The organism is Anoxybacillus sp. ST70, assembly GCF_019553625.1.
GTDB lineage: Bacteria > Bacillota > Bacilli > Bacillales > Anoxybacillaceae > Anoxybacillus > Anoxybacillus gonensis.
In genome coordinates, this window is the sequence record NZ_JAHZOF010000008.1 from 57672 (window position 1) to 148661 (window position 90990).

Sequence of the window (90990 nt, forward strand, 5' to 3'; positions counted from 1 at the left end):
ATCAATGAACAAATCGCTACCTATGCATCCCCAAATCAACTTGTCAACGTAGCGAGCAACCATCTTTTCGGCAACGTTCATGTACCTGCCTTTTTTTCACGTGGAAAATTACAAATTGCTATTACAACAGGGGGAGCAAGCCCTACACTTGCAAAACAAATCAAAAAACAACTTGAACAACAATTCGATGAATCGATCGCTCAACATCTCGAAACATTATACGAACAGCGCCAAAAGCGAAAAGAGCCTTGATCATTTCGATCAAAGCTCTCTCTGTTTATGACTCTAATACTAACACCTGTAATGAAGGAGTGCGGGATACGTAACCGACGGCAACGACCGTATAAGACTTATTCGGTTGGAAGCGCACATTGGGAATCGATAAAACGACTTGATTTGTCCCTGCCACCCGCACATCGACATGCAATTTTTCGTTGACTGGCGCCTCAATATAATTCGTCACCTTTCCAAACGAAGCATTTTGGAACAACACATCCCCACCACGTAGCGCAATATCTACCGCTGGCGCATCGGGCGAGAAATGAGCAAAACGCACTTTCGCTTTTCCGTACGGTGCATATGGTTCATCGAGAATAGAAAGAAGTTGCAAGCGATGTACGTCACCAATGACCGCAAGCGTATACGCCATTTTTGGCAAGACTTGAATGGTTTGACTTAGAACTGGAGACGTCGTATGTCCTGCTGGATACACGTCGATGCGATGCTCTCCTTTTGGCACTTTCATATATTGACTTAGTTGTTTATATTTCATATTGCGCAATATTTTTTGTCCATTCACGTATACGTCAACTGCAGGGGCATTCGGTGAAGCGTGAAACAGACGAATGCGTCCATCATCATCCACTCGCTCTTCCTCGCGTGACTTCGCAAGTTTTTCTACATACTCCATATGTTTTCGCATATACTTTTCATATTGATCATGATCTCTATATTGATAGTAGCGCGCTAATAAGTCATACATCACTGCTTTTTGAATGTAACGATCTATCTCGTTCACAACAGTTCCTCCTCATTCATCTTTTTACGTATTCAACGTATGCAATACAAGGTAGGCTGTTGTATGATTTTTATAGAAAATTTTTAGCGAAGGAGATAAACAGATGATCGTTCGTTATTCCGTTGTTGCGCACGGTCGCGTACAAGGTGTAGGTTTTCGTTACTTTGCCCAATATGAAGCAAGAAGGCGGGGTTTAACTGGTTGGGTAAAAAATTGTGAAGCCGACCATATGATCGAAATGGAAGTTCAAGGCGAGACAGAGCGAGTAGAATCATTTGTTGATGAAATAAAAAAAGGACCACCGTTTGCACGTGTCGAACGAGTAGAACAATACGCCATTCCTACCGTCCCTCACGAAACGACCTTTCGCATCATCTATTGAAAAAAGCTGACCGAAGTCAGCTTTTTTCATGACAATTTGTGCCGCATGATCCTTTGACTGAGCAAGCAGCGCATGTACCACGTTTACTTTTTTGAATAAAGCGGAAAATTGTCCATCCTGCATATCCGAAAATGACAGATCCGATGACAACATTTGCGATCATGTATATCCCTTCCTTTAGAAGCCGAATAAGCTTCCGACTTGGTAAATGACAAACGAAACGATATAGGCTAAAACTAGCGCATAACCAATCGAAAACATCGTCCATTTTCGCGAACGTGTTTCTTTATAAATCGTCGCAACAGTTGCTAAACATGGAACATATAATAAAACAAATACCATAAAACTAAATGCAGATAGAGCAGTAAAGTGCGATGCCATGAGTCCTTGAAGCGATTCGACATCCGGCACGTGATAAATAATGTTCATCGTCGACACAACGACTTCTTTTGCTAAAAATCCGGTTAATAACGCGGCACCAGCTTGCCACGTACCAAATCCAAGCGGAGCAAGTAACGGCGCAAGCACACCACCAATCATCGCTAAAAAGCTGTCGTCCATATTTACATTTACACCATGTGGCCCGACATAAGATAAGAGCCAAATAGCAACGGAACCACCAAAAATGAACGTCCCTGCTTTTCTCACAAATCCTTTTCCTTTATCCCACGTACTGCGCCATAATGCTTGCCACTGAGGCATACGATATGGTGGCAATTCAACGACGAATACGGATGCTTCTTCTTTTAAGATCGTTAATGAAAATAGCTTAGCGAGTATAAGAGCAAGTGAGACGCCAAGAACGTATAACGAAAGAACGACAATCGCTTGATGTGCGGCAAAAAACGCGCCGACAAATAAAGCATATACAGGCAAACGTGCCGAACAAGACATCAGTGGTGTTAACAACATCGTCACAAGCCGTTCGCGCGGTTGTTCAATCGTCCGTGCTGCCATGACGCCAGGAACATTACAACCGAATCCAATAATAAGCGGAATAAATGCTTTTCCGTTTAATCCGACCGCTTCCATTAATCGATCCATGACAAGCGCTACACGCGCCATATATCCCGAATCTTCTAAAAACGAAATAAAGAAAAACAAAATGAAAATTTGTGGCACGAATACAAGCACGCCGCCTACTCCTGCGATAATGCCATCGACGATAAGCGAACGAATAAATTCAGAAGCCCCGATGGCTTCCAACATCGCTGTGACCACATTCGTCAACGGGCCAGCGAAAAATGCGTCAAGCAAATCGGAAAGCGGTGCTCCGAGCCAGTCGAATGTAAGTTGAAATAAAATATACATCGCCAATAAAAAAAGCGGAATACCGACATATTTATTTGTTACAACAGCATCAATTCGATCCGTTAGCGTCACCCGTCCGATTTCTTTGCGCTGTACAGATTGTTCAATGATTTCTTTTACAAATGAACGGCGCCGTTCATAAATGAGCTGTGCAGGTGGCATTTGCTCTGTTTGTTGCACTTCTTTTTCTGCTTGTTCATACAATGAGCGCCATGTTGCTTCTGGCAATTTTTTTGCTACATAATCACGAACATAGCTATTCCCTTCATAAAACTGAATGGCTAACCAACGGACAGGGAATTTCTCCTCCGTTCCCCATGCGGCACGAAAGCGCTCAATTGCTCGTTCCATCGTTCCACCATAAAAAAGAGTAAGAGGCTCTGTTTGCTCTGTTGCTTTTTCAAGCAACAAATGCTCTACTTGATCACATCCCTTCCCTGTGCGAGCAATGACAGGGACAACTGGCACGCGCAACGCTGCTGCCAATTTTTCTTGATTAATGAATATCCCGCGTCTTTCTGCTACATCGACCATATTTAAAGCAATCGCTAGTGGTTTACCGAATTCTAGTAGTTGAACAGTTAACAATAAATTCCGTTCTAGTTGTGAGGCATCGACGATATTTAAAATTTCATCGAACGACTCCGTCAATAAAAATTGCGTCACCACTCGTTCATCACGGGAAAGTGGATGAAGTGAATATACGCCAGGCAAATCAATCATTTTTGCTTGTTTATTTCGCAAAACACCCACTTTTTTTTCAACGGTCACGCCGCTCCAGTTTCCAACATATTCGTACGTGCCGGTTAACTGATTAAACAACGATGTTTTTCCTGTATTTGGATTACCTACAAGCGCAATATGCATCATAACGGCTTCACCTGAATGTTCATTGCTTCATTGCGACGAATGCCGACGCATTGTCCGCAATTTTCAATCATAAATGGACCACCAAGTGGCATCGTACATTTTAAACAAATTTCCGCCCCTTCCGTAACCCCCATGTCTAGCAATCTTCTTTTTACTAAATCGCTTACTCGCGATAAATCAACAATTTTTGCACGTTCCCCAACTCGTAATTGCGTCATCGCAACCATACATAATCCCCCAATTAATAATGATAACCTTTTTCAATATCCATTATAGTACGCAAGGCAGAAAACATCTATCCTTTTTTTATTGTGTTCACAAAATGTTACGACGCAGATGATATCGGCATATGTTTGAAACATGCGCGTATAATCGCTTCATTTGCTTGCTCATTTTTTACACAAAATGTTCGATCCTCACCGCATACATCAACACCGAGCACATGCTTGTACCGGAAAAGATAGTCGATGTAAGTCAAAAGCATCTGTAACGACATCGTCCCTTGGTCCCAGTTTGTTTGTGCATCTTGTGGGCGAAGCACATCTTTATCTATGCTAATGTACACATGTTTTGTCGGAATGGCGCGCACAATCGTCATTGGCGCATACATCACATCATTTTTTGGAAAAGTCGTGACATGTGAAGATACGTACGAAGTTGCTGAACCGATCATGACAACGTGTTTTAATGTCGGAACATGTTTTTGAGCATATGATACCCATGAGCCACATGACAGAAGCGGAAACAGCGTTTGTTCATTCATGTCTGTATGATGATCAAACAATACGAGTGTAAACGGCTCGTGAAACTGCTTAAGCAATACGTATGAAACATAATGATAGTTGCCGCTTCCGATCAACGTCATCCCTCTCGTATGGCGACGTGCAATTCTTTTTTCAATTTCTTTTATTGCATCATCATCACAATATAAATTTGTTCCTTTGATGTCATACATATCGATCCATTCATGAGGAAAACGGAGAAGATTTCGTTGCCACGTATACGTGTTGTCGAAGTTTAAAAACGTTACACTTGGATGCATACTTTCCCCACCCTTGTGCAAGTTTTTTCTTCAACCAAATTATACAAATATCTCTATCACCAATACAACGATGTTCTTTGGTGAAAACATTCACATATTCGTCACAAACAAATACTAATACCCCTTCATCTATAATTTTTATTGTGATACAATTCACAATGTAAGGAGGTTGATCAATATGAGCAAAAAAATTGTCATTGTTGGTGGTGTAGCTGGTGGCGCAACAACAGCGGCTCGTCTACGCCGTTTAGATGAACAAGCAGAAATCGTGATGTTTGAACGTGGAGAATATATTTCGTTTGCAAACTGTGGTCTTCCATATTATATCGGCGGTGCTATCGCAGAGCGTGATGCTTTGCTCGTTCAAACGGTTGAAGGCATGGCGGAAAAATTTCATCTCGACATCCGCATTCAAAGTGAAGTGATTGCGATCAACCGCGAACGTAAAACGGTAACTGTGAAACATTTACCAACAGGTGAAACGTACGAAGAAAGTTATGACTATCTCGTTTTATCACCTGGAGCAAGCCCGATCAAACCAAACATTCCAGGCATAGAAGAAGCAAGCGACTTATTTACATTGCGCAACATTCCAGATACAGATCGAATCAAATCATATGTAGATGAAAAGAAACCGAAAAAAGCTGTCGTCATCGGTGGCGGTTTTATCGGTATAGAAATGGCGGAAAACTTATGGGAGCGCGGCATAGACGTGACGCTCGTTGAAATGGCAAAACAAATTATGGCACCCGTTGACTATGAAATGGCGGCGATTCTTCACCAACATATAAGAGATAAAGGCGTTCGTCTCATTTTAGAAGATGGCGTTGCATCATTTGAGCAAAAAGGAAAAATCGTTCGCTTACAAAGTGGAACAACGATCGAAACGGACATGATCGTCTTAGCCATTGGCGTAAAACCAGAAAATGAATTAGCCAAACAAGCAGGACTAGCTATTGGCGAACGGGGTGGCATTCAAGTCAATGAATATTTACAAACGTCTGATCCATCCATCTATGCGATTGGTGATGCAATTGAGGTGATTGACTATATTAACGGCAAGCCGACTCACATTCCGCTCGCATGGCCAGCAAACCGCCAAGGTCGAATCGTTGCCGACCATATTTATGGCCGGAACGTACGTTACAACGGAACGCTTGGCACAGCGATTGCAAAAGTATTTGATATGACGGTTGCCGCAACAGGAAACAACGAAAAAACGCTACAACGTCTCGGCATCGCATATGAAGTGTTACACATCCATCCAAATTCACATGCAAGCTATTATCCAGGTGCGTTTCCAATCGCCCTAAAATTATTGTTCGATCGCAAAACCGGTCGCATATTCGGTGCTCAAGCGGTCGGTTACGATGGGGTGGATAAACGAATTGATGTCATTGCAACAGCAATCAAAGGTGGAATGACAGTATTCGATTTACCAGATTTAGAATTAGCTTACGCACCACCATATTCATCGGCTAAAGACCCAGTCAATATGGCAGGGTACGTTGCATCAAATATGATTGAAAACATGGTCGAAACAATTCAATGGCATGAAGTCAATCAATTAGTGAAAAACGGAGCATGCCTCGTGGACGTTCGTGAAGAAATGGAACGCGACATGGGATTTATTCCAGGCTCAATCAACATTCCGCTCGGGCAATTACGCAAACGACTTCACGAGCTACCAAAAGATGAAACGATCTACGTTTATTGCCAAGTAGGATTACGCGGTTATTTAGCAGCACGCATATTAACTCAACATGGCTTCCGCGTGAAAAACTTAGATGGCGGATATAAAACATATGCCGCTGTTTACAACGAATATGAAGCACATCAAGCAGAGAAAGAAGAAAAACAAGTGGAGCGTGTCGATGTCATGAATGTTCAAGCGACAACAACATTAGATGCATGCGGACTTCAATGCCCTGGCCCAATTATGAAAGTATATCAAACAATGGAACAGCTAAAAGATGGCGACGTATTAGAAGTAAAAGCAACGGACCCAGGATTTGCTCGCGACATTCAATCATGGTGTAAAAAAACAGGGAACACGTTACTAAAAACTACGTTCGAAAATAAAATGTTTATCGCCTATATTCAAAAAGGAACGACAGCACCGACTCCATCTATAAAAGAAACGAAAAAAGACGGGGCAACGATCGTTGTGTTTAGCGGAGATTTAGATAAAGCGATTGCATCGTTTATTATCGCATCTGGTGCGGCGGCAATGGGCAAAAAAGTAACGATGTTCTTTACATTCTGGGGACTAAATATTTTACGGAAAAAAGACGCTCCTCCGGTACAAAAAGATATGCTTGAGAAAATGTTCGGCATGATGATGCCAAAAGGTGTTCATGACCTCCCATTATCAAAAATGAACATGGCAGGCATGGGACCAAAAATGATTCAATACGTCATGGAAAAGAAACATGTAGACGACATTGAAACATTAATGAAAAATGCCATGGCCGCAGGTGTCAAACTTGTCGCTTGCTCGATGTCAATGGACATTATGGGCATTAAAAAAGAGGAATTAATTGATGGAATCGAAGTGGGCGGTGTCGCAACATATTTAGGTGATGCAGAAGAAGCAGGCTTAAACTTATTTATTTAAAAAAATCGGGCTATCTCGCAATCGAGATAGCCCTTTCAAGTATATTCACAGGGGGATCGGGGGAATACACTTAGCATTATTCATTATGACCGTTCTTTTTTGTTTTATACATATGTTCATAAAATTTTTATGCGATTTTTCGTTTATCTATTTTTTTATTTTTTACATATCCTGCTAGTAAAATAGAAGCTGTCACCATAATAAGAAATACGAGCGATTGCGAACCGTGCGGAAAAGCAATCCATTTTTTGATTTGTTCATCCTTTAATAACATCTCCCCCGCGGTCCACGCTAAAATACCTGATCCAACATACGGAATCCATTTATATTTCTCCATCGCCAACACAATCGCCTTCGACCCAAAAATCATAATCGGAATACTGATTGCGACACCGAAAGCGATCATACCAATATGCCCCCCTGATGCTCCGGCAATCGCCACAACATTATCTAAGCTCATGACAGCATCGGCTACAATAATCGTCCAAATCGCTTTCCATAAACGGTCGGCCGCTTGCACATTCGCTTCTTCTTCCTCATTCACAAGCACTTTATACGCAATCCAAAGCAACAATAATCCCCCAATAAAATGAACAAACGGAATTTGCAATAAAAAGACGATAATGGCCGCAAACAATATGCGCAAAATGACCGCGCCAGCAGTACCGAATAAAATAGCCCGATTGCGTTGTTTTTCCGGCAATCGCCGTGTAGCCATCGCAATGACAATCGCATTGTCTCCAGATAGAATAATGTCAATCGCAATAATTTTTAACAAAGCGACAATCGCTTCTGAAGAAATCATCCAATCACCCATTTAAGTTCCCCTTCTTCAATATATTTCTCCCCTATCTTATCGCGAAGCTCGTCTACATTCAACTTTTCTATTCCGACATATATGTTAAATTCTCTCTTTATTTTTACAAAAACCGACCGTTGTAATGTATTTGTAACATAATTTAATGGCTATGTAACAATTTTTCGACATCTTTTTTGCTATAATGTATTCGTCGACGGAACAAGTCTTTTGGAGGTTCAAGCAATGAAAAAGTCTCTAGCCACTGCCGCTCTCTTCATGTTACTAAGTTTCACTTTTTTTGCAAACCCTTTCAAAACAGAAGCTGCGTTTTCGGCAAATACGCTCATCGCTGAAGCGCATAAAGTGATTGGTACACCGTATCGTGCAGGAGGAACGACACCAAAAGGGTTTGATTGCTCCGGTTTTGTTAGCTATACATACAAAAAAGTAGGCGTTTCGCTTCCTCGTTCTTCAGGAGCGATGTATGGAGTCGGAAAGCCTGTTTCCCTCAAACAATTAGCACCGGGGGATTTGCTGTTTTTTAAAACATCGAAACATAAAGGGATTTCTCACGTTGCAATCTATATTGGCAACGGACGTATGATCCATTCTACATCGTCAAAAGGGGTCAAAATAGACTCTATTCATCAATCTTATTGGAAACAACGTTTTGTTGGAGCAAAACGTTTATAAAGCGAAGGCAAGCACTTCATGCCGAACGTCTTTTCGACGCGAAGTGCTTGCTCTCGACAACAAAGCAGGGGGACTCTCCCTGCTTTTTTTTTCATTATTTTTTCATTTCCTCTCCTATTTTTCCGATATATAATGTATGTAACATGGGGATGATGGAGGGACATAACAGCGATGACAAAAAAAGAGAAATGGTCAATAATGGTGATCTCGTTGGCCTTCATTTGTTTCATTGCCATTTTGCTGTTTAGTTCAGCGCTAACAATGACATTTAAACAAAATCACTTTTTATCGCTTCATACATTGCTTGAGTTTTTCAGCATTACAGTTGCGATGGCTATTGCATTTCAAGGATGGATTTCGTTTCCGCAAGCGTTATCGCGCCGTCGATTGCGCATTGCGACAACTTTTTTAGCCGTCGGCTGCCTCGATTTATTGCATGCGCTTACATATAAAGAAATGCCGGGCATTGTGTTTGCGGATAGTTCCGTTCAACTTGCAACTTCTTTTTGGCTAGCTGCTCGGCTCACACAAGCAGTCTTTTTATTGCTCGCTTTTTTACTTCCTGATGGACCGATTCAACAAAACGAGAAGCTGCTCGGTTTCTTTGTTCCTTTACTATATGTAGGAATTGTGTCAATGAGTATCGTTCATTTTGCAGATTCCTTGCCACCGCTTGTCGTTGAAGGACTAGGAACAACTCCACTAAAAAACGGAGTAGAGTACGTCGTCACAACATTACACATCATCACGATCGTTTTACTCATTCGACACTATAAAGAAAAACGGCTAGCGCCAACGCTTGATGTCATCATCGGTTTCGTCTTTTTATTTTTAAGCGAGCTTATTTTTACGTTATATCGTCACGTTTATGATGTGTTAAATGTATTCGGACACGTATATAAAGTGATCGGCTTTTCTTATTTTTTACGCGGGTTATATTTAGCATCGTTTAAAGAACCGTTTCAAGCAAGAGAACGCGCCGAGCAAGCGCTCGCTAAAAGTAGAGAACAACTGAGAAAACAAGCTTTATTTGATGAGCTAACAAATTTACCAAATCGCCGCTATTTTATTGATACACTTCGTGAACGCTTAAAAATAGCGAAAGAAAAAAACGAAACTGTGGCGCTTTTTTTTCTTGATTTAGATAACTTTAAAAACATTAACGACTCACTTGGTCACGCGGCTGGCGATCTTTTGTTGCAATTGGTGGCGAAACGATTAAGCCATTTGCACGATCATTTTGTCGCTCGCCTTGGGGGCGATGAATTTGCGGTCATTGTTGCTGATGTTCCTTCATTTGAACAAGTGGCACAACAAATGATTGATATACTTGGTGAACCTTTTTTCATTCGTCAAAAAGAATTATTTATTACAACAAGTCTCGGCGTGAGCGTATACCCAACAGATGGGGAAGATGAAATGACTTTGATTCAACATGCGGATATGGCAATGTACGAGGCAAAGAAAAAAGGAAAAAATCAATGGGCGATGTACGATCCAACGTTTGAACAAGAGCGCATCCGCAAATCACTCATTCGCCAACGATTACACGTCGCTTTAGAGCAACGTGCCATTGCTGTATATTATCAACCAATTATCGACATGAAAAAAAATCAACTGGTTGGAATGGAAGCGCTCGCTCGCTGGAACGATGAAGAACTTGGATTCGTTCCACCAAATGAATTTATTAGCATCGCCGAAGAGGATGGTTTTATTATTCCGCTTGGAGAATATATTTTCCAAACAGCTGTTTTTGATTTAAAACGACTACATGAACAAGGCATGACTCACGTATACGTCAGCATTAACTTATCGCTCCGTCAATTAAAAAACGAGCAATTTCTTTCTTTTGTACAACAATTATTAGAGAAAACGAGTTTACAGCCAAACCATATTGAATTAGAAATTACAGAAAACATTGCGTTAAGCGATGAAAAGCAAGTCATCGAAACGATTCGTGCACTAAAACAAATGGGAATTCGTATCGCAATTGACGATTTCGGTAGCGGTTATTCATCAATCGGTTATTTGCGCCATATTTCTGTCGATACACTTAAAATTGACAGATCGTTTATTTTCGAAGTCATTACAAACGAACATACTGCAAAATTAACCGAAGCCATTATTGCACTTGCCCATCGCTTGCATTTGCATATTGTCGCTGAAGGAGTAGAAACAGATCAACACGTTTCGTTTTTACAATCAACTCATTGCGACAAAGTGCAAGGCTATTTCTTTAGCCCGCCTGTTCCGTTTGAAAAAGTTGTGAAACAAGTTCAAATTGCTCATATACAATAAAGGGGAGAATTCGGGGGATGAAACATATACAAGTAACAGACAAAAAGCGACTTCAACAGCTACGTTATACAGGAGTAACAGAAGAAAAGCTACAATCCATTTACAATCATCGCAATGTATTACAACCGTTAGTCAAAGGGATTGTGGAAGATTTATACAAAGAGATATTATCTATCCCTTCTTTGCGCAAGTTAATTGAAGAACATTCGACATTAAGACGATTGAAAAAAACACAAATCACATATTTGAATGAATGTTTTGCAGGAATCATTGATGATGCGTATATTCAAAAGCGATACAATATCGGGAAAGTGCACTCCGAAATCGGACTGGATTTAAAATGGTATTTAGCTACGTATACAAAATATATCGAAATTATTTATAAACATATCTCTCCCATTTTGTCGGATGAAACGATCAACGTTTTATTAGCGATCCATGCATTATTTTCATTTGACATGCAGCTTACCCTTGAAGCATATGAAATGGCTGAAATCGAAAAAGCGGCTCATCCACTTCGCTATGAGTTGCACAAACTACAGCAAGTGAACGGATTTACAGAACAAGATTTGCAACATCTTGATCAATTTAGCGGCTATATTTCGTTTCGTGTCGATGCAATTATGGACGCATTTCGTCAATCGTTTTCCCAACGGCTATGGGAAGAGTATTCATACAGCTTTTTTGAACGTGAGAAGTTTTTTCATTATGTTAAAAACTTTTTGTTGCAATTTTTCCAAAAAAAAATTTACTATGACACCGAAGCATACTTTCGCATCATTCGCGACTGGAGTCGATTAATTATCGATCAAAAATATCATGAAAGCTTTTTCCATATTACAACCGAGTCTATTTGTGAAGCGATAAAAAAGGTGTTTTTAACAAAAGAATATTTGCATGACCCACATGTCGTTCAATATATTCACTCGTTCGAGCGATTTACGAAATTTACACTTTCAATTATGCAAGAAATTATTCGACCATACTTATTTTTACGCGATTTCGATTTTCTTGATATTTATGCCTACGAAATTAGCACAATTGATTTTGGTCGTATTACGTGGATTGATGAAAAAACGAAACGATTGTTGCAACACATCGGCATAGAGGGAGAGCATCCGATTGGACGTCGTTGTTACGAGTTATTCCATCAACGTACCGTCCCTTGTTCAGGCTGTCCAGCGCTGGAAGAAAAGTCCGAACCAATGCTTGCCACATTTGAAAACGAAAGTGGGCCCCATTATTATAAGGTTCGGCTTTTGCCACAAAATAAAATTTTTGAGCTAGCTCGTGCCCTTCTCGTCATTCAAGATGTCACAAAAGAGGCAAAAGTGATGTTTGATACGCTTGAACGATTGCTTCAACTAGCTGAATATCGCGATGATGATACGAAAAATCATGTGCATCGCATCGGTATTCTTTCCAGCATGCTTGCTCGTCTTGCTGGATGTGACGAACAATTTGTGGCTGATATTCAAATTGCAGCGAAATTTCATGACATCGGAAAAGTTGGTATCCCTGATTACATCTTAAACAAACCAGGAAAATTGACAAAAGAAGAATGGGAATCGATGAAGACGCACGTGCTCATCGGCCATCAAATTTTAGCTAATCTCGATTTACCTGTCATTCAAATGGCCGCAAACATTGCACAAACCCACCATGAATGGTGGAATGGACAAGGATATCCAAACGGATTAAAAGGAGAAGAAATTCCGCTAGAAGGACGAATTGTCGCCATTGTTGATGTATTCGATGCCTTGTTGTCTAAACGCATTTACAAGGACGCTTTTCCTCCAGAAAAAGTAAAAGAGATTTTACTTGATGGTCGTGGAAAACAATTCGATCCGAGATTGATTGACTTATTCATTACAATGTGGAACGATTTTCTCGAAACAAGGGAAAAGCTATCATAAATTTCATTAAAGAAGCACCCCTAAGTGATCTAGGGGTGCTGTTCTCCTATACCATTTGTTGTTGAATGATTGCGGCACGATGGGCAGTTTCTGTCACATATGCCGCCATTTTTTCATTCGCATCTTTTAAGTGTTCTACTGTTGCACTTACTTCTTCAAGCGCTGCACTCGATTGTTGAATGAAAACAGAAAAATCGCTAATCGAACGATCCATTTTTTCTCCTTGTTTCTCTAACTTCTCGCTAATGATAAAAAAGTGAGAAAGTTGTTCTTGCAAATAAGTTAACGACTGATACAATCGTTCAAAATATACATTCACTTCATCCGTCAATGATTCATTTTTCGTTAATTGTTCACTCGTTTCATCCATCCGTTCTAACAGCTCATTGTTACTTTCGTTTACTTCTACCAAATTACAAACGATTTGTTGTGTCGTTTCTTCCGTTAATACGGCCAACTTTCGAATTTCTTCTGCAACGACCGCAAATCCTTTCCCATACTCCCCTGCTCGCGCTGCTTCAATTGTTGCATTTAATGCTAATAAATTCGTTTGATTTGTAATTTGTTTAATTTGTTTCGTTAACTCATTTGTATTTGCAATTTTACTCGTTAATGCATTTAATGTCGTTCTCGTCGCATGAATCGTCTCATGGAACTTTGCTGTATGTGTTAGTAAAAGATGCATCTTTTGTATACCAGCCTGCGCCATTTCACTTGATTGTGCTGAATGTTCCTTTAATTGTTTAGAAGTTTCGTAAATTCGTTCACTCATCGTTTTCGCTTCTGCTACTTCATCATGAATATCAATGACTTGTTCACTTTGTGCTTGACCTGCCACCGCAGCTTGCCGAATCGCTTCTTTCATTTCTTCTTGCGATTGTACATTTTGAAGTACCTTTTGATGAATATGCTCTACATTTTCAATAATGCACCTTAATTGTTGTTCAAGTTCATACCTTTTTGCGCTTTGCTTTTCTTTTTCATCATGCGTCTGTCCGACATGTTCAACAAGTTGATGAAACTGCTTACGGCTTAAATACAATAAAACAGAAAGTGCGATACCGATCATGACATAAACGATAAAAACAGTATGCCCAGTTTTTTGAAACACGTGTTGAAATGGAGAAGGGACAAGTGCACTAACAACTAAAATAATCGTTCCGAGCAACATTCCCGTTATAAACAACACGCGATACAAATGTAACACCGACAACACGACTAAACAAAAAGCGAGAGCGATTGTCCCTAAACTTCCCCCTGTCGTAAACAAGCTGCCTAACGTCGCAGAAAATAATATAAAAATAATAAAGTACGGATATATGTGCTCATGCTTTTTTATTTTTTTTAACACGATATAAACGAGCACATTAAGTAGAAGACTTCCTCCATAAATGGAAATCTTCTCTAATTTCTCCCCGATCAAAATAAGTCCAATCAAGCCTGTTAACGCACTAAACGTATAAATGAGAAACAGAAAAAAGTTTTTCTTCCTCATTTCTTCCATTTTGAGTTGCTCAATAAAATCCAATCAAGCCTCCCCCTTTTTCCTTTTTTCTATAACTATATCAAAAAAATAAGAAGATAGTAAATATTATTCTGAAAATTAGGAATATATTCTTACAAAAAACACCGCGTGAATAGCGCGGTGTCATTCATAAGGACGTTGTTGGTAAAAATAATTCGGTTTTACAATTGTATTATCATAATATTGGTGAAAAATGTGCGTCGTCGCTGGGGAAAGCGGAGGAATGAGCCACGTCCAACTGCCCGTTACTTTCCTTCCTGCTTCTTGTTCTTGTTGTTCAAAACGCTTAAACTGCTGAGCGGCTGTATGGTGATCAACAATGCTTACTCCTGCTTTTTTATACGAATATAAAACGGCTATATTTAATTCAACAAGCGCTTGATCTTTCCATAGTGTGCTATTTCTCGATGTATCAAGGCCCATGCATGAAGCAATTTTCGGAAGCATATTATATCGGTAATCATCCGCGAAATTGCGCGCACCAATTTCTGTCCCCATGTACCAACCATTAAACGGGGCGGCCGTATACTGTATCCCACCGATCTCTAAACACATATCTGAAATAATCGGCACAGCGTACCATTTTAACTGTAAATCATGGAACCACGCAAACTTCGGATGTTCAATTGGCACTTCAAGTACAATATCTTTCGGAATCGGAAACAACTTCGGCTCGCGACCATCTACTTGGATGACGAGAGGTAAAATATCAAAATGCGTCCGTTCTCCTCTCCATCCTAACTGCTCGCATGCTTTCGTAAACGAAACGGATGAGGAATCTCCAATGATTCCATGCTCTGTTTCATAACCGGCATAACGAATTAACTGATGATTCCAAATGCGAACACGTTCAGGACGAAAAATAGTAATAGTCGGACGAATTTTCCCCTCGTTTGTCGCAAAAGCAATGTGATGGAATAGCCACTCTGCAATATCTTCTTCTCTCTCTACCGCACGTGCATCAAACACATGAAGCGTTTGCCAAAATAAACGTCCGATACAACGATTGCTGTTGCGCCATGCCATGCGCGCCCCATGTTCAAGCTCTTCATACGTATGTTCATACGTTCCCGTTTGTTCAATTTCTCGCTTCACTTGTTGCAACCGCTCATATATTTCATCATCGTTTTTTCCTAGTTCTGTATAACATAACGTGATAAATTGTTCTGCCTCTGTCCATAATGCTGTCAACGTTAGTCCCCCCGCCATCTTGTCTGTTTATACAATACACCATCTAACAACAAAATCACAACAAAGAGTATATTCCACCTCTTGAGCCTATTGTGTATAATAAAATACAGGAAACAGTCTTTATCCGCATTACCACACATTCTAAACACCTCTTCCTAGCACCGTACATGCCTGTCACCTGTTTCCCTTTCTACACTTCTAAACGAAAGGAGATCCACTCATGGAGCATACGTTGCGACAAATTTTGGACAAGCTTAACAAAATGGAAACTAACATGGCGACGAAGCAAGACTTTACGCTTGTCCAGCAAGCCGTGCTCGAAACAAATGAAATCGTCAAAAAACTAGAAAGTAAAATTGACAGTCATGAAAAGCTTTTAACTCTTCTTTCGCATCGTTCACTCGAGCATGAAGCAGCTATTTCTAGCATTCGTTTCCTTTTAGCAAAATAAACGAGGGGACTCCCCTCGTTTATTCAATGTGACTTAACACATATTCGTCTCCTTTTCGAACGATGACGACATAAAATACATTTATTTGTTCATTGGTACGCGCATTCATCACAGTCACTTTCACTTTGACTTCCTCTTTTTTACTTGCTTCATTCGGTTCCCAATAAACGATCGATGGCTCAACGTTCACTCGTTCTCTATTTAAAAACAATACTTTCGGTCCTTCATATCCTTCCATGCCTTCGATCTGTCCGCTATCAGGTGGCATTGATTCAGCAATGATTTGTTCATCAGACGATACAGGCTGCTCCGCTTCATAAATCGTTAACGCATCATCAGCCATTTTGTCCGTAAATAGCGTTCCATCACTTGCTTCCATCGAAAAATTCACTTGTTCTTTTCCTTCATACATTGGGTATATATGCAACCCTTGACGGTTCGTTCTCGTTAAAACAAGTCCGTTATGACTACTATAAACAGAAAAGTGGCGATCTTTTTCACATGCTAGTTTCACATCTTTCGTTTCGCTCGTCTCAATCGGTTTTGCTTCCATATACGTTTGAAAGTTCGACAACTTTTGATCAGCGACGTCAAATTCAATATAACCGATGAAATGAGCTGTATCCGCATAATACGTACGCACGATGCGATATTTTCCATTTTCCAACGGTTGATTTAACAACGAAAAATCAATAACATCCTTCACCGTTTGTCCTTTTTCAACTAATGCTAAAACTTCAATCACTGCGATATTATTCGTTAACGTCGTCTGTAACCATGTCTGTTTTTTGTTATCGTATCGTTCAATTGTATATGCATATCCGAACGAAATGACACCATCGCTTTTATTTGTTACAGAGAAATGGAGCTTTTGTTTGTTTGAATCATACGTGACGTCATGAATAGTTACATACGAATCAGTCACTTCCATTTTCACCATATCCCCTCCTTTCTCTTGTTCCATCATCATGTCCATTTTTTCTTGCGTTTCTTCTTTAGCAGGTGGATACAAACTAACAGCTAATAATACACTCGCAGCAACTAAAGTCATATAAGCTGGTCGAAACGACTTTCGCTTCCGTTCTTTTTCTCTTTTTTCAATCCGCTCAATGACTTTATTTTTCAATTCTTCCGTCACGACAATGTGCTCCATCTCTTTTTTATATCGCTCACGCAAAATCATACTCCCCTTTCAGTTTGTTTTTTAACATTTCTCTCGCACGGGCTAACAGTGAACGAACCGTACTTTCTCGCTTTTTCAACAACTCGGCAATTTCTTTCGTTTGATACCCTTCATAGTAAAATAAATGCACGACCTCTCGATATTTTGTCGGGAGCGATGTGACGGCTGACATGACTTCGAAGTCATCGTTGGCATCAACATTAGGAGAATGCAACCATTCTTCATATACATCAACCTTTCGATACGCAAACCATTTTAATTTGTTTTTACATACATTTGCAGTAACGCGAATCAACCATGCCTTCATATGCTCTTCGCTTTGTATCCGATCCATATGTTCGTATAGTTTAATAAACACATCTTGAAAGACATCTTCTGCATCGTGTTCATTCCTCATATACATATACGCGAGGCGTAACACCATATTCCCATATTCATCCATAGCACGCTGGATTTGCTCTTTTGTGCACAAAGAAACGACCTCCTTTCACTTCATATACAACTGAATAAATAAAAATGTTGCAACGGATCTACACTTTTTATTTTTTAAGTATACAAAAAGACAGCGAGTGATTCGCTCGCTGTCTTTAAACTAAAAAATGCAAAATATCTTTTAACCTAAACCTAAAGTGGCAGGCGAACAATAAATTTTGTCCCTTGTCCTAATTGGCTTCGGACAGAAATGTTTCCTCGGTGCATCTTGACAATCTTGTCTGCAATGGCTAGCCCTAGCCCGCTGCCACCAGCGGCACGGTTACGCGATTTATCCGCTTTATAAAAGCGTTCAAAAATACGTGGCTGATCTTCCTCGGCAATGCCTGGGCCATTGTCTGAAACGGTAACAATGGCGTTGTTGTCTTGTTGCTGAAGCTGAACCGTAATCGTTCCACCGGTTGGCGTAAACTTTATCGCATTATGAAGTAAGTTCAACCACACTTGGCTCAGCAAATCTTCATCTGCGGTAATAACTACTTTCTCAAGTGTTACACACATCTCTATTTCTTTTTCCATCCACTGCGGCTCACAATGGAGAATGAGCGATTGTAATTGTGTATCTAGGCGATAGGAGACCGGTTGGAATGGGTATCGCTCGGAGTCTAACATAGCCAAACGCAACAAATTATCGCTCAACTTTGACAGCCGGATGCACTCCGTTTCAATAATGTCGAGATAATGTATTCGCTGTTCGTAAGGCAAATTTTCGTTTTTTAACGCCCGAGCAAACCCACGAATCGAAGTAAGCGGCGAACCAATTTCGTGTGAGACATTTGAGATAAATTCTTGCCGCATTTCTTCCATCGCCCGCAAATTCGCCGCCATATCGTTCAGCCCTTCGACTAGTTCTGTAAATGGGTGATTTCGTTCGCCCCAGTCCGCACGGAGGTTTACGTGAAAATCTCCTTTCGCGATTCGATTGATCGCATCCATCAAGTGTTTCCAGAACACTCTTTCCCGCTTTCTTATAAAAGGTCCGACGATGCTCATACTAATGCCAAATAAAAAAAAGCCCGAGATGGATGTGATGATTTGTCGAACTAACGGCTGCGGCTGCCAGGCAAATCGGGCATACATCGCTTCTGTAATAAAATATGTGGCAATCCAAAAGAGGCTAATCATCGCCATCACAGCAATGACCGTCAACACGGACTTGAGCACAAACGAAAGCCGCTTCATTTGCATACCTCCAACCGATAGCCTAGCCCCCGAATCGTCCGAATGATAAATACGTGGCAATCAGCGAACCGCTCGCGTAGCCGCTTAATATGCACATCGACCGTTCGTTCGTCCCCTTCGTAATCATAGCCCCAAATTTGTTCAATGAGTTCATCGCGAGTAAACGTTTTTCCAGGGTAGCTAGCGAGCTTAAAAAGTAATTCGAACTCTTTTGGAGGCAAGGAAATCTCTTCGTCTCCTAAACGGCATGCGTACGTCTGGCGATTTAACAATAAATCACCCATTTGCACCGTTTGCGACGTCGCAATTCGGTATCGTTTGAGCAGCGCTTTGACCCTCGCGACAAGCTCGAGCGGGTCAAACGGTTTAACAAGATAATCATCTGCCCCTAGCTCAAATCCTTTTACTTTTTGCGACGTTTCCCCTTTAGCCGTCAACATTAAAATTGGCACATCGTCATATTGGCGAAGTTCGCGGCATAACTCCCATCCATCCATTTCGGGCATCATAATATCCAATACGACTAAATCGACTTTGACCTTTTCCAATACCGCGAGCGCTTCTTTTCCAGTTGCTGCTTCGTATATCTCAAACCCTTCAAGGCTTAAAAAATGCCCGACAAGCTCGCGAATATGTGCGTCATCATCGACAATTAACACTTGCGGCATTCTTATCCCCTTTCTTTTCCAAATATATCTTCATTGTAGCGCATTTTGTCATCTATCGCATGCGAATCTTGTATCGGAAAATATCGTGCACCGTTTCGGGCACGGGCACGATATTTATGCTCGGCGCATATAGACGCGTACCGTAATAGGTGCAAAGATGGCGACAATGACTGCAGCTCCAAGAAGCGAAATTGCAAAGTCCGAACCAATCGTTCCGTGATTCGTCAACTCGCGAACGGCTGTAATCATATGTGAAATCGGGTTAATGTTCGCAAACCATTGTAGCCAATCGGGCATCGTCTTTACCGGAACAAACGCATTCGAAAGAAACATGAGCGGAAACAACGCCAGCATAGAAATTCCCTGTACGCTCGCCGCATTGCGTGCTGTAACGCCAAAGAAAGCGAAAATCCAGCTAACAGCCCATGCGCATCCGATGGCAAAAACAGCAGCGAACGCAACGCTCGTAACCCCTCCTTCTGGGCGATAACCGATAAGAAACCCCATCGCGAAAGTGAGCACGGTGGCGATGGTGTAGCGAACCGTATCAGCTAATAAAGCTCCTGCCAACGGTGCAATGCGAGCAATTGGCAAAGACTTAAATCGATCGAAAACGCCTTTGTCCATATCATCGCGAAGTTGGACACCGGAGGCGACAGAAGCCCCAATTAACGTCTGCACAAGGATGCCTGGGATAATCATTGGCAAGTAGTTATGCACATTTCCAGCGATCGCTCCGCCAAAAATGTACGTAAACATCAATGTGAAAATGATTGGTTGGAAAGTAACGTCAAATAATTGCTCTGGCGTACGCCGCACCTTTAATAAACTTCGATATGCCATCGTCAATGTTTGTTGCACCGTTTGCCGAAAACTTGTATAGTTTTTTAATTCGCGGTTCACCGTATGATTCATGCACTTTCCTCTCCTTTTACTCCATGGCCTGTAATAGCTAAAAAAACTTCGTCTAACGTCGGTTTTTGTACGCTTAATTCTGCTAGTTGGATGCTTGCTTCGCGAAGTGCAATCAGTAAATCGGTTACTCGGTCAGCATCCGCCATCGGTGCCGTAATTTTTCCTGTATCTACCGAGACATTGGCGCGAACGTGAAGCACACGTTCTACTGTTTGACGTGCCATTTCTAAATGTTGTGGATTGTCAATTTTTAATTGCAGCGATGAATTGCCAATCGACGTTTTTAGCTCATCTGCCGTTCCTTCGGCCACGACTTTTCCACGATCGATAACAGCGATACGATCGGCGAGTTCATCTGCTTCCTGTAAATATTGGGTCGTCAATAATACGGTTGAACCCATGTTGACTAATCGGCGAATCGTTTCCCACATTTGATTGCGTGTGCGAGGATCCAATCCTGTCGTCGGCTCATCAAGGAAAATGAGCGGCGGTTGAGCAATTAAGCTCGCCGCAAGGTCAAGCCGGCGCCGCATGCCTCCGGAAAAGTGCTTAAGTGGACGTTTCGCCGCTTCCATCAACCCGAATTCTTCTAACAATTCCGTTGCCTTACGTTTTGCCTCTGTACGGCTCAACCCGAGCAAGCGAGAAAAAATGATTAAGTTTTCCAGCGCAGTGAGCGATTCATCGACCGAGGCGTATTGCCCAGTGACCCCAATCAATTGCCGAACAATTTGCGGCTCTTTTACGACGTCATAACCAAAAATGCGCGCTGAACCGCCATCTGGCCGCAACAACGTCGCAAGCATCTTAACGGTCGTCGTTTTCCCCGCCCCGTTTGGTCCGAGCACACCGTAAATCGTACCCGCCCGAACCCGTAAATCAACGCCATCCACTGCACGATTGTGACCAAATATTTTCACAAGTCCATTCGCCTCAATCGCCCAATCACTATTGAATCTCTGCATCATTCTTTCCTCCTTATCGCTTCGTACATGGCAATCGTAACACGCTTTTATGAACGGAATATGAACAACCAAAAAAAACCTGCCAAAAGCAGCAGGTTTGAAAAATTCCTATTTATAAAGATACACATATAGCCCAATGCCTTCTTTTCTTATGTCATAGTTTTTAAACGGTGTTTCTTTAATAAATGTTTCAAATTCTTCTTTTGTATAAGCTCCTTGTTTTAAAAAGGTCTTAAACGAAAATTTTACGAAATACTTGTCAAATCCTTTCATTTTGCTTACTTCATGCTCAATCTCTTCATCTGTCGCCTCACGGTTCATGTCTATAATAAGCGCTGTTCCTTCTTTTTTCAGTACTCGATGCATCTCACATAACGCTTTTACAGGCTCTTTAAAGTTTTTAAATGCCGCCGTACAAACAACAAAATCGAAACGATTGTCCTCAAAAGGCAAGTGAGTTGCATTTCCTTCTATAAAATTCACTGAAACATTTGCTTCTTTAGCGTTTTGTGTTGCGATTTCAACAAAATCTGGACTGATATCAATAGCTGTCACATGAAATCCTCTTTTGGCAAGTTCAATGGATAAATAGCCTGGGCCAGGGGCAACTTCTAATATATGAGCACCTTTCATCACATGTGAAGCCACTTCATTCGCATATTCTTTCATTTCAGTAAGTCTGCTTTTTCGCGAGTTGCGATCATACCATTTTGCCGCTAAACCATAAATGCCGAGATCTTTGTTTTTTCTAATGTTTCTCATCATCCTACATCTTCTCCCCTTACTTCTTTCGCTTCAACACAATTACCGCATGGCTCAACAGTCCCATTCCTACTCCGATCAAAACGCCAACAACCGCACCGATGAGCGTACGAATCCATCCGCCAGATAAAAACATCTCCCAACCACCGCTGCCGATAAAGCCAACAAGCGCGCCAATGGAAAGCCCTAAAAAAACAAACGCTCCGTAAAACAACCCAATGGCTTCGTAATCAGCAGGGTCGAAGTTGTTATAGTACGCGAAAATCCGCTCCTGCAAATCGGCTGATTTTGTCGTTTCGCTCCGAAACTTTAATTCTTCTTTCGCCCGTTCAAATGCTTCTTGTTCCGACAACCCTTGTTCCATCAAATCTTTCATATAGTCGCTCATGTAAAGAATCATGTCATTTTGTGCTTCCATCGCTGTTTCCGAGCGACTTTTAAATTTAGCGAGCTTCGCCATCATTTTGCTTTTCGCTTCTCCTGTTTTCCGACGAAGCTTTTCCATATACGTCATCTCCGCTTCTTCTAAATAATAGGGTGCTTGCTCTTTCGCAAATTGTTTTATTTTTTCTTTCATCTCGTGACTAAACATTTTTCTCTCCTCCATTCGTTCGTAACAGATGAATGCGCTCGCTTAGAAAATCCCATTTTGCCCAAAAAGCTGCTAGTTCTTCAAATCCTCGTTCGTTTAACGTATAAAATTTTCTCGGCGGCCCCATGTCTGACGGTTTTTTCGTAATGTGTACGAGCTTGTTTTTTTCTAACCGTAACAACAACGCATAGACCGTTGCCTCTGCAATTCCTTGGAAACCTAAGGCGTGCAGCTTTTTCGTAATCTCATAGCCGTATATTTCGCCGCGGCTTATAATCTCAAGTACGATGCCTTCCAAAATCCCTTTCAACATTTCGCTTAGATTATCCAAAAAAACACCTCCTATGTACTCAACAACGTTGGTAATCAATAATATTGAGTACTACTATATAGTAACATAGAGTAGTTAGATAAACAACAAAAAAAGTAACAATTTACAAATATCATCTCAGCCTATTGAAAAATAATAAAAACAGTCCAAAGCCAATGGACTGCTTTTTACTTTATACGCTTTAATTTATTTTCCTCAATAACATACTGCCGCATGTCTATCACCGTTCCATCTTCTTTCATCTTTCGCAAAGTCACGACATCTCGGCCGTCATTTGTTTTACTTTGGGATGTTTCGTACACATACCGAATCCCTTGTTCGACTACTTCACGCGTTCCGAGCCAATCCGGACACTCGTTCAAAAATGGATCGCTACTAAGCATACGAAGAAAATGATTCATCGCTTGTACGGAGATGTTGAGCGGTTGTTTTTCCACATAAGATAGGCTCACTTTTGCATGCCGACCAATCTTTTTTAAATACTCCTGCGCCTGTCTTTCTTGTTGCTTAGCAAGTTCATCATAGTATTTCTCTGCATTTAATACCTTCGATTCATATTTTTTCGGAAACATTTTCTTCATTGACTCCACATACGCTTCTCCATCGAGCGGCTCTTCGTATGCAACAAGTTTATACTGCCCATGCTTATTGATTGAAAATGTCATCACAGTCGGAATGGCTCCGCTGCCCGACACAATGGCAAATATGCCATCTTGAAATTCAAATACCCCTATACTTGCGATTGTATATGCTTTCACTTTATTTCCTTTTTGTTCTGTATCAAGAATGATGTGTCCTTCCGCAACGTATTCTCCCTTCCCATACGTTTTCCCATGTTCTTTAATTGCTTCGCTTACCACTGTTTCAACATGTGTCGCGTCTTTTCGTTCATATGAACTGGAACCATTTTCATCAAGAATAGCCCTAGCATCCTTTGCCTTAAAATTGTTCCCACCATAAAAAAACATCGCTACAATCATGGCTACAATAAGTAAACTAAAGATGGAAAACTTCCTCATCTCTCCACCTCCGTCGTGCAAACAAACTGTTACAAGCTATACTCGATATGCCGTTTCGTCGCCTTCATTACCCCACTAACATATAAAAAAACTGGAAATCCGATCAAAGTACATAAAGATAATAAGCTAAAAATAAGGAGATGGTTTTCATAACCAAAGTATTGAAGCATCAGTCCCCCAATCCATGGACCGACGGCGTTGCCTATGGCCGTAAAACCGATAGAACCAAAATATAATCCTTTCATCTGTTGAGGTGCAATTTGGTCAATAAATATGTCGACCATTGAAAACATCATCACTTCTCCTACCGTTAAAATAAACATAGAAAGAAATAACATCGGCACAGCAGTAAATAAGCCAAATCCGAAAAGTCCGAGTGACACCGCAACAATGCCAAACATAATCGACGTAAGCGCAGAATACCGCTTGCCAATCCGAGAAACAGGATACTGTACAACGAGCACCGTGATTGCGTTAAATACAATTAAATAAGAAAAAAGTTGTACACCATCTTTATATTGCGACAAATATTGCGGAATGGTTGAATTAAACTGCGAATACCCTGTGACACCGAGAATCATCCCGACTACAGCAAATAAAAACACACGATCGTTCCTTAATACGCTGACAGCATTGCGAAGTGTTACATGTTCGGATGTATCGCTATCGTTTTTGTCAATCGTATCGTTTGAAAAAAGAGCGACGAGCAAAATGAAGTAAAGAAAATAAACAAAAGCGGTAATAAAAAAAGCGTCTGTTGATGATGAACTGCCGATTTTCAACCCTACTAACGGACCAATCGCCGCCCCTACATTAATTGCTGCATATCGCAAGTTAAACACAAGCAATTTATTTTCTTGTTTTGTCACTTGCGACAACAACGCTCGCGACGAAGGTTCAAAAAACGAACGACATAAGCCGTTTAACGCATTTAATAGAAAAAACGACCAAACGCTCTCCGCTGTCGCAAAACCAATAAACACGAACGTCCACATCAAAAGAGAAATTTTCATCACTTTCTCTCGCCCGTATCGATCGGAAACATACCCGCCAAAAAAACCACCAAACAGTCCTACAATCGAACTAATCCCAATAATTGCCCCTGCCAACGAAGCGCTGACTCCTTTTACGCTCGTTAAATAAATGGCTAAAAACGGAATGGTCATAAACATCGCCATTCTTGCAAATAATGTTCCGATAATAATTGTTACGCTGATCGGATGTAGTTTTTTTATATTCTCCATAATTCCCCTTCTATCATGAAAATGAACTTTATGTAAAATTATATTATAATTCAAAATAAATTAAAAATATTTTAATAACATTGTAGTGAAGCGGAAAACATCATCATTACTATACAGAAGGGCGATCTCACAAATGAAAAAGGAAAGGGATGTCCTTTCCTTTTTTTGTTATCAATATTTCTCTAATAGAACGATTGACCTTTTACAAACCTGTAAATTTCTAATAAACTCGTTCCTCCCTCCCCCGCTCCAACCCTTATTGTTACGTCCCCATTTATTTACATTCAAAATAAACTCGTTCATTCCTCCCCCGATTTTTGCGATTTTTTCTCTGTTTTTTTCCCGATTTTTTCCTTACAATCATCCCACTTTATTTCGATTTTTGGAAAAAGAAAAAGGGAAGAATGGATGATTTCTCCCGCTTCTTCCCTCTTGTTTTTCTCTCCTCTTGATCCTTTTTCCCTTGATCTCTCAATGATTCTCCTTCTTCTTTTCTCCCCCTCTTTTCCAAATGAGGAGCGGGAAAAGAATGATTTCTTTTTCCAGTAAATATCATCCAAATTCAGACTTTATTTCTCATGATGAACGGTTATTATTTTAGTGGAACGAGTTTATTTTGAGTGTACAAAACCGCGTTCTAATTTCGCAACACACTCCACATGATTCGTATGCGGAAACATGTCGACCGGCTGCACTTCGAGTGTCTTATACCCGCCGTCTTCGAGAATGCGAAGGTCTCGCGCAAGGGTAGCTGGGTTGCAGGAAACGTACACCACACGCTTCGGTTTCATAGCAATGATCGTTTGCAGCAAGGATTCGTCGCAGCCTTTGCGCGGCGGGTCAACGACGATGCAGTCAGCTTCGATGCCTTGTTCGTACCATTTCGGAATGACGACTTCCGCTTCACCGACGGCAAATTCGGCGTTGTCGATGCCGTTCAGCTTCGCGTTGCGTTTAGCGTCCTCAATCGCTTCTGGAACGACTTCGACACCGTACACTTTTTTTGCTTTTTTCGCCAAGAAAAGAGAAATTGTTCCAATGCCGCAGTAAGCGTCAATGACGGTTTCTTCACCTGTTAACTCCGCATATTCGAGCGCCTTTTCATACAGCACTTTCGTCTGTTCCGGGTTCACCTGATAGAAGGAACGGGCCGAGATCGCGAATTGAATGTCACCGATGTAATCGTAAATGTATTCAGCTCCCCACAACACTTTCGTCTCGTCGCCCATAATGACATTTGTCCGTTTCGGATTGATGTTTTGGATAATGGACTTCACATTTGGTACCGTTTCAATAATTTCTTGAACGATTTTCTTTTTATGCGGCAACTCTTCCGTACGCGTAATCAGGACAACCATTACCTCTTTTGTCACTGCCCCGTAACGCGCCATAATGTGGCGGAGCACACCTTTGTGTGTTTGTTCGTTGTACGCCTTCACGCCATATTTTTCGCAAATCTTTTTCACCGTTTGCACAACAACATCGTTCATTTCCTGCTGGATGAGACAAGACTCCATATCGATGATTTCATGGCTGCGCTGCTGGTAGAAGCCGGCGACAAGTCCGCCTTCGCGCTCGCCGACCGGCACTTGCGCCTTATTGCGATAGCGCCACGGAGTGCTCATGCCAAGCACAGGATGAACAATGACATTTTCAATCTTCCCGATGCGCGCAAGCACTTCTTTCACATGCTTGTGCTTTGCCTTTAGCTGTCCTTCATAGCTTAAATGCTGAAGCTGGCATCCGCCGCATTGTTTATAAATCGGACACGGCGCGTCAACGCGATCCGAGCTCGGTTCATACAGCTCAATTAAGCGGCCGTAGCCATAGCCTTTTTTCACTTTAATTACCTTAATTTTCGCTTTTTCTCCCGGCAGCCCGTTGGCAACGAAAATCGGAAATCCGTCGATTTTCGCAACACCGGCACCGTCATGCGTTAAATCTTCAAAAATCACGTCATAGTATTCATTTTTCGCAACTGGAGCTTCTACTTTTGTCATCGTTCCTACTTCCTTTTCGTGAAAATGCTGCAATGATTGTATCATACAATCGCTTCGGACACAAAAAGAGAACAGGTCACAGCGCTGTTACCATATAGGGTGCCCGGGGCTGACCAAAAGCAAAGTGTCAGACCCCGCAACATCATATATCGTGAAATGGATGTGAGGTCAGACACTTATCAGGCAGCTCCAGCACCACTATGTGCTCCGCGCTAATATCCTGCTCTCATTTGTTCTGCTTTTTCCTTTGGTACAAATACTTCAAGATGTTGATACAAGTTGACGAACTCGCCAGGCAACAGTCCGCCGTACTCGTCATCTAAATTAAGCTGGATTTTGTTTGGCGAGGTGACTTTAATGCGGTTCGCCTTCGTATAAATTAAATGCGGATCGTTAATGTGCTCACCTCTTGCGGCAAGCGTGGCAATACGGATAAATTCCATAAGATTTGTTTTCTTTAAAATAATTAAATCAAACATGCCGTCATTCAGCGAGGAGTCTGGCGCCAACTTTTGAAAACCGCCGACAGAATTCGTCAGCGAAACTAAAAACAGCATAATTTCGCCTTCATACACCTTGCCGTCATACTCAATGCGCGCCTCAGTCGCTTTAATCGACGGCAGCTTTTCAATTCCTTTTAAATAATACGCCAGCTGACCGAGCATCGTTTTTAATTTGCTCGGCACTTCATACGTTAACTCGGTTAAACGGCCGCCTCCGGCAATGTTAATAAAGTAACGCGTCTTTCCTTCATTCGTCACACAGCCGATATCAATCGGTACCGCTTCACCGTTAATAATGATATCGCATGCTCCTTCAATTATACGCGGCACACCAATCGCCCGGGCAAAATCGTTCGTCGTGCCAACCGGGATAATGCCAAGCTTCGGACGATATGTTTGATTGGCAATTCCATTCACTACTTCGTTAATTGTCCCATCTCCGCCGGCAGCGATAACAAGGTCAAATTTGCGCTCGACCGCTGCCCGTGCCGCCTTTGTCGCATCCCCCGTTGTCGCATGACAAGACGTTTCATAACCGACTTGTTCCAACAGAATTAATACATCAGGCAAATGCTTTTTAAACAACTCACGTCCTGATGTTGGATTTGTAAATAATTCTCGCTCTTTTCATATCCCCATCATCCTATTTGTCCCAAGATTAAATAAATACATATTTTCCACTATTTAACATGATGTTACAAGAAAAAGGTTGTTGCAATTTTTTCGTCTTTAAAAAGGAAAGATGTTATAGGTGAAATATTATATCAAAAACGGGTAAAAGTTTTCATTAAAAATACGCTGACACCTCGGTGGTTCTTAGTTACTTAATTTGACACATGCACCGCTGCATGCTGTGAATCAAAAACATAAATATGATGAGTTCCGTCCCCTAATTGAACCTCGCCTTTAAACGTTTGCTCCGGCAACGTTTTTTCTGTCTCTCCGCTTTCTCTTTGCCACGCGATATTTCCGTCTTCTAAACTCTCACGCGTCACAGCTGTTACGAGAATATCTGTATTTTTATCAAGGCTAATCTGAACATCCTCCGCTTTTGAAACAGTCCAATTGGCGGCAAGCTTCCGCGGATAAAGAAGCACTGAATTATAGTTCCCACGTACTTCGAGCGAAAGATGCTGCGGAATAACGACAGTCGGGGTCATCGCGTTCACCGTATGAAATAGTCCTTCCTTCCGCGGCATTTCTTTTATAGTAATATACATCGTATCCCCGACAATATTCATCGCAACATAATCTTCCTGCTTTTTGATGTCGTTGGCTGAAAGAGATTGGTATGTTCCAAAGATTTGAATTTCACCGTTGCTGCCTCCTTCAATCACAATCGGTTGGCTCCCTGTTTGTAAGACAATTCTCTTCATCTCAGGCGAAACAGACTGCCGGACATTCGGCAGGTGAAAGACTTTCGTTTCTGCACTAACGACCGTGCGAATTTCTTGCCATATTCCTGTTGATGAAAGCAATACAAATAAAACGGCTACCGAACCGAGCACCCCGATAAAGATGATGCTCAAAAAATCATATTTGATCAATGTATTTTCCTGCTTCGAAAAATAAAGATACACAAGAATTTCAGCGCCAAGCAACACTAGGAGAAACGGCCACCAGCTCGCAAAAATGTCTGCAGCTCCCATCCCTTTCCATTGAGAAATAAACAACACGATACCAAGCAAAATAAGGGAGGCGCCCATCGACACCGTCCCAACGCGCCATTTCCTCATTTCGTCCCCTCCTTCTTCTCTTTACTGCCTAAAAGCAGCTTGAATCCGCCGCCAATTAACAAAATGCAAACGATCGTTGTTTGGAAAAATTGGTTGTACCAGTAATAAATATCGATTTGTACTAGCTTTGATAGATGCGAAGCAAATGCTGGAAGCAGGATGCTGTCAAGCAAATAATAAAGACCTAACAACAATAATCCGAATCCAACCCATCTTTGATGATTGATAAAGTAGGAAACGATCGGCTGATCCTCAAGCTCTTCTTCGCCATACTTCGACGCCTTCTGCAATGCGTCAAAAAAGCTGTAAAACCAAATGAGCGGAATAAGGAAGAAAAAGGCAGACAGTCTTAACACATCCATCACATAAATCGCCAGCAAAAAGGCGGCCATTAACTGCAAGCCTCTGCGCTGTAATCCTAAGTACATATGACCCGCACCCGGAAAAATCGAAAGGAGAGTCGCAAGTGTTTTGCTTTTCCTTCCATCCTCGCGTTTCGCTTCAAAATCTTCGAAAATCGTTCGATCGACCAGTGACTCGCCGTTTTGTTTTCGATTGAGCTGTTGAACAATATCAAACATGTTGTAAATCCAAATGATCGGCAAAATTCCTAAGAAAACTAAGAAGCTGCCTTCATGCATCAATACCGTTACAAAAAATATCATGATCATAAGCCCAAAGAAGCTGATTAATAACGTTAACCCCCGGTTCATCAAGCCGAGCTGGAAGTGCCCGAGCCCGGGAATGAAGGAAAGAAGAATAGTGTAAAACTTCTCGTTGTCCTGATTTGCCTGTAAACCCTCTCCCTGGACAAGTGTATGCTCCGGCTGTCTTTTGATGAGTGTAAGAATCATATCTAAAATACTGATCAACCAAATCAATAAAGAAAAGAGGACGATCGCCAGCGGTTCACTATTATGTGTCAAAAAGACAAGACCGACCGCGAGCACAATCGGCGCAAAAAAGGAAAAGCTATAAAACACTCCCCTTGCTTTTTTATTTAAATAAAAATGCCCAGCACCAGGGATAAATGATAAAAAGAACGCAACTAACGAATTTTTGTTCATCGATTATTCCCTTCCTCCTTTTGATTTACCTTTAGCCAATCGAGAAATGATAATGTTTTATCCATCCATTGTTCCGTATAGGCCGGCCTGTTTTCTGATAAATCTGTTCCAACAACGCCGGCATTTGTGACTAATTGAAAAATTCCCGAAGACATAAACCCGATCGTAATCGCCGCGGCAATTCCGTAATGAAGCATTTTTTGCTTCGTCTGTGACTGCTTCGTGCGCTTTGGCTTTGCATATAGTTCAACTTGTGCAAGGATGACATCAGCTGAAACAGCTTCATCGGAAGGATTCGGCAAGTCGGAAGCATTTTCTTCAATGAGCTCCATATATACCGCTAAGCATTGATCACAACTATAAAGGTGGCTCTCCATTTCCTCTCTTTTTTCTTCTGGCAGTACATCACAAATGAACTGCCGCCATTCTTCGTTCGTGTAATGACTCATTGAAAATCCTCCCCCTTCCAATGCTTTCTTAGCCAGCTGCGTGCTCTGTAAAGCTTTGTCTCGACGGTTTTCACTTCGACATTTTGTTCTTTCGCAATTTGTTGATACGATTTTTCATCTATGTAATAAGCGTAAATAACATCTCGATAGTTAAGCGGAATTTCCTCAAGACGTTGACGAATTCGTTCTCGCTCCTCTTTTTTAATAACCGAAACCTCAACCCTTTCATCGGCTTCGGCCTCAATGGATTCCATTACTTCTTCAAGCTGCCGCTGCATTTTCCGCTTGACATCAATCGCGTAGTTCACAGCAATGCGCGTCATCCATGTTTTAAAGCCTTGTGACTGATATCGGGAGAGTGAAAGATAAATCCGCACAAATACTTCCTGCGTAACATCCTCGGCATCTTTTTCGTTGCGAATAATCGAGTACACCGTTTTAAATAAATAATCACGATATTTCTCGATTAACAGGCGAAAGGCATGCTCGTCTCCTTTCCTTGCTTTCGCGATTAATGCTTCGTCCTGAATCTCACTCTCCCCCTTTCTATCTGTCTTCACTTATATAGACGAAATCATTAGCCGTTTGCCCTACACTTTTTTGTAATTTTTTCGTGTCAGTTTTTGTGAAATAAAAAAACGCCTAGGAAACAGGCGCTCCATCTTTTTCTCCTTAAAAGCAAACCAATCGTTCGTTCAGTAAATTTCTATCTTTTGGGTAACAACATAAACGCAAAATAAGTAAAAATAGCGAATAAGAGACTGAATCCAAATAGTATGCTTCCAGCAATGAGAAAGCTATGAATATAACTTTCTAATATGATATGATAACGCTCTGTACTCGCTCCGCCTTGCTTTGCTACCCATGAGTCTGCCAAGGACGTTCCAAAATCAACACTAAAAAAAAATGAGAACCAATCCAACAACTCCTATCACGGTTACAAAAAAACCGGTCCATTTTAACTGATTCTCCGTCATTTAATCCCCCCCCAATAAACAAATTTAGATAAGAGTTAGAAGCTCTCCTCACAAAAATATGTAATCGTCGTAAGGATTTATGAAAACAATCATCTATTTTATGGAATCCATGTTTGTAAACTTAATTCTAATGTTGTCATAGAAAATCCTTCTTGTTTTAAGAGAAAAACATGATTCACCAATAATGGATGATGACGATTGCTTGCAACCGCCATTTCTCTTTTTCGCTATAAAGATAACGTAATTTCTTCCAAAATAAAAAAAGCCGCCTTGACGTTTGATCAAGAACAGCTTTTCATTGTTATAAATTTATGATTCTCCGTTTGTTTTCTTTTGTCCCGCAATTTCCTGCGTCAACTGATCGATGCTGTTTTTCACATTGCCTTTTCCTGAGAAGTTCTCAAGCAGTTCTTTCACATCGATGCCGGAAGACGCTTTAAGCGACTCCTGCAGCATCGCCATTAAATTTGTCGCATAGCCGGTGACTTTGTTGGCTCCACCATTTTCATCGCTTGAACCTGTATCAACGATCGTAATCTTATCAATATTCGCAAGCGGGCTTGCCACTTGTTTTGCATATTCAGGAAGCATTTTTAAGATCATGTCGAGAATCGCTGCTGAAAAATCACTTACATTCCGCAATCCTCCCCCAAGATAGGGCCGTTTCACTTCTCCGTATTGCAATAAATCTTCCACAATAGGCTTCACATCTTCTCTCGGAATCGCAAAACCTAATCCCTCTACACCATCTTCTGAAATTTTGAGACTATTAATTCCAACAACTTGTCCAGCGCTATTAATCAATGCTCCGCCGCTGTTTTCCGGGTTAATCGCTGCATCGATTTACTTTGATAACTTTCACTTTCGCTTTTTCGCCGGGTAAACCGTTTGGAACGAAAATTGGAAAACCATCAATTTTTGCTACTCCTGCACCGTCGTGTGTTAAATCTTCAAAAATGACATCGTAATATTCATTTTTTGCTACTGGTTCTTCCATATTTCTTTCCCCTTCCGCAAAATTGCTGTCAAGATTGTAGCACAATCGAATAAAAAAGAACAGGTTTATTCCCCTGTTCTCATTTGTTCAGCTTTTTCTTTCGGAACAAATACGTTTATATGACGGTACAAGTTGACAAATTCCCCCGGAAGCATTCCGCCATACTCGCCATCTAAATTGAGCTGCATATTTTCTTCCGTATACACTTTTACGCGATTTGCTTTTGTATAAATGATGTGTGGGTCGTGAATATGTTCGCCACGTAGTGCGAGCGTTGCAATTTTAATAAATTCTGCTAAGTTCGTTTCTTTTAAAATAATTAAATCAAACATGCCGTCATTTAACGATGAATTTGGGGCTAATTTTTCAAAGCCGCCAACAGAGTTCGTCAGCGAAACGAGAAAAAGCATCACAGCGCCTTCAAACATTTTGCCGTCGTACTCAATTTTCACATGAACAGGATGAAGGGAAGGAAGCATCTCAATTCCTTTCAAATAGTAGGCAAGTTGACCAATCATCGTTTTTAATTTACTTGGCACTTCGTACGTTAATTCCGTTAAGCGCCCACCGCCTGCGATGTTAATAAAATAATGTGTTTTTCCTTCGTTTGTCACTGCCCCAATGTCAATCGGCACCGCTTCCCCGTTTACGATCACATCACACGCTCCTTCAATCGAACGTGGCACGCCGATGGCACGGGCAAAGTCGTTCGTCGTACCGACTGGAATAATGCCGAGGTTCGGGCGATATGAAGCCTCAGCTAGCCCGTTTACTACTTCATTAATCGTTCCATCTCCACCTGCGGCAATGACGAGATCAAATTCGCGTTCTACCGCTCTTCTTGCGGCCTCTGTCGCATCCCCTGCCCCTGTTGTCGCATGACACGATGTTTCATATCCTGCTTGTTCAAGTCGAATCAGTACATCAGGCAAATGTTTTTTAAATATTTCCCTTCCTGACGTCGGATTATAAATAATACGTGCTCGTTTCATCCTCATCATCCTATTTGTTTTATTTTTCCACTATTTAACATCATACCAAATTTTCATTCATGTTGCAACGAACAAAAGAAAGCCGACTCAAATGAGCCAGCTTACGAAAACATTTCATACCAAATTTTTATCACAGTCGCTACAATTAATACAAGCAAAATGTATTCCAACACTTTTGTGTTCATTTTTTGACTCCATTTTGCCCCGATCGGCGCCGCTAGTAAACTAGCAATGACCATCACAAGCGATGGAATGAGGAGCATATGCCCCCCCATCACTTTTCCAACCGTCGCCCCGATCGATGAAATGAATGTAATTGCCACCGATGAACCGATCGCAATGCGCGTTGGCACTTTTAAAATGACGAGCATAATCGGTACAATAATAAACGCTCCTGCTGCTCCGACGATACCGGAAGCAATTCCGACAATAAACGATAACATAACTGCATACAATCGGTTAAATGCAAGTTGCTCTACCGCCACATGTTCGCTCCCCTTTGGCTTTGGAAAAAACATTAATACGGCTGCAATCGACGCTAAAATGGCATATACAAAATTAATTGTCTCATCGGCTAAAAACTTCGAACCGTATCCGCCAATGAAACTACCAATGACAATGGCTGTTCCCATGTAGCCAACGAGCCGACCCGATACATATCCCCCTTTTTTAAACACGACAAGAGCGGCAAGTGTCGAGAAAAATACTTGTACCGCACTAATGGCCGACACTTCTTGTGCGGTAAAAGCAGTAAAGCCAAGGAGAGGGGGGATGTATAAAAGCATCGGATATTTAATGACCGAGCCACCGATGCCAACCATCCCCGATAAAATGGAGCCAATGGCGCCAATAAAAAAAAGAACAAGCAAATGGGAAAATGTATATTCCATATTAAACGCTCCCTCGTATAGTATGTTTAGAAAGATTTTTAAATCGAATTTCCAGTTGGATATGCTCCTTGACAATCGTATATGCTTAGGTGATTTGCCCACGTGGGGAGGGGCGCGCCCCTCCCCACGTGGATCGCACCACATCGGGGTTGGACTTTTCGCGATGTTCTTGGATAATGGTCTTAAGGATCATCGGGGACACTCTTCTTCCTCCTGTAGCCTTGACTACTCGTGAAGTCTGTCTCCCCGGCTCCTGTTCGGACGTCTAACCCCGAGGCTCGACGTTGGTTTCCCCATGCTGGAAGGAGCAGCTTCCAGGCAGCCCATGGCCCAACGTGAGTTCTCATACGCGAGGGTGACTGGTCAACAGGCGCGGTCCGGGGGCATCCCGAAGAGTCCCAACCCCACGATCCTACTACGATTGGAGGTGATCTCATGAAACTCTACGTCGGGATTGACGTGAGCTCAACGGACTTATACACGTGTATCATGGATCAAGAAGGAAACACGTGCGCACAATTCAAGGTGGACAACCATCTCCTTGGCGCGACCTTCCTTCGCGATCAACTCCTCCTGTGGGCAAACAAACGCCAACCATCCGAAATTCTCATCGGGATGGAAGCCACTTCGGTTTACAGCTGGCATCCGACGATGTTTTTCCATCAACAGGAGGAGCTTAAATCTTGGCATGTCAAGGTGTTTACTATCAATCCAAAGCTCATTCGCAAGTTTAAGGAAGCTTACACCGACTTGGATAAAACGGACGGCATCGATGCGTGGATCATCGCCGATCGGCTTCGTTTTGGTCGCTTGAAAGTAACGGCTATCATGCATGAACAGTTTATTGCGCTTCAGCGACTCACACGCATGCGCTATCATCTCGTCCATCAGTTGACTCGAGAAAAGCAGTACTTCCTCCAGCACTTGTTTTACAAGTGCAGCTCGTTTACTCAAGAGGTGGACAGCTCCGTGTTCGGACATGCCATCTTAGAGCTTCTTCTCGAGTCGTTTAGCTTAGACGAAATCTCTCAGATGGACGTGCAGCAACTTGCCGACTTCTTGCGCCAAAAAGGACGCAATCGCTTTGCCGATCCAGAATGCATCGCCAAGTCCATTCAAAAGGCGGCTCGTTCGTCCTATCGGCTTTCCAAGTGTGTTGAGGATTCCATCGACTTGCTTTTAGGGCTGTCGATTCAATCCATTCGCAGCCTTCAAGCGCAAATCAAAGAGCTCGACAAAGCGATTACTCGCCATTTGGAAGGCATCCCGAATACGTTACAAACGATTCCTGGCATCGGTCCAGTCTACGCCGCTGGGATCTTAGCCGAAATTGGACAAATCGAGCGATTTGACAACCAAGCCGCCTTAGCGAAGTATGCAGGTCTGACTTGGTCCAAGCACCAATCGGGGCGCTTCCAAGCCGAGGATACTTCCCTCATTCGTTCCGGCAACCGCTATCTCCGTTACTACCTAGTGGAGGCTGCCAACTCGGTACAACGGCATGATGCGACGTTTCGCACCTATTACCGGAAGAAGTATGAGGAAGTACCAAAGCATCAACACAAACGAGCCCTCGTCCTTACCGCTAGAAAACTCGTGCGTGTGATCGATGCGCTGCTACGCAACGGTCAAATCTACACGCCAAGAAAGGGGGAAGATCGATAGGGGTATCGATCTAACTGATTTTGCATCAAAACCCAGTTAATGACATCAGACAAGACTGAGCTTCTTCAGTATTGTCTTTTTTCGGGTCATCGGACAATCGAATTTCCAATTTCGATGATTTTTCACCTTGACATATTACCGCAGGACTTTACACTAAATCGGCAATATGATTTTTTAAAGCGTATTGAATGAGTTCATGTTTTTCCTTAATACCAAGTTTTTGCATAATGTTCGTTTTGTGATTTTCGACCGTTTTCGGACTAATTTTTAACTTATTTGCAATTTGGCTGTTCGTATATCCTAGAAAAGTTAACCGAACAATTTCACGTTCGCGATTAGTAAGTGGTGACTTCGGCTCTTTTTCCGCAAACATTTTTTCAAGCCGTTCCTCAGGAATATGGGTACGATAAAATCGCTTGCCATGATATACGGCTTGCAATGCTTCGTGCAGATCGTTTGTTTGGCTGTTTTTTAACAAGTAACCGTGAATATTATATTGAATCGCTTTTTGTACATATATTTCTTCATCATGCATCGTTAAAACAATAATTTTCACATCTTCTAATTCATCCATAATCGTTTTGGCGGTTGTAAATCCGTCAAGCCCTGTCGGCATCGAAAGGTCGAGCAAAATGACATCTGGGCGATGTTTCAATGCCAGTGTAATGGCATCGCAACCGTTGCTTGCCTCCCCAACGACTTCCACCTCACGAAACCCTTCAAGAAGGAGGCGAATACCTTTTCGAATTAAATCATGATCGTCAACGATTAACACTTTCATCCTCTCCGCCCTCCTCTAATGGCACACGCACAAAAATCATTGTCCCTTTCATTGGTGCAGATGTAATAGTCGTTTCCCCTCCGAGATGAAAAACACGTTCTTGAATATGTTTTAAGCCGAGCCCTTCACGCTTTTCTTCAACGTGGAAACCGACACCGTTATCCACAACAGAGACAAGCAATTCCCGTTCTGTCTGTTCAATCGAAATAGACACTTCTGTTGCCTTTGCATATTTCATCACGTTATGTAGTGCTTCTTGAATGATGCGATACAAGTTAATTTCCATCGTCGGTGACAAGCGTGTATATACGTTTGTTTGAAATGAAAATAACGTATTTGGCATTTTCGATTGAAGTGACTGGATAAGCGACTGAATCGTTGGAATAAGCCCAAGGGCATCTAAACTTTTTGGACGAAGTTGTTGAGCATATAGTTTTACATCTTCCATGACGCGTCCAAGTTCTTCACGCACTTCTTTGACGTATGCATGGAGCTTTTCATCTTGTACACGTTGAATAATATTATCTAACGCGATGGAAATGCTGTAGAGCGACTGCCCGACACCGTCATGTAATTCTTGTGCTAAACGTTTATGTTCCTCTTCCTTTGCTTCGGTTAGTTTTTTCACCATCCACTTTGAACGACGTGCTTCCTCTTCTTTTTTCTTCGCTGTTTGATCACGCAAAACAAGCAAATAATATTTCGCATCATCTTGTTCGAGGATAAGTGCTGTGCTCATTTCTACATCAATTAACTGTCCATGATACGTCGGCATTTCCGATAAAAAATACGGTACTTCTTCTGTTGCGATTAAATAACATCGCTCTTCCCCTTCACGTACATCACGTTGTTGACAAAACGAGCAGTAAGGCACTTTTTCACCTAGTTGCCAGCCGGTAAGCCGTTTGGCAGCTGGGTTCATCTCTACAATCGTGCGCTTATGATCCATGACAATAATCTCATCTTGAATGTAAGCAAAAATTTTATCTAAAAATTGCATGTTCTCACCTCTCTTCCATTATAGGAGAGAGAAAAGATGAAAAGAAAGGACTGACACCGTCAGCCCTTATGATTGTTTTACAACTGGAAGTTTTTCTCTCGTCCACGCTAAATATCCACCTTTTAAGTTGAGTACTTGCTTGAATCCATTTGCTTGTAAAATGCTTGCGCCAATGGCTGAGCGCGCACCTGAACGGCATTGAACAATATATGTTTTACCTTCTGGAATCTCGTGTAAACGATCGGCAAGTGTGCCAAGCATCATATGTTGTGCGCCTTCAATATATCCTTCATCCCATTCTGCTTGGTTCCGTACGTCAATGAGATGATAGCGATCGTCTTTTATATATTGTTGCAACTGATGTACATCAATTTCTTCGTAGCTTTCAACCTCACCGTTTAATGCAACGGCTGGCTCTACGTATGCAACGACGCGATCTAATCCAATATAAGCAAGTGCTTTGCGAATGGATTGTACATCTTCTTTATTTGCGATGATTACAATATCTTGTTCATAGTTGATTAACCAGCCTGCCCAGTTTGTGAATGATTTGTTAAACGGAATGTTTATTGAGCCTTCATAATGTCCATTCGCAAACTGTTGTGATGGACGAACATCTAAAATAAACGCTCCGTTTGCTTTATACTCGTCGAGCTGCTCACGCGTTTGCAACGCCGGCACTTCTTCTTCATTTACATAAGCTGGACCAACTTTATTTACCTTTTTCATCATCGCGAAATACTTCGGCGGCTCTGGTTGCCCTGTAAGCAATAGTTTTACAAACTCTTCTTCGTCTTCAATTTTTAACGCCCAGTTGTTTAACTTTTCATATCCAACCGTTGAAACTGGAACCGCACCGAGCGCCTTTCCGCATGCGCTTCCCGCTCCATGTGCTGGCCATACTTGCAAATAATCTGGGAGGGCTTTAAATTTTTTCAGCGATTGGAACATTTGACGCGCGCCAACGTCTGCCGTACCAGCCACTCCTGCTGCCTTTTCAAGTAAGTCTGGACGACCGATGTCACCAACGAAAACGAAGTCGCCTGTGAAAATACCCATCGGCTCTGTTGAACCGCCACCTTTATCCGTTAAGAGAAAGGAAATATGTTCTGGCGTATGCCCTGGTGTATGAAGCACTTGAAACTCGACATTCCCAATAGTAAAAACGCTTCCTTCTTTCACAAGTTCGTAATTGACTTCATCTAAATATTGATATTTCCAGTTCGCATCTCCTTCATCAGATAAGTAAAGCTTCGCACCGCAACGTTTGGCTAGTTCTTTTGCACCTGAAACGAAGTCTGCGTGAATGTGTGTTTCTGTTGCGGCGACAATTTGCAATCCTTCTTTTTTCGCTGTGTCGATATACCAATCGACATTGCGGCCTGGCTCGATCACAATTGCTTCCCCTGTGCGTTGGCATCCGACTAAATAAGACATGTGCGCTAATTGCTCATCGAAAAATGAACGAAATAACATATACATCCCCTCCAATTTATTTATGTTTGCTTGCTACATCAAGTAGCGTTTCTATATATTTCACCCCATCTTGAATGAGTGGGTGTTTTAACAAACGGTACATGCGTAATAGCGATACAGCGGACGAATCGCGATCGCGTTGGAAGCGTTCGTTTGTTTCTTTTAAAATCGTTAATCCTTTTTCAATTGGAACGATATCTTTTGCTCCTTGTATCGCATACGCCATTGACTCACGATCATTGATCACGCTTGTCACAAATGAAATGAGCTCTTCTGCTTTTTGTAGCCATTGGACAAGCGTTGGCAGCAGCTGAACGAGCGTCGCAAGTGCTTCAAGATGTTCCGACGTCAGTCGAAATGGCGCGGCTTTTTCCTCCCATTCCGTAAACATCGCTTCAAGCGATTTTTTATCATTCAGTACATGTTGAACAAATGTGACTTTTTCTTCTAACGATTCCATTGTTTGTTTTAGTTGTGGGAGTTTTTCAATAAAATAACGGAGCGCCTCTTGTTGTTCATCGTTTTCAATTCGTTGCAACATGTTCTCCCCCCTCTACATAAGTCCTTTTAACATTCCGTTCCAATAGACGATCGGCAGCAAGTTTCGTTTCATGACATACATACTCATTCGTTCTTTTGACTGATCGAATGGGAACGTTTCTTGTGAATTTTTTTCATAATCAAACTCAGCTAAAACGAGCTTATTATAACCGGTTACGAGTGGACATGATGTATAGCCATCGTAACGGGCTTTTAACGGTTTTTCGTTCATAAGTGCGAGTAAATTTTCTGCCACGACTGGTGCTTGTTTTCGAATCGCTGCCCCTGTTTTAGATGTTGGTAAATTTGTGCAGTCACCTGCCCCAAATACATTTTCATACGTTTTATGTTGCAACGTATACGGATCGACATCGACCCATCCAGCCGCATCCGCTAATGGACTTTTCTTAATAAAAGCTGGCGGTCCCATCGGTGGTGTTACGTGAATCATATCGAAACTTAACGTAAAGCGTTCGTTCGTATCGAGATGTTCAAATGTCGCTTTTTTCGCTTTTCCATCAATTTCAACTAGCTCGACACGATATTTCGCCTCAATATTTTTTCGTTGAATGACTTGTTCAAGCGTATCAGCATATTTTTTGACAGCGAAAATGTTTGGTAATCCAGAAGCAAAAATGATGTTTGTTTGTTCGCGAACACCAGATTGACGGAAATAGTCGTCTGCTAAATACATAATTTTTTGTGGCGCACCACCGCATTTTACTTGAGTACTTGGTTGTGTGAAAATGGCTGTACCGCCGCGGAAGTTGCGAATGTTTTCCCACGTGCTTTGCACGTAGTCGTATGAATAGTTGCTGCAAACACCGTTTTTGCTGATCGTTTCTTTCAATCCTTTAATTTGATCCCAATAAATTTCGACACCTGCCGCTACAACTAAATAGTCGTAACGAACTGTTGACCCTTCTTTCGTTTTTAATGTGTTTTTTTCTGGAACAAACGTATCGACCGCTTCTTTTAGCCATTTCGCTCCATCCGGAATAAGTGTAGCTTGCTCGCGAACGGAGTCTTCTACTTTAGCTGCTCCGCCACCTACAAGCGTCCAAAGCGGTTGATAGTAATGTTTATCTGATGGATCAATCAGCAACACCTGTCCACGTAACTGACGATTTTTTCTTAATAACCGTGCTGCAATCGAAATACCTGCTGAGCCAGCCCCAACAATTGCTACCTTCACACCGTAGACGTTCGCCATCGTTCATCGCTCCTTTTTGTATCCGCTTTCAATTTTGTTTTCTTAACTTAATTACATTGTATATGTTGTTAAACTATATACCCATAGGGGATTTCCCTTATCTTTTGATGCAAACAAAAAAAGAGCGGCAAACGCCGCTCTACTACGCTTTGTACCATTGATCATTCATTTGTACGCCTGCTGCTTTAAACAACGTATATACTGGGCAACGCGCCTCCACTTTCTCTTTCAATTGTTGAATCCGTTCTTCACTTTCGTTCGTTTTCACAGCTACTTCGACAGACACATTGTCAAAATAAGGACGAACAGATGGATCCCCCATAAATCCGCGCGGGTCAAACTGTCCCTTTACTGTAAAAGTCATGTCTTGTAAATCAAATTTCATCTCCCGCGCCACGACGCGAGCAGTCACATTTTCACATGCCGCAAGCGCTCCAAGTAACATTTGAAGCGGATTTGCTCCTAAATCTTGACCGCCCATTTGCTTCGCTTCATCAATCACAAATTCATGTTTTCCAGCCTTTGCTCGTGTTGTCACTCCTTCAGTTGTCGCTTGAACGATAAATGTCATTTTATTCATGATAATCAGCTCCCTTTCTTAGTTGTTTTGTTGTTTAAACCAATATTGATTTGCTATTTTTCCGTAGTAAGCGATCGACTGTTGTTGAACGATAAAAGCGAGAGTAACAATGAGTGCTGCTTCTGCACCGAAAGATGTTGCAGCTAATCCGATCGCAATAGATAAATTACGCAAAACGGTACCGTTGACAAGCGCGATGCCGTCTTCACGATTAAAAAATTGTTTAGCTACCAACGTGCTAATCACATAGTTAACGAAATAGAAAAGTAACAATACTGCCAACGCGATGACAATAAGCTGTAAGTTAGATACAATCATTTTTGCTCGCATGCTAATGCTGACAAATACTACATATAGCATGGCCCATATACTTAACGGCGCAAAGTTTGGCTTCACTTGTTTTTGAAATTGCTCTGGCGTATATTTTCTCATTAGCCATTTAAATGTGATATGCCCGAGAATCATTGGTACAAACACAACGAGTAAAATCGTACGGAACGTTTCCATCACGTTAATGTCAACGTATTTTCCAACCATTACAAGCAAATACCATGGTGTCAACAAAGAGCCAAGCACAAGGCCAAATACAGTTAACTTTACAGCTGCTGCCATATTTCCTTTTTGAATCGCTGTCCATGAAATCGTCATTCCACTCGTCGGAAGAAGCGCGGACAGGGCAAGTCCTGCAAACATGATCGGATGATGTTGCAACATCGTCTTTCCGATCAAAAAAGCGATAAATGGAATAATAATAAAATTGATAACGATGGAAGCAAACAATATTTTCTTTTCTTTTAAATGGGTTAATTCCTTCCATTTAAAACCAACCATCGTTGCATAAATCATAATAATTGTTGCAAACAAAATGGTCGACTTTAAAAAACTCGTATCTACAAACGTTCCTACGATAAATCCGAACAACAACGTTGCTGGAACGCTAATGAGTAAATGTTTTTGTGGAAAAAAATATAATTTTTTCATTCGTGTCCCCCTTTCTTATATACCCCGTTAGGTATTTACACTTATACTATAAGGGGTATATAAGAACTTTGCAACCTTTTTCACAAATTCGTCATATTGTTATCGTTTTCACTCCTCTACATGTAAATTTCCTTTTTTCTGTTTTTGTTTTTTATGTCGTTTTCACCTGTTTTTCATCGGGATTTGGTATGATGAAAGAAAAAAAGGTGAGAAGAATGAAAGTGTTGCTTGCAGAAGATGATGTATATTTAGGTGAACTGATCGTCCATTTATTGAAGAAAAAAGGTGTCGAACATGTTGATTGGGTACAAGAAGGAGAAGATGCTTACGATTATGCACTCGCTTCGTTTTATGATGTGATTATTTTAGATTGGATGTTACCAAACGGTGATGGCGTTAGCGTATGTCAACGTTTAAGAAAACATGGCTATCACGGAGCCATTTTAATGTTAACAGCGAAAGATGCGGTACAAGACCGCGTCGAAGGGTTAGAAGCCGGAGCGGATGATTACTTAGTAAAGCCGTTTGAAATCGATGAGCTCATAGCACGCCTTAAAGCGTTATCGCGGCGCACATTTGCACCAATTCAAGAAGAAATTGTCCGCTGGGGAGCGTTTGAAGTCAACCGTACAACTCATACATTGACGAAAAATGGAGAACAAATGATATTAACCCCACGTGAATTTCAACTACTCGATTTATTACTGCAAAACAAAGGTCGGGTGTTAACGCGCGACATTATTCTTGATCGTATTTGGGGTTATGACGCAGACGTCTCGATGAAAACGATTGATGCAACCGTCAAGCTGTTGCGTAAAAAAATTGGAGATGAACAACAACAGCTCATTAAAACGGTGCGCGGGGTGGGATATACCATTGAAAAATAACATTCGTTCTTTTTTCAATCATTCCGATATGTTTCACCGCACACAATGGCGCTTAACTGCCACATACAGCGGGATTCTTATCGTGTTTTTAGCCATTTTTATTGCGGTTGTTTCTTTCCTTATTCATACCGTCATGACAAATGACCAAGAGCGACGCATTCGTATGCTCGCTGAACAAGAAGGACAAACGATTCAAACCTTGCTTACAGAGCAGCCGTTCATCGGTTGGCCAACAGATCAAAATGTCATTTTTTTAAGTGAAGACCAACTGTTTTTTTACGTCGTAGATGCGCGCGGACGGTTGATGATGGGGGATGAAGTGAATAAAGGATTGCGACCGCTTCTCCTCTCTACACTTCAACCGTGGACGCCAGAAAAAAATGAATTAAGATATGTAGACATTCATATCCCTCACCATCAGCACGAATTGAAACGATTTCGTGCCGATGAATTAAAAATATTAACTGTCGCTCGTCCCTTAATTGTCGATCGACAACTCGTTGGCGTGCTATATGTCGGTATGGATGTGACAAGCATGTTTCGTTTGCTCAAATGGTCAACATTCATTTTACTCAGCCTCGGCGTGTTATTTATCGCGGTCGCTGTTGCTTTTAGCTATTTCATGTCTAAACGTGCGCTCGTTCCAATTCAAGACGCATACAATCGCCAACGTCAATTTGTCGCCGATGCTTCTCATGAACTGCGGACGCCACTTAGCGTCATTTTTTCTTCTGTAGAAGCATTGAAAATGGATATGTCGTTAACGTCCGATGCATTTAGTCGTAAAACGATTGAACGTCTAGGAGATGAGACAAAACGAATGACTAAACTCATTAACGACCTTCTCACCCTTGCACGAACAGACGACGCAAAGCTTCAGATCGAAAAAAAACCGTTTGATTTGCAGGCATGTGCCCAACATACGCTGCATTCGTTACAAGAGCTTGCAAATAAAAAGAACATTACGCTTCAGTTTCATGCGTCTGAACAAATTGAATTCGTCGGGGATGAAGATAAATGTACACAGCTGTTGTACATTTTGCTTGATAATGCCATCAAATATACTCCTGAAGGTGGAACAGTTTCCCTTTCTTTCAAACAATATGTGACGAAACAACGAAAAGTTGTAGAAATTTCCATTTCTGACACAGGGATTGGCATTGCACCTGAACACCTTCCTCATATTTTTGATCGCTTTTACCGTGCAGACAAAGCGCGAACACGGCAAATTGGCGGCCACGGTCTTGGACTTTCCATCGCAAAATGGATTGTTGAAGCACATAACGGACACATTCAAGTTGAAAGCGAAGTGGGGAAAGGAACAACATTTACTCTCACTTTTCCGAATGAACGTGCATAAATGTCGCACGTTTTTTTCTTTTTCACCTAATTTTCTCTTTTCGCTTGTACAATTCAAACTGTAAACAACAAAGGAGGTGAGTGATGTGAAAAAACGAACCCTTTTCTTTTTGCTAGGTGGACTAGTTGTCGTCGCCGTATTCGCACACGTCGCTACTTATTTCATTCACATCGGTTGGAGCGGACGAATGCCGGCAGAGCACATGATGGGAATGGGGAAACATCATCGCGCATTTGGCCACCACGGTCCACAAATGATGCGACCACACGGCATGCCAATGTTCGGATGGATTCCTTTCCTTATTCAGTTGGCATTCGTCATCATCGGATGGATCGTGTGGAAAACGACAAAAAGCGGCGGCAAATGGATTGGCGGGGCGCTCATGGCGATCGGGCTCGTTGGTCTTTTACCGAAAGCGTTGCTTGCTGTCCTAGCTATTGTTGCAGCTTACGTGTTGTTTAGAAGCAAAACGAAACCAGCGCCTGCATTTGAACCGTTCGTTTCACCTATTCAAAACCATAGCTTTTTAGATGAATGGGAAAAAACAATAAACAAGGAGGAAAAATAAGATGGGTATTTTTAAACGCGTCAAACATGTCGTCCTTGCCGACTTACACGACATCATTGACAAATGCGAAGATCCGATTCGCATGACGAAACAATACATTCGTGAACTAGAAGAACAGCTAGAAAAAGCACAACAAGCATTAGCGCAGCAATTCGTGTTAGAACAAAAATATGAACGTTTGATCGCAGATGCGAAAGAAATGATTGAAAAACGTGCTCGTCAAGCAAAATTAGCCGTTGAAAAAAATGAAGAGCCGATCGCAAAAATGGCTCTTCAAGAAAAAATCGCTTATGAAAAAAAATTAGAACTATATACGCAACAATACAATACATTAAAAGAAAAAACAACTGTTTTAACAGAAAAAGTGAAGCAACTGTACGAAACATATGAGCAATTAAAACTAAAACAAGTGCAGTTAATGACGCGCTTTTATGTTGCCGAGACGATGAAACAAATGGACGAAGCGATGACGTCTTTTCATTACGATCATGTCATAAAAGGTTTTGCGCGTATGGAAGAAAAAGTAATGTTGCTCGAAGCAGAAGCAAAAGCTCGCTCTGTCATTCAAACGATGCCCCCTCAATCATTTGATGTAGAAGTCGAGCAACAACTCAAGCAATTAAAAGGCGAGTAATACAAAAGGTGTCCCTGTCCGGACACCTTTTGTATGTTATGTCGTCCATTCATCATGAATAATTCCAACGAGTTTCCATTGACCGTTTTCTTGTTCAAAGACGAGGCGCAAACTTCTCCAATCCATGCCGCTATACTGTGGGTCAAAGCCTGTGAAATGAAATTCGATAAATGATCCGTTCGGATATGCTTGTTGAATGTTGTTAATCATATTTCCTGTCCCAACAACAACATTATTTCCGATCATATGTGGATTCGCAAAATCTACATCATAGACGAAACGATCAAAATAGTCTTGAAACGTGAATTGAATAGGATCGCCTGAACCGTCATATACTCCCCATTGATATACTTGCGTCGAAGCCCAAAGGGAAGGAAGCTGAGAAGCAGAAAACTGCAAATCATTTTGGACATCGACATGTCCATATGGACTAAACCGCACCCCAGCTGTCGAATGGACATAAGAAGAAAGCGTATTCATATCTTTATTTTTTAACGCGGTCACAACATTTAACGCGACAGATAAAAGAGAAGAAGAAATTTGTTTTTCCTCGGTTTTTAATTGCTCGTTTTCTTTTTGAAGCTGTTTATTTTTTTCTTGCAGTTGTTCAATGGCCGATTGTTGTTTTTCAATCGTTTGTTCTAACTGTTTCACGTTCGATGGATCTTGCCCATTCGCGCATCCTGCAAGTAAAAGGAGAAAGCTAATCACGACCCGTTTCACCATCTCACATCCTTTTTCTTTTAGTATATCACTTACATAAAAAAATAGATGCCGTCGTTGGCATCTAACTCACTTTTTCTTGTTCTCTCTCCTTTAAAAAAGAAATAAAACAATCGACCATTTGGGCATCCCATTGTGTCCCACGACCTTCTAACAAAATCGAAACCGCTTTTTCTACATGCATTCCTTTTCGATATGGACGATCAGACGTCATCGCATCGAACGCATCAGCAACCGCGATGATGCGCCCAAAGAGCGGAATGTCCTCCCCTTTTAAGCCATCGGGATACCCTTTTCCATCGATCCGTTCATGATGTGATCGAATGCCCGGAAGCAAATCTTTTACTTTTTCAATCGGCTGCACTTGTCGAATAATGTTTTCACCGAGCACCGGATGTTTTTTAATCCATGCAAATTCCTCATCTGTTAATTTTCCGTCTTTCAATAAAATGTGATCAGGGATACCGATTTTGCCGATATCATGCAAAATCGCAGAACGATATAAACGCGCAAGTTGTTCATTTGTCACTCCTAGCCTTTTACCAATTTCCACAGCATATACCGCAACACGTTGCGAATGACCAGCTGTATATTCATCACGCGCATCGAGCGCTGTCGTCATGACCGAAATAAAACTATTTAATAATTGCTTATTTTTTTCATCTCGTTTGACAATCGCATCGACCATATGGTTAAAGCCGTTTGTAAGCTCGGAAAATTCATCAATATACACGTTGTCACACATCAGTTCATACTCTTTTCTTTGCACGCGGTTCATATATTGAAGCAAATCTTCAATGCTTCGTTCTACATCTTCCGATAAGACACGCGCCGCAAATAAAGAAAACAAAACAGAAATGACTAAAACAACAATCGTCCACGTCCAATAGCCTGAAAACGTATTTTTCCCCTCAGCGAACAATTTGACCTCTGTCGCTAACACAAATAATAAAACTGGGAAAATGCCAATGAATAACACACTTAAGCCAATTTTTATTTTCATCGGAACATATACGACATTTGTTGCTCGGATCGTTTCATGAAACCCATGCATTCTCCCGATTTGCATCATATCGCCAATGAGCGGGCGCATCGTGCGTAGCGTTAAAAAAAACTCAATCATCGCATGAAGCATTGCAATAAGCAACGCACCAAATAAAGCATAAACGACATACATATATGGAATGCGCAACACATCTATAAAAATAAGCGAAAGCGTCAACGCAATGGCCGGAATAGAAAGCCCTAAAAAATGTGGAAGCGCAATACGTCTCACTGTAAGCAGCGGAAAACGCTTCGCTTGAACAAGCGCCCAATAAAACTGTTGTTCCGTTATATTGTTGTCATAAAAAAGACGACGAATCGGATCAATATCTTTTTGAAAGGCGCGATATTCAATAAATAACATCATGCAAAATGAAAAAAATTGAATAAGCAACAACAGCATTAAATCCACTTGGCGAATATGCAATGCCATAACCATTAGCGTACTACCGACACCGACAACTGCCAAAATCGAGCCAATTGTGTAGTTGATAAACAATTTTTTTAACGTTTCCTCATATACACGCACACCCGTCCCTCCTCCCTGCTTTTTTTCATTATAACAAGAATGATGAACAAGTGGGAGGTAGACATGTATATACATGAGTAAAAAATTAAAAAACAACTGGCGTACAACCAGTTGTTTTAATGTGCGGCATGTCCAGACGTTAACACCCAAATCGATCCTGCGACAATGACGATCGCAACGAACACTGCATATGCCATATTAATGACGTTCGTTTTTCCGTCTTCTCCTTCTGTGACGTGCATAAACATAAATAGTTGAAGTCCGGCTTGAATGACCGCGAGTGAACCGATGATCCACATGACAATCGTATATGATACGTTCATTTTTAATGTGACAAACACCGCGACAAACGTTAAAACAAGCGAAAAGAAAAACCCAATCACGTGGCTAACGGGATATTTGCTTTTATGTTCCATTTACCCCACCATCCCTTTTAAATAAACGAACGTAAAAATGAAAATCCAAACGACATCAAGGAAATGCCAATATAAACTAATGATAAACATTTTTCTTGCAGTCATTGGCGTCAACCCGCGTTGAAGGAGTTGAATAATGAGCATAATCGCCCAAATGATTCCGAACGTCACGTGCGCGCCGTGCGTGCCAAGCAGCACAAAAAAGCTTGATAAAAATGCGCTCGTTTGCATCGTTGCTCCTTCATGCACGTAATGAATAAACTCCCGAATTTCCATAAACAAAAAGCCTGCCCCTAATAAAAGGGTGATAATAAACCAAACGAGCAGTTTTTTCATATCGCGTTGCCGCATGAAAAAGACAGCTAATCCACATGTGAAGCTACTCGTTAACAACAACAACGTTTCAATAAGCACATCGTTCAGCTTAAAAATGTCGCTCGGCGTTGGGCCACCGGCATAGCGGTGACCTAACACACCATAGACGGCAAACAACGTCGCAAATAGCACAATTTCTGCCCCGAGAAAAATCCAAAAACCTAAAATATTTAATCGGTTTTGTTCCGTTTGATATTCCAGTGGAAGAGAATGATTGACGTTAGCCGACATGATTTTCCGTCCCCCCTTCTACGTTTCTCCACGTACGTTCTGTTCGTTTAATCTCATCGACGCTTACATAATAGCCATCATTGTAATCAAACGAACGAATGACAAGCCCGATGATAATCCCAATCGCCGCAACAGCTGCTGCGATATGCGCTTCAAAGACGAGGAAGAAACCTGTAATTCCAAACACGACTGCCATATAAAACGGCAAACCTGAGTTGCTCGGCATATGAATTTTTTTGATTTCGCTTTCTTTCAACGTAAGCGTTTCACCACGTTTTTTCATATGCCAAAACGCATCTAATTGTTTCACTTCTGGAACGACCGCAAAGTTATAAAATTGTACTGGCGATGCCGTCATCCATTCAAGCGTGCGCGCATCCCATGGATCGTGGGAAACATTGCGCTTCGCATAACGGAAGCTCCAATAAATGTTATAACAAAATACCGCAAAGCCGATCGCCAAAATAATAGAACCGATCGCAGAAACGAGAAACAGCGGCGCAAACCCAGATTCTGCTGAATACGTATATGCCCGACGAACTGCGCCTTTTAAACCGAGGAAAAACATCGGCATAAACGTCACGTTAAATCCGATCGTAAACAACCAGAAGTGATATTTGCCGAGCTTTTCGTTTAACATAAAGCCGAACATTTTTGGCCACCAATAGTACAACCCTGCAAATACCGCAAACACAACGCCTGGAATTAACACGTAATGGAAGTGCGCGACTAAAAATAGCGTATTGTGATATTGGTAATCTGCAGCCGCCATCGCCAACATGACCCCTGTCACTCCACCGATGACGAAGTTTGGCACGAAAGCGAGCGCCCATAACATCGCAGTTGTAAATTGAATGCGTCCTTTTCGCATCGTAAACAACCAGTTAAAAATTTTCACGCCTGTCGGAACGGCAATTAACATCGTTGTAATCGAGAAAAATGAGTTCACCGCAGGACCTGCATCCATCGTGTAAAAATGGTGCACCCATACGATCATACTTAAAAATGCAATACCAACAATGGAAACGACCATCGATGTATAGCCGAACAACGTTTTTCGTGAAAACGTCGCAATGACTTCAGAGAAAATACCGAACGCCGGCAAAATGACGATATACACTTCTGGGTGGCCCCAAAGCCAAAATAAGTTTGCCCAAAGCATATCGCTTCCGCCTGAAGAAAGCGTAAAGAAATGTGTTCCGTACAAACGGTCAAACGTCATTAACGCTAAGGCAACTGTAAAAATCGGAAATGCCGCGACGATAATAATTGACGTAATGAATGTTGTCCATGTAAACATCGGCATTTTCATCAATGTCATGCCTGGTGCACGCATTTTTAAAATGGTGACAATAAAGTTAATACCGGTCATTAACGTCCCTAATCCTGCAATTTGCAACGCAATCGCATAGTAGTTATTTCCGATGCCTGGGCTAAACTCTTTTCCGGCAAGCGGGAAGTACGACGTCCACCCTGCATCCGGTGAACCGCCGACAACGAACGAAATGTTAAATAACATCGCCCCGCTAAAAAATAGCCAAAAGCTAAGTGCGTTCAACTGCGGAAACGCCACATCGCGCGCTCCAATTTGCAGAGGCACGACGACGTTCATTAAACCAATCAAAAACGGCATCGCCATAAATAAAATCATAATGACGCCATGTGTTGTGAAAATTTCATTGTAATGTTGCGCATCTAAAAAGTTCATTTCTGGGCGCGCCGTTTGCGCCTTCATTAACAACCCGTCAATTCCACCGCGGAAAAACATGAGTACACCTGATAAAATGTACATAATCCCAATTTTTTTATGGTCAACTGTCGTAAGCCATTCGCGCCATAACCAACCCCATTTTTTAAAGTACGTTAATCCAGCGACAATCGCAACGACAGTCAATACAATCGCAATTTGTGAACCGACAAGAAGCGGATCTCCTCCAACAAATATTTCATTCCACTTAATGCCCATGATGTTCACCTCCGCTATCACTCTCTAAAGCTTTTTGTTCCTCATCGTTACAAGTTGATGAGCTTTTGTAGTTATCTTCACGAATAAAAATTTTCCCTTGGTATCCATGCCCGCGATATAATTCTGGATTTGTGTACGTCTTCGAATGCGGATCAGCATGGTTTACCCATTGCAAATGCGTATCGACAAACGTCAATCGTCCTAAATGTGTCGGCAACAACAATTGTTCATATTTTTCTTTCGTTAATTTCGGTGCCGTTTGTTTCACTTCTTCCACCCATTTTTCAAACTCTTGTGGCGTTTGGGCTAACACTTCAAACTGCATATGTGCATACCCTCGTCCGTTAAAGTTTGTATTCCGTCCTTCATACGATCCCGGACGATCTGCAACGACGTATAATTCCGTTTCCATTTTGTTCATCGTATATTTTTGTCCAGCTAGCGCTGGTACCCAAAACGACTGCATCGTAGACGCGGAAGTCATTTTAAATAACACAAGACGACCTGCTGGAATGTTGACGTAGTTTACCGTTTCAATATTTTGTTCAGGGTAGCTAAAAATCCATTTCCAATCCGCTGACGTCACATGAATGACGAGCGGTTTTTCGTCTTCGTACCCTTTCGGCGGTTTTTCTAAATCATATAACGTTCTCATTGTCGGAATCGTTAGTGCGATGACGATCAAAATCGGAATAACGGTCCATACAATTTCAAGCACCGTGCTTCCATGCTCTTCAGGCGGTTCTTCCCCTTGCCGCTCAGGGCGATCCCGATATTTCCATACGATGTAAGCAAACAATGCAAATACAACGACAACAACGAGAAGCATCCACCAAATCGACCAGTTGATTAGTTCTGTAATACTTCTTGCAGCTGGTCCTTGCGGCTGAAACACAACCATCTCACAGCCACCAAGAAGCGGAAGCAATCCCGCTATCAATAAGGCAAACAAACGCTTCATCTGTCTTCACCTCAACAAAATTGTGATTCATTGAACAAAAAAACAAATACAAAACGAGCGAATTTAATTAGCTTTGTAGTATTAACACTATTGAAATGATTTTAACATGTATTGTAAAAATAATTGTGACGAAAAAGGGAAGGAAGAAACTGCATCGCAGGAAAAATAAGCAGCAAATCGATTGACAAAAAGAAAAACACTTTTCTCAATCTCTAAAAACGAGCGAGAAAAGCGCTATCTTTTATATAATACATGGAAATAGAAAAAGAAATCGGTTGTTCATCTGAAATCTTGTCACATTTTCGTTAAATTTTTTTCGAAATTTGTTCAAATTTATCTTCAGAACAAAAAGTGCCTCTTTAGGAACACTTTTTTATTTCAGCAGCTTTCGTACCCACTTGAGCGCATTTGGAAAGTTTGGATAGCGCAACGGGATATCGAATTTCGTTGTTTGTTTTAATACGCTTTTGTAGTGGGTGAACGCATCAAAGCTTGCTTTTCCATGATATGCACCGATGCCGCTTTGTCCGACCCCACCAAACGGCAAATGAGGATTAGCAACATGTACAACCGTATCGTTTATACATCCCCCGCCGAAATGAACTTGCTGTAATATTTGTTGTTGTACGTCACGATCTTCGGTGAACAAATAAAGCGCAAGCGGTTTTTCGTAGTCGTTGATCATTTGAATTGCTTCATCAATCGTTTCAAACGTAAGAATGGGCAAGATAGGGCCGAAAATTTCTTCTTGCATCACAGCATCATCCCATGTTATATCGTCAAGCAATGTCGGTTCAATCCAACGTTGCTCGATGTCGTATGTTCCACCGTGTAAAACTGTACCGTTTGCTAAGAAGCGAACGAGCCGTTCTGTATGTCGCACCGTTACTATACGACTGTACGTATTTTTATCACCGTACAATTGCTCAATATACTGCTTCATTCGCTCAATAAGCAGCGATTTAACAGACGCATGCACGAACACATAATCAGGTGCAATACACGTTTGTCCCGCATTTAAAAACTTCCCCCATACGATCCGCTTCGCAGCCAAGTCGATATGGGCAGAAGCATCGACGATCGCGGGACTTTTCCCACCAAGTTCTAATGTGACAGGCGTCAAATGTTTTGCGGCAGCAGCCATTACCATTTTCCCTACGGACACGCTTCCTGTGAAAAAAATATGGTCAAAAGGCAAGTCAAGTAGCTTTTGACTAACGTCTACACCCCCTTCTACGACAGCCACATATTCCTCTGAAAACGCCTCGGAAACAATCGCTTTCAACAAAGACGACGTCTCAGGTGTATATTCAGACGGCTTGACAATCGCACAATTTCCTGCGGCGATCGCTCCAATGAGCGGACTGATCGCAAGCTGAAATGGATAATTCCATGGCGCAATAATTAAACTGACACCGTATGGCTCTGGATATATGTAACTTTTTGATCCAAAGTGTGTCAATGGCGTCGGTACACGTTGCGGCTTCATCCAATCGCTTAGACGTTTCATTACAAAACGAATCTCTTCATACACGATCCCGATTTCTGTCGTATACGCTTCAAATGGGGATTTATGCAACTCTTTTTTTAACGTGTCGGTGATCGTCTGTTCATACTTTTTTATTGTCTCTTTCAAACGTGTTAATTGCTTTAAGCGAAAATCAAGAGAAAGCGTTTCGCCTGTTTGAAAATAATGCTTTTGTTTTTGAAGTAGCTGCTCCATGTTTCTCCCCCTTATCACACCTCATTTTCAAGTGTTTAAAAACTTAAACATATAAATTGAAAAAGTTGGCCTTTAGTCATCTAAAGGCACTCATTTTCTACAGCTTGAATCAATTCTTTTAATAATTCAACCGCCTTTTCAATTGACAACACATAATATCGTAATGTCCCTTTTTGTTCTACTGACACTAGTCCTTGATCCCGCAAAATTTTTAAATGATGCGAAATCGCTGGACGAGATAAACTTGACCGTTCTGTAATTTCATTGACTGTCAGCTTATCGTGTTCTGCAAGCAACAATACAATATCTTGACGGTGAGGATCGCTTAACGCTTGAAATAACGGTATGCACGATCGAAACACCTCGATCGCCTTTTGTCCCATTCCTCTCTTCCTTTCTTTTGTTTAAAAGTTTAAACATTTGATAAAATCATCATATTCTCTTTTTCTCTGTTTGTCAACTCTTCTTCATCTCTCTAACCGTTCCAAAAGTACCTTTTAGTCTCCCGTTTTTCCGCCACAACATTTCTTGTTTTACTAGCTATAAAGTCATGCAGCGTGAAAGTAATTAGCTTCAATCACTACTTTTTTCTTCTACTTCTTGTCATCGATTCGCCAGCCGTTCTCTACTAAAACATCGTTTAGGAAATGTTCTCTATAAGCAGCTTGACGAAAAAATGAAGTGTTCGCTAGTCATCCGCTGTCGATTCGTGTAAAATGGAAACGAAAAGGAGGTGAACGATATGGTCGAACAGTTGCTTTATGAAATCCTTCACGAAGTAAAAGCAACTCGAGAAAAAGTCGAATCGCTAGAAAAACGAGTGGAAGCAGTGGAGAAAAAGGTGGAATCTCTTGAAAAAGAAGTATCTTCCTTACGCGAACAAGTTCAAGCACTTGACGAAAAAGTTCAAACGCTCGATGGCAAAGTCCTAGCACTTGACGAAAAAATCCAAGCACTCGATGAGAAAGTACAACTGCTTGACGAACGGACACTCGAAACGAAAGCGATTTGCGAAGCGGTTCGTCACGGTCAAGAGGTGCTCGCCGCAAAATACGCTGCACTCGCACTCGATGTCCACAACATGCAAGGAAACATCACCCGCTCAACCAACATACTCGAAGAGAAAGTACTCTCTGCCCTCACTGACCACGAATCGAGCATCCAAGTATTAAACAATCGTGTATTTAAAGTAGAAAGCACCTTGCAAAAGCTTGTTCATCTGTAAGAAAAGCGGCATTGTCCGAGGGACAACGCCGCTTTTTCATTATCGTTTATTTATCTCTTCAAGCAATAGCTTATTCACAAGAGGTGGGTTTGCTTGTCCTTTTGTTGCTTTCATAATTTGACCGACTAAGAAGCCGATCGCACGGTCTTTTCCGTTTTTAAAGTCTTCAATCGATTGTGGATTCGCATCGAGCACTTCCAATACGATTTTGCGCAACGTTGCTTCGTCAGAAATTTGCACAAGCCCTTGTTGTTTGACGATTTGCTCTGGATCGCCACCTTTTTCAACAAGTTCTTTAAAGATTTTCTTCGCAATTTTTGACGAAATCGTACCGTTTTGAATGAGTTTAATCATGCCTGCTAAACTTTCTGGCGTTAACGCAATGTCATGCAATTCTTTTTGTTCTGCGTTTAAATAGGCAGATACTTCAACCATCAGCCAGTTCGATGCAAGCTTCGGATCCGCTCCATTTGCAACCGTTGCTTCAAAGAAATCTGCCATTTCTTTTGTCAATGTTAACACTTTCGCATCGTACTCTGGCAAACCAAGTTCCTCAATGTACCGTTTTTTCCGTGCATCTGGAAGCTCTGGAATCGATGCGCGTACACGCTCTTTCCATTCATCGTCAATATAAAGCATCACTAAATCTGGCTCTGGGAAGTAACGATAGTCTTCTGAACCTTCTTTTGTACGCATTAAAATCGTTGTTTTCGTCGCTTCATCGAAACGGCGCGTTTCTTGTTGGATGACGCCACCAGACAACAAAATTTTCTCTTGACGTTTCGCCTCGTACTCAAGCCCTTGACGAACGAAGTTAAACGAGTTTAAGTTTTTCAATTCTGTTTTTGTGCCGAATTTGTCTGAGCCGATCGGACGAAGGGAAATGTTCGCATCACAACGAAGCGAACCTTCTTCCATTTTACAATCGGATACACCCGTATATTGAATAATCGACTTTAATTTTTCTAAATACGCATACGCTTCTTCAGGTGAACGAATATCTGGTTCTGATACGATTTCAATGAGCGGTGTGCCTTGGCGGTTAAAGTCAACTAACGAATAACCGTCCCCTGTATGCGTCAGCTTTCCTGCATCTTCTTCTAAATGAATGCGCGTAATGCCAATTTTTTTCTTTTTGCCGTTCACTTCAATTTCAATCCAGCCGTTTTGTCCAATCGGTTGGTCGTATTGTGAAATTTGGTACGCTTTCGGATTGTCCGGATAAAAGTAGTTTTTCCGGTCAAATTTCGTTTCCGTCGCGATTTCGCAGTTTAATGCCATCGCGGCTTTCATCGCAAATTCAACTGCTTGCTTGTTTAGCACCGGAAGGACGCCTGGGTACCCTAAGTCAATGACGCTCGTTTGTGTGTTTGGGGGCGCTCCGAATGCATTTGGGCTGCTTGAGAAAATTTTCGATTTCGTTTTCAGCTCGACGTGCACTTCAAGTCCGATGACAATTTCAAAATTCATCACTATTCCCCCCCTTACAACGTTGGTTTTTGTTTATGGTAATCTGTTGCTTGTTCGAACGCATGCGCCACGCGGTAAATTGTGCTTTCGTCAAAATGCTTGCCGATAATTTGTAGACCGACTGGCAACCCGTTGACAAATCCGCACGGCACTGAGATGCCTGGAACACCGGCAAGGTTGACTGGAATTGTTAAAATGTCGTTGGCGTACATCGTTAACGGATCGCTTGTTTTCTCGCCGATTTTAAACGCTGGTGTCGGCGTTGTTGGCCCAATAATGACGTCGTACTTTGCGAAAATGTTTTCGAAATCTTGTTTAATGAGCGTACGCACTTTTTGAGCTTTTTTGTAATATGCATCATAATAGCCGGAGCTTAACGCGAACGTTCCAAGCATAATACGGCGTTTCACTTCGTTACCGAACCCTTCACTGCGCGTTTGCTTGTACATCTCCATTAAGTTTTTCGCATTGTCTGTCCGATAGCCGTAACGAACACCGTCAAAGCGCGCAAGGTTTGCCGATGCTTCAGAAGACGCTAATAAATAGTACGTCGCAAGCGCGTATTTGGAGTGAGGAAGCGATACTTCTTCCCATGTTGCCCCGAGACTTTCTAATACTTTCAGCGCTTGGAAAACGGATTGGTGAACTTCTTCTGATACCCCTTCGCCTACATATTCTTTCGGTACGGCAATTTTTAGCCCTTGAATGTCCCCTGTTAAGGCAGAAACGTAATCTGGTACTTCAACATTGGCTGATGTAGAATCCATCGGATCTAAACCAGAAATGACTTGTAATACATATGCATTATCTTCCACCGTACGTGTAATCGGACCGATTTGGTCAAGTGAAGAGGCAAACGCGACAAGGCCGTAGCGCGATACGCGACCATATGTCGGCTTTAACCCGACGACGCCACAAAACGCAGCTGGTTGGCGAATCGAACCACCTGTATCTGATCCGAGCGCAAACGGCACTTCACCCGCCGCTACCGCCGCAGCCGACCCGCCGCTAGAGCCGCCTGGCACGCGCTCTAAATCCCACGGATTGCGCGTAAGTTGAAACCCAGAGTTTTCTGTCGACGATCCCATCGCAAACTCGTCCATATTTAACTTACCGATCGTTACTGCATCAGCTTGATGTAAACGTTCAACGACTGTAGCATCATAAATCGGATCGAAGTTGTATAAAATTTTACTCGCACACGTTGTGCGCAGCCCTTTTGTCACAATGTTATCTTTAATGCCGATTGGCATCCCGAAAAGTAAGCCAAATTCCTTTTCTGTTGCAAGTTTCTCATCTAACTCTTTTGCTTTCGCACGCGCTTGTTCTTCGTTCAACGTTAAAAACGCTTGTACTTTTTCTTCTACTTCATGAATACGTTTAAACGATTCATCTACTAAATCCGAAACGGAAATCTCTTTTTTATGCAATAAATTGTGCAATTCAGATACACGATAATCGAACAATGACATATTCTTCCCTCCTTACTCTAAAATGGCTGGCACTCGGAATTGTCCGTCTTGATGGTCTGGTGCATTTTTCAATACGTCTTCTAACGGAAGTCCAGCTGTCGGTACATCTTCACGCATCACATTTTTCATATTCAGCACGTGTGATGTTGGCGGAACGTTTTCTGTATCTAACTCGTTTAACTGCTCGGCAAACGTAATAATCGCATCTAATTGCTTCGCAAACATCGCTGCTTCCTCTTCTGTAATCGCTAAGCGCGCCAAATGCGCCACATGCTTGACTTGCTCGATTGAAATTCGTGACATATGTTTCACCTCCGATATTATCGACCTTTCACAATACTATGATGATACCAAACTTTCGCGCAGTGAAGCAACATTTGCCATTCATTTTGTTTACTCATGAATAAACAAAAAAATGAGATGCCCGATTGGACATCTCTCGTTATGACACGCGTTCTTCATCTCGTTTAAAATCATTGACCCAATAGTCCGCGTTTTTAATGCCTAGTTTTGTTGGATCAAACACAGGATCAAGTCCTTGTTCTTTTTGTTCTTCATAATCTTTCAATGCTTGTAACGCTGGTTTTGCCAAAATTAAAATGGCGATTAAGTTTAGCCAAACCATGATACCAAGACCGACATCACCGAGCGCCCATGCTAAGTCTGCTGTTTTTACCGCCCCGTAAAATGTTGCGATTAAAAGCATTATTTTTAATCCCGTCATTAACCACGTTCCGTTTTTCCCACGCATTAAATAAGCGACATTCGTCTCGGCAATGTAATAATACGCCATGATCGTTGTAAATGCGAAGAAAAATAACGCAATCGCAACAAAAGCGGCTCCAAAGCCAGGGAAGATCGTTTCAATCGCAGCTTGTGTATAACCTGGGCCAGGGTTTACCCCTTTTAAGTTTTCAACAATAAATCCACCGCTTGGATTCGCTGTGTTATACATTCCCGTAAATAAAATCATAAACGCTGTAGCTGAACAAACGAGCAGTGTATCGATATATACAGAAAACGCTTGAACGAGCCCTTGTTTCGCTGGATGGGATACTTCAGCAGCGGCCGCTGCATGTGCCCCAGTTCCTTGTCCAGCTTCATTTGAATAAATGCCCCGTTTTACTCCCCATGAAATCGCCATGCCTAAAATACCGCCGAATGCGGAGTCAAACCCTAATGCACTCTTTACAATTAGTGCAAATACCGCTGGCAGCTGTGTAATATTTGCTGCCATAATGATGAGCGCAAGTAAAATGTACGCAAGCGCCATAAAAGGAACGACATATTGCGCTACGGTTGCAATTCGCTTCACCCCACCAAAAATAATGGCACCAAGCAACGCAACAAGCAAAACACCTGTCCATGTCGGACTTAAGCCGAAAGCGTTATTCAATCCCGTCGCGATAGAGTTCGATTGAATGCCCGGCATTAACAATCCAACTGCAATAATTGACGAAATCGCAAATAGCACTGCATACCATTTCCAACCGATCCCCTTTTCGATGTAATACGCAGGGCCACCGCGATATTGCCCATCTTGCTTTACTTTATAAATTTGTGCTAACGTTGACTCAATAAATGCACTTGATGCACCAATAAATGCAATCATCCACATCCAAAATACAGCACCTGGTCCACCGAAAGCGATCGCTGTCGCTGTTCCAGCAATATTTCCTGTTCCTACCCGACCGGAAAGGGCGATCGATAATGCTTGGAACGAAGAAACACCTGCATCGGAGCTTTTCCCTTGAAACATGAGTTTAATCATGTCTTTAAAATGGCGCACTTGTAAAAAGCGGGTAATAATCGAAAATAAAAGACCAACACCAAGACAAAAATAAATCATGACCGGACTCCATAATAATTCATTTAGAAAACCGACAATATTCTCCAAAACATTCATCTCCTTTCTTAAATAAAAGTATTTTACTTTTCAAACTTATTAGAATTATATAACAAAACATTTTTACGAAACAATATCATTTTTTATCGTTTATTCGACATAAATCAAGCATTGACGAAAAAAAAGTGTCAGTGTAGAATGAAAAAAATTTTCAAAAAAACAACTCGTATAATTTCGGAAATATGGTCCGAAAGTTTCTACCAAACGACCGGAAATCGTTTGACTACGGGGATCGCTCCTCGTATCGAGTTGGAGAGGAGGAACATCAATGAAACAACTTGCTGTAGCTTCAAAAAAACAATTAGCCGATGTTGTCGTCAAAAACGGAAAAATTGTCAACGTCTTTACACACGAAATCGTGCAAGCAGATATGGCGATTGCCGATGGAAAAATTGTCGGTATCGGTACATATGATGGGCACACCGTCATTGATGCCAAAGGGAAATACGTTTGCCCTGGGCTAATTGACGGACACGTCCACATTGAATCATCCATGGTTACACCGAGCGAATTTGCTCGCGTCGTCGTTCCACACGGCGTCACAACCGTCATTACCGATCCGCACGAAATTGCGAACGTCGCGGGGACAAAAGGCATTGAATTTATGCTAAACGATTCGAACGACATTCCGCTTGATGTATATGTGATGTTGCCGTCGTGCGTGCCTGCAACCGATTTTGAACACACTGGTGCAACGCTTCATGCCGAACAGTTAGCACCGTTTTTTTCTCATCCGCGCGTGCTTGGGCTTGCGGAAGTGATGGACTATCCGTCGCTTTTGCAAGGAAAACAACATATGCTCGCTAAACTAACCGCTGCCACAGAAGCAAATAAACTAATTGACGGTCATTTAGCTGGTCTTAATGAAACAGCTGTGAACGTGTACCGAAGCGCCAATGTTCATACCGATCACGAGTGTGTCACGGTAGACGAGGCGCTCGCTCGCGTGCGACGTGGCATGTACGTTTTAATTCGGGAAGGCTCCGTCGCAAAAGATTTGCACAAACTACTCCCGGCAGTCAATACGTATAACGCACGCCGCTTTTTATTTTGCACAGACGATAAGCATATTGACGAGCTTGTCACCGAAGGGAGCATCGATCATCATATTCGCCTAGCGATTCAAGCTGGTATAGAGCCGATAACAGCGATTCAAATGGCGACATTAAACGCCGCAGAATGTTATCGCCTATATACGAAAGGCGCTATCGCTCCTGGGTATGATGCCGACTTTTTGCTTGTGGATGATTTACAGTCGTTTTCGATTACACATGTCTTTAAAAAAGGGACGCTTGTTGCTGAAAACGGATGCGCTACCTTTTCCGTAGCAAAAACAACTTCGGTTGACAAAACAATTATACAATCCGTCCATACAAAAAAAGTAACAAAAGAAGATGTACAAATTCCATTTACACGCGGAAATTGCGCAAATGTCATTAAAATTGTTCCAAATCATTTGCATACAAAACGGCTCATCACAGAAGTGAACGTCCAACATGGTGTCTTCCAACCGTCACTCGAGCAAGATTTACTAAAACTTGTTGTTGTCGAACGTCACCGTGGGCTTGGAGTCGGTGTTGGCATCGTCAACGGATTCCAATTGAAAAAAGGGGCAATCGCCTCATCCATTGCGCATGATTCACATCACATCATCGCTACCGGAACAAATGATGACGACATCATTACTGCAATTGAACATATACAAAGGATCAACGGCGGGCTTGTCGTCGTCGAAAACGGACGTGTTTTAGCAGACTTGCCGCTTGAAATCGGTGGATTGATGACAGCGAAAAGTTACGAGCAGGTGTTAGAACGGTTACAAGCAATTCACAGCGCCTTGATAGCGATTGGGGCAGCAAACGACTTTAATCCATTTATTACGCTCGCCTTTTTAGCGTTGCCTGTCATTCCAGAACTCAAATTAACCGACCAAGGCTTATTTGACGTTTCATCGTTTCAATTTATTGATGTGGAGGCATAGAGGGATTTTTCTCCCTCTTTTTGTCGAATGATGTTATAATATGATTGTGTATAAAAGGAGGTGAGAACATGAGTGCACAAGTGTTGGAGAAAATTTTATCCATCGTCACAGACATCCAAAAAGAATTACAAGACGTTCGCGAAGAGCAACGAGCGATCCGCGAAGAACAAATGGCTATTCGAGAAGAACAAATGGCTATTCGAGAAGAGCAGAAAACGTTCCGTGAAGAAATAAACTCTTTGCGGGAAGAGATGAATGCATTCCGCAAAGAGCAACAGTTCATTCGCGAAGAGCAACAAGCATTAAAAAATGGACAAAAAGAGCTTTACGATCTTATGAACGCTCTTCTCCATCGTCAAGAAGAAACTGACGCAAAGCTTGAAGCTTTAACGATGGACGTGCATCATATGCGCGGTGAAATGACAGCAATGAAGCAAGAAATCCACGCACTAAACGAAAAAATTGACTCCCACTACGAACAATTCAACGAACGTCTCAACAATCTCCAACTTGACGTCGATTTCACCGTCCACAAAACAACGATGACTGAGCGAGAACTTTTCAAAATGAGAAATCGGTTGTTTTCATAAAGAGGGAAATGATCTTTCCCTCTTTACTTATGGAGTTTGATTTATATGCTTCTTTTTTATTACCCTTCTCTCAGTCAAAAGTGGTAATAAAACACTTGCAAAAATGTCTAAAATAATTCGCTGAAAAACGCTTTTGACATCGCCTTTGTTACATACTGTGGATGTATATAGTTTCTCCATACACGCCTATCTTTGTGGATGTATTCCGTACACGCCTATCTTAAAATATCAAGTACAACCCGGGGGCAAGAAGCTGTTTCCTTCATCTAATGCAATCGGGAACACAGTCTTCTCCCTGCATAATATCCCACTGCCCCCATATAAATTGGGACTACAAATACAAAAGAGGGGTAAAAAGGAAGCGACGTAATCGTTGCCATCCCCAAAACAACCACCCAATCCCATTTGAAACCCCATTTTTTATCAGAAAAAGAAACAAACGCTTCTGTCACTGCACATATAAGCAGAACAGCCAGTATCACAAATGGAAAAGTGGCAACAAAGAAAGAAAAAGTGCTAAGTAACGAAATGGAAAGTGCAAACATGACAAATGCCAGCAAAACCTCTACTAAAAATTTTTTCACTTATACTATCCCCTTTTAATATAAGATTACTTACTCACTGCGATTTTCTTATTGGGATACCAAGGAAATAAATAATTGACATTTGTACCTGCAGCATCAGGATTAAATTGATACAGAGTTTTCCACGTTCCCCCATTATCGGATCTATAAATTTCATGCCAAGGATACTGGTCATGACTACCATTAATATAAGTAACTCCACTTTTTTGAATATTTAAACTATAGCTGTAATCAATATTCGGTGGGGCATCCATGTAAAACGGCAATCCAACAGAATGGGAAATTTGAAATTGTGCTTCACTGGATGTAATCCATTCCTTTACAGCAGTTATACCTGATGTCCCAGCATTTTTTCTTGTCAATTCCGTTGAACCACATGTACCATTATCATTTTTATTATAGCGAATAGAATCGCTTGTGTATTTTGAAAATCCATAAGTCCTATCTTGCCAATAAATCGAGAGATCGACTCGAGTACGATAAGTGCTAGCAGAAGCAGAGAAGTCACGATTGTCTCCCCCATAGCAGTAACCATCTGGTGCGGATATTTTAGGTGGTTTAATAAATGTTGTATTGCGATAGGAAGTTACGGGTTCAACTGCAAGTGTTGAAAATGACTGGGAGAATTCCTCAAAACGCATGTTACGCTTATCAATTACTTGCTTCGCAGGTATTAAGATGACATGATTTTTTTCGTCTTCAACTACTTTGTCTTTTTCTTTATCGAATTTTTCTAATGTTTCTATACCTTCAATGATATACATGTATTCCCGACCAAATGATACATTAAAGTCTTTGAACTCACTTTGTGAAACAACAACCATTGGCTTTCCATCACGATAAACCGTATAACTTTGAACATTTGGAATATCCGACCAATCAATTTTTATCATTCTTTCATTAAAAAACATATCTACTTTCACACTATCACTTGATAGAGGGTGCAATGTATTTGTGACAACATTCATCTTGGTCAATAACTGCTCGTCTTTATCAAATGCAGCCAAAACATACTCATACATTTCACCCGATGTTAGTTTTTTATGAATAAACTCTCTTTCATTCCCTTCATACAGAACTTTTCCCCTATTATCATATAAAACATATTTTTTAGCTTTAGCAATTTGCTTCCACGTTAAACGCAGGCTATCCTCAGATTTTTCAATTGAATAAACCTCAATATAATCTCCTGAAGAACCATCAGTAATAGTACCAATAAATAACAATAGGACAACGGTAATTGTTAAGGAGACAACTTTTTTCACAAAAACACACCACTCTTTCTATATTTTTATAATAATTCATTTTAATACCACTATAAAAAAAAAAAAAAACCTGTCAAGCATGTTCGAGACTTAAACGTTCGACATTTTTTCACAAATCTTTCAATCAAACAAATAAAGACCAACATTTTTTATCTAGTGGTATCCAACTAAAGCGTAACTATTCACCCCAGTGCTAGTGTGTAAGTAAAGCAACCCAGCACAAATAGAGGCTGTCCGATAAGTCCCAAAAATGAAACAAGTGGAGAAAAACGGCTCGTTTTTCTCCACTTGTTTTTGTATTTTTTCGATTTTCCCCGAAAGGGGCTGTCCAAAAAGTCAAGGTAACTGACTTTTTGAAGTCCCTTCCATTAAAACATTTCTGATACTGTTTTTGCTTGCATATGGAGAAGTAAGTAGTCTGGGCCACCTGCTTTCGAGTCTGTACCAGACATGTTGAATCCACCAAACGGATGGTAGCCGACAATCGCTCCTGTGCAACCACGGTTAAAGTAAAGGTTGCCAACATGGAACTCCTCACGCGCTTTTTCTAAATGGAAGCGGTTGTTTGAAATGACCGCACCTGTTAAGCCGTATTCTGTGTTGTTTGCAATGTCAAGCGCCTGATCGAAGTCTTTTGCTTTCGTAAACGCAACGACTGGTCCGAAAATTTCTTCTTGCATAATGCGCGCTTTCGGATCGACATCTGCAAACACCGTTGGCTGAATGAAGAAGCCTTTCGAGTCGTCTCCTTCGCCGCCTGTCATAAGCTTGCCTTCTTGTTTACCAATTTCGATATATTCCATAATTTTGTTATATGCCGATTGATCGATAACCGGTCCCATAAACGTGCTTTGTTCTTCTGGATTGCCGACTTTTAGTTGCTTTGTTAACTCGACAACGCGGTTTAATACTTGATCGTATACGTCTTCAAGCACAACAACGCGCGAGCATGCTGAACATTTTTGGCCTGAGAAACCGAATGCCGATGCCACAATTGATTGTGCAGCTAATTCAAGGTCTGCTTCTTTATCAACAACAATCGTGTCTTTTCCGCCCATTTCGGCAATGACGCGCTTGAGCCAAATTTGTCCTGGATGCACTTTAGCGGCACGCTCATAAATGCGAATGCCGACATCGCGTGAACCTGTGAAGCTAATAAAACGTGTGCGCGGATGGTCGACTAAATAATCGCCTACTTCCGCACCGCTTCCCGGAATGTAGTTTAATACGCCTGCTGGAAGGCCTGCTTCTTCTAACACTTCTACGAACTTATAAGCAACGACTGGTGTGGCACTTGCTGGCTTTAAAAGCACCGTATTTCCTGTCACAAGCGCTGCAACTGTCGTTCCCGCCATAATTGCAAACGGGAAGTTCCACGGTGAAATGACAACGCCAACGCCAAGCGGAATGTAGAAGAAACGGTTTGTTTCTCCCGGACGACTTTCGACAGGAATGCCGTCTTTTAATTTCAACATTTGGCGAGCATAATATTCCATAAAGTCAATCGCTTCAGCAGTATCTGCATCTGCTTCTTTCCACGGTTTTCCTGCTTCTTTCACAAGCAATGCGGAAAACTCATGTTTGCGACGACGCACAATCGCTGCCGCACGGAACAAAATATCTGCGCGCATTTCTGGCTTCGTTTTGCTCCACCATGTAAATGCCGCATCGGCTGTTTGCATCGCTTTTTCTGCTAAATCTTTATTCGCTTTCGCTACGCGACCGACAACTTCTGTTTTATTCGCTGGATTAATGGAAACAATCTTATCTTCCGTCATGATTCGTTCTCCGCCAATGACAAGCGGATAATCTTGACCGAGATAAGCTTGTACCGTCTTCAATCCTTCTTCAAACGCTTTTTTGTTTGCTTCGATTGTAAAGTCTGTAAATGGTTCATGTTTGTAAGGTTGTACCATATGTAAGCCCCCTTTGTTGAAATTACAAAAGCGTTTTCATACACACAATTTCATTCTAACGGATGGAGCATACATATTCAAATTTTTTATGGTTGGTAGATGTGAACAAACGGTTCATTTTTGTCTGGGCTTTTTATAATGATACTTTCCGGTCCGCGCACCGAAGAAATGTAAACGGAAATCGGCATATAATCAGGCATTTTTTCCATGAGAAGACCTGTGACGTATTGCGTAAATCCAATAACTTCTGTTTTTCCGTAAAACTGCATAACAATGTCGATTGTCAATTGTTGTAGTTGGTCATCACGGTAAAATGCCCTACCGATCACCCCTGTGTAATTCGGAAAAAATTCTTCAATATCGGATTTCAAATTTAAAAACTTGACTAAATCATCGCGATGGTTTTTTTCCGCTTCATCCGATGGAAACACGTAATATTCTTCATTTATTTTTTCCCAATCTTGAATGGCGTTACTTCCTTTATCAACATAACCAACCGCAAAAAAGTGCCCTGGAACAATGGACGATTTCGGTTGTTGTTCAAATAAGCCAACAACAATCGGTACTTCTCTTAATCCATCGATTTGACGTAAACGAGAAACGATTTCTTCTGCTGCTTTTTTCCCTTCCTTCTCCATATCGCTTTTTGAAATTTTTACTTCGCGCGGATACCCTTCTTCTGTTTCATAGTAATGGACGGAATTCATCGCAAGCCCGATGACGACTCCACCTAATTGCACTTTATCGTTCCCTGTTTTTATTAAGTAGTTGTGCTCTAAAATATGTGAAATGTAGAGTGGATGTTTTTTATTTTTTTCTTCATTTGTCCCTTCATTTCCGAGCGCAGGATTCAACCCTTCGCCATTTCCTTGTTTTCGCTTAAGCCACGACTCAATCGTTTTTCGATCTAAATATTGTCCTTGTTGAAATAAATATTGTGACGGAGAAAACTTTTCTTGCGCAATGCGCATTAAACCGAGTTCAAATTCATCCATATCTAATCGTGTATTCACATTTTCAACGACAAGTCCCCGCGCCTCTCCGGGTTGAAACGGTAAAATTGTGCGATAATACGAGTTAGAAATGTTGTACTTTGGAATAATCGCCTTTTGTTTTTTATTATCTGTTTCTTGCACAACTTGCTCTTCTTGATTAAATTTTGGCGCGCATGCTGACAAAGTAAGAAGCGTACAAGTGAGCAATATCATCAGCCTTTTCATCGTTCACACCTGCTTTTATTGTTGTATTTCTTGAAGAAAACGCGCTTCATCCCAAATTGTAATGCCAAGCTGTTTCGCTTTTTCTAATTTTGATCCAGCATCTTCACCTACAACGACAACGTCTGTTTTTTTACTGACACTTCCTGTCACTTTTCCACCTAGTGCTTCAATTTTTTCTTTTGCTTCGCTCCGCGACATCGATTGTAACGTGCCTGTTAAAACAAACGTCTTCCCAGCAAACGTTGAGCTTATGTCCGCTGTCCGTTTCGCACCTTTATATGTCATATTGACACCATACGCCCGCAAGCGTTCAAGCAACTGCTTTACTTCTTCTTTTGAAAAATACGTCACAATCGATTCCGCCATTTTCTCACCAATTTCATGAATGGCTGTTAGTTCTTCTTTCGTCGCTTGTTGAAGACGTTCCATCGTTTCAAAATGTTCCGCTAACGTTTTTGCCGCTTTTGCGCCAACGTGGCGAATACCAAGCCCGAACAATAAGCGCTCCAGTGAATTTTGTTTCGATGTTTCAATCGCTTGCAGTAAGTTTGTTGCTGATTTTTCTCCCATTCGTTCTAACGCGACAAGTTTGTCTTTCGTTAACGTATACAAATCCGCCACACTACGAACGAGACCGTGTTCAAATAGTTGAGCGATCACTTTTTCGCCTAATCCGTCAATATTCATCGCTTGGCGTGAAACGAAATGAGTAAGCCCCTCTCGAATTTGTGCCGGACATTGCGGATTGACACAGCGAAGCGCGACTTCATCATCAAGACGAACGAGTTCGCTTGCGCATGCTGGGCAATGCGTCGGCATATCGAAAGGCTTCTCCTGTCCTGTTCGCCGCTCTGGCAATGAACGTACAACCTCTGGAATAATATCGCCCGCTTTTTTAATAACGACGTAATCGCCAAGACGAATATCTTTTTCACGAATGTAGTCTTCATTATGCAGCGATGCACGCTGTACAATCGTGCCCGCCACACGCACAGGCTGTAAAATAGCTGTCGGAGTGACCACACCTGTTCGACCGACACTTAGCTCAATATCAACAAGTTGTGTCACAACTTCTTCAGCCGGAAATTTATAAGCAATGGCCCAGCGTGGACTTTTCGCTGTCGCTCCTAGTTGCTTTTGTTGCGCAAACGCATCTACTTTAATGACGATTCCATCAATATCATACGGCAATGACGCGCGTCGTTCATGCCACTGTTCAATGTAAGACAATACGTCATCTATCGTTTCGCATACTTGCCGAGCCGGATTTGTTTTAAATCCGAGCTCATCTAAATAATGAAGCGACTCACTATGGGAGACGAATCCGAGCTCTTCTGCATTGACGACATGATATACAAATATATCTAACTGACGGGAAGCGACGACTTTTGGATCAAGCTGACGAAGCGATCCGGCTGCCGCATTGCGCGGATTAGCAAACAATTCTTCTCCGTTCATTTTGCGCTTTTCATTTAACTTTTCAAATGATTGGCGTGGCATATATGCTTCCCCACGCACTTCAATCGTCACTTGTTTACGCAATCGAAGCGGCAATGAGCGAATGGTTTTTAAATTTTCCGTAATATCTTCCCCTGTCGTCCCATCTCCGCGCGTTGCTCCTTGTACGAAATAGCCATTTTCATAACGGAGCGATACGGCTAAACCGTCAATTTTTAATTCACATACGTAACGGACGTCACCAACTTCTTGGCGTACACGTCGGTCAAAATCTCGTAAATCTCCTTCATGAAAAGCGTTGCTTAAACTAAGCATCGGCACGCGGTGGAGCACCTTGGCAAATCCCTCTAACGGCGCTCCGCCAACGCGTTGCGACGGAGAATCCGTTGTTTTATATTGTGGATATTGCTCCTCTAACTCCATCAATTTTCTCATTAATTCATCGTATTCAGCATCAGAAATAGAAGGTTTGTCTAATACGTAATATTCATAGTTATATTTCTCAATTTGTTGGCGCAATTCAGCAATTTGCTTTTCAACGTCGTGTTGTGTCACATTCTTCATCCTTTCTACACTTTCGTAATCGGAGCAAATTTCGCCAAAAGTCGTTTAATGCCAATTGGGCTTGAAAAAGCAACATCTATCTCTTGATCACCCTCGTTTTCTTTTACGCGCACGATTGTTCCAATGCCCCACACTTTATGGCTCACTTTATCGCCTACGCGCCATCCTCCTTGCGAAACGGTAGATGAACGTTGGGATGTTTGCTGTTTTGTCACTCGTTTATGTGCATATTCAATGAGCTCTTCAGGAATTTCATCGATAAAACGAGACGGCGCGTTAACATGCGTTTGTCCAAATAACGTACGCATATGCGCGCGCGTTAAAAAGAGCTCTTCTTCCGCACGCGTAATGCCAACATATGCTAAACGTCGTTCCTCTTCCATTTCATCTTCATCGTTTAATGAGCGGTTATGCGGGAAGATCCCCTCTTCTAGTCCGACTAGAAAAACGACAGGAAACTCTAATCCTTTTGCGGAATGAAGTGTCATTAAAACAACCGCATCATTTGTTTGTCCATCATTATCATTATCAAGTTGATCGATATCTGCAACAAGCGCTAAGTCCGTTAAGAAGGCAACGAGCGACTTATCTTCGTTTACTTGTTCAAAATGTTGAGTAACTGATAAAAACTCGTCAATGTTTTCAAGTCGACTATGTGCCTCTAACGTTTTTTCTTCGCGAAGCATATCGCGGTAACCGGAACGATCGAGCACATCTTCGACAAGCTCTGTGACAGATAAATAATGTTGCATTTGGCTCCAATGATGAATTTGTTCGCGAAACTGCACGAGCGGTGCAGCGATGCGAGCGCTAATTCCAATTTCTTCAATAGAACCGAGCGCATCAAACATCGATATTCCTTGACTAGAAGCATACGCTGCAATTTTATCAATTGTCGATGCTCCAATGCCGCGCTTTGGAACGTTAATAATGCGTGTAAAACTAATGTCATCATTCGGATTCGCAATTAAGCGTAAATAAGCTAACACATCTTTAATTTCTTTTCGGTCATAGAATTTTAAACCGCCAACAATTTTATATGGGATATTCGCCTTTAATAACATTTCTTCAAGCACGCGCGATTGCGCATTCGTTCGATATAAAACAGCAAAATCTTTATACGCTCGTTTTCCTGCATCAACATATTCTTTAATTTTCCCAACGACAAATTGCGCTTCATCTACTTCCGTCATCGCCTCGTAATACACAAGGGCATGTCCTTCGCTATTTTCCGTCCAAAGCTTTTTCGGTTTTCGTTGTGTATTATGCTCAATAACCGCGTTGGCAGCTTGTAAAATACGTTTCGTCGAACGGTAATTTTGTTCAAGCAAAATGACTTTGGCGTTCGGATAGTCTTTTTCAAACGATAAAATGTTGCTAATATCGGCACCGCGCCAACGATAAATGGATTGATCAGAATCGCCAACTACACATAAGTTTTGAAATCGTTTGGCAAGCATGTTCACAAGCAAATATTGTGAGCGGTTCGTATCTTGATATTCATCAACATGAATGTATTGAAACTTTCGTTGATAATACTCCAACACTTCCGGAACACGTTGAAATAGTTGAATCGTCGTCATAATTAAATCATCAAAATCAAGAGCATGATTGCGCAACAATCGCTTTTGATATTCTTTATACACATCCGCAACAAGCTGTTCATATGGGCTTGCAGCTTGATCGGCATATTTTTCCGGCGTCATCAATTCGTTTTTCGCGCTACTAATCGCACCTAAAAGCGCACGTGGATCATATTTTTTCGGATCAATATTGCGATCTTTTACAATATGTTTTAGCACAGACAATTGATCGGTTGGATCCAAAATGGAAAAGTTAGCGTGAATGCCGATCCGATCAATGTCGCGTCGCAAAATGCGGACGCACATCGAGTGAAACGTAGAAATCCATATATCTTCCGCCTGTTTTCCAACGATGCGTTCTACACGTTCTTTCATTTCGCGTGCTGCCTTGTTTGTAAATGTGATCGCTAAAATGTTCCAAGGAGCAACGTCTTTTTCCGCCATTAAATAAGCGATGCGATGCGTTAACACGCGCGTCTTTCCACTTCCTGCCCCCGCCATAATTAAAAGCGGCCCTTCCGTTGTTTTCACTGCCTCTTTTTGTTTTTCATTTAATCCTTCCAACAGCATATGTGCTGACATACTCATTTTTTTCACCACCAAAACATATGTTCTCTTTTTTATTCTCCATTTATATCGATTTTCCTTTTACCGCTTCGACTGTTTGTAACGCCATTTGTAAATTTGTATAAATTGCATTTCCTACAACGACCGTATCAGCCCACATCGCCATTTCTTTCGCTTGTTCAGGTGTATGAATGCCACCACCATAAAACAAACGGGTGCGTTCTAGCGTCCGTTTCACTTTTTGTACAAGCGTCACATCTCCGTACCGTCCGCTATATTCCATATAAAAAATTGGAAAATGATACATATGTTCTGCCATTCGAGCATATGCAATGACATCTTCTTCTGTTATATTCGTTCGTGCACTCGTTAATGATGCCGCTTTACATTCGTCATTTAAAATACAATACCCTTCAACAAAAAGTTCTTCCCAATTAATTAAATCACCAAACTGTTTGACCGCTTCGTGATGCAAATCAATTAACCAAGTAAGATCACGGCTATTTAGCACCATTGGAATGAAATAATAGTCAAATCCAGGTGTAATCGCCTCGATGTTCGATACTTCTAGTGCACATGGAACAGAAAAACGGCGCACGCGCGCAAGCAAATCGATGACGTTTTCAAGCGTCACACCGTCTGTTCCACCAACAATGATCGCATCCGTCCCTGATTCGCATACTTGTTCTAATTGTTCATCTGTTATTTCTTTATTCGGATCTAATTTAAACACATGGCGCCATGTTGTTATCTCATTCATGTTTTTTCACCTCATCTCATTATAACAAAAATCATAACAAAAAATCGTAAAAAGAAGCTGACTCATTGTGAGCCAGCCTCCTCTTGTTGTTCATTATAAATGCGATCGAGTGCCATCGCATACGCATCATTCCCGTAGTTTAAGCAACGTTTTACGCGCGAAATAGTCGCTGTGCTTGCCCCTGTTTCTGTTTCAATTTTATGATACGTATACCCTTCGCGCAACATACGAGCTACTTCCAAACGTTGCGCAAGCGCTTGTATTTCATTGACCGTACATAAATCATCGAAAAAACGATAACATTCTTCTAAATCTTTCAATGACAAAATGGCACGAAATAATTGGTCAAGCTCTCTGCCTCGCAATTTATTAATTTGCATATACGTCCCCCTATTCATATTGTACTTGTTCGAGATTCGGAACGACTTGAATCCACGTTTTCCCTCGAGTAAATCCGAGCGGAACACCATTTTTATAAGGGAGAAGGCGTCCGTCAATATTTTTCCACTCCACTTCCTGCATCGTTCCTTCTTGAAATAAATACCCTTTCCCACCCGATGTAAAGTCAATATCTCTCCGACCATAGTCGTCAATAATTTGATGCGTCGCTTCAATCACGAACACATTTTCTACTGCAATCGGTGTATTCGTTTCTCGGTCAACTGTCGGCTTTCCACCGCTCGAACGAACATATTTCGTTCCGTCGTACGCATAATGCACGTGAGCGTACGATCGTTTAGAGTACACCACATCAATATTCGTCGCTTTTACAGCGTTTGTCAAATCGTTTGTGAAAAATGGTAGCGGTTTAACTTCTTCTTCGAACGCATAGCCGTTTTTTTCGGCACCTTTTTTAATATTTTCAAAGGAAATGTATGAGTTGTGTGGTGCCTTTCGTGTGCGATCTCGCCAAAATAGCGTGCCATCGTAAAACAGCCCATTTACATAATCCGCCGCACCAGACTTTAACAATTTCTGTGCCTCTGGACTCCATCCGTGACATACATATAAAGCATGAAAGCCATTGCTTAGTTGAATAAAGTAGTCTCTTGCGCTTCGAACAGGGCCGATGACATCAGGTTGCTCGCTTTGATAAATGGCTAACAGCCGTGTAATATCTCCTTCCGCAAGCACTTCATATACAATATCTGCTTTGTGCAATCCCGATTGAGGTCGTGCGGCAGGATAGTTATTAATCATCACCGCCACAGCTCGTTGCATCGTTTTTTCATTCGCTGGCATGCCTGTTAACGGAAACGTCCACGCTGTTTCCTTTGTGTCTTGGTCATTTTCTTGTTCAATCGGTGTCGGTGAGGACTCCTCTTCTTTTATGTTTGACTCTGTACGTTGACATCCGATGCCAAATAAAAATAAAGTCATGATCATAAATAGAAAAAATAATCGCCGCAACATGAACCCAACCTTTCGTTTTCTTCCCTTTTATATTTTAACGCATTATTGTCGGAAAGAGTACTGTTTTATGCATCACATCGTAAATTCCTTTTGGTGTAATGCGAATGTACGGTAAATGTGTCGACGATAAAAAGAGCAACGTGTAAATCGGATCAGCAAACGTATAGCCACGCGCTCGCAACAAATTCCCAAGCGTTTTTTCTTCTTCCATCAACATTTTCATCGGCTTATCTGACATTAATCCCCCTAACGGAAGAGAAATGTCGTGAATGACTTCTCCATGTTCACATAAAACAATGCCGCCTCCCATTTGTTTCATGCGCTCAAATGCAAGCAATAAATCACGTTTACTTTTTCCGATTAAAATAATATCTCCTGTATTTGAATACGAGCTAACAAGCGCTTGCACATGTGTCGCAAACCCTTTTAATACGGTGTTCACACGCCATTTTCCGTTGCGATCAATAAGCATTAAAAAGCTTTCATCATGATCTGTTGATAACTCATCAGCAGATGTATCAATCGAAATAGAATACGGCTTAATAATCACTGAGTTTTCCATGTACATCCCCAATGGCATCGAAAATTGCAAATCATCCATCTGTAAATCCCAAGACAAAGAAAGTGGTGCAAGACCATGTACGTCCCATTCAATTGCTGAAAAAGCAGAGACAGGTACGCCATCGCGTTTGACCCACTGTCCGCTCGCTAAAACAGAAATCGGTGTCGGATTTAAAGCATGTTCAAGAATGTTAATATGTGCAATGCGCCCTGGCGTAATGCTTCCGTGTAAATGATCGATATTGTAATAACGAGCAATGTTCCATGTGGCCATGCTGTATGCATCAATGTCACGTACTCCTTCTTGCAATGCGATGCGAATCATTTCGTCGATCATTCCGTTTTCATAAAAGGCAGGCGTCGATCCGTCTGTTGTAAACATACAGTGATCGTAATGATGAATACCAAGTTGTTTCATCTCTTTAAGCAATGTCGGCAAATCCGGCCGGATGGACGAATGGCGCAATGATACGGTATACCCGTGCATTAATCGCTTATACACATCGTTTCCGGTCATCGCTTCATGATCAGCATCCGCCCCAAATAACTTCATTTTCGTCAACGTACGATCTGAGGCACCGGGAAAATGACCTTCCACTTTTTTACCAAGTTTTTTCGCTTCTTGCATCCAATGGAGAACGAAATCGTCCCCTTCTAACAGTTTTGGCCATCCAGTCAATTCGCCCACTTGTAACACCGCATCGTTTTCAAGCCATCCCTTCATGTTTTTATATGAAAAAAGATGTTCTTCTCCTTCCATTTCTGTTTGCGGATCAAGTCGGCACCACCAATACATCGTCACTGGTTGTTTTTCCATAGCGGACAAAAAAGAAAACGCTTTCTTTTTTGTCAACTGTAAAAAAAGAAATAAATTGTCGTTAATGAGTGTTGTCGTACCGAACTGCGCTGCATATTCAGCAAGCGTTTGGGGATTATATAACTGAAACGGATGAGCATGAGGCTCAATATAGCCAGGAACGAGCACTTGATTCGTGCAGTCGATGACTTCACATGAATCTAATTGCTTCGGTTTATTTGGCCCAACGTACACAATTCGATCATCGCAAATCCAAACGTTTCCTTGTAACCATTGACGTATGTATGGATGTAAATATGTTGCGTTCATTAACACTTTTGTCGGTGCTTGCTTTCCGTCAACAATTGCAACGTGTTTACGAATTTGTTCACTTTTCCATCGATACCGTTTTTCCATCATGATCGCTTTCCTCCTAAATCGTACCATCATCTATACACATTTTAACGGATGAAAGCGAATTTCACAAACAAAAAGGAGGAAAAATATGAAACAAAACATCGGTGTCATTAACGCCATGATTCGCATTACATGCGGATTTACGATGCTTGCTTGGGCAACAGCAAATTTTTCTCGCAAACCTTGGCGCGAATCATATATATGGGTCATCATGCTCGCTGCGATGAAAATTGCGGAAGGTATCGTTCGTTTTTGTCCTGTTATGGCGTTATTTGAACGATATCAATGCCATTGTGACAGCAACAATGGGAAAGAAAAAGCGATTCCGATTGAGCCAGTTAACCCTTCGTAACAATAACCCCCTTGTATGCTTACAAGGGGGTAAAAAAGGAGAGAGCCAATATGATTGCTGAATATATAACAGATACGTTCTTCATTCTTATTCTTTTAATCGGCAGTCTCGTTGCGCTTAGTTTTGTATATGTTCGCAAGCGACGTGCCCGATAGCTTTATACCCAATGTCACGCCGATAAAATAGTTGATCGCATTCAATATATTGTATTTGTTCATACACAAGACGCTGTGCTTCTTTCAATGTTTTTCCGCTCGCAACAACAAGGAGCACTCGTCCCCCATCTGTTACCCACTCATCGTTTATACGCTTCGTTCCAGCATGGAAAATTTGCGCTTTCGTTACTCGTTCAATTCCCTGAATAACAACACCTTTTTCATATTGTTCAGGATATCCTTTAGCCGCTAAAACAACTCCAATCGTTGCTTCATCGCTCCAACGGAATGTAATCGGTTGATCTTCTAAAAGCGAAATGATCACTTCAACAAGATCGTTTTGTAATCGCGGCAAAATGACTTGCGCTTCTGGGTCGCCGAATCGGGCATTAAATTCAATCACTTTCGGTCCTTCTTTTGTTGCGATTAATCCTGCATATAAAAACCCTGTAAATTCGCATCCTTCTTGTATTAACGCCTTAGCCGTCGGTTTCACAATCGTTTCAATCGCTTCCTGAACAGTTTGTTTGCTTATTTGCGGAACAGGAGAGTAAGCGCCCATCCCCCCTGTGTTCGGTCCTTCATCGCCATCAAACGCACGCTTATGATCTTGTGCAATAACCATCGGATAAACGCGTTCTCTATGCACAAACGCCATAAGTGAAAATTCTTCGCCTTGTAAATATTGCTCAATAACAACTTGTGCACCAGCTTCACCGAACTTTTTTGTGACCATTATATCATGCAAAGCATGAAGTGCTTCGTCGATCGTCATTGCTACCGTTACACCTTTTCCTGCTGCAAGCCCATCCGCTTTAATGACAATCGGCGCCCCTTGTTCACGCACATAATGAACAGCTTCATCGTAATTTGTAAACGTCGCATAATTTGCGGTTGGGATGTTGTATTTTCTCATCAGTTCTTTCGCAAACGCTTTGCTTCCTTCGATTAATGCGGCTTGCTGTTTCGGACCAAAAATGCGCAATCCTTCCCTTTCAAAACGATCGACAATACCAGCTAATAGCGGTGCTTCTGGACCAACGATCGTCAAATCGATTGCCTCTTTTTTCGCCCATTGTACGAGCGCTTCGACATCGGTTTCTGAAATTGGAACGCGCGTAGCAATCGAATTCATCCCATCGTTTCCTGGTGCTGCATATACACGAGTGACACGCGAGCTTTGTGCCACTTTCCATACAAGCGCATGTTCTCGACCACCACGCCCGATAATGAGCACTTTCATCTGTCGTTGCCCCCTTTAATGTTTAAAATGCCGAACGCCTGTAAATACCATTGCAATTCCATATTCATTTGCTTTTTGAATGGAATCTTCATCACGAATCGAGCCGCCTGGCTGAATAATGGCAGTCACTCCCGCCTGTGCAGCGGCCTCAACGGTATCGCTCATCGGGAAAAAAGCATCAGAGGCTAAGACGGCGCCTTTCGCATGCTCACCAGCTTGTTCTATCGCAATTTTCGCCGCTCCTACACGGTTCATTTGTCCAGCGCCAACACCAATCGTCATTCCGTTTTTTGCTAGTACAATCGCATTCGACTTAACATGCTTCACCACACGCCAAGCAAACGTTAAATTCGCCCATTCTTCTTCGGTCGGCTTCCTTTCTGTCACGACTTGCAGCGTTGCATCATCAATTGTATATGTATCTTCGTCTTGGACGAGCAATCCGCCGCGCACCGATACGATAAACGGCTCTTGTTTCCGCTCTGCTTGGAAATCAACAGTTAACAAACGAATGTTTTTCTTTCTCGTTAAAATGTCTAGCGCTTGTTCTGTAAATGACGGGGCGATAATGATTTCTAAAAAAATGTCGTTTAACTTCGCGGCCGTTTGCTCATCAACTTCACGATTTAACGCCACAATGCCGCCAAAAATCGACGTCGCATCAGCCTCATAAGCTTTTTGAAACGCTTCAGCGATCGTTTCACCGACACCCACTCCACACGGATTCATATGTTTCACCGCCACCGCTGCCGGTTCGGCAAATTCCGCAACAATTTGTAGCGCTGCGTTGGCATCGTTAATGTTGTTGTACGACAACTCTTTTCCGTGCAACTGCTTTGCTGCTGCAATAGAAAACGGTGAGCTGAGCGGTTTTTCGTAAAATGCAGCCGTTTGATGCGGATTTTCACCGTATCGTAACGATTGTTTTTTCACAAACGTCATTGTCATCGTTTCCGGATACGTTTCTCCAACAATGTTTGTCAAATATTGCGCAATCATCGCATCATATGCTGCTGTATGGCGAAATACTTTCGCAGCTAATGCCCGTCTCGTCTCAAGCAATACTTCGCCATATTGTTTGAGCTGTTCAATGACTAACTCATAGTCAGTAGGATCGACGACAGCTGTGACATAAGCATGGTTTTTCGCCGCCGCTCTCAGCATAGTCGGACCGCCAATATCGATATTTTCAATCGCTTCCATAAACGGAACGTTTGGCTTGGCGATCGTTTCTTGGAATGGATATAAATTGACAACAACAAAGTCAATTGGCGTAATGGCATGCTCTTGCAACTGCTTTTTATGCGTTTCATCATCTCGAACAGCTAACAGTCCACCGTGAATGTTTGGATGAAGTGTTTTCACACGTCCGTCTAAAATTTCTGGAAAGTTTGTCACATCAGAAATGCTTACGACAGGAATGCCATGCTCTGCTAATACGCGCTTCGTTCCGCCCGTTGAAATAATTTCAACACCTAACTCAACTAGTTGTTTAGCAAACGTAACAATTCCTTTTTTATTTGATACGCTAATGATCGCTCGTTTTTTCATGATTTGTACTCCCTTTCTCCGTCAACAATTGTTGAATGACTTGTGGATATAACGTATGTTCTATGTCATGAATGCGACGTTCAACACTTTCTAATGGCTCCCCATCATAAATGTATAACGCTTGTTGCGCAATGATCGGTCCTGTATCCATTCCTTCATCAACATAATGCACCGTTACCCCCGTCACTTTCACACCGTAACGATACGCTTGACCGATCGCATCTTTACCCGGAAACGCTGGTAAAAGAGACGGATGAATATTTACAATTTTGTTTGGATACGCCTGCAAAAGCGTTGAACCGATCAGTCGCATATAACCCGCAAGAACGATCCATTCAACTTCTTTTTGTTGTAGTTGTTTTAAAATTTCACGTTCAAACTGCTGTTTCGTTTCATATTGTTTAGGGTTAAAAACAAACAGCGGAACGTGTTCACGAATCGCTCGCTCAATTACTTTTGCATGCGGTCGGTCACATACGAGAAGCGCAACTTCCGCTTGCACTTCTCCTTTTCTCACTGCATCAACAATCGCTTGAAAATTCGTTCCGCTTCCTGAGGCAAAAATCGCTATTCGCTTCATTCCACTTTTCCTCCAGCAAACGATACACCCGATCCTTCTTTGATTCGACCGATGATATACGCTTTCTCTCCACACGATTCAAGCAACTGCACAACATCTGGCACGATGTCGCTATCGACAGCTAACACAAAACCGATACCCATATTAAAAATATTGAACATCTCCATTCGTTGTAGCTGTCCGTGTTGTTGTAAAAAGCTAAAAATTGCTGGAACGGACCATGAACCGTAATCAACTTCAGCTTGCAATCCGCTCGGTAACATGCGTGGAATGTTTTCGATAAAACCGCCACCTGTAATATGTGCCATCCCTTTTATATGAAATTGTTTTAACGCTTCGCGCACCGCTCGAACGTAAATGCGCGTAGGGGTTAATAGTTCTTCGCCAAGCGGGCGAACAAATGGTTCATATACGTGATCCAATTGCAAATTCGCATCTTTTATAATTTTTCTCACGAGCGAATAGCCGTTGCTATGCAAACCGCTCGAAGCTAAGCCGATCAACACATCGCCAGGAACAATCGCTTCTCCTGTAACTAATTTTTCTTTTTCCACCACTCCAACCGTAAACCCTGCTACATCGTATTCATCTTCAGCATACATGCCCGGCATTTCTGCTGTTTCTCCTCCAATAAGCGCACACCCTGCTTCGACGCAGCCATCAGCAATTCCTTTTACAATATGCTCGATTTTTTCTGGCACCGCTTTTCCGCAAGCAATGTAGTCGAGAAAGAAAAGAGGCTCCGCCCCTTGTACGACAATATCGTTTACACACATAGCTACACAGTCTATTCCGATCGTATCATGCCGATCGAAAGCGAACGCAAGCATCAGCTTCGTCCCAACTCCGTCCGTTCCTGATACAAGGACAGGTTGCCTATACCCGAGCGAAGACAGATCAAACATTCCACCAAAACCACCTAAACTTCCAAATGCACCGATTCGGGCAGTTTTAGCGACATGTTTTTTCATTCGTTCTACTGCTTCATACCCAGCTTCAATATTCACTCCAGCTTGTTTGTACGCATGCGCCAACGTGCTCCCCTCCAATCCTTGTCGGATATTGTCCAGTGAAACAAGCTAAACATTGTCCGCAGTTCTTTGAATCGTTTGATCTTCCAATCGCCTGCAAAAGTCCTTCTTGACTTAAAAAGGCGAGGGAATCAGCTTCAATAAGCTGACGAATTTCTTCAATCGTGTGGTTAGCAGCAATAAGCTCAGCTTTTGTTGACGTATCGATCCCATAAAAACATGGATGCGTAATTGGCGGTGAGCTAATGCGCACATGTACTTCCGTCGCCCCTGCCTCTCGAAGCATACGTACGATACGCTTGCTCGTCGTTCCACGTACAATCGAATCATCAACCATCACAACTCGTTTGCCGGCTACAACTCCACGAACAGGCGATAATTTCATTTTTACCCCTTGTTCACGAAGTGCTTGAGACGGTTGAATAAACGTCCGACCAACATAACGATTTTTAATGAGCCCTAATTCGTAAGGAATGCCTGTCGCTTCCGCGTAGCCAATCGCCACCGAAATGCTCGAATCCGGTACACCTGTAACAACATCGGCTTCCACAGGTGCTTCAAATGCTAGCTGCTTCCCAAGATTTTTCCGTGCTGTATGAATGTTAATGCCATCCACGTTGCTGTCAGGACGAGCGAAATAAATATATTCCATGCTACAAATAGAGCGAGACACCCTCGGGGCAAAACGCTCAGAACGAATACCTTGTTTGTTAATCATGATGAGTTCTCCCGGCTCCACTTCTCGCTCATATGTGGCACCAATGACATCAAACGCACACGTTTCCGATGCCACAACATACGCCTCACCTAAGCGCCCAAGTGATAAAGGACGAAAACCATGTGGATCCAAAGCGATATACATTTCTGTTTCCGTCAAAATGAGAAAAGCAAAAGCGCCACGTAAATGCGTCAACGCTTCTTTAATTCGTTCTTTTAAAATTGGTTCGCCGCTGCGTTTAATTAAATGAGCAAGCACTTCAGTATCAGACGTCGTTTGAAAAATGCTCCCTTGTTGCTCTAAACGAAAGCGTAATTCATCGGCATTCACTAAATTTCCGTTATGCGCAAGCGCTAAACTACCACCTTGCGAACGAAACAAAAGCGGCTGAACATTCGCATATCCGCCCCCACCCGCAGTAGAGTAACGGACGTGGCCGATAGCAGCCATGCCCGTTAGTTTTTCTAATTCCCCGCGACTAAACACTTCCGTCACTAAACCAAGTCCTTTATGAAACTGGAGCGTTCCGTTTCCTCCAACGACAATGCCCGCGCCTTCTTGTCCGCGATGTTGTAAACTATGCAGCCCGTAATACGTTAACGTCGCTGCTTCCTCGTGTCCCCAAATACCGAAAATCCCACACTCTTCGTTTAATCCTTTGATTTCAGCAAGCATGGAATAGCTCCTTTCCATACATTTCGCATCGTTTCTACCGGAATGTGAACAATGCATGTATCTCCACTTGTCACATGAAGCGTTCCGTCATTTGTCACTTCCCCAATACATATTGCTTGAACGAGTTGTTCGAATGATTGTTGATGTTCTTTTTTCACAGAAACAACAAAGCGGGATTGCGTTTCACTAAACAGTTCAGAAACGACGTCACCACTAATCGTCACACGTGCACCTAAACCTTGGGCATCGATTAAACATTCCGCAAGCGCAACCGCTAGACCACCCTCGGACACATCGTGCGCAGAGGCCACAACTCCTGCCCGAATAGCAGTGAGAAGCTGTCGTTGTCTTGTCGCCTCAACGTGTAAATCAATCGTTGGAGCTTTACCGAAAATACGACCTGTTAGCCATTTTTGTAGCTCGCTCCCACCAAATTCTTGCTTAGCTTCCCCAATGACATAAATCAAGTCGCCAGGTTGTTTAAATGCTTGTGTCGTAATATGACTGATATGTTCAACGACCCCAACCATGCCGACAATTGGTGTCGGATAAATTGCTTCGCCGTTCGTTTCATTATAAAGCGATACATTTCCACTAATCACAGGCGTTTCAAGTACACGGCACGCTTCGCTCATTCCCTCTACTGCTCTTTCAAGCTGCCAAAAAATTTCTGGTTTCTCTGGATTACCGAAATTTAAGCAATCCGTGACAGCAAGTGGCTGAGCTCCGGAACAAACGATGTTGCGTGCTGCCTCCGCAATCGCAATTTTCCCACCGACTTCTGGATTTAAATAGACGTAGCGAGAATTGCAATCGGTCGTCATCGCCAACGCTTTATTCGTCCCGCGAATACGTAAAACCGCCGCATCAGATCCCGGCGCAACAACTGTGTTTGTTCGAACCATGTAGTCGTATTGTTCATATACCCATTGTTTGCTTGCAATCGTCGGTTGATCTAATAACGCGAGCAACGTTTCTTCATAGTTATGAATGGTCGGCACATATTCCATCGTTTGAAACTCGCGATAATACACCGGTTCTTTCGATGGCTTATAATATACAGGCGCATCTTTAGCTAGTGCATCAACTGGAATTTCTGCGACGACTTCTCCACGGTGATACAAGCGCAACATATGGTCATCTGTTACGCGCCCAACCGCTTTCGCTTCTAGTCCATATTTCGCAAACACATCCATTATTTCTTGTTCGCGACCTTTTTTCACAACGAGCAGCATACGCTCTTGCGATTCAGATAGCATCATTTCATACGGCGTCATTCCTGTTTCACGCTGTGGAACGAGATCTAAGTTGAGTTCGATACCAGAACCAGCTTTGCTCGCCATTTCCGCTGACGAACTTGTTAAACCTGCAGCCCCCATATCTTGCATGCCAACGAGTGCATCAGAATGAATGACTTCCAAACAAGCTTCAAGGAGCAATTTCTCCATAAACGGATCCCCCACTTGAACAGCTGGACGCTTTTGTTCGGATTGTTCCGTTAATTCTTCCGATGCAAATGTTGCCCCATGAATGCCGTCACGCCCCGTCTTAGCACCGACATACATGACCGTATTTCCAACGCCTGCAGCAATTCCTTTTTGAATATCTTCATGCCGAATAAGCCCAACACACATCGCATTCACAAGTGGATTTCCTTCATACGCAGCATCAAATTGTACTTCACCACCGACTGTCGGAATGCCAACGCAGTTTCCGTACCCAGCAATACCTGCGACAACGCGTTCAAATAAATATTTCACACGCGGTGACGTTAATTCGCCAAAGCGAAGCGAGTTTAATAACGCAATTGGTCGCGCTCCCATCGAAAACACATCGCGAATAATGCCCCCAACGCCCGTCGCCGCCCCTTGATACGGCTCGATCGCAGACGGATGGTTATGGCTCTCAATTTTAAACGCAACGGCTAATCCATCTCCAATATCTACAATACCTGCACCTTCTCCTGGCCCTTGCAATACATGTTTTCCTTCCGTTGGGAACTTCTTTAATACAGGCTTCGAATTTTTATAACTACAATGTTCCGACCACATCACAGAAAAAATGCCCGTTTCCGTATAGTTTGGGAGACGACCAAGGATACGTTCAACCATCGCAAATTCTTCGTCCGTTAACCCCATTTCACGATACAATTTTTGTTCTTTAATCATTGTTGGACTTGGTTCAAGTAGTAACGACATGTGCGTCCCTCCAATATGTCACGATTGATTGAAACAGTTTTAACCCGTCAGCTCCGCCAAGCAGCTCATGAACAGCACGCTCAGGGTGCGGCATCATCCCAAGTACATTTCCTTTTTCATTCACAATCCCTGCAATGTTTTGTAAGCTGCCGTTTGGATTTTCCCCTTCATATCGAAAAACAATTTGATTGTTGGCAATAAGCTGTTGCAACGTTTGTTCGTCACAATAATAGTTTCCTTCCCCGTGCGCAATCGGAATGGTAATTACTTCCCCGCGTTCGTATTGTGATGTAAACATCGTTTCGTTATTTTCAACGCGAAGTTTGACTGGACGACAAATAAATGTTAACGTATCGTTGCGTCGCATCGCTCCTGGAAGAAGACCCGCTTCGAGTAAAATTTGAAATCCGTTACATACACCTAAAATCGGTTTTCCTTCATCTGCTGCTTTTTTGATCGCTTTCATCACATTAGAAAAGCGCGCAATGGCTCCAGATCGTAAATAATCACCATATGAAAAACCACCTGGCAAAAGAATGGCATCAAACTCATCTAAACAATGTGCATCATGCCAAACGTATTCGACGTCTTCTCCTAATTCGTCCGCAACCGCATGATACATGTCAACATCACAATTCGAGCCTGGAAATACAACGACCGCAAATTTCACTGCACGACGACCTCCTCAATGTCATAGCGATAATCTTCAATAACCGTATTCGCTAACAATTTTTCGCACATTTCCTTTACGACTGAATCAATATCGCGGTCGCTTTTTTCCACCAATAGCTCCATAAATTTTCCAATCCGTACGTCTTGCACTTCGTGGTAGTTTAATGTATGAAGTGCTCCTTTTACCGCATTGCCTTGTGGATCTAATACGTTTTCACGCAATGTGACATACACCTTTACTTTATACATGATAATCCTCCTAATCGTTGTAAAAGTTTCGTATATGTTTCTGTTAAGTCGCCTAAATCGCGGCGAAATACATCTTTATCAAATTTTTCTTTCGTGTGTACATCCCATAGTCGACACGTATCTGGGGAAATTTCATCCGCTAGCAACACCGCCCCCGTTTCATCTTTTCCAAACTCTAATTTGAAATCGACAAGCTGTAAGTCACACGAGCGAAATAAAGAAGTTAAAATGTCGTTCACGCGAAACGCCATTTGCTTCATGTGCACGAGCTCATCGGGGGTAGCAAGTTGCAACAAAGCGATATGATCTTCTGTTAATAGAGGATCGCCTAAGTCGTCATTTTTGTAGTAAAATTCTACAATCGGTTTCTCGATGACGGTCCCTTCCTGAAGACCGATTCGTTTCGCTAGACTACCGGCGACAATATTGCGGACAACAACTTCGAGGGGAATAATCGTCACTTGTCGCACAAGCTGTTCGGTGTCAGATATTTTACGAATAAAATGATTGTTTACACCCGCTTCATGCAAAAAGAAAAATAGTAAACTCGTAATCTCGTTATTTAATCTCCCTTTTCCAGCAATCGTTGCCTTTTTCTCACCATTAAATGCTGTTGCTTCATCTTTATATTCAATCCATAACATCCCTTTTTCATTTGTTGCATACACTTTTTTCGCTTTTCCTTCATATAGAAGGTGTTGCTTTTCCATGTTCTCTCCCCCGTTTATACAGAATATTAGCAATTTTTTATATATAGGTAAGGCGATTCACCTTACCTACTGCAAACCAAGTCGGCTAAAAATCGTATCAACATGTTTTAAATGATAGTTGTAATCAAAACAATCTGCGATTTGTTCCTTTGTTAAACGACTTGTAATGACTTCGTCTGCTTCAATTAACGAGCGGAACGGCACTTGTTTTTCCCACGCTTCCATCGCTTTCGGCTGTACAAGGTCATATGCTTCCTCGCGCGTCATCCCTGTATCAATAAGCGCCAATAATACGCGTTGCGAATAAATAAGTCCAAGGGTACGATCCATATTTTTCTTCATGTTTTCAGGGAATACCGTCAAGTTTTTCACAATGTTTGTAAAACGATGAAGCATGTAGTCTAGCGCGATCGTTGCATCCGGTAAAATAATACGCTCCGCAGACGAGTGTGAAATGTCACGTTCATGCCAAAGCGGTACATTTTCATAAGCTGTTAACATATAGCCGCGAATGACGCGCGCCATGCCTGTCATGTTTTCTGAACCGATCGGATTGCGCTTATGCGGCATAGCTGATGAACCTTTTTGTCCCTTTGCAAAAAACTCTTCCACTTCACGCGTTTCACTTTTTTGTAATCCACGAATTTCAACTGCAAATTTTTCAATAGATGTCGCAATTAAAGCGAGCGTCGCCATATAGTGCGCATGGCGATCACGCTGCAAAGTTTGCGTTGAAATCGGTGCAGGCTGTAAGCCAAGTTTTTCACATACGTATTGTTCAACAAACGGATCAATGTTTGCATACGTGCCAACGGCACCAGAAATTTTTCCAACGCGCACAGTTTCCGCCGCTTGCTTAAAACGTTCCAAATTTCGCTCCATTTCTGCATACCAAAGCGCCAATTTCAACCCGAACGTCGTCGGTTCAGCATGTACACCATGTGTCCGTCCCATCATAACCGTATATTTATGTTCGATCGCCTTCTCTTTTAACACCGCAATAAAATTTTCTAAATCGCGTAATAAAATTTCATTTGCTTGTTTTAATAAATACGATAATGCCGTATCAACGACATCCGTAGATGTAAGGCCGTAATGTACCCACTTTCGCTCTTCCCCTAACGTTTCTGATACAGCACGTGTAAAGGCAACGACATCATGGCGCGTTTCTTCTTCAATTTCTTTAATACGTTCAATGTTGAATGATGCATGTTGACGAATTTTTTCCACATCTTCTTTCGGAATAACACCTAATTCGGCCCATGCTTCACACGCTAAAATTTCGACTTCTAACCAAGCACGAAAACGGTTTTCTTCCGTCCAAATCGCTCCCATTTCCGGTCTTGTGTAACGTTCAATCATACATTCATCCTCCGATCTTTCCAAATCGCAAATTCATCTATTTTTCGTTGCATCTCATCCACATCATCAACTAACCACGTGATATGCCCCATTTTTCGCTTCGGCTTCGCTTCTTTTTTTCCATAAAAATGAACATGAGCATCACGAAATTGATCGATGTTTCGAATAACATCGTCAACATGTTCTCCTAAAATATTGACCATAATTGTAGGTTTTAACAATTTCGTACTGCCAAGCGGCCAATTGCATACGGCACGAATATGTTGTTGAAATTGCGATGTGATACAACCGTTTATTGTATAATGACCTGAGTTGTGCGGTCTAGGGGCAAGTTCGTTAACATATAATTGTCCGTCTTTTGTCAAAAACATTTCAATTGCTAACGTGCCAACGAGTTGGAACGCTTCTGCTAACTGTTTCGCATATGTTTCTGCTTGTTCGATCATGGGCTGACTGATTGGGGCAGGAGCAATTGTTTCATGCAAAATGTTTTCGCGATGAATGTTTTCAACAACAGGAAATAGCGCCACCTCACCAGAAACATTTCGGACAACGATAATGGATAACTCTTTTACAAACGGCACCCACGCCTCCAATACACACTCACCATAAGTTAAAAGCGAACTTGCTGCGTATATATCATCTAAACAACGAATGACAACTTGCCCTTTTCCATCATACCCACCTCGGCACGTTTTCAACACAGATGGAATCCCAATCTCTCGAATCGCTTCTTCTAATTCTTCTTTTGTAATGACAAGTCGATAAGGTGCAACAGGTAAGCCTACAGACTGAACGGCCCGTTTTTCTTTCCAACGATGTTGTGTAACAGCAAGTAACTCACTTCCTTGCGGCACATATCCCTTCTTTGCCAATCGCTTTAATGCATCGGCATCAATATTTTCAAACTCATACGTAACGACATCACTAACTTCAGCTAACTGATGTAACGCTTCTTCATCGCTATACGAAGCGACAATTTCAATGTCGGCTACTTGAGCACACGGAGATTGTGGGGTCGGATCGAGTACTGCCACAAAAAATCCCATCTCTTTTGCCGCAATTGCCATCATTCTTCCAAGTTGCCCTCCGCCAATAATCCCGATCGTTTGCCCTGGAACAATCGTTTTACTCAAGCTGATCACTACTTTCCATCACTTGTTTTCGAATCGTCTCACGTCGCTTGCGCAATGCTTCCATATACGTTGGCTCATACGTTCCAAGAATCGAAACAGCAAGCAACGCTGCGTTTATCGCACCTGCTTTTCCAATCGCTACTGTCGCTACTGGTACCCCGCCTGGCATTTGAACAATGGAGAGTAAAGAATCTAAACCGTTTAGCGCCTGAGATTTTACCGGTACCCCAATAACTGGAATTGTTGTTTTTGCTGCTACCATTCCCGGTAAATGTGCAGCCCCGCCCGCTCCAGCAATGATCACTTTTATTCCGCGTTCTTCCGCTGATTCGGCATATGCAAACATATAGTCTGGCGTACGATGGGCTGAAACAACTTTTTTTTCGAACGGAACACGTAACTCTTCTAATATATCGCACGCATAACGCATCGTTTCCCAGTCTGACTGACTGCCCATAATAACAGCTACAAGTGGCTGCATCTATATTCACCTCTTTTTATCATTCAGAAAAAAATCCAGAACGATGCCCTCGATAATAAGGGAAAGCATCGTTCTGGACATATTTCGCCCATGGGGTGAAAAAAGCCAATAAGATCCTTTCCCTCATAGTCCAATAATTTACGGTTATTGGGTAGAGACTTTCGGGCCATATTCCCAAAATTATATGAGGGTTCCATAACGTATTCACTTACTTTCATCTTACCAGTCATTTTTAAATCATGTCAACACAAAATCGAACATTTTTAAAAATAAAATATTTAATGTTCGGTTTTTGCTTAAAAATCACCATTTTATTTATTGCATCGTATAGTAAAAAGAAAAAGAGAAAGGAGGAAAAATAATGGACTGGACGAAACAATGGGAAGCGTTTTTTTCTAATCCTTTTTGGAATTCATCAAACGTTTTTTCTTCTCATACACCTGGCATCAATATGTATCGTCGTGAAAATGAATTACTCGTCATCGTTGCAATCCCAGGTTTACAGGATGTACACGATGCGGAAGTATATATTCATTACAATACGTTAGAAATCAAAGCAAACGTTCAATTACATTTTGAAGGGTTTGAATTAATTGAAGAAGGAATTACACAAGGACCGTTTGAGCGAGTCATGCAACTTCCTTTCCCTGTGGGAGAAAAAGTCAATGCTGTATACGAGAACGGGCTACTTTTTATTCATCTTCATCGCCTCGTTCCTGATCATATAAAAAGAAAAGTGGAAATTAAATAAAAAATGAGCTAACCAATATCGGTTAGCTCTTCACTATGGGGGAGAGGATTGTAAAAGCGTTAAACGCAAATACATGGACAAAAAAAGTTAGAGAACAAAATAGAGATGCTCTCTAACTTGCTATGTCCGCCCGGCAACGTCCTACTCTCGCAGGCGGTGTCCCGCCAACTACCATCGGCGCTGGAGAGCTTAACTTCCGTGTTCGGGATGGGAACGGGTGTGACCTCTCCGCCATCGTCACCGAGCAATATGATGAAGGATTATTCCTTCAAAACTAGATAACAGGGGTTGCATTGTCGCCTACGCTTTTCTTGTGTGTTTAGTTAAGTCCTCGATCGATTAGTATCCGTCAGCTGCACGTGTCGCCACGCTTCCACCTCGGACCTATCTACCTTGTCATCTTCAAGGGATCTTACTCGCTTGACGCGATGGGAAATCTCATCTTGAGGGGGGCTTCACGCTTAGATGCTTTCAGCGCTTATCCCTTCCGCACATAGCTACCCAGCTGTGCCCCTGGCGGGACAACTGGTACACCAGCGGTGCGTCCATCCCGGTCCTCTCGTACTAAGGACAGCTCCTCTCAAATTTCCTACGCCCGCGACGGATAGGGACCGAACTGTCTCACGACGTTCTGAACCCAGCTCGCGT

The 90990-nt window shown here is 41.9% G+C and carries 85 protein-coding genes, 2 rRNA genes, 3 pseudogenes and 2 riboswitches (1 of these 92 cut by a window edge); of the genes and pseudogenes, 18 read left to right on the forward strand and 72 right to left on the reverse strand.

The features are described from left to right. Positions 1-252 carry the 3' portion of an NAD(P)-dependent oxidoreductase gene (locus K1I43_RS11330; protein ID WP_019418587.1) on the forward strand. 246 nt of this gene lie to the left of the window's left edge, so only the last 252 of its 498 coding nucleotides appear in the window; its start codon lies beyond the left edge, outside the window; the stop codon is at positions 250-252. A gap of 25 nt (positions 253-277) precedes the next feature. Here K1I43_RS11330 and K1I43_RS11335 read toward each other — a convergent pair whose 3' ends face one another. Then, on the reverse strand, positions 278-1018 hold the full coding sequence (locus tag K1I43_RS11335) for a DUF4397 domain-containing protein (protein WP_019418588.1): 741 nt from the start codon (positions 1016-1018) through the stop codon (positions 278-280). Positions 1019-1121: 103 nt separating this feature from the next. Here K1I43_RS11335 and K1I43_RS11340 point away from each other — a divergent pair, with 103 nt between their 5' ends. Beyond that, entirely contained in the window at positions 1122-1400 is a 279-nt protein-coding gene (locus K1I43_RS11340) for an acylphosphatase (protein ID WP_019418589.1), read from the forward strand. A 16-nt stretch (positions 1401-1416) separates the two neighbouring features. Here K1I43_RS11340 and K1I43_RS11345 read toward each other — a convergent pair whose 3' ends face one another. From K1I43_RS11345 to K1I43_RS11360, 4 genes are all read right to left on the reverse strand, one after another. Beyond that, complete coding sequence (locus tag K1I43_RS11345) at positions 1417-1563, reverse strand: FeoB-associated Cys-rich membrane protein (RefSeq protein WP_019418590.1); 147 nt, start codon at positions 1561-1563, stop codon at positions 1417-1419. 14 nt (positions 1564-1577) lie between these two features. Continuing rightward, positions 1578-3581 carry a ferrous iron transport protein B gene (gene feoB / locus K1I43_RS11350; RefSeq protein WP_019418591.1) on the reverse strand — a complete coding sequence of 668 codons (2004 nt, stop codon included), beginning with the start codon at positions 3579-3581 and terminating at the stop codon, positions 1578-1580. Further along, positions 3578-3808, reverse strand: coding sequence for a FeoA family protein (locus K1I43_RS11355; RefSeq protein WP_009360812.1), 231 nt, complete (start codon positions 3806-3808; stop codon positions 3578-3580). The genes feoB and K1I43_RS11355 overlap by 4 nt, the downstream gene beginning before the upstream one ends. Positions 3809-3906: 98 nt before the next feature. Then, entirely contained in the window at positions 3907-4623 is a 717-nt protein-coding gene (locus K1I43_RS11360) for an arginase family protein (RefSeq protein WP_019418592.1), read from the reverse strand. Between the two features lie 178 nt (positions 4624-4801). Here K1I43_RS11360 and cdr point away from each other — a divergent pair, with 178 nt between their 5' ends. Continuing rightward, the gene (gene cdr, locus K1I43_RS11365) at positions 4802-7240 is read left to right on the forward strand and encodes a CoA-disulfide reductase (RefSeq protein WP_026011861.1); all 2439 of its coding nucleotides are present in this window, start codon (positions 4802-4804) and stop codon (positions 7238-7240) included. 127 nt (positions 7241-7367) lie between these two features. On the opposite strand, the gene K1I43_RS11370 is transcribed toward cdr, so the two are convergent. Then, positions 7368-8057: a TerC family protein gene (locus tag K1I43_RS11370; RefSeq protein ID WP_019418593.1), complete on the reverse strand. Its 690-nt coding sequence runs from the start codon at positions 8055-8057 to the stop codon at positions 7368-7370. A 225-nt stretch (positions 8058-8282) separates the two neighbouring features. On the opposite strand from K1I43_RS11370, the gene K1I43_RS11375 reads away from it, so the two are divergent. The 3 genes from K1I43_RS11375 (at position 8283) to K1I43_RS11385 (ending at position 12946) form a co-directional block, all read left to right on the forward strand. Then, entirely contained in the window at positions 8283-8732 is a 450-nt protein-coding gene (locus K1I43_RS11375) for a C40 family peptidase (protein ID WP_009360808.1), read from the forward strand. Between the two features lie 171 nt (positions 8733-8903). Continuing rightward, positions 8904-11030 carry a putative bifunctional diguanylate cyclase/phosphodiesterase gene (locus K1I43_RS11380; protein WP_019418595.1) on the forward strand — a complete coding sequence of 709 codons (2127 nt, stop codon included), beginning with the start codon at positions 8904-8906 and terminating at the stop codon, positions 11028-11030. Between the two features lie 17 nt (positions 11031-11047). Beyond that, entirely contained in the window at positions 11048-12946 is a 1899-nt protein-coding gene (locus tag K1I43_RS11385; RefSeq protein WP_136260382.1) for a protoglobin domain-containing protein, read from the forward strand. Positions 12947-12992: 46 nt separating this feature from the next. Here K1I43_RS11385 and K1I43_RS11390 read toward each other — a convergent pair whose 3' ends face one another. Together K1I43_RS11390 and K1I43_RS11395 are read right to left on the reverse strand one after the other, a co-directional pair. Next, on the reverse strand, positions 12993-14474 hold the full coding sequence (locus K1I43_RS11390) for a methyl-accepting chemotaxis protein (RefSeq protein ID WP_136260381.1): 1482 nt from the start codon (positions 14472-14474) through the stop codon (positions 12993-12995). A gap of 120 nt (positions 14475-14594) precedes the next feature. Continuing rightward, positions 14595-15662: a nitric oxide synthase oxygenase gene (locus K1I43_RS11395; protein WP_019418598.1), complete on the reverse strand. Its 1068-nt coding sequence runs from the start codon at positions 15660-15662 to the stop codon at positions 14595-14597. Positions 15663-15882: 220 nt separating this feature from the next. Here K1I43_RS11395 and K1I43_RS11400 point away from each other — a divergent pair, with 220 nt between their 5' ends. Beyond that, positions 15883-16113: a hypothetical protein gene (locus K1I43_RS11400; RefSeq protein ID WP_136260380.1), complete on the forward strand. Its 231-nt coding sequence runs from the start codon at positions 15883-15885 to the stop codon at positions 16111-16113. 19 nt (positions 16114-16132) lie between these two features. Here K1I43_RS11400 and K1I43_RS11405 read toward each other — a convergent pair whose 3' ends face one another. From K1I43_RS11405 to K1I43_RS11510, 21 genes and pseudogenes are all read right to left on the reverse strand, one after another. Next, positions 16133-17296 carry an immunoglobulin-like domain-containing protein gene (locus K1I43_RS11405; RefSeq protein WP_035063927.1) on the reverse strand — a complete coding sequence of 388 codons (1164 nt, stop codon included), beginning with the start codon at positions 17294-17296 and terminating at the stop codon, positions 16133-16135. After that, positions 17283-17768 (reverse strand): sigma-70 family RNA polymerase sigma factor, encoded by a 486-nt coding sequence (locus K1I43_RS11410; protein WP_035063924.1) that lies wholly within the window; start codon positions 17766-17768, stop codon positions 17283-17285. Before K1I43_RS11410 ends, K1I43_RS11405 begins: the two co-directional genes overlap by 14 nt. Positions 17769-17920: 152 nt before the next feature. Then, positions 17921-18970, reverse strand: coding sequence for a sensor histidine kinase (locus K1I43_RS11415; protein ID WP_035063921.1), 1050 nt, complete (start codon positions 18968-18970; stop codon positions 17921-17923). After that, positions 18967-19638 (reverse strand): response regulator transcription factor, encoded by a 672-nt coding sequence (locus tag K1I43_RS11420; protein WP_035063918.1) that lies wholly within the window; start codon positions 19636-19638, stop codon positions 18967-18969. The genes K1I43_RS11415 and K1I43_RS11420 overlap by 4 nt, the downstream gene beginning before the upstream one ends. A 114-nt stretch (positions 19639-19752) precedes the next feature. Beyond that, positions 19753-20553, reverse strand: a complete 801-nt coding sequence (locus K1I43_RS11425) for an ABC transporter permease (RefSeq protein ID WP_035063916.1) — start codon at positions 20551-20553, stop codon at positions 19753-19755. Further along, the gene (locus K1I43_RS11430; RefSeq protein WP_035063913.1) at positions 20550-21521 is read right to left on the reverse strand and encodes an ATP-binding cassette domain-containing protein; all 972 of its coding nucleotides are present in this window, start codon (positions 21519-21521) and stop codon (positions 20550-20552) included. Before K1I43_RS11430 ends, K1I43_RS11425 begins: the two co-directional genes overlap by 4 nt. A 105-nt stretch (positions 21522-21626) precedes the next feature. Then, positions 21627-22283: a class I SAM-dependent methyltransferase gene (locus K1I43_RS11435; protein ID WP_035063911.1), complete on the reverse strand. Its 657-nt coding sequence runs from the start codon at positions 22281-22283 to the stop codon at positions 21627-21629. A 16-nt stretch (positions 22284-22299) separates the two neighbouring features. Next, positions 22300-22872 carry a GlsB/YeaQ/YmgE family stress response membrane protein gene (locus tag K1I43_RS11440; protein WP_009360795.1) on the reverse strand — a complete coding sequence of 191 codons (573 nt, stop codon included), beginning with the start codon at positions 22870-22872 and terminating at the stop codon, positions 22300-22302. Then, positions 22865-23185 (reverse strand): PadR family transcriptional regulator, encoded by a 321-nt coding sequence (locus K1I43_RS11445; protein ID WP_006322987.1) that lies wholly within the window; start codon positions 23183-23185, stop codon positions 22865-22867. The genes K1I43_RS11440 and K1I43_RS11445 overlap by 8 nt, the downstream gene beginning before the upstream one ends. 185 nt (positions 23186-23370) lie before the next feature. Continuing rightward, positions 23371-24222 carry a transcriptional regulator gene (locus K1I43_RS11450; protein ID WP_240688446.1) on the reverse strand — a complete coding sequence of 284 codons (852 nt, stop codon included), beginning with the start codon at positions 24220-24222 and terminating at the stop codon, positions 23371-23373. A 29-nt stretch (positions 24223-24251) separates the two neighbouring features. Continuing rightward, positions 24252-25466 carry an MDR family MFS transporter gene (locus K1I43_RS11455; protein ID WP_136260379.1) on the reverse strand — a complete coding sequence of 405 codons (1215 nt, stop codon included), beginning with the start codon at positions 25464-25466 and terminating at the stop codon, positions 24252-24254. Between the two features lie 611 nt (positions 25467-26077). Continuing rightward, positions 26078-27466: a 23S rRNA (uracil(1939)-C(5))-methyltransferase RlmD gene (rlmD, locus tag K1I43_RS11460; protein WP_136260218.1), complete on the reverse strand. Its 1389-nt coding sequence runs from the start codon at positions 27464-27466 to the stop codon at positions 26078-26080. Positions 27467-27678: 212 nt separating this feature from the next. Next, positions 27679-28600, reverse strand: a pseudogene (locus tag K1I43_RS11465) (diacylglycerol kinase). Between the two features lie 193 nt (positions 28601-28793). Then, positions 28794-29705, reverse strand: coding sequence for a hypothetical protein (locus K1I43_RS11470; RefSeq protein ID WP_136260220.1), 912 nt, complete (start codon positions 29703-29705; stop codon positions 28794-28796). Further along, entirely contained in the window at positions 29702-30772 is a 1071-nt protein-coding gene (locus K1I43_RS11475; protein ID WP_136260221.1) for a hypothetical protein, read from the reverse strand. The genes K1I43_RS11470 and K1I43_RS11475 overlap by 4 nt, the downstream gene beginning before the upstream one ends. Next, positions 30769-31221, reverse strand: a complete 453-nt coding sequence (locus K1I43_RS11480; protein ID WP_077429425.1) for an anti-sigma factor — start codon at positions 31219-31221, stop codon at positions 30769-30771. Before K1I43_RS11480 ends, K1I43_RS11475 begins: the two co-directional genes overlap by 4 nt. Next, the gene (locus tag K1I43_RS11485; RefSeq protein ID WP_136260222.1) at positions 31218-31781 is read right to left on the reverse strand and encodes an RNA polymerase sigma factor; all 564 of its coding nucleotides are present in this window, start codon (positions 31779-31781) and stop codon (positions 31218-31220) included. Before K1I43_RS11485 ends, K1I43_RS11480 begins: the two co-directional genes overlap by 4 nt. Before the next feature lie 726 nt (positions 31782-32507). Continuing rightward, a pseudogene (locus tag K1I43_RS15700) lies at positions 32508-33038 on the reverse strand (S1C family serine protease); the annotation flags it as partial. Then, positions 33037-33195, reverse strand: a pseudogene (locus tag K1I43_RS11500) (TRAM domain-containing protein); the annotation flags it as partial. The pseudogenes K1I43_RS15700 and K1I43_RS11500, both read right to left, overlap by 2 nt. A 65-nt stretch (positions 33196-33260) precedes the next feature. Next, positions 33261-34187, reverse strand: coding sequence for a diacylglycerol kinase (locus K1I43_RS11505; protein WP_035063758.1), 927 nt, complete (start codon positions 34185-34187; stop codon positions 33261-33263). 101 nt (positions 34188-34288) lie between these two features. Next, positions 34289-35077 carry a sulfite exporter TauE/SafE family protein gene (locus tag K1I43_RS11510; RefSeq protein ID WP_136260224.1) on the reverse strand — a complete coding sequence of 263 codons (789 nt, stop codon included), beginning with the start codon at positions 35075-35077 and terminating at the stop codon, positions 34289-34291. A gap of 435 nt (positions 35078-35512) precedes the next feature. On the opposite strand from K1I43_RS11510, the gene K1I43_RS11515 reads away from it, so the two are divergent. Then, positions 35513-36742: an IS110 family RNA-guided transposase gene (locus K1I43_RS11515; RefSeq protein ID WP_136260225.1), complete on the forward strand. Its 1230-nt coding sequence runs from the start codon at positions 35513-35515 to the stop codon at positions 36740-36742. Between the two features lie 148 nt (positions 36743-36890). On the opposite strand, the gene K1I43_RS11520 is transcribed toward K1I43_RS11515, so the two are convergent. From K1I43_RS11520 to K1I43_RS11550, 7 genes are all read right to left on the reverse strand, one after another. Continuing rightward, positions 36891-37523 carry a response regulator gene (locus K1I43_RS11520; RefSeq protein WP_136260226.1) on the reverse strand — a complete coding sequence of 211 codons (633 nt, stop codon included), beginning with the start codon at positions 37521-37523 and terminating at the stop codon, positions 36891-36893. Next, complete coding sequence (locus tag K1I43_RS11525) at positions 37504-38523, reverse strand: PAS domain-containing sensor histidine kinase (protein ID WP_136260227.1); 1020 nt, start codon at positions 38521-38523, stop codon at positions 37504-37506. Before K1I43_RS11525 ends, K1I43_RS11520 begins: the two co-directional genes overlap by 20 nt. 66 nt (positions 38524-38589) lie before the next feature. Next, on the reverse strand, positions 38590-39999 hold the full coding sequence (locus K1I43_RS11530) for an MBL fold metallo-hydrolase (RefSeq protein ID WP_136260228.1): 1410 nt from the start codon (positions 39997-39999) through the stop codon (positions 38590-38592). Between the two features lie 16 nt (positions 40000-40015). Next, the gene (locus tag K1I43_RS11535; RefSeq protein WP_136260229.1) at positions 40016-40540 is read right to left on the reverse strand and encodes a hypothetical protein; all 525 of its coding nucleotides are present in this window, start codon (positions 40538-40540) and stop codon (positions 40016-40018) included. 12 nt (positions 40541-40552) lie between these two features. Next, positions 40553-41752: an FAD/NAD(P)-binding oxidoreductase gene (locus tag K1I43_RS11540; protein WP_136260230.1), complete on the reverse strand. Its 1200-nt coding sequence runs from the start codon at positions 41750-41752 to the stop codon at positions 40553-40555. Between the two features lie 142 nt (positions 41753-41894). Beyond that, positions 41895-42332, reverse strand: a complete 438-nt coding sequence (locus tag K1I43_RS11545) for an OsmC family protein (RefSeq protein ID WP_136260231.1) — start codon at positions 42330-42332, stop codon at positions 41895-41897. Positions 42333-42350: 18 nt separating this feature from the next. After that, a complete protein-coding gene (locus K1I43_RS11550; RefSeq protein ID WP_009361845.1) occupies positions 42351-43313 on the reverse strand; it encodes an arsenic resistance protein in 963 nt (320 codons plus the stop codon). Positions 43314-43528: 215 nt separating this feature from the next. Between K1I43_RS11550 and K1I43_RS11555 the strand changes: the two genes are divergently transcribed. From K1I43_RS11555 to K1I43_RS11570, 4 genes are all read left to right on the forward strand, one after another. Continuing rightward, positions 43529-44200, forward strand: a complete 672-nt coding sequence (locus tag K1I43_RS11555; RefSeq protein WP_019418075.1) for a response regulator transcription factor — start codon at positions 43529-43531, stop codon at positions 44198-44200. Beyond that, a complete protein-coding gene (locus K1I43_RS11560; RefSeq protein ID WP_026011758.1) occupies positions 44190-45560 on the forward strand; it encodes a sensor histidine kinase in 1371 nt (456 codons plus the stop codon). Before K1I43_RS11555 ends, K1I43_RS11560 begins: the two co-directional genes overlap by 11 nt. 85 nt (positions 45561-45645) lie before the next feature. Continuing rightward, on the forward strand, positions 45646-46128 hold the full coding sequence (locus tag K1I43_RS11565) for a hypothetical protein (protein ID WP_019418077.1): 483 nt from the start codon (positions 45646-45648) through the stop codon (positions 46126-46128). A 1-nt stretch (position 46129) separates the two neighbouring features. Next, positions 46130-46762: a PspA/IM30 family protein gene (locus tag K1I43_RS11570; protein WP_026011759.1), complete on the forward strand. Its 633-nt coding sequence runs from the start codon at positions 46130-46132 to the stop codon at positions 46760-46762. A gap of 36 nt (positions 46763-46798) precedes the next feature. Here K1I43_RS11570 and K1I43_RS11575 read toward each other — a convergent pair whose 3' ends face one another. The 8 genes from K1I43_RS11575 to K1I43_RS11610 form a co-directional block, all read right to left on the reverse strand. Beyond that, a complete protein-coding gene (locus K1I43_RS11575; protein ID WP_019418078.1) occupies positions 46799-47488 on the reverse strand; it encodes a hypothetical protein in 690 nt (229 codons plus the stop codon). 61 nt (positions 47489-47549) lie between these two features. Next, entirely contained in the window at positions 47550-49058 is a 1509-nt protein-coding gene (locus K1I43_RS11580) for an HD-GYP domain-containing protein (RefSeq protein ID WP_019418079.1), read from the reverse strand. A gap of 116 nt (positions 49059-49174) precedes the next feature. Continuing rightward, positions 49175-49474, reverse strand: a complete 300-nt coding sequence (qoxD, locus tag K1I43_RS11585) for a cytochrome aa3 quinol oxidase subunit IV (RefSeq protein ID WP_019418080.1) — start codon at positions 49472-49474, stop codon at positions 49175-49177. After that, positions 49475-50080: a cytochrome aa3 quinol oxidase subunit III gene (gene qoxC, locus K1I43_RS11590; protein ID WP_009361853.1), complete on the reverse strand. Its 606-nt coding sequence runs from the start codon at positions 50078-50080 to the stop codon at positions 49475-49477. Then, complete coding sequence (gene qoxB, locus K1I43_RS11595) at positions 50070-52046, reverse strand: cytochrome aa3 quinol oxidase subunit I (protein ID WP_026011760.1); 1977 nt, start codon at positions 52044-52046, stop codon at positions 50070-50072. Before qoxB ends, qoxC begins: the two co-directional genes overlap by 11 nt. After that, positions 52036-53007 (reverse strand): cytochrome aa3 quinol oxidase subunit II, encoded by a 972-nt coding sequence (gene qoxA, locus K1I43_RS11600; protein ID WP_009361855.1) that lies wholly within the window; start codon positions 53005-53007, stop codon positions 52036-52038. Before qoxA ends, qoxB begins: the two co-directional genes overlap by 11 nt. 373 nt (positions 53008-53380) lie before the next feature. Further along, on the reverse strand, positions 53381-54730 hold the full coding sequence (locus K1I43_RS11605) for an aldehyde dehydrogenase (protein WP_019418082.1): 1350 nt from the start codon (positions 54728-54730) through the stop codon (positions 53381-53383). Between the two features lie 80 nt (positions 54731-54810). Continuing rightward, complete coding sequence (locus tag K1I43_RS11610; protein ID WP_009360715.1) at positions 54811-55113, reverse strand: ArsR/SmtB family transcription factor; 303 nt, start codon at positions 55111-55113, stop codon at positions 54811-54813. A gap of 359 nt (positions 55114-55472) precedes the next feature. On the opposite strand from K1I43_RS11610, the gene K1I43_RS11615 reads away from it, so the two are divergent. Next, the gene (locus tag K1I43_RS11615; protein WP_019418083.1) at positions 55473-55955 is read left to right on the forward strand and encodes a DUF2730 family protein; all 483 of its coding nucleotides are present in this window, start codon (positions 55473-55475) and stop codon (positions 55953-55955) included. Between the two features lie 39 nt (positions 55956-55994). Here the strand turns inward: K1I43_RS11615 and gatB are convergent, their stop codons facing one another. From gatB to K1I43_RS11635, 4 genes are all read right to left on the reverse strand, one after another. Next, entirely contained in the window at positions 55995-57425 is a 1431-nt protein-coding gene (gene gatB / locus K1I43_RS11620) for an Asp-tRNA(Asn)/Glu-tRNA(Gln) amidotransferase subunit GatB (RefSeq protein ID WP_026011761.1), read from the reverse strand. Positions 57426-57439: 14 nt separating this feature from the next. Further along, a complete protein-coding gene (gatA, locus tag K1I43_RS11625) occupies positions 57440-58897 on the reverse strand; it encodes an Asp-tRNA(Asn)/Glu-tRNA(Gln) amidotransferase subunit GatA (protein WP_019418085.1) in 1458 nt (485 codons plus the stop codon). Positions 58898-58909: 12 nt separating this feature from the next. Further along, entirely contained in the window at positions 58910-59200 is a 291-nt protein-coding gene (gene gatC, locus K1I43_RS11630; protein ID WP_009360719.1) for an Asp-tRNA(Asn)/Glu-tRNA(Gln) amidotransferase subunit GatC, read from the reverse strand. A 139-nt stretch (positions 59201-59339) separates the two neighbouring features. After that, on the reverse strand, positions 59340-60794 hold the full coding sequence (locus K1I43_RS11635; RefSeq protein ID WP_009360720.1) for an alanine/glycine:cation symporter family protein: 1455 nt from the start codon (positions 60792-60794) through the stop codon (positions 59340-59342). Positions 60795-60947: 153 nt separating this feature from the next. After that, a riboswitch (purine riboswitch) is annotated at positions 60948-61049 on the forward strand. A 22-nt stretch (positions 61050-61071) separates the two neighbouring features. On the opposite strand from K1I43_RS11635, the gene ade reads away from it, so the two are divergent. Both ade and K1I43_RS11645 read left to right on the forward strand, forming a co-directional pair. Further along, positions 61072-62784: an adenine deaminase gene (gene ade / locus K1I43_RS11640; RefSeq protein ID WP_019418088.1), complete on the forward strand. Its 1713-nt coding sequence runs from the start codon at positions 61072-61074 to the stop codon at positions 62782-62784. Between the two features lie 68 nt (positions 62785-62852). Further along, positions 62853-63374 (forward strand): hypothetical protein, encoded by a 522-nt coding sequence (locus tag K1I43_RS11645; protein WP_026011762.1) that lies wholly within the window; start codon positions 62853-62855, stop codon positions 63372-63374. A gap of 266 nt (positions 63375-63640) precedes the next feature. On the opposite strand, the gene K1I43_RS11650 is transcribed toward K1I43_RS11645, so the two are convergent. The 10 genes from K1I43_RS11650 to K1I43_RS11695 all read right to left on the reverse strand — a co-directional run bounded on the left by K1I43_RS11650 (position 63641) and on the right by K1I43_RS11695 (position 76481). Next, positions 63641-63958: a hypothetical protein gene (locus tag K1I43_RS11650; RefSeq protein WP_019418090.1), complete on the reverse strand. Its 318-nt coding sequence runs from the start codon at positions 63956-63958 to the stop codon at positions 63641-63643. A gap of 26 nt (positions 63959-63984) precedes the next feature. Beyond that, positions 63985-65223, reverse strand: coding sequence for a DUF3238 domain-containing protein (locus tag K1I43_RS11655; protein ID WP_019418091.1), 1239 nt, complete (start codon positions 65221-65223; stop codon positions 63985-63987). A 368-nt stretch (positions 65224-65591) separates the two neighbouring features. Then, complete coding sequence (gene pruA / locus K1I43_RS11660) at positions 65592-67139, reverse strand: L-glutamate gamma-semialdehyde dehydrogenase (RefSeq protein WP_019418092.1); 1548 nt, start codon at positions 67137-67139, stop codon at positions 65592-65594. Positions 67140-67225: 86 nt separating this feature from the next. Then, positions 67226-68359, reverse strand: a complete 1134-nt coding sequence (locus K1I43_RS11665) for a CamS family sex pheromone protein (protein ID WP_009360724.1) — start codon at positions 68357-68359, stop codon at positions 67226-67228. 15 nt (positions 68360-68374) lie between these two features. Beyond that, entirely contained in the window at positions 68375-70381 is a 2007-nt protein-coding gene (gene ligA, locus K1I43_RS11670; RefSeq protein WP_026011763.1) for an NAD-dependent DNA ligase LigA, read from the reverse strand. Between the two features lie 5 nt (positions 70382-70386). Continuing rightward, complete coding sequence (gene pcrA, locus K1I43_RS11675) at positions 70387-72552, reverse strand: DNA helicase PcrA (RefSeq protein ID WP_136260232.1); 2166 nt, start codon at positions 72550-72552, stop codon at positions 70387-70389. 43 nt (positions 72553-72595) lie between these two features. Continuing rightward, entirely contained in the window at positions 72596-73291 is a 696-nt protein-coding gene (gene pcrB / locus K1I43_RS11680; protein WP_009360727.1) for a heptaprenylglyceryl phosphate synthase, read from the reverse strand. 62 nt (positions 73292-73353) lie between these two features. Then, positions 73354-73671 (reverse strand): YerC/YecD family TrpR-related protein, encoded by a 318-nt coding sequence (locus K1I43_RS11685; protein WP_006323616.1) that lies wholly within the window; start codon positions 73669-73671, stop codon positions 73354-73356. Between the two features lie 10 nt (positions 73672-73681). Then, the gene (locus tag K1I43_RS11690; protein WP_035063793.1) at positions 73682-74704 is read right to left on the reverse strand and encodes a DUF3048 domain-containing protein; all 1023 of its coding nucleotides are present in this window, start codon (positions 74702-74704) and stop codon (positions 73682-73684) included. Between the two features lie 34 nt (positions 74705-74738). Continuing rightward, positions 74739-76481, reverse strand: a complete 1743-nt coding sequence (locus K1I43_RS11695) for an adenine deaminase C-terminal domain-containing protein (protein WP_136260233.1) — start codon at positions 76479-76481, stop codon at positions 74739-74741. 85 nt (positions 76482-76566) lie between these two features. Here K1I43_RS11695 and K1I43_RS11700 point away from each other — a divergent pair, with 85 nt between their 5' ends. Next, a complete protein-coding gene (locus tag K1I43_RS11700; RefSeq protein WP_009360730.1) occupies positions 76567-76830 on the forward strand; it encodes a YgaP family membrane protein in 264 nt (87 codons plus the stop codon). Positions 76831-76880: 50 nt separating this feature from the next. Next, positions 76881-76985, forward strand: coding sequence for an EYxxD motif small membrane protein (locus K1I43_RS15880; RefSeq protein WP_009360731.1), 105 nt, complete (start codon positions 76881-76883; stop codon positions 76983-76985). Here K1I43_RS15880 and purD read toward each other — a convergent pair. The 12 genes from purD to purE form a co-directional block, all read right to left on the reverse strand. Beyond that, positions 76948-78228, reverse strand: coding sequence for a phosphoribosylamine--glycine ligase (gene purD, locus K1I43_RS11705; protein WP_136260234.1), 1281 nt, complete (start codon positions 78226-78228; stop codon positions 76948-76950). The two genes, K1I43_RS15880 and purD, sit on opposite strands and share 38 nt — an antisense overlap. Before the next feature lie 15 nt (positions 78229-78243). Continuing rightward, entirely contained in the window at positions 78244-79779 is a 1536-nt protein-coding gene (purH, locus tag K1I43_RS11710) for a bifunctional phosphoribosylaminoimidazolecarboxamide formyltransferase/IMP cyclohydrolase (RefSeq protein ID WP_136260235.1), read from the reverse strand. After that, positions 79757-80359 carry a phosphoribosylglycinamide formyltransferase gene (gene purN, locus K1I43_RS11715; RefSeq protein ID WP_136260236.1) on the reverse strand — a complete coding sequence of 201 codons (603 nt, stop codon included), beginning with the start codon at positions 80357-80359 and terminating at the stop codon, positions 79757-79759. The genes purH and purN overlap by 23 nt, the downstream gene beginning before the upstream one ends. Continuing rightward, entirely contained in the window at positions 80356-81393 is a 1038-nt protein-coding gene (purM, locus tag K1I43_RS11720; protein WP_136260237.1) for a phosphoribosylformylglycinamidine cyclo-ligase, read from the reverse strand. The genes purN and purM overlap by 4 nt, the downstream gene beginning before the upstream one ends. Then, on the reverse strand, positions 81356-82783 hold the full coding sequence (gene purF, locus K1I43_RS11725) for an amidophosphoribosyltransferase (RefSeq protein WP_009360736.1): 1428 nt from the start codon (positions 82781-82783) through the stop codon (positions 81356-81358). Before purF ends, purM begins: the two co-directional genes overlap by 38 nt. Then, entirely contained in the window at positions 82759-84981 is a 2223-nt protein-coding gene (gene purL, locus K1I43_RS11730) for a phosphoribosylformylglycinamidine synthase subunit PurL (protein ID WP_136260238.1), read from the reverse strand. Before purL ends, purF begins: the two co-directional genes overlap by 25 nt. Next, positions 84965-85651, reverse strand: a complete 687-nt coding sequence (gene purQ / locus K1I43_RS11735) for a phosphoribosylformylglycinamidine synthase subunit PurQ (RefSeq protein ID WP_009360738.1) — start codon at positions 85649-85651, stop codon at positions 84965-84967. Before purQ ends, purL begins: the two co-directional genes overlap by 17 nt. Continuing rightward, the gene (gene purS / locus K1I43_RS11740) at positions 85648-85902 is read right to left on the reverse strand and encodes a phosphoribosylformylglycinamidine synthase subunit PurS (RefSeq protein ID WP_009360739.1); all 255 of its coding nucleotides are present in this window, start codon (positions 85900-85902) and stop codon (positions 85648-85650) included. Before purS ends, purQ begins: the two co-directional genes overlap by 4 nt. Next, positions 85890-86612 (reverse strand): phosphoribosylaminoimidazolesuccinocarboxamide synthase, encoded by a 723-nt coding sequence (gene purC / locus K1I43_RS11745; RefSeq protein WP_009360740.1) that lies wholly within the window; start codon positions 86610-86612, stop codon positions 85890-85892. The genes purS and purC overlap by 13 nt, the downstream gene beginning before the upstream one ends. A gap of 66 nt (positions 86613-86678) precedes the next feature. Then, positions 86679-87974, reverse strand: coding sequence for an adenylosuccinate lyase (gene purB / locus K1I43_RS11750; protein WP_009360741.1), 1296 nt, complete (start codon positions 87972-87974; stop codon positions 86679-86681). Next, positions 87971-89119 carry a 5-(carboxyamino)imidazole ribonucleotide synthase gene (purK, locus tag K1I43_RS11755; protein ID WP_009360742.1) on the reverse strand — a complete coding sequence of 383 codons (1149 nt, stop codon included), beginning with the start codon at positions 89117-89119 and terminating at the stop codon, positions 87971-87973. The genes purB and purK overlap by 4 nt, the downstream gene beginning before the upstream one ends. Beyond that, on the reverse strand, positions 89103-89591 hold the full coding sequence (gene purE / locus K1I43_RS11760; RefSeq protein WP_009360743.1) for a 5-(carboxyamino)imidazole ribonucleotide mutase: 489 nt from the start codon (positions 89589-89591) through the stop codon (positions 89103-89105). Before purE ends, purK begins: the two co-directional genes overlap by 17 nt. A gap of 106 nt (positions 89592-89697) precedes the next feature. Then, positions 89698-89799, reverse strand: a riboswitch (purine riboswitch). A gap of 153 nt (positions 89800-89952) precedes the next feature. Here purE and K1I43_RS11765 point away from each other — a divergent pair. After that, complete coding sequence (locus tag K1I43_RS11765) at positions 89953-90342, forward strand: Hsp20/alpha crystallin family protein (RefSeq protein ID WP_009360744.1); 390 nt, start codon at positions 89953-89955, stop codon at positions 90340-90342. A gap of 128 nt (positions 90343-90470) precedes the next feature. Here the strand turns inward: K1I43_RS11765 and rrf are convergent. Together rrf and K1I43_RS11775 are read right to left on the reverse strand one after the other, a co-directional pair. Next, positions 90471-90587 (reverse strand): 5S ribosomal RNA (rrf, locus tag K1I43_RS11770). A 74-nt stretch (positions 90588-90661) separates the two neighbouring features. Then, positions 90662-90990, reverse strand: a 23S ribosomal RNA gene (locus K1I43_RS11775); the annotation flags it as partial.

Coding starts and splice junctions, on each gene's coding strand:
- ligA (WP_026011763.1), bottom strand. CDS start 70,381: ATGAAGAATGTGACACAACACGACGTTGAAAAGCAAATTGCTGAATTG.
- K1I43_RS11765 (WP_009360744.1), top strand. CDS start 89,953: ATGGACTGGACGAAACAATGGGAAGCGTTTTTTTCTAATCCTTTTTGG.
- K1I43_RS11535 (WP_136260229.1), bottom strand. CDS start 40,540: ATGTTGCAACGAATTGAAAACGATGAACAACAAGAGGCGCTCCGTTAT.
- qoxA (WP_009361855.1), bottom strand. CDS start 53,007: ATGAAGCGTTTGTTTGCCTTATTGATAGCGGGATTGCTTCCGCTTCTT.
- K1I43_RS11370 (WP_019418593.1), bottom strand. CDS start 8,057: ATGGGTGATTGGATGATTTCTTCAGAAGCGATTGTCGCTTTGTTAAAA.
- pcrA (WP_136260232.1), bottom strand. CDS start 72,552: ATGAGTATGTCAGCACATATGCTGTTGGAAGGATTAAATGAAAAACAA.
- K1I43_RS11520 (WP_136260226.1), bottom strand. CDS start 37,523: ATGAAAGTGTTAATCGTTGACGATCATGATTTAATTCGAAAAGGTATT.
- K1I43_RS11445 (WP_006322987.1), bottom strand. CDS start 23,185: ATGTTGAAAGGGATTTTGGAAGGCATCGTACTTGAGATTATAAGCCGC.
- purE (WP_009360743.1), bottom strand. CDS start 89,591: ATGCAGCCACTTGTAGCTGTTATTATGGGCAGTCAGTCAGACTGGGAA.
- K1I43_RS11380 (WP_019418595.1), top strand. CDS start 8,904: ATGACAAAAAAAGAGAAATGGTCAATAATGGTGATCTCGTTGGCCTTC.
- K1I43_RS11550 (WP_009361845.1), bottom strand. CDS start 43,313: ATGAAAAAATTATATTTTTTTCCACAAAAACATTTACTCATTAGCGTT.
- purS (WP_009360739.1), bottom strand. CDS start 85,902: ATGTATAAAGTAAAGGTGTATGTCACATTGCGTGAAAACGTATTAGAT.
- qoxD (WP_019418080.1), bottom strand. CDS start 49,474: ATGGAACATAAAAGCAAATATCCCGTTAGCCACGTGATTGGGTTTTTC.
- K1I43_RS11700 (WP_009360730.1), top strand. CDS start 76,567: ATGAAACAAAACATCGGTGTCATTAACGCCATGATTCGCATTACATGC.
- feoB (WP_019418591.1), bottom strand. CDS start 3,581: ATGATGCATATTGCGCTTGTAGGTAATCCAAATACAGGAAAAACATCG.
- K1I43_RS11645 (WP_026011762.1), top strand. CDS start 62,853: ATGAGTGCACAAGTGTTGGAGAAAATTTTATCCATCGTCACAGACATC.
- K1I43_RS11440 (WP_009360795.1), bottom strand. CDS start 22,872: ATGTTTAGTCACGAGATGAAAGAAAAAATAAAACAATTTGCGAAAGAG.
- qoxC (WP_009361853.1), bottom strand. CDS start 50,080: ATGTCGGCTAACGTCAATCATTCTCTTCCACTGGAATATCAAACGGAA.
- pruA (WP_019418092.1), bottom strand. CDS start 67,139: ATGGTACAACCTTACAAACATGAACCATTTACAGACTTTACAATCGAA.
- K1I43_RS11685 (WP_006323616.1), bottom strand. CDS start 73,671: ATGCAAATTAATAAATTGCGAGGCAGAGAGCTTGACCAATTATTTCGT.
- gatB (WP_026011761.1), bottom strand. CDS start 57,425: ATGAATTTTGAAATTGTCATCGGACTTGAAGTGCACGTCGAGCTGAAA.
- ade (WP_019418088.1), top strand. CDS start 61,072: ATGAAACAACTTGCTGTAGCTTCAAAAAAACAATTAGCCGATGTTGTC.
- K1I43_RS11475 (WP_136260221.1), bottom strand. CDS start 30,772: ATGAACAAAAATTCGTTAGTTGCGTTCTTTTTATCATTTATCCCTGGT.
- K1I43_RS11340 (WP_019418589.1), top strand. CDS start 1,122: ATGATCGTTCGTTATTCCGTTGTTGCGCACGGTCGCGTACAAGGTGTA.
- purF (WP_009360736.1), bottom strand. CDS start 82,783: ATGCTTGCTGAAATCAAAGGATTAAACGAAGAGTGTGGGATTTTCGGT.
- K1I43_RS11510 (WP_136260224.1), bottom strand. CDS start 35,077: ATGGAATATACATTTTCCCATTTGCTTGTTCTTTTTTTTATTGGCGCC.
- gatC (WP_009360719.1), bottom strand. CDS start 59,200: ATGTCACGAATTTCAATCGAGCAAGTCAAGCATGTGGCGCATTTGGCG.
- purC (WP_009360740.1), bottom strand. CDS start 86,612: ATGGAAAAGCAACACCTTCTATATGAAGGAAAAGCGAAAAAAGTGTAT.
- K1I43_RS11360 (WP_019418592.1), bottom strand. CDS start 4,623: ATGCATCCAAGTGTAACGTTTTTAAACTTCGACAACACGTATACGTGG.
- purD (WP_136260234.1), bottom strand. CDS start 78,228: ATGAAAGTGCTCATTATCGGGCGTGGTGGTCGAGAACATGCGCTTGTA.
- K1I43_RS11665 (WP_009360724.1), bottom strand. CDS start 68,359: ATGAAAAGGCTGATGATATTGCTCACTTGTACGCTTCTTACTTTGTCA.
- K1I43_RS11525 (WP_136260227.1), bottom strand. CDS start 38,523: ATGCAATTTTTAGATAAAATTTTTGCTTACATTCAAGATGAGATTATT.
- rlmD (WP_136260218.1), bottom strand. CDS start 27,466: ATGACAAAAGTAGAAGCTCCAGTTGCGAAAAATGAATACTATGACGTG.
- K1I43_RS11345 (WP_019418590.1), bottom strand. CDS start 1,563: ATGATCGCAAATGTTGTCATCGGATCTGTCATTTTCGGATATGCAGGA.
- K1I43_RS11400 (WP_136260380.1), top strand. CDS start 15,883: ATGGAGCATACGTTGCGACAAATTTTGGACAAGCTTAACAAAATGGAA.
- K1I43_RS11515 (WP_136260225.1), top strand. CDS start 35,513: ATGAAACTCTACGTCGGGATTGACGTGAGCTCAACGGACTTATACACG.
- pcrB (WP_009360727.1), bottom strand. CDS start 73,291: ATGAATGAGATAACAACATGGCGCCATGTGTTTAAATTAGATCCGAAT.
- K1I43_RS11420 (WP_035063918.1), bottom strand. CDS start 19,638: ATGCCGCAAGTGTTAATTGTCGATGATGACGCACATATTCGCGAGCTT.
- K1I43_RS11405 (WP_035063927.1), bottom strand. CDS start 17,296: ATGATTTTGCGTGAGCGATATAAAAAAGAGATGGAGCACATTGTCGTG.
- gatA (WP_019418085.1), bottom strand. CDS start 58,897: ATGTCATTGTTCGATTATCGTGTATCTGAATTGCACAATTTATTGCAT.
- K1I43_RS11470 (WP_136260220.1), bottom strand. CDS start 29,705: ATGAGGAAATGGCGCGTTGGGACGGTGTCGATGGGCGCCTCCCTTATT.
- K1I43_RS15880 (WP_009360731.1), top strand. CDS start 76,881: ATGATTGCTGAATATATAACAGATACGTTCTTCATTCTTATTCTTTTA.
- K1I43_RS11555 (WP_019418075.1), top strand. CDS start 43,529: ATGAAAGTGTTGCTTGCAGAAGATGATGTATATTTAGGTGAACTGATC.
- K1I43_RS11425 (WP_035063916.1), bottom strand. CDS start 20,553: ATGAATCATACGGTGAACCGCGAATTAAAAAACTATACAAGTTTTCGG.
- K1I43_RS11355 (WP_009360812.1), bottom strand. CDS start 3,808: ATGGTTGCGATGACGCAATTACGAGTTGGGGAACGTGCAAAAATTGTT.
- K1I43_RS11455 (WP_136260379.1), bottom strand. CDS start 25,466: ATGGAGAATATAAAAAAACTACATCCGATCAGCGTAACAATTATTATC.
- purH (WP_136260235.1), bottom strand. CDS start 79,779: ATGAAAAAACGAGCGATCATTAGCGTATCAAATAAAAAAGGAATTGTT.
- K1I43_RS11690 (WP_035063793.1), bottom strand. CDS start 74,704: ATGTTGCGGCGATTATTTTTTCTATTTATGATCATGACTTTATTTTTA.
- K1I43_RS11450 (WP_240688446.1), bottom strand. CDS start 24,222: ATGAGGAAGTTTTCCATCTTTAGTTTACTTATTGTAGCCATGATTGTA.
- K1I43_RS11545 (WP_136260231.1), bottom strand. CDS start 42,332: ATGAATAAAATGACATTTATCGTTCAAGCGACAACTGAAGGAGTGACA.
- K1I43_RS11610 (WP_009360715.1), bottom strand. CDS start 55,113: ATGGGACAAAAGGCGATCGAGGTGTTTCGATCGTGCATACCGTTATTT.
- K1I43_RS11570 (WP_026011759.1), top strand. CDS start 46,130: ATGGGTATTTTTAAACGCGTCAAACATGTCGTCCTTGCCGACTTACAC.
- K1I43_RS11540 (WP_136260230.1), bottom strand. CDS start 41,752: ATGGCGAACGTCTACGGTGTGAAGGTAGCAATTGTTGGGGCTGGCTCA.
- cdr (WP_026011861.1), top strand. CDS start 4,802: ATGAGCAAAAAAATTGTCATTGTTGGTGGTGTAGCTGGTGGCGCAACA.
- K1I43_RS11385 (WP_136260382.1), top strand. CDS start 11,048: ATGAAACATATACAAGTAACAGACAAAAAGCGACTTCAACAGCTACGT.
- K1I43_RS11430 (WP_035063913.1), bottom strand. CDS start 21,521: ATGATGCAGAGATTCAATAGTGATTGGGCGATTGAGGCGAATGGACTT.
- K1I43_RS11530 (WP_136260228.1), bottom strand. CDS start 39,999: ATGTTATTTCGTTCATTTTTCGATGAGCAATTAGCGCACATGTCTTAT.
- purB (WP_009360741.1), bottom strand. CDS start 87,974: ATGATTGAACGTTACACAAGACCGGAAATGGGAGCGATTTGGACGGAA.
- K1I43_RS11605 (WP_019418082.1), bottom strand. CDS start 54,730: ATGGAGCAGCTACTTCAAAAACAAAAGCATTATTTTCAAACAGGCGAA.
- K1I43_RS11480 (WP_077429425.1), bottom strand. CDS start 31,221: ATGAGTCATTACACGAACGAAGAATGGCGGCAGTTCATTTGTGATGTA.
- K1I43_RS11435 (WP_035063911.1), bottom strand. CDS start 22,283: ATGATGAGAAACATTAGAAAAAACAAAGATCTCGGCATTTATGGTTTA.
- K1I43_RS11415 (WP_035063921.1), bottom strand. CDS start 18,970: ATGAAGCGGCTTTCGTTTGTGCTCAAGTCCGTGTTGACGGTCATTGCT.
- K1I43_RS11505 (WP_035063758.1), bottom strand. CDS start 34,187: ATGAAACGAGCACGTATTATTTATAATCCGACGTCAGGAAGGGAAATA.
- qoxB (WP_026011760.1), bottom strand. CDS start 52,046: ATGGGCATTAAGTGGAATGAAATATTTGTTGGAGGAGATCCGCTTCTT.
- K1I43_RS11615 (WP_019418083.1), top strand. CDS start 55,473: ATGGTCGAACAGTTGCTTTATGAAATCCTTCACGAAGTAAAAGCAACT.
- K1I43_RS11575 (WP_019418078.1), bottom strand. CDS start 47,488: ATGGTGAAACGGGTCGTGATTAGCTTTCTCCTTTTACTTGCAGGATGC.
- K1I43_RS11695 (WP_136260233.1), bottom strand. CDS start 76,481: ATGATGGAAAAACGGTATCGATGGAAAAGTGAACAAATTCGTAAACAC.
- purL (WP_136260238.1), bottom strand. CDS start 84,981: ATGTCGTTACTACTTGAACCAAGTCCAACAATGATTAAAGAACAAAAA.
- purN (WP_136260236.1), bottom strand. CDS start 80,359: ATGAAGCGAATAGCGATTTTTGCCTCAGGAAGCGGAACGAATTTTCAA.
- K1I43_RS11375 (WP_009360808.1), top strand. CDS start 8,283: ATGAAAAAGTCTCTAGCCACTGCCGCTCTCTTCATGTTACTAAGTTTC.